This is a genomic window from Nocardia mangyaensis, from assembly GCF_001886715.1.
GTDB classification, from domain to species: domain Bacteria; phylum Actinomycetota; class Actinomycetes; order Mycobacteriales; family Mycobacteriaceae; genus Nocardia; species Nocardia mangyaensis.
The window spans coordinates 4,130,212-4,242,992 of the sequence record NZ_CP018082.1 but is presented as its reverse complement, the minus strand read 5'-3'; the positions used below and the strand labels follow the sequence as shown (position 1 = coordinate 4,242,992).

Genomic DNA, 112,781 nt, shown 5'->3' with positions numbered 1-112,781 from the left:
GATCGCGACGACGTCCTCACCACCCTCGACGACCTGCACGTGCCAGCCGTAGGCCTCGTAGCGCGCGGCGACGTCCTCGGTGAAGGCGATGTCGGTGTCGTCCTCGATGGAGATCTCGTTGTCGTCGTAGATCACCACGAGATTGCCCAGCTGCTGGGTGCCCGCGATCGAGGACGCCTCGGCGGTGACGCCCTCCTGCAGGTCACCATCGGAGGCGATGGTGTAGATGAAGTGGTCGAACGGGCTGGTGCCCGCGGGGGCATCCGGATCGAACAGGCCGCGCTCACGCCGCGCCGCCATCGCCATGCCGACCGCGGAGGCCAGGCCCTGGCCCAGCGGGCCGGTGGTGATCTCGACACCGTCGGTGTGGCGGAACTCGGGATGACCCGGGGTCAGCGAATCCCACTGGCGCAGCTGCTCGAGATCCGCGAGCTCCAGGCCGAAACCGGCCAGATAGAGCTGGATGTAGAGGGTGAGGCTGGAATGTCCGCAGGACAGCACGAAGCGATCGCGCCCGACCCAGCTCGGCTGGGTCGGATCGTGGCGCATGGTGCGTTGGAAGAGGGTGTAGGCGACCGGCGCGAGGCTCATCGCGGTACCCGGGTGACCGTTGCCCGCCTTCTGCACCGCGTCCGCGGCGAGTACACGGGCCGTGTCGACGGCCTTGGTGTCCAGGTCCGTCCAGTCGCTGGGGTAGTTCCGCTGAGTGAGGGCGCGAATGTCGTCTGTGACTGACACGACCGTGGTTCTCCTGACCTAGGTTTCGTCGACGGCGATACATGGCAGCGGCGATGGTGTCGTTCGGATCGCACGCGGCCGGGGGGGTGCGTACCGATGTACAGGAATACCCTAGAGGTGCCGCTACACCGGATTGGCGCGAACCCTGGCACTGAGTCTAATTCGGCTGGTGCCCGCGTGGGGCACAGTGACCGGCCCCACCGTGGCAGGGGCCTGGCGTGGAGCGGGACCGGCGTGGGTCTACCATCCTCTGTAGTAGTGGCCGCGCCGCAGCCGCGCGCTGCTCGTTCCAATGCCGGATGCGAAGCGCGTACGAGGAGAAACAGTGCGGATCGGTCACCAGCCGGGTAGTAGCGGTGCGCACGGATCGTCGTCGACAGCGCTCGCCGACCGCCTCGCCGGAGACGGGCTCACCGCCCGCATCGTGCGCAAGCCCCTGGCCTACATCGCGCTCACCAAGCCGCGCGTCATCGAGCTGCTGCTCGTCGCCACCATCCCCACGATGCTCTTGGCCGATCGCGGCAATGTCGACATCCGGCTCATCCTGGTCACCCTGTTCGGTGGCTGGATGGGCGCGGCCAGCGCCAACACCCTCAACTGTGTCGCCGACGCCGACATCGACAAGGTGATGAAGCGGACCGCCCGGCGCCCACTGGCCCGTGACGCGGTGCCCACCCGCAACGCCTTCATCTTCGGCGTCGCGCTCGGCGCGCTGTCCTTCGCCTGGCTGTGGTGGCAGGCCAACCTGCTCAGCGGCCTGCTCGTCGTCGCGACGATCCTGTTCTACGTCTTCGTCTACACCAAGGGCCTCAAGCGCCGGACCTCGCAGAACGTGGTCTGGGGCGGTGCGGCGGGCTGCATGCCCGCCCTGGTCGGCTGGTCGGCGGTCACGGGGACCATCGGCTGGCCCGCGATCGTGCTGTTCGCGGTGATCTTCTTCTGGACGCCGCCGCACACCTGGGCGCTGGCCATGCGCTACAAGGAGGACTACCGCGCGGCCGGTGTGCCGATGCTGCCGGTGGTGGCGACCGAACAGGTGGTGACCAAGCAGATCGTCATCTACACCTGGCTCACCGTGCTCGCCACGCTGGCACTGGTGCCCGCGACCGGGGTCATCTACGCCGCTGTCGCGCTGGTCGCCGGTGCGTGGTTCCTGCTGATGGCTCATCAGCTCTACGCCGGGGTGCGCCGGGGTGAGTCGGTGAAGCCGCTGCGGTTGTTCCTGCAGTCGAACAACTACCTGGCCGTGGTGTTCTGCGGGTTGGCGATCGACTCGGTGCTCGGATGGACGACCCTCGGAAGCCTCGTCGGGCTCTGAGACGGCTGGACGAAGTGGCGGCCGGGCATTCCTGCCCGGCCGCCGTCGTTCCGGACGGGCGGGAAATCAGGGCAGCAGGACGATCGAACCGGTGGTCTTGCGGCCTGCCAGGTCGGTGTGGGCCTGGGCGGCGTCGGCGAGGGGATAGGTGGCGCCGATCCGGAAGTTCAGGGCTCCTGTGGCGATTCCGTTGAAGACATCGGTTGCGCGCCACAGGAATTCGGCGCGGTCGCGGGTATAGGCGCCCAGCGACGGGCGGGTGAGCCAGAGCGAGCCCGCGGGGTTGAGGCGCTGCGGGTCGAACGGTGGTACCGGGCCGCTGGCCGCGCCGAACAGGACCAGGGTGCCGCGTACCCGCAGGGAAGCCAGGCCGGCTTCGAAGGTGCTCGCGCCGACACCGTCGTAGACCGCGGCGACGCCGACGCCGTCGGTGAGGTCGCGGACCCGGGCGGCCAGGTCGTCGCCATAGCGCAGGACCTCGGACGCGCCCGCCTCGCGAGACAGCTGCTCCTTGGCGTCGGTGGAGACGGTGGTGATCACCCGCGCGCCCTTGGCCACGGCCATTTGGGTGAGCAGCAGCCCGACTCCGCCCGCACCGGCGTGGATGAGCACCGGGTCGCCGGACTCGGGACGGAACACCGATTCGATCAGGTAGTGCGCTGTCATGCCCTGCAGCAGCGCGGCCGCCGCGACGGTGGGCTCGACCCCGTCGGGCACCTTCACCGCCGCCGTCTCGTCGACGGCCACCTTGTCCGCGTAGCTGCCCGGCGCGGCCGCCCAGGCCACCCGGTCGCCCACCACGAACTCGGTGACCTCGGCGCCGACCGCCGCGACGACGCCGGTCCCCTCGGAGCCGGGGATGTAGGGCGTCTGCTGCGGGTACTGGCCGGTGCGGAAGTAGATGTCGATGTAATTGACGCCCACACCCTGGGTCTCGACCAGCAGCTGACCGGGCCCGATCCGCGGTGGCGCCACCTCGACCCAGCGCAGGACCTCGGGACCACCGTGCTCGGAAACCTGAATCGCGTGCATGAGTGTCCTTTGTACACCCCGTGTTCGACCTCACTCGGGGGTGGACGCGCAACTACCGGCCGGTAAACTCTCGCCCATGAGTACTACCGACGCCCCCGCGGCCGTGAAGGTGCCCGCCGCGGTCGAGAAGTCCGTCGTGAAGTTCGTCGCCGAGCACGGTGGTTCGGGCACGGCGGTGCTGCAGTACCTCGGCAAGCAGGGCGTGCGGATCACCCTGGTCGGTGCCGACGGCATCCTCGGTGACCGCGTGGTGGCCGATCTGGCGACGGCGAAGGCGCTCGTCGAGCGCGTCGACGGGCTCACCGAGACCGACGAGTGGGACCGTGAACTCGGCTCGATCGTCACCCCGACTGCGAAGCACTGGGGCCGGATGGCGGGCTGGGTCGCCCACCAGACCCGCTTCCCGAAGGCCCGCAACTGGAAGCTGTTCGCCGGGGCCTGAGCCTTCGACGACACGACAGCCGATACGACGCGACAGCCCGCGATCACCGACGATCGCGGGCTGTCGCTGTTCGTGGGGTGTTCAGCAGCCGCCGATCGCGGCGGCGTCGCCAGATCATCGACGTCGGCGGTGGCGTGGAATCGAGTGGGCCAGGATCCGCGCACGTCGCCGTCGACGGAAGTCAGTGTGTGGCAGGCTGCGGAATCGCGACGGATGTCTCGACCGTCTCTCGGGTGCGCAGCGACGCCCACAGGGCCGCCGTCGCCGCGGTGCAGGCCGCCGCGCCGCCGACGTGGATCGCGACCAGCGCCGCGGGTACATCGGTGAAGTACTGGACGATCCCGACCAGTGCTTGTGCGACGACGATGCCCAGCAGCACGAACATGCGGGTGCGGATCGCCGCGGTCATCCCGACGGCATAGAGCCCGAAGGTCAGGCCGACGAGCAGCGCCAGATAGCCGATGAGCAATTGCGAGTGCAGGTGAACCAGGGTGACGATCTCGACCTGCAGTCGCTCGACCGGTCGTTCGATGCTCTTGTCCCCGGCGTGGGGCCCGGCAGCGGTGACGAGGGTGCCCGCGATCAGCACGCCCGCGAGCGCCACGCCACTGAGCGCGGTGAGCCAGCGCAGCGGAGCGGGCACCTGCACGGTGTCGATGCCGTCGTCGGGTTCGCCGATCTTGGCGTAGAGCACCACCGCGAGCCACACCATCACCATCGAGACCAGCAAGTGCACGGCCACCGTCCACCACAGCAGTCCGGTGAGCACGGTGAAACCGCCGATGATGGCCTGCAGGACCGTGCCGCCGGGCATCAGCCAGGCGTAGACGAGCACTTCCTTGCGGCGTCGCGCGCGCACGACGGCCAGCACGATCAGCGCGGCGCACAGCGTCACCACGAAGGTGAGCAGGCGGTTGCCGAATTCCACGGTCTGGTGCAGGACCGGCACCTCGGACACCCCGATCGGGGTGAAGCTGCCGGGGAAGCACTGCGGCCAGGTCGGGCAGCCGAGGCCGGAGGCGGTGACGCGCACGATGGCGCCGGTCACCGAGATTCCGGCCTGGCTGAGGATCACCGCGACGGCGATGAACCGCTGCACCCGCAGCGAGGGGAGCGGTAGCCGGTCGACGAGTCCCAGGAAGGCGCGATACAGCACGTCACGATGGTACTGGCCGGGAAGTTCCGCCCGGAACCAGGGCTACTACATGGCGTCGTTGACTACTCAGTGAAACCGGAAGAACCGGGTCGCGAGCCAGCCGCACACCAGACCCCACCCCGCGAGCACCGCCACCCCGAACCCGTCGATCGAGCCCGAAAGGGCCAGCTCGAGGGTGTAGGCCAGCGCGCCGGAGGGGACGAGCCGGGCGAGGACCGTGAGCGCGGTGGGCAGCGTGTCGCCGACGAGAACCAGGCTCGCGATGCCGAGCATGACGAACCAGGCGATATTGGCCACGGCCAGCACGACCTCGGCCTTGAGCGTGCCGCCGAGCAGCAGGCCCATCGCCGCGAAGGTCGCGGTGCCGAGCGCGATCGCCAGCGCGCCCAGCGCCAGCCCGCCGAAACCGGGCCGCCAGCCCAGCGCCGCGCCGATCACGCCGAGTAGCACCGCCTGCAGCACGACGACGATGAGCACCGCCGCGCACTTGCCCGCGATCACGCCCCAGCGCGGCAGCGGGGTCGCGCCGAGACGCTTGAGCGCGCCGTAGCGGCGATCGAAGCCGACGGCGATGGCCTGGCCGGTGAACGCGGTCGACATCACCGCGGTCATCATCACCATCGGCACGATCTTGTCGACCCGGTGGTCGCCGAGGTCGCCGAAGGGCAGCAGGGTCAGGCCGATCAGCAGCGTGATCGGGATGAACATGGTGAGCAGCAGCTGTTCGCCGTTGCGCAGCAACAGTTTCAGCTCCAGCCCGGTCTGCGCCGTGAGCATCGCCGCGCGCGAGGCGGGGCGCGGGTCGGCGGTGAAGATGCCGGGCTGGAATCGGCTGGAGGTCTCGGTCATCCGCGCAGATCCCGTCCGGTCAGTTCGAGGAACACGTCTTCGAGGCGGCGCTGATCGATGCGGATGTCGGTGGCCAGCACGTCCATCCTGGCGCACCAGGCGGTGACCGTGGCCAGCACCTGCGGAGTGATCTCACCTTCGACAAGATAGGTGCCCGGCGCTGTCTCGCGCGGGCAGAAGCCTTCCGGCAGTGCCGATTTCAGCAGGGTGATGTCGAGTTTCGGGGGGGCGCAGAACCGCAACTGGCCCGCGGCGCCGTGCGCGGTGACCTCGGCGGGAGTGCCCTGGGCGACGACCTGACCGTGATCGATGATCACCAGCTGGTCGGCGAGCTGTTCAGCCTCGTCCATCATGTGCGTGGTGAGCACGACGCTCACCCCGTCGCGGCGCAGGGCGTCGACGAGTTCCCACACGATCAACCTCGCCTGGGCGTCCAGACCGGCGGTCGGCTCGTCGAGGAACACGATCTCCGGTCGGCCGACCAGCGCGCAGGCCAGGGCCAGCCGCTGCTGTTGACCGCCGGACAAACGGCGGTAGGGGGTGCGGCGATGGTCGCGCAGGCCCAGGGTCGACAGGAGCCAGTCCGGGTCGAGCGGATTGGCGGAGTAAGCCGCGACCAGGTCGAGCATCTCGCCCGCGCGGGCACCGGGGTAGGCGCCGCCGCCCTGCAGCATCACGCCGATGCGCGGGCGCAGCTGTTCGGAGTCGGCGATCGGGTCGAGCCCGAGGACGCGGACGCTGCCCGTGTCGGGGCGCACGAAGCCCTCGCACATCTCGACGGTGGTGGTCTTGCCCGCGCCGTTGGGGCCGAGCAGCGCGAACACCTGGGCCGGTTCGACCTCGAACTTCAGCCCGTCGACCGCGGTGGTCTCGCCGTAGCGTTTGACCACACCGTCGACGCAGACCGCGGGTCCCTCGCGTTCTGTCACGACGGCGCCTCGCCTGCGCTCGGCTCCGTCGCGCCACAGGGTGCTGTGCCCATGGCTCGCTCGCTACGCTCCCTCACGACGTCACACGGTAAGCCGTGCCCTCCTGTGACGGAGCCGACACCCCCGCCTGGGCCCGCCAGGGCAGGGTGTGGCGGGTGAGCGCGAAGAACAGCGCGAAGCAGACCGCGGCGGCCAGTGCGGCGCCGATGATCTGGAATACCTGGAACTCCGCGCCGCGTGGCATCACCAGCAGCGAGACCACCGCCGAGAACGCGACGGCGGGTACGCGGAACACCGGTTGAGTGGCCCAGGCGGCCAGGGGGACGATGGCCCACAGCAGGTACCAGGGCTGAACCACCGGGAACAGCAGGACGACCGCGCCGAGCGCGACACCGAGGGCGCCGACCGGGTGCAGCCTGCCGGTGCCGGTGGCGACCAGCATGCGGACGACCACGTAGGCCGCGACGACCGCCGCGATGGGCCGGGTGATCGAGAGCAGGGCGGTCGTGTGGTCGCCCAGGCCGAGCAGGACACCACCGAATCCGGTGATGATCCCGATCACGGTCGGTAGCGACATCCAGCTGCGCACCGCGCTGGCGGTGTTGAGGGTGAAGATCCAGCCGAAGCCGAGTCCGCTGGCGTAACTCACGAACAGTGTTGTCGCCCCGGCGATCACCGCCAGCAGTGCGGCCGCCTTGAAGACCGCCTTGAGGGTTCCGCCCCACCGCCAGGCCAGCGCCATACCGACGAAGCCGAGTGCGATGATCGAGGTGAACTTGACCGACGACGACAGGGTGATCACCACCGCGCCGCCGATCAACAGGGCATAGGCGCGGGCGTCGAACGGTGGCCGGTCCCGCATGCTCAGCAGGTCGGGTTTGCCGCCGTTGCCGTAGATCGCCCGCAGCGTCAGCTCGACGCCCGCCAGCATCAGCCCGAGCATGAGCGCGTCGTTGTGCACGCCGCCGACCAGGTGGAACAGCACCAGCGGATTGGCCGCGCCGAGCCACAGCGCGCTCACCGGCGCGACGCCGCAGCGCACCGACAGCCGCGGCAGTGCCCACACGATCAAGGCCACGCCGGCCAGGGCGAGCAGTCGATGCACCCACACCCCGGCGATGATGTTGTCGCCGGTCAACTCGGCGATGCCGCGGCCGATCCACAGGAACAGTGGACCGTACGGCGCGGGGGTGTCGCGCCAGATCGTCGGAACGTTGTTGGTGAGGACGTTGTCGATGCCGAGGCCGGCGACCGGGCCCTCCTCATAGGGATCGATTCCGCGTGCGGCGATCTCGCTCTGCGCGAGGTAGGAGTAGACATCGTTGCTGAACATCGGCGGGGCGACCGAGAGCGGAACGATCCACAACAGCAGCGTCCGGTCCAGTTGCGAGCGGCTCAGCCGATGCAGCGGCGATCCGGCCAGTCCGCCGATCGCGAACCGGCCGAGCAGCAACCACGCGCCGATCACCAGAACGGTGCCGAACATGCACATGGCCAGCGAGCCGGTGTGCGCTCGCGCGAAGATGCCGAGTACCCGCACCCCTGAAACCGGATTCTGGTGCACCGGTTGCGCGCCGATGCCCAGTGCCGCGATCGCCATGAGGACCGCGCCGGTCGCGCCCATCAGCCGGATGCGATCCAGTTGGGCCCGCTCGCGCTTGTCGAGTCCGGGGACCTCGCTCTCGTCGCGATGCAGCACCGCGACGGTGTGATCGGGTGCGGGCACGTCGAGCCCGAGAGCTCGCCGCCCGAACGCCAATGTCTTGCGCGTCGCGCCCTCCAGTACCGCCACGAAGAGGGAGCCTAGTGTGTCGCGACCTCGGCGACCGTGGCCGGAGCGCCGATCAGGATGACCGGCGGCTGGGAACGCAGATACACGGTCGCCGCGACGATCACAGCCAGGCAGGCCACCGCGACCGCGCCGAGCGTCGCCCAGCCGATGCGCTGGGCCGCCTCCGGCGTACGGGCCGACAGCCAGCCGGGCGCGAACAGGATGCCGAGGGCGCCGAGCGTGCCCGCGGCCAGGCCACCGAGGTGGCCCCACAGGGAGATGCCGGGTAGCGAGAAGCTGATCAGCACGTTGATGCCGATGATGACGAGCATCGGCGTCGGACTCTGCCGCAATCGGATCAGGGTCACCGTGACCGCGCCGAACAGGCCGTAGACCGCACCGGAGGCACCGGCGGTCGCGGTGATCGAACCGGAGAGCGCCATCACCGCGGCCGAGCCGCCGAGCAGTGAGATCAGGTACACGCACGCATAGCGGGTCCGGCCGAGTACTCGCTCGAGATCACGCCCGACGATGTAGAGCGCGAACATGTTGACCAGCAGATGGATCGCGCCGTAGTGCAGGAATCCCGACCCGATCAGCCGCAGGAACTCTCCGTCGGCCACGAGCCGCGGCACCAGGACGAACTCCCGGAACAGCGCCGACCCGCGATAGTTGTCCATCGCGCTACCCGCCTGCGCGGCCGTGATCACGTACACGAGCACATTGACCGCGATCAACCCGTACGTCACAGACGGCACGGCCTCCGCATCGGCCCGAGCCCCGCCCACGGTTCGCACCGGCCGCACATCGCGCTGCCCCTGCCGCACACAATCCACGCAGTGCTGCCCCACCGCCGCCGGCCGCAGACATTCCGGACAAGCGGGCCTGCCGCACCGCGTGCAGGCGAGTCCGGTGGCGCGATCAGGATGGCGGACACACGTCGGTGTGGGCGGGTTCGACACCCTCCCATCGTGCCACGCCCACCCCATCCCCACCGCCGAGCGCCACTTCACACCTGGACACTCGATCACCACGCCCTGGTGGCGGCATCGCCCGAGATCACGCCACCAGGGCGTGGTGAGCAATGGTCCAGATCAGGTCAGCGCGGAAAGTTGTCGAGGAGGGTGTTCATGACCCGGCGGGAGGCGGGATGCCGCCGGCCAGGACGGCGGGGAGGAGGGTGCCGTCGTCGGGATCGGGCGGATTCGGCGGGCGGTGCGGGTGTGCGTTGAGTCACCCCGGTGCCGGTCCGGGGTGCGGGTTCGTGGGCTGCACCTGGGGTTTTGGTGAGGCGCGGGACAGTGGGACGATCTTTGCCGCAGGTCAGGGCACCCTTTGTCAGGTGACCCTTATTAGATTTGAGGAAGTAATTCCGCCACACTGGTGTTGTGAAAACCGTGGGTTTGCGGACAGACGTGGAAGGGACCGGTCGTAAGACGACCGGTGCTCGGTCGTCCGCTGTGCCCGTCGCGACCGCGCACGAGGGGCAGACCAGGGCGGCGATCGTCCAGCTGCTGCTCGAGCAGGGGCCGATCACCGCGACGGCGATCGGTACCGCGCTCGGGCTCGCGCCCGCCGGGGTGCGCAGGCATCTCGACGCGCTCATCGACGCCGGTCAGGCCAGGGCCGGTCGGTCCGCGCCGTGGCAGCAGAAGGGGCGCGGCAGGCCGGCCAAGCAGTATCAGCTGACCGCGGCGGGACGTGGCCATCTCGGCCATGCCTACGACGATCTGGCCGGCGCGGCGATCCGCCAGCTCGGCGAGATCGGCGGTGACGAGGCGATCACGGAGTTCGCGCGTAAGCGAGCGAATGCGATCGTCGCCGGAATCGCCCCGGTCGCCGAGCACACCGCGCCGCTGATCGAGGCCAAGGCCGAAGAGATCGCGGGCGCGTTCACCGATGCCGGCTTCGCCGCGACCACCCGACAGGTCGGCGCCGGCGTGCAGATCTGTCAGCACCACTGCCCGGTCGCTCATGTGGCCGAGGAGTTCCCGCAGTTGTGCGACGCCGAACTGGACGCTTTCCGGGACCTGCTCGGTACCCACGTCCAGCGACTTGCGACCATCGCCAACGGCGATTGCGCCTGTACCACCCACGTACCGCTCGTCGCACTGCCGAAGACAGCTTCCACCCCATCCGCCGCACAGCCCGCGGCGGGACGAACGAACGACTCCGGAAGGAGTGCCGAATGACGACGACTACCGACCAGGTACAGCCTTTGACCCAGGACGAGACCATCGCCTCGCTGGGCAACTACGGCTACGGCTGGTCCGATTCGGATGTGGCCGGTGCCAGTGCGCAACGCGGTCTGTCGGAGGCTGTCGTCCGCGACATCTCGGAGAAGAAGAGCGAGCAGGACTGGATGCTCGACATCCGCCTCAAGGCGCTGCGCATCTTCGACCGCAAGCCCATGCCCAACTGGGGTTCGAACCTCGACGGCATCGACTTCGACAACATCAAGTACTTCGTGCGCTCCTCGGAGAAGCAGGCCGAGAGCTGGGAAGACCTGCCCGAGGACATCAAGAACACCTACGACAAGCTCGGCATCCCCGAGGCGGAGAAGCAGCGCCTGGTCTCCGGTGTCGCGGCGCAGTACGAGTCCGAGGTCGTCTACCACTCCATCCGTGAGGATCTGGAGAAGCAGGGCGTCATCTTCCTCGACACCGACACGGCGTTGAAGGAGCACCCGGAGATCTTCAAGGAGTACTTCGGCTCGGTGATTCCCGCGGGCGACAACAAGTTCTCCGCGCTCAACACTGCTGTGTGGTCGGGTGGCTCGTTCATCTACGTGCCGCCGGGCGTGCACGTCGACATCCCGCTGCAGGCCTACTTCCGGATCAACACCGAGAACATGGGCCAGTTCGAGCGGACGCTGATCATCGTCGACGAGGACGCCTACGTCCATTACGTCGAGGGTTGTACAGCCCCCATCTACAAGTCCGACTCGCTGCACTCCGCGGTCGTGGAGATCATCGTGAAGAAGGGCGGCCGCTGCCGCTACACGACCATCCAGAACTGGTCGAACAACGTCTACAACCTGGTCACCAAGCGGGCCAAGGCCGAGGCGGGCGCGACCATGGAATGGGTCGACGGCAACATCGGCTCCAAGGTCACCATGAAGTACCCGGCGGTCTGGATGACCGGCGAGCACGCGCACGGTGAGGTCCTGTCGGTGGCGTTCGCCGGCGTCGGCCAGCACCAGGACACCGGTGCCAAGATGCTGCACCTGGCCCCGCACACCTCCTCGACCATCGTGTCGAAGTCGGTGGCGCGTGGTGGCGGGCGCGCGTCCTACCGCGGCCTGGTTCAGATCAACAAGGGCGCGCACGGCTCGAAGTCGACGGTGAAGTGTGACGCGCTGCTGGTCGACACGATCAGCCGTTCCGACACCTACCCCTACGTCGACATCCGCGAGGACGACGTGACGATGGGCCACGAGGCGACCGTCTCCAAGGTCTCCGAGGATCAGCTGTTCTACCTGATGAGCCGCGGTCTGACCGAGGACGAGGCGATGGCGATGGTGGTGCGCGGCTTCGTCGAGCCGATCGCCAAGGAATTGCCGATGGAGTACGCGCTGGAACTCAACCGGCTCATCGAGCTGCAGATGGAAGGGGCCGTGGGCTGATGTCGACGCTCGAGACGCCGATTCAGAACCCGGGCGCCGTCGCCGCGGTCAACAAGGGCGAGGTCTTCACCTCGTTCGACGTCGATCAGTTCGAGATCCCGTCGGGCCGTGACGAGGCGTGGCGGTTCACCCCGCTGCGCCGCCTGCGCGGTCTGCACGACGGCACCGCCGTGCGTGACGGTGCCGCCACCGTCGAGGTGAGCGAGGTCGCCGGAGTCACCGTGGAAACGGTGGACCGCGCCGATGCTCGCCTCGGTCAGGCCGGTACTCCCGCCGATCGTGTTGCCGCGCAGGCCTATTCGGGCTTCGAGTCGGCGACCGTGATCACCGTGGGGCCGGAGACCGAGGTGTCGGACCCGGTCACGGTGACGATCACCGGTCCGGGCGAGGGCAAGACCGCCTACGGTCACCTGCAGATCCGGCTGGACAACTTCGCCGTCGCCACCGTGGTCATCGACCAGCGTGGCAGCGGAATCTACGCCGAGAACGTCGAATTCGTGCTCGGGGACAGCGCCAAGCTGACCGTCGTCGCGGTCCAGGAATGGGCCGAGGACGCCGTGCACGCCACCGCGCACCACATCAAGCTGGGCCGCGACGCGAACCTGCGTCACGTGTCGGCGACTCTGGGTGGCGATCTGGTCCGCCTCACCGGCACCGTGCGTTACGCCGGTCCCGGCGGCGAGGCCGAGCTGTTCGGCCTGTACTTCGCCGATGCCGGTCAGCACTTCGAGCAGCGCCTGCTGATCGATCACGCCGAGCCCAACTGCAAGTCCAATGTGCTGTACAAGGGTGCGCTGCAGGGTGACCCGTCCTCGCCGAAGGGCGATGCCCGCACGGTGTGGGTCGGCGACGTGCTGATCCGCGCCGCCGCCGAGGGCACCGACACCTACGAGGCGAACCGCAACCTGGTGCTCACCGACGGCGCGCGCGCCGACTCGGTGCCGAACCTGGAGATCGAGACCGGCGAGATCGCCGGTGCCGGACACGCCAGTGCCACCGGCCGCTTCGACGACGAGCAGCTGTTCTACCTGCGCGCTCGCGGCATTCCCGAGGACGTCGCCCGCCGCCTGGTCGTGCGTGGCTTCTTCTTCGAGATCATCCAGAAGATCGCGGTCCCCGAGGTCCGGGAGCGGCTCGAGGCGGCCATCGAGGCCGAACTCGCCACTGTCGGCATCTGACACCTACTTCACACAAAGGATTCGAATTCGATGACCACCTTGGAAATCAAGGACCTGCACGCCGAGATCACCACGCCCGAGGGTGAGGCCAAGCAGATCCTCAACGGCGTGAACCTGACCGTGCGCTCGGGCGAGACGCACGCCATCATGGGCCCCAACGGCTCGGGCAAGTCCACGCTGTCCTATGTAATCGCGGGTCACCCGAAGTACACCGTCACCCAGGGCACCATCACCCTCGACGGCGAGGACGTCCTCGAGATGTCGGTCGACGAGCGCGCTCGCGCGGGCCTGTTCCTGGCCATGCAGTACCCGGTCGAGGTGCCCGGTGTCTCGATGTCGAACTTCCTGCGTACCGCGGCAACGGCCGTGCGCGGCGAGGCCCCCAAGCTGCGCACCTGGGTCAAGGAGGTGAAGGAGTCGATGTCCGAGCTCGACATCGACTCGGCCTTCGCCGACCGCAGCGTGAACGAGGGCTTCTCCGGTGGCGAGAAGAAGCGTCACGAGGTGCTGCAGCTGGGTCTGCTCAAGCCCAAGATCGCGATCCTGGACGAGACCGACTCCGGCCTCGACGTCGACGCGCTGCGCATCGTCTCCGACGGCGTCAACCGCTACAAGGAGCGCGAGGACGGCGGCGTGCTGCTGATCACGCACTACACCCGCATCCTGCGCTACATCAAGCCCGACTTCGTGCACGTGTTCATCAACGGCAAGATCGTCGCCGAGGGTGGTTCCGAGCTGGCCGAGGAGCTCGACGCGAACGGCTACGTGCGCTTCACGCCCGCGACCGCCGGAGCCTGATCGCATGACTGCCGTGTCCGTGTCGGGCTCCGCCCTCGATGTCGCCCGGATCCGGGCCGACTTCCCGATCCTGAACCGCACGGTTCGGGACGGGAAGCCGTTGGTGTACCTGGATTCCGGTGCGACGTCGCAGCGTCCGCTGCAGGTGCTCGACGCCGAGCGGGAGTTCCTGCTCACCCGCAACTCGGCGGTGCATCGTGGTGCGCACCAGCTGGCCGAGGAGGCGACCGACTCCTACGAGGACGCCCGCGTCGCCATCGCGGGCTTCGTCGGCGCCGACGCCGGGGAGATCGTGTTCACCAAGAACGCGACCGAGTCGCTGAACCTGGTGGCCAACGCCTTCGGTGACGACCGGTTCCCCTACAAGGTGGGCCCGGGCGACGAGATCGTGATCACCGAGCTCGAACACCACGCGAATCTCGTTCCGTGGCAGGAACTCGCGCGTCGTACCGGTGCCACGCTCAAGTGGTACGGGATCACGGGGGAGGGGACGGCGGGATCGGGCGGAGCTGGTCGGATCGACCTGGATTCGCTCGAACTGTCTTCTGCGACAAAGGTTCTCGCGTTCACGCATCAGTCCAACGTCACCGGCGCGGTGGCTCCGCTGGTCGAATTGGTCCGCCGGGCACGGGAAGTCGGCGCGCTGGTCGTGCTCGACGCCTGCCAGTCGGTGCCGCACATGGCGGTGAACTTCCGTGAGCTCGGCGTGGACTTCGCCGCGTTCTCCGGGCACAAGATGCTGGGCCCGATGGGTGTCGGCGGACTCTACGGGCGGCGCGCGCTGCTCGAACAGACCCCGCCGTTCATCACCGGCGGCTCGATGATCGAGACCGTCACGATGGAACAGACCACCTACGCGCCGCCGCCACAGCGCTTCGAGGCGGGCACACCGATGACCTCGCAGGTCGTCGGGCTGGCCGCCGCGGTGCGCTATCTCGAGGACCTCGGCATGGACGCGATCGCCGCCCACGAGCACGCGCTGACCGGCGCCGCGCTCGATGGGCTCGGCGCGATCGAGGGCGTGCGGATCATCGGCCCGACCGAGAACGTGGACCGCGGTGGCGCGGTGTCGTTCGTGGTCGACGGGATCCACGCCCACGACGTGGGCCAGATCCTCGACGACCAGGGCGTCGCCATCCGAGTGGGCCACCACTGCGCCTGGCCGCTGCACCGCAAGTTCGGGGTCGCCGCGACCGCCCGGGCCTCGTTCGCCGTGTACAACACCCTCGACGAGGTCGACGCGCTGGTGACCGCCGTGCGGAAGGCCCAGAGCTTCTTCGGCGTGAGCGCAGCGAGGGCCGAATGATCAGACACAGCGGAGTTGCCTAGAACATGCGCATGGAGCAGATGTACCAGGAAGTGATCCTGGACCACTACAAGCACCCGCACCACCGCGGGTTGCGGGAACCGTTCGGTGCCCAGGTGCACCACGTGAACCCCACCTGCGGTGACGAGGTGACCCTGCGCGTCCACATCGACGACGCGGGCGAGGTCGCCGACGTGTCCTACGACGGTCAGGGCTGCTCGATCAGCCAGGCCGCCACCTCGATCCTCACCGATCAGGTGATCGGGCTGCCGGTGCAGCAGGCGCTGAAGGTGGTCGACTCCTACAGCGAGATGATCTCCAGCCGTGGCACCATCGAAGGTGACGAGGACATGATCGGCGACGGCATCGCGCTCGCCGGTGTCGCCAAGTACCCGGCGCGCGTGAAATGCGCGCTGCTGGGCTGGATGGCGTTCAAGGACGCCGTCGTGCAGATCGCCTCGGCCGAGGACGCCAAACCCGCCATGGGAAATGGAGAAGCGTGATGAGTGAGACCCAGGCTCCCGAATCCACTGAAGCCACCGAAACCGCCGCGCCCGCTCCCGAAGTGGAGCTCACGGCCGAACAGATCAAACACCTCGAGGACCTCGAAGAGGCCATGCGCGATGTCGTCGACCCCGAACTGGGCATCAATGTCGTGGACCTCGGCCTGGTCTACGGCATGTCCGTGAACGAGGAGAACGTCTGCCGCCTCGACATGACGCTCACCTCGGCGGCCTGTCCGCTGACCGACGTCATCGAGGACCAGTCCCGCAACGCCCTGGTGCGCAGCGGTCTGGTCGAGGATCTCGAGATCAACTGGGTCTGGATGCCCCCGTGGGGTCCGGACAAGATCACCGACGACGGCCGCGAACAGCTGCGTGCCCTCGGCTTCACCGTCTAGGATCACCACACCTGCAGGCCCGGATTCCGCTGGATCCGGGTCTGCGGTGTTTTTCGTGGTGGATCGGATCGAGCACGCGGCGGTGGGTGGGCTGTCCGCGATCGGGCCGGCACTGCTGGCGTATCCCGTCGGTCCGTGGTGATGCGCCCGCGAAGGCCGTGTGATTCCGTCTGCCCGTTTTGGCCGGATCGAACGCATCGGCCATGATCGTGGGGGCTGCGGAATCGTAGCCGCTTTCAGAGGAGATCGTTCGAATGAGTGTCAAAACCAAGGTCGGCTTCGCCGCCGCGGCAGTGGGTCTCGCGGCCGCGTCGGTGTTCGGTGCCGGTTCGGCGAACGCGGCGAGCCTGCACGCGGCGATCGCGTTCAGCGACGAGGCGTGGATCTACGACTACAGCGTGAACGAGCCGAGCGCGCGTGCCGCCGAGGACGTCGCACTGGCCAACTGCGACGAGGCCGACTGCCACATCTGGGCCGCCTGGTCCGACGGCTGCGGCGTCATCGTCGGCGCCGAGGACGGCTCGGTCGGGGTCGGCACCGGCGCGACCAGGGCCGAGGCCGAGAACGAGGCGTACCACAGCCTCGCGGAGGTGAGCCCGACGGCGTTGCTGGCGACAACCGGTTCGGCGAATCTGGTCGGCACCGAGGTCATCGACGTGATCTGCACCGCGAACGCGGGCTGACGCGGAACCTGGCGCACGGGCCCGGATCCAGATGGATCCGGGCCCGTGCCGTGTTCACCGGAGCTGGTCGGCGGCAGGTTGATTCGCGCTCTCCTGAGTCACCGTGGTGATCCAGGAGCCGATCATGTCGGCGGTCTTGGCGATGACCACATCCCGATCGAGTCCTTGCTCCTCCATCTCCACCGAGCGCAACGCGGTGGCGAACCCGGTGTTGAGGAAGATGAAGGCCATGGTGTCGATGTCGACCCCGTTGGTGGGTCCGAGGATCTGGATCAGGTAGAGCTTGATGATCATGCGCAGGCGTGGCTCGAACTCGGGGATGCCGCTGCCGTAGAACTGCAGGTCGGCCACCAGTGCGCGCACCAGCGGTCCGTTCGAGACGAGGACCTCGACCGCGATGTGGATGACCTCGGCGACCGCATCGCGCGGTGTCTTGTCCACCGCCGCCGTGAGCAGCTTGGCGTAACGCTCCTCCACCTGCAGGAACAGGCTGTCGGTGAGCTCCTTGACGATCTCGTCGCGATCGGTGAAATACCGGTATAGGGTGCCGATGCTCATGCCCGCTTCGGCGGCGATGCGGTTGGTCGAGGTGTTGCTGATGCCGCGGGTTCCGAAAAGCTGAGCGGATACCGTCAGAATGCGTGTCCTGGTCTCCCTTGCTCGATCCTGCTTCGGGCGTTTGCGCTGCTTATCGGCTTGCGGTGGCATCTGTGGACCTCGTCGGAAAGAGGAGTAGAAGGTGAGTACTCACTCACCCTAGAGTCATGATCACGAAGAAACCGGAGTGTAGGCCATCACAGCGGCCTGCCGCTCCGGAAGCGGAACCACCGCCGGGTCGCCGGCCGGTGTAGAAGGAGGAGTCGACGATGACGATCCCACTGGGCACTGCGACGATGTGGCAGCCCCTGCGTGATGTCCGAACGCTGACCGGCCGACTCGTCGGCCACTTCGTGGACAACGTGGCGACCTGCCGCACCCTGCCCGGCGACGCGATCTCCGGGGAGGTCACCACGGTGACCAGGATGTGCCTGGAAATCGTCGGCGGGATGCTGGACGGCCGCGACGAGCAGGCGAAGCTGAACCGGCTCGCGAGGGCCGCCGCGGCCTGGGCGCGCGAGGGGGTGCCGATCGACGCCATCCTGCAGGCCTTCCACGAGGGCTTCCGGCTGGGATTCGACACGGTGTACGACGAGGTCGCCGACGAGGATCGCGCCAGCCTGCTGCACGGCTTCCGCCGGGTCATGGAGATCTCGGACCTGTTGTGCACCACGGTGACCCGCGCCTACGTCCGGGAGCACCGCGAGATCGCGGGCGAACACCACACGGCCGTGCACACCCTGGTCTCGGCGCTGCTGGCCGGGCAGCCGACCATCACCATGGCGCGCGAGTGCGGCATCACCGTCGCCGACACGTATTCGGTGCTGGCCCTGTCGATCCGAGACCATCCCGACGAGCACGATCCGCGTCTCAACGCCTCGGTGGTCGCCCGGCGCAAGTTGCGCAGGGTCCAGGCGGCGCTGGCGCACCACTGCGGTGAACAGGCTCTGTCGCTGCTCTCGGTCGACGGCGGCACCCTGCTGATCCCCGCTGAACTGCTGGCGGCCGCGGAACTCGACGCCCTGATCGAGTCGCTGGCGCGGGCGGCGCGGGTGGACCTGATGGCAGCGCTCGTGCCCGCGACTACCGCCGAGATCCCCGATGCGGCTCAACGCGCCCACGAACTGCTCGACATGGTGGAGCGGCTCGATTGCGCGCCCGGGCTGTACCGCTTCGGCGACCTGGCCCTCGAGTACCAGTTGACCCGGCCGGGTCCGGGCCGGGCGCGCCTCGGTGAGCTGCTCGCACCGCTGGACAACCACCCCGAGCTGTACGAGACGCTGCGGGTGCACATCGCCAACAACATGAACCGCCAGCGCACCGCTCGGCTGCTGCACATCCACACCAATACCGTCGACTACCGGTTGCGCCGGGTCGCCCAGCTCACCGGGCTCGATCCGACGCAGGCCTCGGGGCTGTGGCAGTTGCGCTCATCGATGATCGCGCGCAGTTTCCACAGCGGGCCCACGGTCGAACCGTCGACCGGTGCGCTGGCCACCGCTGGGCGGGCCAGTGTTGTGGGCGATCCCAGTGCCGTCCGGCGGACTCGGTCGGATGCCCAGACCTGCCTCGGTCCCGACCTCGGTGGCGCCCGCTCGGCCTAGGTTCGTCCCCACCGGCGACGACGGAGGCGTGATGTGGGGTTCGATGGTGCGGCGGCTGGCGCTCGCGACGGCGCTGGCCGCCGCGGGTGTCCCGGTGGTCGTGACGGCGCAGGCGGCACCGGAGACGGTGGCCGCCCGGGCCCTGGCGGCGGCCGTGCCCGCACCGGACGGGTCGCGAGCGGTCGCCGCGGCGGCCAACGGCCCGGGCCGGGTGATCGACCTGACCGTGTACTCGGCGGCGATGGACCGCCCGATCACCGTCGCGGTGCTGCCCGCCGCCGATCCCGAGGCCCCGGCGGGGTCGCTGTATCTGATCAACGGCGTGGACGGCGGCACCGACACCGCCGACTGGCGGGAGGGCAGCAACTGGCTCACCAAGACCGATGCCATCGACTTCTTCGGTGGCGCGCAGGCGACGATCGTCATGCCGATCGGCGGTGCGGGCACCTTCTACACCGACTGGCAGGCCGATGATCCGGTGACCGGGCGGCATCGCTGGCGGAGCTTCCTGACCCAGGAGCTGCCGCCGATCATCGATTCGGCGTTCCACGGCACCGGTCGCGATGCGGTGGCCGGGCTGTCGATGGCGAGTTCGGCGGTGTTCCGGATGGCGCAGGAGGCGCCGCACCGATTTCGGATGGTCGGCTCGTTCAGCGGCTGTGTGCGTACCAGCGATCCGGCTGGGCAGGCGATGGTGGCCTCGATTGTCACTGCGCGCCAAGGTAATCCGATCAACATGTGGGGGCCGCCGGGGCATCCGGCGTGGGCGGCCAACGATCCGTACCTCCAGGCCGAGAAACTGCGCGGGGTGCAGGTCTATGTGAGTACCGGCAACGGTGTACCCGGACCGCTGGACACGTTGAGCGGCCCCGGCATCGCGCACAATCCGGTGAAGCTGGCCGATCAGCTGTTGATCGGCGGCGTACTCGACGGGATCACCGTGGTGTGCACGCGGATGCTGCGTGATCGGTTGGCGGAGTTGGACATTTCGGCGACCTTCGACTTCCGTGCGGCGGGGACTCATTCGTGGGGGTACTGGGAGCGTGACATGCACGCGTTCTGGGAGCGGGCGCGGGCGCTGCTGACGCCGTAGCTGTCAGGTGGTGCCGTCGACCAGCGGCAGGGTGCGCAGACCCGGCCACGCGGTCGACCACGGTTGGCGCGTCGTCGCGCACCGCCAGATGGTGATGTTGCGGTTGACGCCGGGATAGCCGAGGCGATCGTCGACGCGGTGTACGGGGGTGCAGTGGGTGAGCACCTCGGACATGGTCTGGTGGGGGACCGTCAGTCCGACGTAGAGGATCGCCGTCGTGTCGTCGTCCGGCGCGCCGAAGTACCCGTACCCGCGGTGGGGGCTGAATACCGGGGGCAGGGCGCGATCGCGGCCAAGGGTCGCCAATGCGGCTGCCTGCCAGTAGTTCTCGGTGACGATCGCGAGGCGGGTTCGTTCCGCGGCGGGGATCTGGTGGGTCGCGGTGGTGACGCCGTCGATCAGCGCCGACCAGCCCGTCGGGCCGAACAGTTTGCTGCGCGTGTCGATCTGGTCGTAGCGATCGGTGGGTGTCTGGAGTCGATGGCCCGGCAGCGGCAGGACGAGCACGAATGCCGCGGCCAGCAGCGCCGAGCAGGCGGTGAGTACGGCGCCGCCACGAACGAGGACTGGCCGCCACGGCCGATCGACGACGAACACCGCACCGGCGGCGAACAATCCGGGCAGTGCGCCGACCACGAAGTACGGTCGCAGACCGCCCACGACGACCGCGCCGAGTCCCACCACGACGATCGGGATCAAGAATCTGTACGGCCGCAGCCGCTGGGCTCGCAGTCCGGCCCAGATCCCGACCAGCGCGAGCGCGCCGACCGGGCCTGTCACCATCACCACCTGCCAGGGCATCGCGACCAGGCCACCGCTGGTGGCGAGTTGCTCGGCCCGCACCACCGCGCCCATCGCCACCTGCGGCCAACCGTTGCGCTGCTGCCACACCAGCGTCGGCACCGCCGTGACGACCAGCACCGCCGAACCGAACCACCAACCGCGCGAACGCAACAGCGCTCGCGGACCGAACATCGCGATCCCGACGGCCAGCCCGGCCCACACCATCGGCGCGAGCCACTTCACCTGGAAATCCACCGCGGCCACCAGCCCGGCGAGGACCAGCAGCCAGTCGGCACGGGTGCGCACCCAACGGATGAACAACCAGCTGATCCCGGCCGTCAATGCCGCGTCCAGCGCGTAGGTCGAGGCCATCGCGGCCTGCATGACCGCCGCGGGAGTACACGCGTAGCAGATCGCCGCGATCGTCTGGGCCCGCGCTCCGCCACCGAATTCCCTGGCGATAGCGGCAGCGAGCAGAATCGATGCCACCGTGGCCAGCAGCGCGGGCAGCCGCAGCAGTTCCCGCGACCCCGGCGCGAGCACATCGGCCACCGCCGCCAGCAACGGCACCACCGGCCCCTGGTCGGCGTACCCGAGCGCCAGTTGACGTCCCGCGGCGATGAAATACAGCTCGTCGCCGCCGAACTCATACCGTCCGAGGCGGCTCAGGAACAGTCCACCCGCCACCACGGCGACCACACCGACCGGCCGCCAAGCGAACCGAGCGGGGGTTTCGACAGCGATGGTCTCGACGGCCTCCGGCACAACGGCACCTCCGCCCGGAAGCCTAATTTCGACCCCGTTGAACACGCCCTCCTTGACGCTGTCGGATCTCCGAATTGCCACGAAGGCTCCTGTGACCCATGCCAGTGCATCGGCCCCCACCCGAATATCGTTCGCGTGCGCTCCCATCGATCACATATGGTGACCTAGACCAAAACGACGGAGTGGTGATGACAGTCGAATCCGTGGAGGGGCTCCGCCGGGCGATCGCCGAAGGGCTTGCCCCGAAGTATCTTCCGTTCTGGGGGCATGCCCCGCGTCGCGACGGCTCGATCGGATCGAGCTGCCTGAGTCAGTGGTGGCCCGCGACATTCGTGGTCGGCGGCGTCACGTTCGCCAGTGCCGAGCACTACATGATGTGGCGCAAGGCGATCCTGTTCGACGATGCGGCGACGGCGGCTCGGATTCTCGAGGCCGGACATCCGAGTCAGGCCAAGAATCTCGGCCGGAGGATTCGGGACTTCGACGAAACCGTCTGGGTGCGAAACCGGTTCGAGATCGTGGTGGCGGGCAGTGTGGCCAAGTTCGGTCAGGACGCGGCGCTGCGGGCCTATCTGCTCGGCACCGGGACGCGGGTGCTCGTGGAAGCCAGTCCGATGGATCGGATCTGGGGGATCGGGCTGGCGGCCGAGGACGCGCGTACGGCCGATCCCGCGCGTTGGCGTGGGCTGAACCTGCTCGGGTTCGCCCTGATGCGCGCGAGGACCGAGCTGGCTGTCGGCGGGGAGGGGTAGGCGGCAAAGCTGGTGGCGCGGCGTCCTTCACCAGGTTCGGTCGCGGCAGTGTTCGGTGTCTTCTTCGGCTTCGATCTGCAGGGTGGCGTGGTCGAGGTGGTAGGTCTCGGTCAGCAGGTGCTGGGCGGTGCGCAGGACCGCGTCGGGGTCGGTGCCGGGGCCGGTCACCAGGTGGACCGTGGCGACCTCCATACCCGGGGTCAGGGTCCACACGTGCAGGTCGTGCACCTGGCGGACGCCGTCGAGGTCGCGCAGGGCTTGCTCGAGCTGGGCGAGGTCGAGCTCGGCGGGGGCGTGCTGGAACAGGATGCGCAGGGCCTGGCGGCCGAGGTGGTACGCGCGTGGCAGCACGAACAGGCCGATCGCGACGCCGATGGCGGGGTCGGCGTAGCGCCAACCGAAGATCAGCGTGATCAGGCCGCTGGCCAGCACCCCGAGCGAGCCGAGCATGTCGGCCATGACTTCCAGGTACGCGCCACGAACATTGAGGCTCTCCTTGGCGCCTTCGCGCAGGAGCAGCATGCTGATCACGTTCATCGCCAAGCCGACGAGCGCCACCAGCGCCACGGGCAGGCCCGGCACCTCTGGCGGGTCCGACAGGCGCCCGAACGCCTCGTAGAGGACCCAGCCCGCGACCGCGAACAGCAGGATCGCGTTGAACAGCGCGGCGAAGACCTCGGCGCGGTACATCCCGAACGAGCGGGACCCGCCGCGGGTGGCATGGCGGGCGATCAGGATCGCCAGCAGTGCCATGGTCACACCGAACACGTCGGTGAACACGTGCGCGGAGTCCGACAGCAGGGCCAGCGAGGAGGTCGAGAAACCGACCGTCACCTGGGCGACGAAGGTGACCAGGCCCAGCGCGATCACCACCGCGAGGCGGGTGGTGTATCTGTTCGACGCGCTGCCCTGAACCGGGTTGCTCGTGCCATGACTGTGTCCTGCGCCCACTGGCGAAACTCCTTTGCCGCTGCGGTGTCACCGTCGCGGTCCCGACGGCTTCTTGAATCGTAACATGCGCATGTGCGCATGTGTAGAAGGAGTTGCTCGCGTCCAGTGCCCTCGTCGCCGCGAAGGTGATCCGCGAAAGCCGCACCGGCGACTGTGTCCGGCGAGCTGCCCCGAGCGTTTCGGCGAAAGGGGAATGTGTCGGTGGGGGTTGTTAGTCTGGGGCGGACGAACGGTTCGGGAGGAAACGTTCGTCGCGACAACCGGATTCGTTGTCGCCGACCCGGTGTCGGCGCCCGCGCGAAGTTCGGTGGAACCGTCGCCGAAGCCATGCGGAGTATCTATTTCCGATCGGCCTCGCACCGGTTCATGCTGGAACCGGCTTCGACCACGAAGCCGCTTTTTCGATGGGGAGATTCACTGATGTCTGTTGTGGGCAAATATGCCCTGGGTGTGGCCGCGCTGTCCGCGGTGGCCGCGTTCACGGTCGTGACCGCCGGTCCGGCGGCCGCGGCCGAGAGTGGTGTGGCGATCGCCGAGGCGCCCGGCTACACCGCGGTCTCACGCGATGGTGGCTTCGCCGCCGCCGGTGACCTCTACGGCGCGCTGGCGTTGTCGTCGAAGCAGGCCGTGGTCGCCTCGGCGGTCAACTACGGCAGCTGGGGAGCCGCTCGTGCCGCGGCGCTGGCCGAGTGCGGCGTCTGGGACTGCCAGATCGTCGTCGAGTTCCGCAATGCCTGCGGCGCGGTGGCCCAGGGCGCGGACTACCGCTTCGGCTGGGCTTGGGATCACACCCTGCACGCTGCCGAGCGCTCGGCAGTGGATGTGCTCGGCATCAGCGCACCGCCGTTCCCGGACCCGGGCTCGGCCTCGCCACGTGCGGCGAGCGTCATCCTGGCCGCCTGCACGGCGAACGTCTGATCCGCAGAACCGAACCAGCGGGCGCGGAAGTCCCGCGTCGGCACCGGTTCAGCGGCGCGGAGGGTCGACCGACAGCCGGCCACGCCGGACCAGGTCGCGTTTGGTGATCGGGGGCAGAGTCGGCTCGGCCGCGTCGGTGGGCTCGTCGGGATTGGCCCGCACCAGCAGGGTGACCGTGGCGGCGGGGACGAAACCGCTGCTCGTCATCAGGGAGGCCGAGGCGCTGTTGCGGTCTTCGACATCGGTGACGATGTGGCGGGCGCCGCGGGCGAACAGCGCTTCGGAGCACACGTTCACCAGCCGCCGGGCGATGCCGTGCCCCTGCATGTCGGGCGCGACCGCGATCCACTCGAGATACCCCCAGTCGTCGCGGTGCTCGAATTCCATCGACCCGAGGACGAAGCCGACGACCCGGTCGGAGTCCAGCGCCACCCAGCAGGCGTTGTCGGCGCTGTCGAGATGTTCGGCGACCGCGGTCAGCGACCAGGACGTGTACGGCTTGGTGGTGGTGTCGAACACCTGGTGGCCGAGGTCGAGGACTTGGCGCAGATGTCCCAAACCCATCGGTACGACAGCGATCGCGGGGTCCATGGGGCCAGTGTGCCTTACGCGCCCTTGCGGGTCGTGGTCTTGCTCGCTGTGGATTTGCTCGCGGCCTTGCGCGGGGCCGCCTTCTTGGCCGCGGCCTTCTTCGCCGGCTTCTTCTTCGGCTCCGCGGCGGACTCGCCGCCCTCGCGCCGGCCGCTGGCCTCGAGGCTGCGCTGCAGGGCGGCGACGAGGTCGACCACCTCCGCGTCGGCCTGCTCGGCCGGTTCGGCGGCTTGGGCGCTGGTGACCTTGCCGGTGCCGCCGGCGATCGCCTCGTCGAGCAGTTTCTGCAGTTCGATCTGGTATTCGTCGGTGTACTCGGTCGGGTCGAAATCGCCCGACATCGACTCGACCAGGGTCTCGGCCATCTTCAGCTCCTGCGGCCGGGGCGCCGGGGCGTCGTCGAGTGCGGGAAAGTCCACGGCACGCACCTCGTCGGGCCACAGCAGCGTCTGCAGGACCAGGATGCCTTCACGCACGCGCAACGCGGCCAGCCTGGTCTTCTGGCGCAGGGTGAAGTGCACCAGCGCGGTCTTGTCGATGCGTTCGAGGGTGGCCGCGAGCAGCTGGTAGGCCTTGGGCGTGGCCGAGTCCGGCTCCAGGTAGTAGCTCTTGTCGAACAGGACGGGGTCGATCTGATCGGACGGCACGAACTCGAGCACCGGGATCTCGTGCTTCTCCGCCGCCGGGAGCTTGGCGAAGTCGGCATCGGTGAGCACGACCTGGTCACCGTCGGGGTCGACGTAGGCCTTGTCGATATCGGCGTACTGGATGGATTTGCCGCACACCGTGCAGACACGGTCGTATTTGATCCTGCCGCCGTCCTCGGCGTGGACCTGATGGAACCGAATGTCGTGGTCCTCGGTCGCGGTGTAGACCTTGACCGGTACATTCACCAGCCCGAACGCGATCGAGCCCTTCCAGATCGATCTCATAGAGCCCATGATGGCCGAAGAACTGCCCGGCGGCGAGGGACCAATACCGAAACGGTGCCCGGCCGTGACGCGGTGGTGCTTGTGTTCGTGGCATCTGATCCAATCGTCGGGTGCGCACCGACCTGATCATCTGCGGACTCGGGCCAGCCGGCCGGGCGGTTGCCCATCGTGCGCTGGCCGCCGGACAGTCGGTCACGGTGATCGACCCGCACCCGGATCGGGTGTGGACCCCGACCTACGCCGCCTGGGCCGATGAACTGCCCGGCTGGCTCGATTCCACCGCTGTCGCGGCGACCGTTGCTGCCCCGACCGCGTGGGCGGTGCGTGAGCACCGGATCGAGCGCGCCTACCGGGTACTCGACACGGCGGCGCTGCACAGCTCGCTGACCCTGGACGGCGCGCGCGTGCTCGCAGACCGGGTCGTCGCGGTGGAGGGGCGAGCCACGGTGCGCACGGCGACCGGACTCGTCCACGGCGGACGAGTGATCGATGCCCGCGGACTGTCCCGCTCCCCACGCCGGGCCGAACAGACCGCCTACGGCGTGGTCCTCGGGCGCGACGTGCTCGTCGACCGCCCGGCCTTGTTCATGGACTGGCGCCTCGACAACGGCGCCGCCCCCGACGAGCCACCGTCATTCCTCTACGTCGTTCCTCTCGGCCCCGACACGGTGCTCTACGAGGAGACCTGCCTGGCCGGTCGCCCCGCGCTGTCCCCGGCGGCGCTGCGGCGCAGGCTCGAACATCGACTGCGCGAACGCGGGATCCCGACCACTGGTTCCGAACCCGTTGAGCGTGTGCGCTTTCCGGTCCACGGCGGAAAGCCCGGCCGCGGCCGATTCGGCGCGGCGGGCGGGCTGACCCACCCCGCGACCGGCTACAGCGTCGCCACCTCGCTGCGCGCGGCGGACACCGTCGTCGCGGGTGCGCGGGTGTGGACGCCCGACGCGCGCGCCGTCGCCGCCCTGCGCCACGCGGGATTGCGTTCGCTGCTCGCCTTCCCGCCCCGTGATGTCGCGGTCTTCTTCGACGCGTTCTTCGCGCTGCCCGCCCCGCTCCAGCGGGCCTACCTGTCCGGCCACGACGACCTGCGCGGCACCGTCGCGGCGATGCGCGCCCTGTTCACCGCCCTGCCGCCACGCCTGCGCCGCACCCTCGTGACGGCGGTCCTCGGCCTCGGCGGTGCCGCAGACGGCGCTCGGTCGGGAAGGTCGACCTGAGCGACGGCGCGGGCGCCACGGAGTTGCTACCATGCGCGGGCGAACACGCCGACCCGACAACAGGTTCGGGCGATGCGACGGACCGGCTCGGCCATGCCGGAGACCGCAGGTCCTGGCGCGTGCCGCGATGTGGTGACGAGTGAGGAGATTCCGGTGTTCGAATTCACCGAGCGGCGCAGCCGCTGGGTGCTCGGCGTATTCGCGGTGCTGGCACTGGTGCTCGGCGCACTCAGCGCCTCGCTGTTCGATCGAGTGGATGGCGGCGGATACACCGACCAGGGCAGTGAATCGAGCCGGGCGCTCACCGTCCTGCGTGAGGAATTCGGCCAGGGTTCACCGAATCTGGTGCTGCTGGTGCGGACCGAGGGCTCGGTCGACGACCCCGAAGCCACCGCCGCGGCGACGGCACTGGTCGCCAACCTGCACGAACGCGACGGCATCACCGATGTGGTGTCGTATTGGACCACCCATCAGCCTGCCTTGCGCAGCGTCGACGGCAAGCAGGGCCTGATCGTGGCCAGCGTGCTGGGCAGCGAACGCGAGATCGACCAGCGCGCCGCCGCTGTCGCCGACGAGCTGTCCGGTGCCAACGGCATCCTGCAGGTGCAGGTCGGCGGCTTCGCCATGCTCATGCACGAGACGGTGGAGCAGTCCAAGACCGATATCGCCAAGGGCGAGGCCATCGCGTTCCCGCTCACGCTGATCGCGCTGCTGTTCGTCTTCGGCGGACTGGTCGCCGCGAGCCTGCCGCTGCTGGTCGCGATCGTCACCGTGCTGATGACGATGGGCGCGCTGTGGCTGCTCACCCTGTTCACGCCGCTCGCGGTCACCGCGGCGAACGTGGCCACCCTGCTCGGCCTCGGCCTGGCCATCGACTACAGCCTGCTGATCGTCAACCGCTACCGCGAGGAGCTCGGCGGGGGCGTCACCCCGGCCAGGGCGGTGGCCGTCACGATGCGCACCGCGGGGCGCACGGTCGCGTTCTCCGCGCTCACCGTCGCGGTGGCGCTGGCCGGGCTGCTGTTCTTCCCGCTGTTGGCGATTCGTTCGATGGGTTACGCGGGCATCATCGTCGCGGCGTTGGCCGCACTGGTCTCGCTGACCGTGCTGCCGGCCATCCTGCTGCTGCTGGGAACCCGGATCGACAAGGGCCAACTCGGCTGGTGGTTCCTGCGTGCGCCACGGCCCGCGCCGGGCGAGGGCACCTGGCACAAGCTGGCCACCGCGGTGATGCGCAAGCCGATCCCGATCGGGCTCACCGTGACGCTCCTGCTGCTGCTGCTCGGGGCGCCGTTCCTCGGCGTCAAGCTCGGCTTCCCCGACGAACGGACGCTGCCCGCCTCGATGACCTCGCGCCAGGTCACCGAGATCGTCCACCGAGACTTCGGCGAGAGCGACCAGAACACCCTCGTCGCCGTGCTGCCCGACAGTGCCTACAGCGCTTCGGGTCTGGACGCCATCGCCCGCGAGTTCTCCGATCTCGACCACGTGCGCCGGGTCGACACCGCCACCGGCAGCTACGCCCAGGGCGGCCTGCTCGCCGCGCCTACCGCGATCAACGAACGCTTCCGCGCCGACCGGGCCGCCTACCTGTCGATCGTCCCGGCCACCACCGACAGCGCCGCGCTGACCACACTGGTCGAACAGGTCCGTGCGGTGGATGTCCCGAGTGAACTGCTGGTCGGCGGGATCGCCGCGGCTAATGCCGATTCGCTCACCGCGATCTCCGACGCGCTGCCCTGGGCGCTCGGCTTCGTGATCATCCTGATGCTGATCGTGTTGTTCCTGCTCACCGGCAGCGTGGTGCTGCCCGTGCTGGCGGTGATCCTGAGCGCGCTCAGCTTGACCGCGACCTTCGGCGCGCTGGTGTGGATCTTCCAGGACGGGCATCTGTCCGGGCTGCTCGGCTTCACCGTCACCGGTGAGCTGGCCGCGACCGTGCCGGTGATGTTGTTCGCCGCCGCCTTCGGTCTGGCGATGGACTACCAGGTGTTCCTGCTTTCGCGCATCCGCGAGGAGTACGACCGCACCGGCAAGAACGACACCGCCGTGGCGCTCGGGCTGGAACGGGTCGGTCGCATCGTCACCGCCGCCGCGATCCTCATCTCCTTGGTCTTCCTCGGTTTCCTGGCCTCCGACATCACCTTCATGAAAGCCTTCGGCATCGGCCTGCCACTGGCGGTGATCGTCGACGCCACTCTGGTCCGCGGCTTCCTCCTGCCCGCGGCGATGAAGGTCCTCGGCGACGCGAACTGGTACGCCCCGGAGTTCCTGCGCCGCCTGCACGACCGCATCGGACTGGACGAGGGCGGCTCGAAACACGATGTGCTGGTACGTGATCCGCTCGGCGTCACCGGTCGGGCCGTCGGTGCCAGTGAAGCAGTCACCATCATCGATCCGCTCGCCCGCGCCGAAGCGGCCAGAGCCGAAGCCGCCCGAGGCGAGGAGACCGCCGTGGTCGATCCGCTGGCGCGCGCCGAGGCCGCACGGGAAGAAGGCACGCGGGAAGAGCCCGCGCGCGCGGACGAAGGCACCCGGACCGAAGACGATCTGGCGGCCGCGACAGGCCGCCGAGAGACCGCGGACTGAGCCGAACGCGGCGGGGCGGGCACCGGGTGATCCGGTGCCCGCCCCGCCGTCGTATCGCCGGTGTCAGATGCCGCCGGTGGCGAGGAGACCGCCGTCGACGCGGACACAGTCGCCGGTGATCCAGGCGGATTCGTCGGAGACCAGGAACGCGATCAGGCGGGCCACGTCTTCGGGGACGCCGAGGCGCTTCAGCGGGTAGGCGCTGGCCGCGGCGTCCTCGTCGGCGGCGTAGAGGGCGTCGGCGAATTTGGTCTTCACGACGCCGGGGGCCACCGCGTTGACGCGGATGTTCGGGCCGAGCTGCCAGGCCAGTTCCTCGGTGAGACGGATCAGGGCGGCCTTGGAGGCGCCGTAGGCGGAGATCACGCCCGAGGAGCGGATACCGGCCACGCTGGCCACGTTGACGATCGCGCCGCCGTGCTCGGCCATCCAGGCCTTGTACGCCTGCTGGACATAGCCGAGCGAGGCGACCACGTTCACGTCGAAGATCTTGCTGACCCCGCCCAGATCGGCGTCCATGAGCGAGCCGTACACCGGGTTGATCCCGGTGTTGTTGATCAGGATGTCGAGCGAACCGAACTCGGTGACCGCTCGGCTCACCGCCTCGGCGCGCGCCTCGGCATCACCGGCGTTACCGGCGACCGCGCTCACCTGCCCCTTGTGCCCGAGGGCGCGCAGTTCCTCGGCGGCGGCCGCCAGCGGCTCGGGTTTGCGGGCGGTGATCACGACGTTCGCGCCACGGCGGAGCAGTTCGGCGGCGGTCGCCAGGCCGATGCCGCGACTGGCGCCGGTGACGAGGGCGGTCCGCCCGAGTAGGTCGGTAGTCATGCGAAGAGAGTAACCACGCTCACATCCGGCAGCGCCGGGTTCGGTCCGCAAACGCGGCAACGGTAAAATAAGTGGTTCTTGCCGCCACCGACGGTGCACGATGAATCGGCGCGGTGACCACCGAGGTATTTACACGAGGAGAAGCACTGTGATCACGGCGACCGACCTGGAGGTCCGGGCCGGAGTCCGCACCCTGCTCTCGGCCCCGGGGCCGATGCTGCGGGTGCAGTCCGGCGACCGGATCGGGCTGGTCGGGCGCAACGGTGCGGGCAAGACCACCACGCTGCGCATCCTGGCGGGCGAGGGTGAGCCCTATGCTGGAAAGATCGTGCGCTCCACCGACATCGGCTATCTGCCGCAGGACCCCAAGGAAGGCGATCTGGATGTGATCGCCCGCGACCGGGTGCTCTCCGCGCGCGGCCTCGACGCGCTGATCCGGGACATGGAGAAGCAGCAACTGCGCATGGCCGAGGTCGCCGACGAGAACGAACGCGAGAAGGCGATCCGCAAGTACGGCCGCCTCGAGGACCAGTTCTCCTCGCTCGGCGGTTACGTCGCCGAGAGCGAGGCCGCCCGCATCTGCAACAGCCTCGGCCTGCCCGACCGGGTCCTCGGCCAGCAGTTGCGCACGCTGTCGGGCGGTCAGCGCCGCCGTATCGAACTCGCCCGCATCCTGTTCTCCGCCTCCGACGGCAGCGGCGGGCGCTCCGATCGCATCCTGTTGCTCGACGAGCCGACCAACCACCTCGACGCCGACTCGATCACCTGGCTGCGCGGCTTCCTGCAGAACCACGACGGTGGCCTGATCGTGATCAGCCACGATGTGGAACTGCTCGAGGCCGTGGTCAACAAGGTGTGGTTCCTCGACGCCGTGCGTGGTGAGCCCGATGTCTACAACATGGGCTGGAAGAAGTACCTCGACGCCCGCGCCACCGATGAGCAGCGGCGCGTCCGCGAACGCGCCAACGCGGAGAAGAAGGCGGGCGCGCTGCGTCAGCAGGCCGCCAAACTCGGTGCCAAGGCCACCAAAGCCGCTGCGGCACACCAGATGGTGCGTCGCGCCGAGCGCCTGATGTCCGAGCTCGACGATGTGCGCGTCGCCGACAAGGTGGCCCGCATCCGCTTCCCCGAGCCCGCGCCCTGCAGCCGGACGCCGCTCATGGTCACCGACCTCACCAAGCTCTACGGCTCGCTCGAGATCTTCACCGGCGTCAACTTCGCCGTCGACAAGGGCAGCCGCGTGGTCATTCTCGGGCTCAACGGCGCGGGCAAGACGACCATGCTGAAGCTGCTCGCCGGTGTCGAGACGCCGACCGCGGGCGGGGTCGAGCAGGGCCGCGGTCTCAAGGTGGGCTACTTCGCCCAGGAACACGACACCCTCGACGATCAGGCCACGGTCTGGGAGAACATCCGGCACGCGTCTCCGGACGCGGGGGAGCAGGAGCTGCGCAGTCTGCTCGGCGCCTTCATGTTCACCGGCCCACAGCTCGAGCAGCCCGCGGGCACGCTGTCCGGTGGTGAGAAGACCCGGCTCGCGCTGGCGGGGCTGGTGTCGTCGTCGGCGAACGTGTTGCTGCTCGACGAGCCCACCAACAACCTCGACCCGATCTCGCGCGAACAGGTCCTCGACGCGCTGCGCACCTACGCCGGTGCGGTGGTCCTGGTGACCCACGACCCGGGCGCGGCCGAGGCGCTGAACCCGGAGCGGGTCATTCTGCTGCCCGACGGCACCGAGGACCACTGGTCCGCGGAGTACGCGGAACTGATCGATCTCGCCTGATCTTTCTCGGCCTGATCCGGTGTGTCGCGAGGGAACTCGCTGTGTCGAGGTGATTTCGATCACTGTTTCCCGTTGATCACCGGGTGCGGAGTGTCTAGCCTGGAATGAGCTGCTCGGCGACTCGGAGGAAGCCATGAGCGACAGTGCCAGACAGGCCGCCAGGTCGGCCAAGGGTAAATCGACGATCGGTAAGGCCGCGCTGGGAAAGGGCACCCGGGTCACGGGCAAGTCCCGTGACCGGCTGCAGACCCAGTTGAAGAAGCAGTACGAGGCGGGCGCGAGCATTCGCTCCCTGGCCCGGTCCACCGGCCGCTCGTACGGCTTCATTCACAATGTGCTGGTCGAGTCACACGTCGAACTGCGCGGGCGCGGTGGCGCCAACCGGCGCAAGAATCCGGCTGACTGAAACATTGCGGCTGGCGCCGCGGGGCTCACCAGCCCGGCACCGACCCGTCCCCGCGGACCAACAGGTTCGCCAGGCTGGTGAACAGGGGTAGACCGGTCTTGATCTCCAGGTAGGCGAACTGGCCCTGTGGGTTCACCTCGAGGAAGTAGTACTCCCCGTCGGTGCCGAGGCGCAGATCGACGACGCCGAAACTCAGCCCGAGCGCGCCCATCAGGGTGGCCAGTGACTTGCTGACCGAGGCGGGCAGCCGGTCGGGCGCGAACGCCACCGAGGTGTCGAGCCGGGAATCGACCCGGCCCACCCCGGCCTGGGAGTCGATGCGCACCGCCCACTCGACTCCGTCGACCCACACCACCCGCAGATCGCAGCTGGCCTCGACATAGTCCTGGAACGTGGTGGGCGTCGACCGGATGGAGACGAGCCTGCCCAGATCCGGGCGGGTGATGATCCTGGTCTCGGAGAACTCGCCGCGGCCGGTGCCGGTGCGCTTGTACACCACGGGGCCGGAACGGGATTCGACGAAACTGCGGGCCTCGTCCGGGTCGTTGGTGATCAGCGTTTCCGGAATGGTGAACCCGGCCCGCTGAGCGGTCTCGAGCTGCACGATCTTACGGGCCGCGGTGCGTTCGGCGGCCGGATCGTTGACCCAGTACGCCGGGATCGACCAGAGCATGCCCTGGATGAACCCGTCGCACTCGGCCTGGCGGAACTCGTCGTCGGCGGCGCGCACGCCGCTGGGCACCCGGCACGGATGCGGCCGGCGCCACCACACCGCGCGCACGTCGTCGAGCCCGTGGAGGTGGGACATGGTGCGGTTGGTGCCCGCCTTGTCGAGCCGGAAACTACCTGTCTCGGTGGGGAACTCACGCAAATCGAGCCGGATCGGATCGAGTCCGTGCTGTTCTCTGAGGGTGGCGGCCATCGCGTCGGCGTGCAGGTCGTCGCTCTCGGAGATGACGAGTACGGCGTCGGTCGCGCGTTCCATGACCGTCGGCGTTTCAGTCGAGGCTGTCGCAGTTGATGCCGTCGCGGAACGTGAACGTGGCGCCGGTGACGCCGCCGCGCTCGGCGATCCGCAACGTGGCCGCCCAGCCGCGGGTGGCCTTGGCCAGCAGATCGTCACCGAGCGCCTCGGAGGGTTCCGGGGCCAGCGTGATCGGCCGGTCCACCAGCTCCACGCGCATCCTGCGGGTGAAATCGGCGGTGGCGCCGGGCCGGATGTCGACCTGCACCTCCCGCTGGTCGGCCCCACCGCGATCCGCGGTGAGCCGCACGACATCGCGACGATCGAAGGTCCAGGTACCGCCGTCGACGCGGACCGAGATATCACGGTCCGACTCGGCCACCAGCAGTCCGCGCAAGGCGGGTCCCCGACTCCGGGACGCCGCGGTAGCGGGGAGGTGGATGGCGTCGGTCATGGGCACTCACTCCGATCTTCTCGTCTGCTCGCGATTTGCCAGAACCCCATAAGGTGCTTCGGATCATAGCGTGATCGGGTGCGCCGCCGAGTCGGTTCGCGAGATTTGCAGGGCCCCGGGCAAACCGCCGAGCGGCGCGTGATCCCCTTGCGGGGAGAGAATTTCAGACAACTCGGCGGGCGCCCACCCCGTTGCCAGGGCAATCGATCAGCAAACGAAAACGACGACGGCACGGCGGGTGTCACCGGTGGGTTGCCGGGTGATCCCTGCCGCGCCGTGGCGTCGGTATCAGAGGCCGAGCAGTTCGGGATTCTCGGCGAGATTGCGGAAGTGCTCGGCCGGTTCGGGGACGAGTCTGCGGGTCCGCAGATCCATCGCGCCCGCCACGACGGTGATCTCCGCGGCGACAGTGCCGTCGAGTTTGACGATCCGGTGGTGGAAGCGGAACACCTTCTCGCCCTCCTGCCAGTCGAACTCGCAGGTCACGGTGACCTCGTCGCCGCCGCGCAGCTCGCGCCGGTACTTGATCGTGGACTCGAGCACCACCGCGCCGATGCCGCTGGCGATGAACTTGTCCTGCGGGATGCCCGCCGCGCGCATCAGCTCCCAGCGGGCATGCTCGCCGTACTGGTGGTAGACGGCGTGGTTGAGGTGGCCCTGGGTGTCGAGCTCGTAGCCGCGGACGAGGACCGGTACGGAGAACGTCATACGGCGTATAACCGATGGCTTCGCTGCACTTGTTCCCGCGGTGGGTGCAATCTCGACCACAGTTCCACCGGTGCGGGTATGGCCAGAGCTCAGGCGCGGTGGGCGTTGCGCTCGGCCCACCACGCGGGCGCGTCGATGAAGTGGTTGTCGAATTCCTCCTGGGCGGCGGCGAATTCGTCGTGCGTGGCCACGCCGCGCAGCAGCCGATCGAGCAGGCGGAAGTACTCGAAGCGCTGTACGCCCGGCATCAGCGCGATGAGGATGCGCGCGCCGCTGTCGGGGGTGGCGCCGAAGGCGTGGGGCATCTGCCGCGGCACCACCAGTGAGCCGCCCGCTCCCAGGGTCAGGATCTCCTCGCCCGCCATGACCTGCAGTTCGCCGTCGGCGACGTAGAACAGCTCGTCGGAGCGGGTGTGATAGTGCGGCGCGGCGCCGTCGGCGCCCTGGTTCATGGTGACCTCGAGCGTGCTGACGGCCCCGCCGCTGGCATTCGCGTCGATGAGCAGGCGCATCCGCACCGCCTCGGTGCCGAGGGTCTCGGCGTCTCGTGGCTGGCAGAGGGCGATGTCGCGGGTGTTCGTCATGGCCATTCCGTTCGCTGGCGTATGATTCGGTATCGAACTATATCGCGTCGAATAGAATCCTGTCCATGGATGAACCGACCTCGGATGTGGTGGACGCGATCGCGGCGCAGTGGCGACGGGAGCGGCCCGATCTCGACCTGACGGCGATGGCGGTCTTCGGCAGGCTGGGCAGATTGATGGGCGTGGCCACCGCACGCATCGAAAAGGTGTTCACGGCACACGGATTGCAGCGCGGCGAGTTCGATGTGCTTGCGGCACTGCGCCGTTCGGGGGCGCCCTTCGAGCTCAACCCCTCGGTGCTCGCCGACACCATGATGCTGTCGCGGGCGGGGATGACCGGGCGGATCGACCGGCTGGAGGCGGCGGGCCTGGTCCGCCGGATCGCCGATCGCGCGGACCGGCGCGCGGTACGGGTGGCGCTCACCGAGGAAGGGCGCGAGCTCGTCGACACGGTGGTGGTGGCGCACACCGAGAACGAGACGGCGATGCTGGCCGTGCTCGATCCCGTGGATCGGGTCGCCCTGGATCGAATTTCGCGAGCCCTGCTCAGTCGATGGGCGGACTGACCGCCCGATCCCGTTGGGGAAACGGCGCCTCTCGACGATCCCATCGGGCGCAATCGGTGTGCACGCGGCAGTCGTGGGGTGAGAACCCGCGACCCCGATCCTGTGGAGTCGTGTTCTATCTGGTGAACTGCTCCGTGGCCACGTCGAGCGCGACTCAGAATTCCTTGCGGCGCACGGAGGCTTCGACGAGATCCAGTACGGCGGAAAGGTTTTCGTTCGTGTGACCCGACGCGATGCGGGCAATGAGGCCGTCGAGGACCAGGTCCAGATAGCCGAGTAGGACATCGGTGGGAACGTCGTCGCGCAGCGCGCCCGCGGCTTTGCGACGTTCCAGGCGGGCCAGGGTCGCCGCAGTGAGTTCGGCGGAGCGTTGGGTCCAGCCGGCGCGGAATTCGGGGTCGGTGCGCACTCGGCGGGCGATCTCGAGGCGGGTGCCGAGCCAGTTGAATTCTTCGGGGCGGGCGAGCATGTCGCGCATGACCTGGACGAGACCCTGGTTGGCCGCGACATCGGCCATGCGCTCGGCGTCGTCCTTGGCCAGGGCGAAGAACAGGGCGTCCTTGTCGCGGAAATGGTGGAAGATGGCACCGCGGGACAGGCCGATGGCTTCTTCCAGGCGGCGCACGGTGGCGCCGTCGTAGCCGTATTCGGCGAAGCAGCGTCGTGCACCGTCGAGGATCTGGCTGCGGCGGGCGGCGAGGTGGTCGTCGCTGACCTTGGGCATGATTCCTCCAACTAGCGGATACACGGACCCCCGCCCCGGCGAACCGAGACGGGGGCTGTCGCATTATTCACGGGCAAACGAATGCCCTTGTGGCGCAACATCTCACGATGTCACGTCACCGGGTCGAACAGTCAGCCGCGGATCATGTTGCGCAGCACGTACTGCAGGATGCCGCCGTTGCGGTAGTAGTCGGCCTCACCGGGGGTGTCGATGCGCACGACCGCGTCGAACTCGGTGACCTTGCCGTCTTCGGCGGTGGCGGTGACCTTGACGGTCTCGGGGGTGACACCCTCGTTGAGGGCGGTGATCCCGGAGATGTCGAAGGTCTCGGTGCCGGTCAGACCCAGCGACGCGGCGGACTCGCCGGCCGGGAACTGCAGCGGCACAACGCCCATGCCGATCAGGTTGGAGCGGTGGATCCGCTCGAACGACTCGGTGATGACGGCCTTGACGCCCAGCAGGCTGGTGCCCTTGGCGGCCCAGTCACGCGAGGAGCCCGAACCGTATTCCTTGCCACCGAGCACGACCAGCGGGATGCCGGCGGCCTGGTAGTTCTGCGAGGCATCGTAGATGAACGCCTGCGGGCCACCGGGCTGGGTGAAGTCGCGGGTGTAACCACCCGAGACGTCGTCGAGCAGCTGGTTGCGCAGCCGGATGTTGGCGAAGGTGCCACGGATCATGACCTCGTGGTTACCGCGCCGCGAGCCCAGCGAGTTGTAGTCCTTGCGGGCCACACCGTTGGCGTCGAGATACTGCGCGGCCGGGGTGCCGGGCTTGATCGGGCCCGCCGGGGAGATGTGGTCGGTGGTGACCGAGTCGCCCAGCAGTGCCAGCACGCGCGCACCGGAGATGTCGGCGACCGGGGCCGGATCCATCGACATGCCGTCGAAGTACGGCGCCTTGCGCACGTAGGTCGAGTTCTCGTCCCACTCGAAGGTGTCGCCCTCCGGAGTGGCCAGACCCTGCCAGCGCTTGTCACCGTCGAAGATGGTGGCGTAAGAGTTGCGGAACATGTCCTGGCTGATCGACGTCTTGATGGTGTCGTCGATCTCCTGAGCCGAAGGCCAGATGTCCTTCAGGAACACGTCGTTGCCGTCGGAGTCCTGGCCCAGCGCATCGGTCTCGAAATCGAAGTCCATCGTGCCGGCGAGCGCGTAGGCGATGACCAGTGGCGGGGAGGCCAGGTAGTTCATCTTCACATCGGGGGAGATACGACCCTCGAAGTTGCGGTTACCCGAGAGCACCGCGGTGACCGAGAGATCGTTGTCGTTGATCGCGGCCGAGATCGCCTCGGGCAGCGGACCGGTGTTACCGATGCAGGTGGTGCAGCCGTAGCCACCGACGAAGAAGCCGAGCTTCTCGAGGTAGGGCCACAGACCGGCCTTCTCGTAGTAGTCGGTGACGACCTGCGAACCCGGCGCCATGTTGGTCTTCACCCACGGCTTGGTCGACAGACCCTTGTCCACCGCGTTGCGGGCCAGCAGGGCGGCGCCGAGCATGACCGACGGGTTGGAGGTGTTGGTGCAGGAGGTGATCCCCGCGACGACGACGGCGCCGTGATCGAGCACGAACTTGTTGCCGTCCTCACCGACGACCTCGATCGGCTTGGACGGCCGGCCGGTGGCACCGTTGGCCGCGGAGTGCGCGGGGGTGTAGGTGTCGTCGGCGGCGCTGGCCGACACGGCGGTCGAGTCCGAGGCCGGGAAGGACTCGTCGACGCCCTCGTCCAGTGCGGTGAGCTCACCTTCGCCGACATAGTTGACGATGTCGGTGCGGAACGCGCTCTTGGACTCGCTGAGCAGGATGCGGTCCTGGGGACGTTTCGGGCCCGCGATCGAGGGAACGACGGTGCTCAGATCCAGCTCGAGGTACTCGGAGTAGACCGGCTCACGCTCGGGGTCGTGCCACATGCCCTGTTCCTTGGCGTACGCCTCGACGAGCGCGAGCTGCTCGTCGCTGCGGCCGGTCAGGCGCAGGTAGTTGATGGTCTCGCCGTCGATCGGGAAGATCGCCGCGGTGGAACCGAACTCGGGGCTCATGTTGCCCAGGGTGGCGCGGTTCGCGAGGGGGACCTCGGAGACGCCCTTGCCGTAGAACTCGACGAACTTGCCGACGACGCCGTGCTTGCGCAGCTGCTCGGTGACGGTGAGCACCACGTCGGTGGCGGTCACGCCGGGCTTGATCTCGCCGGTCAGCTTGAAGCCGACGACGCGCGGGATCAGCATGGAGACCGGCTGGCCGAGCATCGCGGCCTCGGCCTCGATGCCGCCGACGCCCCAGCCCAGCACACCGAGGCCGTTGACCATCGTGGTGTGCGAGTCGGTGCCGACACAGGTGTCGGGGTAGGCCTGGCCGTTGCGGACCATGACGGTGGGGGCCAGGTACTCGATGTTGACCTGGTGCACGATGCCCATGCCGGGCGGGACGACCTTGAAGTCGTCGAAGGCGCCCTGGCCCCAGCGCAGGAACTGGTAACGCTCGCCGTTGCGCTCGTACTCGAGGTCGACGTTGCGCTCCAGCGCGTCCGCGCGGCCGAAGACGTCCAGGATCACCGAGTGGTCGATGACCATGTCGGCGGGCGAGAGCGGGTTGACCTTGCTCGGGTCGCCACCCAGGGTGGTGACGGCCTCACGCATCGTGGCGAGGTCGACGATGCAGGGCACGCCGGTGAAGTCCTGCATGATCACGCGCGCGGGGGTGAACTGGATCTCGACGCTCGGCTGCGCCGAGGGATCCCAGTTCGCGATCGCGCGGATGTGATCGGCGGTGATGTTGGCGCCGTCCTCGGTGCGCAGCAGGTTCTCCGCAAGCACCTTCAGGGCGTAGGGCAGCTTCTCGGTGCCGGGAACAGCCGAGAGACGGAAGATCTCGTAGGAGTTGCTTCCGACCTCGAGCGTGCCTTTGGCGCCGAAGGTATCAATCTTCGTCACGTCAGCTCCACTCATGTGTGAGGGTGTGCCACCGGCGGGGCTGTGCCGGTGGCTCGCGTCTTCGGAGGGGATCCGGCGCCGTGAGCGCCGATTTCCTCGCCGTACGAGCCTAACAGTACGCTTGTCCTATGAAAGACGCGGGGCCGGTTCGGTGTGCCGTGTGGAGGTGTCTCGTCGCGGCGTCGCGTACTGTGCCTGTCGAGCGGGTCGGGGATAGACGCAGTGACGCTCACCTTGGCAGTGTTGGATGCCCGTCGCGACGAAGGCGAACGTGGCTCGACAGACCGGATGGATGATGACCGTCTTCTACACCTTTGCCCCGATGGCCGCGGAACTGCCGCCGAACACCGAGTTGAGCAGTGTTCGGGCCGACCTGGCCGACAACGGCGTCGCCGCGCCCAAGGGTAAGGACCAGGAAGAACTGGCCGCGATCGTCGCCCAGGCGCGCGCCGAGGGTGTTCCGCTCAGCGTCGTCGTCGTTCCCGGCAATCCCGGCCACGATTCGAGCCTACGTGACCTGGCCACCGAACTGGGTAACACCACCCAGGGCACGATCGCGGTCCTCAGCGACGATTGGATCGGCACCCACAGCGACAGCATCAGCCGGGTGCGCCTGGAGTGGGCCGAGGATGTGGCCAAATACCGGGGCAATCACCCCGAAGAGGCCGTGCAGGCCTTCGTCGACCGGCTCGAGCAGCCCGAGGGCATCTCCTGGGGCGTGATCACCGGCGTCGTGTTGGCGCTCACCGTCCTGGCGATCGCCGGGCTGTATGTCGTGAAGGCCCGCCGCGGGCCTGACGACGCCGGGGTCTCGCCGCGTACCGATGCGGGCTCTACCCACTAACTGGTTTCACTCCAGTCACATTTCCAGACCACCGGTCTGTTCTTTGCCATGAAAACCTGTTGCTCGTCAGGCTAATTCCGAGCAATCGGCGAATCGCCGCCCGATGTTCCTGCGGCAGATGTTTCCTTTGTGAAGTATGTGTCGTACGGTGGCGATGATTGCGATCGTGAAAGCAGTGGTTCAGGGGGCATTGGACGACTCCTGTGGACGATGAGTCGGCTGGTGCGCCGGTGGCGTAGGACGGGTCGAGTCACTCGGAGGTGCCGTGCGCGATGCGGGCAGGCGGGATGAGTCAGGGCTATTACGGATAGCGATCGGTTTGCTGTCGGCGCTGGCGATGCTGGTGAGCGCGGGACCGGTCGCGGCGGTGCCACCACCTCCGCCCAACCCCTCCGATGCCGAGATCGTGGGCGCGGGCGCGGAGGTCGACGCGCGGGTGGGCGAGATCGGGGCGCTGATCAACCGGGTCGCCGCGGCCGATCAGCAATTGCAAGTCCTCGACGACGCGCTCGCGGTCAAACGTGAGGCGGTCAATCGGGCACTGGTCGATCTGCGGACCGCCCGCGACGCCGCCGACGCGGCCGCGGCCGCGGTGGTCGACAGCCAGACCCAGCTCGCCGACGCGGGCACGAAAGTCGATGCGGCACGGGCGGATTTCGATCAGCTCGCCACCCAGGCCTACGTGCGTCCGGCCACCAGTTCGGTCGTCACCTACCTCGCCTCCTCGACACCCGACGCCGCGATGGACCGCGCGCAGGTGCTGAGTCTGGTCTCGAAGAATCAGCGCCAGGTGCTCGACGGCCTGCGTCGCGCCCAGATCGCCCAGGCCAATCAGAACTCGGCCGCGCGTCGAGCCAAGGCCGATGCCGACGCCGCGGCGGGTGCGGCCGAAGAGAAGAAGAACGCCGCCCAGTCCGCGGTCGAGATTGCCCGCTCCGAGTTCGACACCCAGGCCGCCGCCCGCGACACCCTGCAGCGTGATCGCGCCACCGCCCAATCCGCCCTCGACGTGGCGCGCTCGACCGTGGCCGGTCTGCAGAGCCAGCGTGAGATCTTCCTGACCTGGGACGATCAACGCCGGGCCGAGCTGACCGCGCTACTGGCCGCCGCCAACGCCGCCGCCGCCCGCGCCGCCGCCGATCAGGCCGCGCGCGACCGCGCCGCTCAGCTCGGCGAGGGACAGCGCCCGCACACCGACCTCGAATCCACTCCCGCCTCACCGCGCCAGACCAAACCTCGGTCGACCACTCCGCAGGTCACCGGCTCGGCCGCGATCGAGACGGTGATCGACCGGGCGATGTCACAACTGGGCGTCACCTACGCGTGGGGCGGCGGTGACGAGGACGGCCCGACACTGGGCATCCGCGACGGCGGCGTCGCTGACCGCCACGGCGACTACAACAAGGTCGGCTTCGACTGCTCGGGCCTGATGCTCTACGCCTTCGCCGGTATCGGGGTCTCGCTGCCGCACTACAGCGGCTACCAGTACAACGCGGGCACCCGCGTCGACGTCGCGGATCGCGAGCGTGGGGACATGCTGTTCTGGGGCCCCGGCGGCAGCGCCCATGTCGCCCTCTACCTGGGCAACGGCACGATGATCGAGGCGCCCGAATCCGGTGACGTCGTGAAGATCTCGCCCGTCCGCACGGCCGGGATCATGCCGTACGCGGTGCGCATCGTCACCTGAGGCGCGGCGTACGGCAGCAAACTACGGGATAACCGAACTGAAAGGGAAGGCCGCATCCAGATCGCCTTTTCCGGAGAGGAACTGGCCGGACGGCTGGTAATCGGGCACGCCGTGGCGAACAAGCGTATGTTGCTGAAGGCTTGCGATGGTGGCCTGCCACGGCTCGACACCAGGCAGCCTGTCCGCGCCGCACAGGCGACCATCCTCCGACATGCGTAGGGTGGCGGGCGTACCGAGCTGGGCTGGGTACTACGACGAATTCGCGTCCACTCCTGGCCGGTTGCGGCGCGCCGGGCTATTACCTGGAATAGTTGGGGCGGCACGCACAGGACCAAAGCGAAAGCGGGGATGTTGGTGACATCGACGGAAGGTGTGAGCGGGCCGAAGCTGGCGAAGGACGCCGGATCGGCTACGCCCAGCACCCTGGAGCGTGACGTCCAGACTCTCGAGAAGGCGATATACGAGGTCAAACGGGTCATCGTCGGTCAGGATCAGCTCGTCGAGCGACTGCTCGTGGGTGTGCTGGCCCGTGGTCACGTGTTGCTCGAGGGCGTGCCCGGTGTCGCCAAGACCCTGGCCGTGGAAACCTTCGCCAAGGTCGTCGGCGGTTCGTTCTCCCGGGTGCAGTTCACCCCGGACCTGGTGCCGACCGACCTGATCGGTACCCGCATCTACCGTCAGGGCCGCGAGGAGTTCGACACCGAGCTCGGCCCGGTCGTCGCCAACTTCGTCCTCGCCGACGAGATCAACCGCGCACCGGCCAAGGTTCAGTCCGCGCTGCTCGAGGTGATGGCCGAGCGCAAGCTCTCCATCGGCGGCAAGACCTACCCCATGCCCGATCCGTTCCTGGTCATGGCGACCCAGAACCCGATCGAGAGCGAGGGCGTCTACCCGCTGCCCGAGGCCCAGCGCGACCGATTCCTGTTCAAGGTCGTCGTCGACTACCCCTCGGTCGAGGAAGAGCGCGAGATCATCTACCGGATGGGCGTGGCCCCGCCGGAGCCCAAGCGGATCCTCGCCCCCGAGGACATCATCCGGCTGCAGAAGCTGGCCGCGAACACCTTCGTGCACCACGCGCTGGTCGACTACGTGGTCCGGGTGATCACCGCGACCCGCACGCCCGCCGAATTCGGCATGTCCGACGTGGCGAACTGGATCTCCTACGGTGCCTCACCCCGCGCCAGCCTCGGCATCATCGCCGCGGCCCGCTCGGTGGCGCTGATCCGCGGCCGTGACTACGTGGTCCCGCAGGACGTCGTCGAGGTGATCCCGGACGTACTGCGTCACCGCCTCGTCCTGTCCTACGACGCGCTGGCGGACGAGGTCTCGCCCGAACACGTCATCAAGCGCGTGCTGCAGACCGTCGGGCTGCCCCAGGTCGCCCCGCAGGCCGTCGGCGGCCAGCAGACCCCACAGCAGCCGCCGGTGCCGCAGCCGCCCACTCAGCAACAGTCCGTGCCGCAGCCGGTGAACGGGCAGCAGTCCCAGCCCGCCGGCCGTGTCGCGCCCCAGTGAGTGCGCCCGAACCCGTTGTCCGAGTGCCGATGTCGTCCCACGCGCCGCCGTCGTTCCGTGCCGGTGAACTGACCGATGCGAAGCTGGCGGCCGCACTCAAGACGCTGGAACTCACCGTGCGCCGCCGCCTCGACGGGGTGCTGCACGGTGACCATCAGGGCCTGATCCCCGGTCCGGGTTCGGAACCGGGGGAGGCACGGCTGTATCAACCGGGTGACGATGTGCGACAGATGGATTGGTCGGTCACCGCCCGCACCACCCACCCCCATGTGCGGCAGATGATCGCCGATCGCGAGCTCGAGACCTGGCTCGTGGTCGACCTCTCATCGAGCCTGGACTTCGGTACCGGCCGGGTGCAGAAGCGCGATCTGGCGATCGCCGCGGCCGCGGCGATCACCCACCTCACCTCCGGCGGCGGCAACCGCATCGGCGCCGTCGTCGCCACCGGCCAGGACTTGGTGCGCATCCCGGCCCGCAGCGGCCGCGTGCATGCCCAGACCATGCTGCGCGGCATCGCGACCACCCCGCACGCCCGCGACGGTGTGCGCGGTGACCTGAAGGCGGGCATCGAATCCCTGCGCCGCCCGCAACGCAAGCGTGGCCTGGCCGTGGTGATCAGCGACTTCCTCGGTGATGTCGAATGGCAGCGCTCGCTGCGCGCCATCTCGGCCCGTCACGACCTGCTCGCGGTGGAGGTGCTCGACCCGCTCGACGTCGCCCTGCCCGACAGCGGAGACGTGGTGCTGCACGATCCCGAATCCGGCCGCACCCGCGAATTCAGCGTCACCCCCACGCTGCGCGCCGATTTCGCGATCGCGGCCAAGGCGCAGCGCGAAGACGTGCATCAGGCGCTGCGCAGTTGCGGCGCACCGGTGCTCAGCTTGCAGACCGACCGGGACTGGATCGCCGACGTGGTCCGGTTCGTGTCCACCCGGCGCCACAGCCTCGGCGCCCCGAGCGGGCGGGTGCCTCGCCAGTGAGTATTTCGCATTTCACCGCCGTCGCCTGGCTGGGTTTTCTCGCCGTCGTCGCGCTGCTCGTCCTCGGCTATGTGCTGGTTCAGCGCGCCCGGCACAAGCGCATGCTGCAGTTCGGCAACATGGCGGTGCTCGAACGGGTCGCGCCGGCGCGGCCCAGTCCGATGCGGCACGCGCCGATCGCGCTGATCCTGGTCGGCCTGATCCTGCTCACCATCGCCGCCGCGGGACCGACCGCGGTGCAGAAGGTGCCGCGCAACCGGGCCACCGTCGTGCTGGTGGTCGACGTGTCGCTGTCGATGGAGGCCACCGACGTGGCGCCGAGCCGGCTCCAGGTCGCGCAGGAGGCCGGCAAGAACTTCGTCGACGGTCTGACTCCCGGCATCAACCTGGGTTTCGTCACCTTCGCGGGTACCTCCTCGGTGATGGTGTCCCCGACCACCAACCGCGAGGCGGTCAAGCACGCGATCGACAGCATGAAGCTGGCCGAGCGCACCGCCACCGGCGAGGGCATCCTCACCGCGCTGCAGTCGATCGACACCCTCGCCGCCGTGCTCGGTGGTGCCGAGACGCCCCCGCCCGCGCGCGTGGTGCTGATGTCGGACGGCAAGCAGACCGTGCCCGACGACAAGGACGTCGACAATCCCCGCCACGGCTTCACCGCTGCGCGCCTGGCAAAGAACAAGGGCATTCCGGTCTCGACGATCTCCTTCGGCACCGAATGGGGTTCGGTGGAGATCCCCGACACCGACGGCCGCGGTTCCCAGCGGGTGCGGGTGCCCGTGGACAACGACTCGCTGCGCGAGATCGCCGAGCTGTCCGGCGGCGACTTCTACACCGCCTCGTCGCTGGCCGAGCTCACCGCCGTCTACGACACCCTCGAAGAACAGATCGGCTACGAGACCACCCGCGGCGACGCGAGCAGGCCCTGGCTGCTGCTGGGCATGCTGTCCGTCGCGGCCGGTGTCGTGTTCAGCTTGCTCTATCGTCAACGCCTGCCCTAGCACCCACCGCCCCACGTTGTGAGCCGTCGCAACGGCGCGACCCTGACGCGGGGCCCAAGAACTGGAACAGATAGGTTGGACCCTATGTCGAACGTCACATCCCGGTCGGTCCTGGTCACCGGCGGTAATCGCGGTATCGGTCTCGCGGTCGCCCAGCGGCTGGCCGCCGACGGCCACAAGGTCGCCGTCACCCATCGCGGATCGGGCGTGCCCGACGGTCTTTTCGGTGTGAAATGCGATGTCACCGACAGTGATTCGGTCGATCGCGCGTTCACCGAGGTCGAAGAGCACCAGGGTCCGGTCGAGGTTCTGGTGGCCAACGCGGGCATCACCGACGACACCCTGTTGATGCGGATGACCGAGGAGCAGTTCGAGCGTGTCATCGATGCCAACCTGACCGGCGCTTTCCGCGTTGCCAAGCGTGCCAACCGGGCCATGCTGCGTGCCCGTTGGGGCCGGATGATCTTCCTCGGCTCCGTTGTCGGCCTCGGTGGTGGCCCCGGTCAGATCAATTACGCCTCGTCCAAGGCCGGCGTGATCGGTATGGCCCGCTCGATCACCCGTGAGCTGGGATCGCGCTCGATCACCGCCAACGTGGTCGCGCCCGGTTTCATCGAGACCGACATGACCGCCGAGCTGCCCGAGGACCTGAAGGAGACTGCCAAGAAGTTCATCCCGCTGGGCCGCCTCGGCCAGGCAGAGGATGTCGCTGCGGTGATCAGCTTCCTGGCGTCCGAAGACTCCCGTTACGTCACCGGTGCCGTCATCCCGGTTGACGGCGGCATGGGCATGGGCCACTGATCCGCTAACGGATCGCCTCGCGCCACCGACATTCCGGTGGCGCAACCACACAGATTTCAGGAGAACCGAAAACTCATGGGCGGACTGCTCGAAGGCAAGACCATCCTGATCACCGGCATCATCACCGACTCGTCGATCGCGTTCAGCGCGGCCGCGGTCGCGCAGGAGCAGGGCGCGAAGGTGATCATCACCGGTATCCCGGAGCGGCTGCGGCTGATCGACCGCATCGCCAAGCGCCTCCCGCAGGAGGTACCGCCCGCGATCCCGCTGGACATCACCAACGAGGAGAACCTGGGCGCGCTGGCGGACGCACTGCGCGAACTGGCGCCCGAGGGCATCGACGGTGTGCTGCACTCGATCGCGTTCGCGCCCAAGACGCTGATGGGCCCGGACGCGGTGCCGTTCCTGGAGGGTCCCGGCCCCGATGTGGCCAAATCCTTCGAGATCTCCGCGTGGAGCTACGCCTCGTTGGCCCGCGCCGTGCTGCCCGTGATGAACGAGGGCGGCTCCATCGTCGGTATGGACTTCGATCCGCGCGTGGCGATGCCGTACTACAACTGGATGGGCGTGTCCAAGGCCGCGCTCGAGTCGGTGAACCGGTACGTGGCCCGCGAAGTGGGCTACGCCAAGAAGATCCGCTCCAACCTGATCGCCGCGGGCCCGGTGAAGACCCTGGCGGCCAAGGCCATCGCCGGTACCGCCACCGACGACGCCAAGCAGCTGCGTCAGCTCGACGAGTACTGGGACGGCGCATCGCCGATCGGCTGGGACGGCGCCGACGCGCGCGTCGTCGGCAAGTCGATCGTGGCGCTGCTCTCGGACTGGCTGCCCGCCACCACCGGCTCGATCATCTACGTCGACGGCGGCGCCAGCCACAACATGTGGTTCCCCGAGGGCTTCACGGCCAACTGATGCCGGACGCGCTGCTGCTGCTGTCCTTCGGTGGCCCCGAAGGCCCCGAGGACGTGATCCCCTTCCTGGAGAACGTCACTCGGGGCCGCGGGGTGCCGCCGGAACGGCTCGCCGAGGTCGCCCAGCACTACCTGCACTTCGGCGGGATCTCGCCGATCAACGCGCTGAACCTCGACATCATCGCCGCGGTCGAGGCCGATCTCGCCGATGCCGGACTGGATCTGCCGGTGTACTTCGGCAATCGCAACTGGCATCCGATGGTCGAGGACACCGTCGCGCGGATGACCGCCGACGGGGTCCGCTCGGCCCTGGTCTTCGCCACCTCGGCGTGGGGCGGCTACTCCGGCTGCCGCCAGTACGACGAGGACATCGCCCGCGCCCGTGCCGCCGTGGGTGAGGGCGCCCCGGAACTGGTGAAACTGCGCCAGTACTTCGACCACCCGCTGCTGATCGAGTCCTTCGCCGACGCGATCACCGACGCGGTCGCCACGATTCCGGCCGCCCAGCGCGACGGCGTGCGCCTGGTGTTCACCGCCCACTCCATCCCGGTCGCCGCCGACCTCGCCGCGGGTCCGCCCGTCGATGGCGGCCGCCTCTACAGCAGGCAGGTCGCCGAGGCCGCCCGGTTGTGTGCCGCCGCAACGGGTTTCACCGACTACGACGTCGTGTGGCAGTCGCGCTCCGGCCCCCCGCAGGTGCCGTGGCTGGAACCCGACATCGTCGACCACCTCGACATCCTGCACGGCAAGGGCATCGACGCCGTGGTGGTGTGCCCGGTCGGGTTCGTCTCCGACCACCTCGAGGTGATCTGGGACCTCGACAACGAGGCGTCGGCCCGTGCCGCCGAACTGGGTATGGCCTTCGCCCGGGCTGCCACACCCGGCACCGATGCGCGATTCGCGCGGATGGTCGTCGAACTGATCCAGGAGCGGGTGAGCGCCGGTCCGGTGCGCGAACTCGGTGAAGTCCCCGGCTACGGCTGCACCGTCGACGGCGCGCTGTGCGCCCCTGGCTGCTGCGAACCGCCGAAGCGGCCGACTCGGCGCTGAGCACAACCGGATAAACATTCGCCGAGCCCCCTGGGTGCGGGGAGTAGGCTTTCCGGAGATGTGCTCGACTGATCGGAGGACTTCCGATGCGATCGACAACGCCTCACCGCGGCCGGATGACGGGTGTGCTGCTCGTTCTGGCCGTCACCGCGCTCGGCCTCAGCGGTTGCGGCGACGACTCCGGGTACCAGACGCAGGAGCCACAGCCCAGCGAGCCCACGATCTCGCAGGAGACGGTGAACGACCTGTGCGGCATCCTCGACGCCCAGAAGGGCACCTGGAAGGCGATCGGCCCACCCGTGGCACGGGTGGCGTTCCTCGGCTCCGTGCGGCTGTGGACGGTGCGTGACGGGGTGGCCAGTGCCGCGATCGCCTACGACCCTCACATCGTCGACACCGTCACCGAACGCGCCTGCCCCGAGGTCCGCACCGCGACGCTGGTGGTTCTCGACCAGCCCGATATGAAGACCGCCATCGCCGGATTCTGAGCCGCCCCTTGCCGTGTCGCGTCATCGGCGAATCCGGGCGGCGTGGCCGACTCAGCCGAGGGTGCCCGCGGCGGCGTGCACGGCGACCAGCCGTGCGTCGCGAATCGTGTTCCACAGTGGGCGCAGCAGCGATTCGTGCGCGCCGATGGCGGTGGCGGAGGTGGGGGAGGACGCCGGTTCGTGCTGGGCGACAGTGAGGATCGCCGCGACATGATCGGCGGTGTCGAGAATTCGCTTGGCGCGCAACGGGGTCGAGTCGGGATAGGCGTGCCGGGCATAGGCGGCCAGCTGAGCCTCGATCTGCTCGCGCGGATCGGCCTCGGTATTGCCCACGGCGGTGGTGTGCAACTGCATGAGCGCGTCGGCGGCATCGCGGACCGCTTCACGCATCGTGTACTCGGCCTCGCCGAGTGACATGTCCGGCGCGGTGGCGCGCGGGATGTCTACGCTGTACACGGTCCACTGCAGGGTCTCGTCGTCGTCCCACTGCGGGATCAGACCGGTGCCCTCCTGGCCGGGGACGCCGAGCAACAGCCCTTCCTCGGCGTCGATCGCGTCGGCGGCGAAGGCCGTGCCGACCGGCAGTCCGCGGACATCACCGGGGGCAGGCAGCACCAGGCGCAACTGCGCGCCGGTCGGCGCCATGGCCTCACGGATCACTTTGAGCAGCGGCATGGCGCCGGTGCCGGGGAGTTCACCACGGGAGGTCCACGGTAGGTCGGTGCGCCCGCCGGTGACCGGGTCGCCCGCGGCGATCGTGTGCCGCGACGCCCACGCGTGCAACGCTTCCAGCACGTCATCGGGCGCGCTCGTACCGGCCAGCCAGGAGCCGGCCCACACCGTCAATGTGGCACTGGGGGAGCACATAATCATCGAGCATAAAGGTTCGCCCGGCTTCGCGTGCGGGCACTGAGGACCGGTCTGACCTGCGGTCCGCTACTCGGGCTCGGTCACGAAGTCGATGAGTCGTTCGACGGCGCCGATGAGCGGGGGTTCCAGATCCCGGAACGAGCCGACCGCATCGTAGACACGGCGCCACCCCTGCTGGGGCGTTCCCCAGCCCAGGCGCGCGCAGATCCCGGTCTTCCAGTCCTCGCCGCGCGGTACCACCGGCCAGGCCTCGATGCCGACCGCCGCGGGCCGCACCGCCTGCCACACATCGATGAACGGATGCCCGGTCACCAGCACGTGCGGACCGAGCCCGGTGGTCAGCTGGGTTTCCTTGGATCCGGTCACGAGGTGGTCGACCAGCACCCCGACTCGCGCGCCGGGACCGGGCCCGAACTCGGTGAGCCGGGCGCCGAGATTGTCCAGCCCTTCCAGATGTTCGACGACCACACCCTCGACCCGCAGATCGTGCCCCCACACCCGCTCCACGAGGGCGGCGTCGTGCACGCCTTCCACCCAGATCCGGCTGGTGCGCGCGACCCTGGCCCGCAGATTGTCGACGCGGGTCGAGCCGGAGGCCGATCGGGTCGGCGGCTGCGGTGCCGGGGCGGTCGGTCGCACCAGTGTCACCGGTTTGCCGTCGATCAGGAACGCCGCCTCGCGCAGCGCGAACAGCCGTACCGCGCCGCGGCCGTCCTCGAGCTTCACGAAGTCGCCGTCGTAGCTGCGGTCGAAACCGACTACGGCGCCGCAGAATCCGCTCGCCGCGTCCTCGACCACCAGATCGCGCTCGGCGCGCACCGTCGGTACCGGTACCTTCTTCTTGCGCTGATGTCCGGCGAAGATGTCGCCGTAGCCGCCTCGTGCACTCACCCCCCGAAGCTACCGCGCCCCGGCCGGGAGCGGCGGGATCACCGCACCCGGCGAACTGTGCACTGCCCCAACGTAGGACCTGGTCGGTGGGTGAGCACCTTGCCGCTAGTGCGGCCGAAATGTCCGATGAGACGGTACGGTGGAGGTGTGGCCGCAATACTCTGGCTGATCGCGGGCATCGTCCTCGCGGCGGCCGAAATGCTCACCGGGGATCTCACCCTGCTCATGCTGGGTGTCGCCGCGCTGGGCACCGCCGGTATCAGCGCCGCCGCCGATCTCCCACTGTGGGGCGACGCGCTGGTGTTCGCCGCGGTGTCCGGTGTGCTGTTCCTCGGCGTGCGGCCTGTCCTGCGTCGCCGCTTCGGTACCCCGCCGCCGCTCCCGACCAATGCCGATGCGCTGCCGGGCAAATCGGGCCTCGTGCTCGAGGAGATCGCGGAGCATTCGGGTCGAATCAAGCTCGACGGCGAGGTGTGGACCGCGCGCCCGCTCGATCCCGCTGATGTGTACGAAGCCGGTGTCACCGTGTACGTGATGAAGATCGACGGCGCGACCGCCGTCGTCTGGAAGGGTCCCTAACCAATGGTTGCCTTGATCGTGGCCGCAGTCCTGATTCTGCTGGTCGTCGTGGTGGTGTTCAAGTCCATCGCGCTCGTCCCGCAGGCCGAGGCGGCGGTGATCGAACGGCTCGGACGCTACTCGCGGACGGTGTCCGGCCAGCTGACGTTCCTCGTTCCGTTCGCCGATCGGATCCGCGCGAAAGTCGACCTGCGTGAGCGGGTCGTCTCGTTCCCGCCGCAACCGGTGATCACCCAGGACAACCTCACCCTGCAGATCGACTCGGTGGTGTACTTCCAGGTCACCAGCCCGCAGGCCGCGGTGTACGAGATCAGCAACTACATCGCCGCCGTCGAGCAGCTCACCGTCACCACCCTGCGCAACGTCGTCGGTGGCATGACCCTGGAAGAGACGCTGACCTCCCGCGATCAGATCAACAACCAGCTGCGCGGCGTCCTCGACGAGGCCACCGGCCGCTGGGGCCTGCGCGTGGCCCGCGTCGAGCTCAAGTCCATCGATCCGCCGCCGTCGATCCAGGAATCGATGGAGAAGCAGATGAAGGCCGACCGCGAGAAGCGGGCGATGATCCTCACCGCCGAGGGCACTCGCGAGTCGCAGATCAAGACCGCCGAGGGTGCCAAGCAGGCCGCGATCCTCTCGGCCGAGGGTGGCAAGCAGTCGGCGATCCTGTCGGCCGAGGGTGAACGGCAGAGCCGCATCCTGCGCGCCCAGGGTGAACGTGCCGCGTCCTACCTGCAGGCGCAGGGTCAGGCGAAGGCGATCGAGAAGGTCTTCGCGGCCATCAAGAACGGCAAGCCGACACCGGAACTGCTGGCCTACCAGTACATGCAGACCCTGCCCATGGTGGCGCGCGGCGACGCCAACAAGGTGTGGATGGTGCCCAGCGATTTCGGCAAGGCGCTGGAAGGTTTCGCGAACAACTTCGCCACCAAGGGCGAGGACGGTGTGTTCCGCTACGAGGCGTCCACCGAGGACACACCCCCGGTCAAGATCGAGGACGACTCCGACGTCGCCGACTGGTTCCAGATGGCCTCCGATCCCAAGATCGAAGAGGCGGTGCGCGCCGCCGAAGCCACCGCCCGCACCCCCGTCGAAAGCCTCGACAGCCCGCGCCCGAAGAAGCCCTCGGCCCCGGCCTCGCTGCCCGTCCCGCCGCCGATCTCGCCCCAAACGAGCGCGCCCCCGCCGCAGCACCAGCCCGCGCCGCAGCAACAACAGCAGCAGCCCGGCCAGAACCCCGAGGCCCAGTACGGCCGCCCCCAGCAGCCGCCCGCCCAGCGGCCGGACGACCCGTACGGTCGTCCGTGGCAGCCGCCGCAGCACTGATCCTGACGAACGCACAACGCCCTGTCGCGCACCTGCGCGGCGGGGCCGTTGCGTTCCGAGGCCTGGTCTCAGTGGGGGAGCGGGAGGAGTTCCACCAGCGTGCCGCGCCCGGTGCCGGGCGGGAGGACGGCCAGGGCCTGGCAGCCGATGAGACCGGCCAAGTGGGGCGTGTGGGCTGGGCCGGTGCTGCGCCAGACGCCGCCGGCCTGCTGTTGCACGGGGACGATGCGGGTAGCCTCGCCCGCCAGGACTCCGGCGTCGGAGAGTCGGCCCCACATGGTCGGTCCCGGGGTGCGCCGGGTCAAGGCGTCGACCACGGCCGGGCCGATGGCCAGCAGGGCCGCGACGGCGGCGAGGGGATTGCCGGGCAGCCCGAGCAGGACGCGTCCGTCGGGGAGCTGGGCGACCAGGGTCGAACCGCCGGGGCGGATCGCGATCCGGTCGATCACCACGTGTGCGCCGAGCTCGGTCAGCAGGGCGCGCAGATGGTCGGCGGCACCGCGGCCCGTCGCGCCCACCATCACCACGAGATCGGCGTGTGAGCGCAGCGCGAGCCACGAACGCAGCAGATCCTGTCCGTCGGCCAGGTGCCACAGGCCGGTGCTCTCGATGTCGCAGCGGCGCAGGAACTCCGGCAGGACCGGGCCGAGGGAGTCCCGTGTCTCGCCGACGCCGAGCGGGCCGACGGCGCGGATCTCGTCGCCGGTCATCACCACATCGGCGCGCACCGGGCCGCGCACGGTCACGGTCTCGGCTTCGGCGCTGAGCGCGGCCGAGGCCAGCGCCACCGAGACCCGGGTACCCGCCGCGGCCAGTTCGGTGCCGCTGTCCCAGTGTTCACCCTGGCGGCGGGTGTCGTCCCGGACCGGCGCGTCGGGGGCGCGCATGACCACTGGCTTGCCCGAGACCGTCGTGGTCACCGTGTGCTCGTCGCGCAGGGTGGCGGTCGTGCCGAGCGGAGTGGCCGCACCAGTCGCGATCCGCACCGCTTCACCGGGCGCGAGTACCACCGAGCAAGCCCGACCGGCGTAGCGGACCTGCGGATGCAGCCGCCACCACGGACCCGGTCCCGCGACCGCGTAGCCGTCCATCGCCGCACTGTCTACCCGTGGCAGCGGGGTCCCGGTGGTGAGGGCGATGGCCAGGGTCGCCCCGACCGCGTCGGCCACCGGGAACTCCCGCACCGCGATCGGCCGCAGACACTCCACGATCCGGGCGCGCACCCGGGCCAGCCCGCAGTCCACCGCCGAAATCACGCCTGCTCGTGCGCTCACCACCACGTCCGCCTCCGCCACACTTCGCCGACAATCCGACACATCGTGCGCACCAGCCATTGCCTGCGATTTTCTGCGCGGTTGCCCCGCGGTGACGTTGTGCTCACCCGATCGGACCGGTTGCGGTGCGCAGTCGGACACATCGTGGCGGAACCGACCTGACAGCGGGTCGCGGTCGTCCCGACACCGTACTTCCTCGCGCTGTCGACCGCAGCCGGACGGGCGGTCCGACTTCTTCGCCGACTCGGCCGTCGCCGGGGCGCCGTCGGCGGCATCGGTCGAGAAGCCGCCGCCACCAGAGCCTGATGGTCTTGCTAGGGGGCGGGGAGGGCGCCGCGGAGGTCGAGGAGCACACCCAGGTAGCCGAGTTCCTGGCTCTGGGACTGGGCCATGGCCCGGGCGGCCTGTTTGACCGGGCCGGTGGTGAGTTGGGCGTCGGCGGCGCGGGCCATGGTGACGCCACCCGCGTGGTGGCGGTACATGAGTTGCAGGAAGAGGGTTTCGGCCTCGGCGCCGCGGGCGGCGAACAGGGCGTCGAGGTCGGCGGTGGTGGCCATCCCGGGCATCGTGGTCGCCGGGGTGGTGCCGTGGTGATTGCTGGTCATCCACGCCATCGGTTGCGTCGAAGTCGGTGCGGCCCCGGCGAGTTGGGTCCAGCCGAGCAGGGTGCCGATCTCCATCCGCTGGGTGTCGGCGATCTGGTCGGCGAGCCTGCGCACGGTGGGGTCGGCACCGGGGTCGAGGCGTTCGGTGAGGATCAGCGCCTGCTGATGGTGGGCGGTCATGTCCTGGACGAAGCCGAGTTCGGTCGCGGTGAGTACCGGTGCGGGCGTAGCGGTCTCGGGGAACGCCAGCGGCCGCAGCGCCGCGCCGAGCACCAGGAGGAACACGGCAGCGGCGCCGAAGGCGGCCGCGCGCAGCGTGCGGGACACGCTCATGACCCGAGGGTGGATTGCTGATTCGCCGGCGGGGTGTAGACGGCGTTGTCGAGCTGGAGCACCATGAACCCGTTGTCGGAACAGGTCACGTAGAGCTGATCGCCGCGCCATTCCGGCGGCGACAGGCACCAGTCGCTGGACAGGTCACCGAAAGCGATCCGGCCCGCCCGCGCGGTCAGGACCTGAGCCGGATCGAACAGGCCCTCCGCCATCGCCCGCAGCGCCGCGGGCGCGCTCATGGCCGGTACGCCGATGATCGAGGCCAGCGCGTGCGGCGAGTTCCAGATCTCGAGGTTGTGTCCGGTCCGTGCCGGTGGGTTGAAATAGGCGATCTCACGAATCGCACCAGGATCGCGCACATCGAACACCCGGATCCCGGAGGAGATCCATCCGCAGGCCAGCGCGGTCGGATCGACCGGCCGATCGGCAGTGCAGTAGTGCGATTCGTAGGAGAACGCCGAACCGCCCATGCTCGAACCGATTCCGCTGTCGATATGTTCGGGCAGGTTGATCTCGAGCTTGATCTTGGCCGTGATCCGCGGTGCCCCGTCGACGGACACGTCGATGAGTTTCACTCCGCCCGAACCGCCTTCGTCGACGGTGAACAGGTGTGGCACACCGCGATAGCTCACCGGCACGCTGTGCTGGGTGGCCCAACCGTCGGTCCAGAACGTCCGGCCCAGGTGCGGCACCTGCGGATTCGGGTCGCGCCGCTGCACCGCGCTCACATCGAGAACGGTGAAACCGCCGAGCGCGGAGATGTAGAGCCGGTTTCCGTCGGGGCTCACTCCGAAGCCGTGCGCCTCGATGCCGGTCAGCCCCTGCCAGATGACGCGGGGATTCGCCGGATCGGTGAGATCGATCGCGCTGAGGAATCCGGGCACCAGACCCGATGCCCAATAGGTGCGCCCGTCGGGGGAGAAGCCGCCCTCGTGCGTGGTGATCGGCAGGGGCATCAACGGATTGGTGCCCGTGCCCGGATTGAGCAGGCGCGGACGAGCGCAGTCGGAGATGTCGTAGACCGACAGATATCCCGCGCCCATGCCCACCGGCACCCCCGTGCCGACGAGCAGCTTGCGAGCGGTGTTGACCTTCAACGTCTCCCAGGTCCCCGCCAGCATGGCCGGTTCGGTGAGTGTCGCGGTCAGCTGGGGATTCGCTGGATCGGACGCGTCGATCACCTGCACGCCCGGATGCTCGCTGAGCAGGGTGCCGGGGAAGAACGAGCCGACGTAGGCGCAGTGCTCGAAACTGGTCGAGGTGATCCCGGCCCCGCGCCCGGTGTAGCCGCCGACCAGCGACATGTTGCAGCGATACCCCTGGGTGCTGCGGCCACTGTCTCGGTCGCCTGCGGGAACGTCGCCTTGTAGTCCGGTTTCGGGCAGCGAGCCCGGCCCGCACTCCGCGCGCGGCACCGCCGTGCGCCCGACATCGAGGAACTCTCGCACCATGCCGGACAGCTCGGCGACCGGATCCGCGGCCGCGCTCGACGGCAGGCCGATCGCCACGAGCGCGGCGACCGCGGCAAGGACTGTGCCACGCCGTGCGGAGCGCCGCCACCACTGGCGCGGCGTCGACATCGCCTCGGCTGTGCGGGTGTCTGGGTGCATCATTGCTCCCCTTTCGATGATGCTGGACAACGCAACTGGCTGAGACAGTTGTGCTGCGTCACGAATGATAGGTCGATCGCATGGTTGCCGAGGGCGGTTTCGGGGAACAAGGTCAGAGCTGGGTCGCGCAATACCTCAGGTCGCCGCCGCTACGCTGTACGGTTGCTCTGATCGGACGGCGGGCTGATGTAGTGACCTGTCCCGCGACCGGAAAGGACTCGGATTCCATGTCGAACGATGTCGAAGGCAGGTCCGGCGGCGCCGCTGAACCCGCGGTAGCCAGTCGATCGCGGGGCAAGCCCCGGCTCGACCTGTTGGTGTTCAGCGCCACCGCGATCGGTGCACTGGCCTTCGTCGCCTGGGGTGTGCTCGACGACGAAGGTCTCGCCTCGGCCGCCAGTTCCGCGCAGAAGTGGGTCATCACCAACACCGGCTGGTTGTTCGTGTTGGTGGCCACCGCGTTCGTGGTCTTCGTGATCTGGCTGGCGGTGAGCCGCTACGGCCGGATCCCGCTCGGCGCCGACGACGAGAAACCCGAATTCCGCACGGTCTCCTGGATCGCGATGATGTTCAGCGCGGGCATGGGCATCGGCCTGATGTTCTGGGGCGTGGCGGAACCGCTGTCGCACTTCGTGAATCCGCCCCCACACACCGCCGAACCCGGCAGCCCCGCCGCCGCCGAGGTCGCGATGGCGACCACGTTGTTCCACTGGACACTGCACCCGTGGGCGATCTACGCCGTCGCCGGTTTGGCCATCGCCTACGGCACATTCCGAAAAGGCCGCTCGCAGTTGATCTCCGCGGTGTTCCGTCCGCTGCTCGGCCGGCACGCCGACGGCATCGGTGGCCGCGCCATCGACATGATGGCGATCTTCGCGACCCTGTTCGGCTCGGCGGCCTCCCTCGGTCTGGGCGCCCTGCAGATCGGCGCGGGGATGGAGTTCAACGGCTGGATCGACGGGATCGGCAAAATCGGTCTGGTCGCCATCATCTCGGGCTTGACCGTCGCCTTCGTCGTGTCGGCGGTGTCGGGCATCGAGCGCGGTATCCAGTGGCTTTCCAACATCAACATGGTGCTGGCGCTGGTGATCGCGGCGTTCGTCTTCGTTGCCGGGCCGACGCTGTTCATCCTCAACATCCTGCCGACCTCGATCGGCGACTACGCCGAGTACCTGCCGACGATGGCCTCGCGGACCGGCGCGGGCGACGAGGCGATGCAGACGTGGTTGTCGAGCTGGACCATCTTCTACTGGGCGTGGTGGATCTCGTGGACCCCGTTCGTCGGCATGTTCATCGCCCGGATCAGCCGCGGCCGCACCATCCGGCAGTTCGTCACCGGTGTGCTGCTGGTGCCCAGCGTGGTCAGCCTGCTGTGGTTCGCGATCTTCGGCGGCGCGGGCATCTTCGAACAGACCGCCGACGGCGTGCTCACCGAGGCCGATGGTTCGGTCGACTCGAACTTCGCGCTGTTCCACCTGCTCGACCAGTACCCGATCGCCGCGGTGACCACGGTGCTGGTGATGATCCTGGTCGGCATCTTCTTCGTCTCCGGCGCGGACGCGGCGGCCCTCGTGATGGGCACCCTGTCCGAACGCGGCAGCATCGAACCGTCGAAGCTGATCGTCGTCTTCTGGGGCGCGGCGACCGGCGCGGTGGCGGCGATCATGCTGGTGATCGCCGATTCCGACAACCTCGGCGGCGCGTTGACCGGCCTCCAGGCGCTCACCACCGTGGTGTCACTGCCGTTCCTGGTGGTGATGGCGGCGATGTGCGTCTCGCTGTACAAGGATCTGCGCGAGGATCCGCTGATCCTGCGGGCCGACCGCGGCGCCGTCCTCGTCGAGACCGCCGTCGACATGGGCACCGAGCAGCACGAGGGCGAGTTCACCCTGGTCACCGAGCCGGCGGAGGACCAGTCCACCGGCGCCACCGCCGTGGTGCCGGGCCCACTCGACAAGGATCAGCGGCCGGGCTGACCCTCGACTCGACGCAGCGCGGCCGTCAGCTCGGCGCAGGCCCGCCGTAACCGAACCCGCAACACCTCGGCGTTTTCGGCTACGGCGGCCTGCGCGCGAACGTATTCCGCCCGCCCGCCCGGCGTTTCGATGCGCACCGGCTCGTATCCGTACTCGCGCAGGTCGTACGGGCTTGCCCGCATGTCGAGTTCGCGTGCGGTGCAGGCGAGTTCGAAGCAGTCCAGCAGCAGAACCGAGGGAATCAGCGGCGCGAGCTTGAAGCCCCACTTGTACAAGTCCATGTTCGCGTGCAGACAACCCGGCTGCTCCCGATCGAGCTGCCCCGCGCGCGTGAGCGGTTCGGCATTGCGGCCCACCGCATCGGGGGTGAAGAACCGGAACGCGTCGAAGTGCGTGCACCGCAACGACATCGACTCCACCACCGCGTCCGTCCCCGCGTGACCGAGCCGCAACGGAACCCGCTGATGCCGTACCTCGTCCGTCCGATAGACCATCGCCCACTCGTGCAACCCGAAGCACGACAGCTGCGCCGGTCGCCGCGCGGTCGCGGTGAGCAGCCGATTGACGAACTCGATGGTGTCTCGCCGCTTGATCAGATACGCCGGGTCGGCGGTGTAGACCGCCTTCTCGGGTGACTCGCCGACCACCCGGTGATACCCCCGAGCCCCGGCGTACTCGTGCGCTCCCGGCAATCCGATCCCGAACCCGGGATGCCAGCGCCGCAACTGCGAGGGCTTGTTGCCGTAGTAGGTGAACAGGAAATCCACCACCGGATGGGTGGTCCCCGCCGCCCGGCGCTCCAGGTACGGACCGACCAGCCGATCGAGCCGCTCCCGATGCGCCTGCGCCCGCGCACGCCACTCGCCCTGCGGTAATATCCGCAGTTCAGAGTCTTGGTCGAGGACGTCGTCGGTGCTCACCACACCATTCTCCCGCACTGGCCCGCGCGGCCTGATCGGCCCCGAAACCCGACGGAAGTCGGTGCGAGCACACCTTCCCCGAGCCCCGGAATTCGACTTCCGACACGCTTTCGACACGAGTTCAGCGTGTGGGGTCGCCGAGGGTACCGGTGAAGTTCTCGACCTTGCTGGGCGCGTCGATGTAGTGACGCTGGGCGATGAGCCCATGGTCGGTGTGGCCCCGCTGCTGGGCGGCTCGACCGGCACCGTGCTCGTTCGCGATCAGCGTGGCGACCGACTTCCTGAAAGTCTTCGGAGTCACCCATGCGAACGTGTTGCCTGGCGCCGAGCGCCAGCTGCGGCGGAAGCTGAGGGGGTCATAGATCGACCCGTTGCGGGTGGTGAACACCAGATCGAGTGGGTTGGAGATGGCGTTGGCCGCTCGGCGTCGCAGTGTCTCGACGACGAACTGAGGGAGCGCGACGGACCTGTACCCGGCTTGGGTCTTGGTCCATTCCCGCCGGATGGGTCGCAGCACCCCGTCCTGGTGGGGTTATCCGCACGATCGTCCCGTAGATCGTCATGCGGCCGGGTTCGGCATACAGGTCGAGATCTTGCCATCGGATCGCGATCGCTGCGCCGGTGACCCATGTCTCCAACTGGACTCGGAGCTCACGCACGGTGGTGAGGTCGGCCAGCGTGGACGTTGAGTTTTCGGCGGGATGCGGGCGACGTGACCCGATTTCCGCGCGTGTCCAACGGTTAGGTGCGGAAGTCGGCATTATCGTTTGCTCAGCAGGGCGTTATCCGTACTTCAATGGAGACGAGGTAAACGCATGGCTGGAACTTTCGAGGTCTACAAGGATTCCGCGGGCAAGTTCAGGTTCCGACTCAAAGCAGGCAACGGCGAGATCATCGCCCAGGGGCAGGCCTATTCGAGCAAGGCCTCCGCGTTGGCCGGCATCGAGTCGATCAAGAAGAACGCACCCGGTGCCGACACAGACGACCAGACCTGAGCACCCGCACGATCCCCCTCCACTCTCGGGAGACTTTATGCGTCTTGGCCGTGTCATCTCCGCCGCTGTCACCGCGCTGCTGGCCGGCGCCCTGACTCCTCCGGGTATCGCCGGTGCCGAGGCGCTACACAATCGCTGCGTGGCGCCGACGATCAGCCAGGACATGCTCACCACCCACAACAAATACCGGGCACGTCACGGCGCATCGCCGCTGATGCTGGACGCAACGGTCAGCGCCTGGGCCCAGGAGTGGGCGAACTCGATCGCCAGTAGCAAGAACTTCGCCCACCGGCCGAACAACAAGTACGGCGAGAACCTGCACACGTCGTGGTCGTCGGATACCTCGAGGCAGCTCGGTGGCGCGCCCGTCGTCCAGTCCTGGTACGACGAGATCAAGGACTACGACTTCGACAATCCTGATTCGAATATGGTGAACTTCAGCAGGTTCGGACACTTCACACAGGTGGTCTGGAAGGGCAGTAGCCGGATGGGGATCGGGGCCGCGTGCAACGGTTCCACCGCGTATGTCGTTGCCAACTATGACCCTGCCGGCAACATGGCGGGCCGCTTCGCTGAGAATGTGGGTCGCCTGGGCTGATCGCAGGCGACGCCGCGACACAACCCGAGCGCCTGCAGTGAGCTGCCGGCGATGATGCGCCCGCGATCGACGATCACGACCCGTTCGGCCACATGGTCGGCTTCGTCGAGGTAGTGCGTGGTGAGCACGATCGTCATTCCGAACTGCTCGCGGACCGTCGCGGTCCTCGATGCCCGATCCTGCGAGGTCCACATCGCCGCGGAATCACTGGACTGGGCGGCCTTCTGCCTCGCCTCCGTCGGCGCACCGTTCGTCGTGCACGGACCGCTTGAAGCGATCGAACTCATCACCGGATGGGGATCCCGGCTCCTGGCCGCCACGGAAAACAGCGGCGAACCCGCACCTTCCACCCACCCCGATCGAGGTCCTTCGCAGGAATAGGGCGGTCGTGCGCGACTGCTGAGACAAACCACTTCGAACTCCAGGGGGCTCGTTGCCGGTGACGATCCGTTCGAGGAACAGCTGGTTCAGCGTCTGCCGGATGCGGCCGAAACGAGCAACTCGACCATGGCGGTGGCCTTTCCGGACTGCGGCGGGTCACCGGTGATGATGTCGCTCCAGACGAAAGCTTCGCCGACGCGCACGATCGAATAGGCGAGGTCGCGGACTTCGATGCGCGGATCGAGATCGGGGAGGTCGGTCAGCCGCGAGGCGACCCAGTCGATCATGCGGCCCTGGACCACGGAGTAGCCCGAAGTCAGCACGCGCAGGCCGTATTCCGGGTCTTCGGCGACGAATCGGGTGAGCGGTTCGAAGGTACGGACCGTCTCCGCGAGTGTGCCGAAGTTGCGGACGAAGCGCCCGGCGGGATCATCGGACAGGCGTGCGTCGCGCGCCTCGACGCGCCCGATCGCCTCCGCGATGATCCGCCAGACCACTTCACCGATCACGACCTCCCGGCTACCCCACCAGCGATACAGCGTGGCGCGGCCGATCCCCGATTCACGGGCCAGCTGTTGCATATCGATGCGGCGGCCGTCGAGGAACCACCGGTGCGCGAGGTCGATGATGCGCTCACGCACCGGTTTCGGAGGCGTGCTCGACAGCGGGCCCTCCGGTCCCGGCGACGAACCTTCACCGCTGACCACGATTACGGTCTCGTCAGCTCGGCATAGCGGGCGAGGTGGTGGTCGCTGGATCCGAACTCGTGCTCGATCGCGGTCAGCCGCTTGAAATAGTGGCCGATGGCGAGTTCCTCGGTCATGCCCATCGCGCCGTGCAGCTGGACGGAGTTCTGGCCGATGAATCGAGCGGCACGGCTGATGGTGACCTTGGCCGCTGATGCCGCCCGGGCCCGGTCCGCTGGTGCCGCATTCAACGAATGGATCGCCAAATATGCTGCGGCGACAGCCTGTTCCAGCTCCAGGTACATATCGACCATGCGGTGTTGCAGAACTTGGAAACTGCCGATCGGCTGACCGAACTGCTGGCGTTGCTTGGCGTATTCGACGGTATCGGCCAGCACCTTCCGCATACACCCGACCGCTTCCGCGGCGATCGCCGCGATCGCCTCATCGGCTGTGGCCTCGATCGTCGACCATGCGTCGCCTTCGGTGCCGAGTAGCGCGGCGGTGGGCAAACGGAATTCGGTGAAGGTGATATCGGAACCGACCCGATCGTCGATCGTCCGGTAGGAGTGGATGTCCACCCCGGCCGGCGGATTCGCCGCATCGAATTCGGTGAGGAACAACGAGATACCGGATTCGTCGCGCCGTGCACCGGAGGTGCGTGCGCTGATGATCAGATGGGTCGCCAACGGCGCACTGGTCACGACAGTCTTGCTGCCGTCGATCACCCATGAATCACCGTCGCGGTGCGCGGTCGTGGAGAGATCGTGCATCGTGTGACCCGAGGTCGGCTCGAGTGCGGCGAACGCGGTGCGCACCGTACCGGCCACGATCTGGCGCAGCAGGGCATCGGCTGCCGCGCCACCGGAGCGTTTCAGCAGACCCGCCCCGACGATGACCGTGTCGACATACGGTTCGACGACGAGCGCGCGCCCGAGTTCCTCGGCGATGACCATCATGTCGATCGGTCCACCGCCCATCCCGTCGACCTCTTCGGGCAGGGTCGCACCCAGAATGCCCAACTCCTCGGCGAACCCGCGCCACACAGCGGGTTGCCACCCGGCGTCGGACTTGACCGCGCCGCGACTGGTCTCCAGGTCGTACCGGGCGCCGAGGAACCGGGCCACCGAATCGCGCAGGAGTTCCTGCTCTTTGGTGAAGGTGAAGTCCATCAGAGCCCCAATGCTGCCTTGGCGAGGATATTTCGCTGAATTTCGTTGCTGCCCGCGTAGATCGAGCCCGCTCGGTCGTTGAAGTAGCGCAGCGGTGCGACGGCCTGCCATTCTTCGCCGCTGCGGTAGCCGTCGGCCGGCGGCTGGAATTCGGCGATCGGGCCGCCGGGTTTCGTCGCATGCGGTTGGTACACCCGACCACGCGGTCCTGCTGCCTCGAGCGCCAATTCGGTGATCTGCTGGCTCAGTTCGGTGCCCAGGATCTTGAGCATCGACGAGGCGGGACCGGGGTTGTTGCCCTGCGCCATCACCGACAGCGTTCGGTACTCGAGGATCTCGAGTACCTCGGTGCGAATTCGCGCCTCGGCCAACTTCGCCGCGAAGGTGGCGTCATCGATCAGCGGATTGCCGTCCGCACCGGTCTGCCCGGCTGCGGCGGTCGCGACTTGCTGCGCCATGACCTGCAACATCGGTGACAGTGCCCCGCCGCGTTCGTGGACGAGCAGATACTTCGCCACGGTCCAGCCGTCGTCGATCTGGCCGAGCACATTGGTCTTGGGTACTCGGACGTTGTCGAAGAAGACCTGGTTCTGTACCTGTTCGCCGGAGGTCATCACCAGCGGGCGGACCTCGATACCCGGCGAGGTCATATCGATGAGCAGGAAGGTGATGCCCTGCTGCTTCTTCCCCTCGCGCGAGGTACGGACCAGACAGAAGATCCAGTTCGCCTCTGTCGCGTGGGTGGTCCAGATCTTGCTTCCGGTGCACACGAAATCGCCGCCGTCGTCGACGGCGGCCATCGTCAGCGATGCCAGGTCCGACCCGGACTCCGGCTCCGAATACCCCTGGCAGAAGAACACCTCGCCGGTGAGGATCCGTGGCAGGTAGTACGCCTTCTGCTCCGCCGTGCCGAAGGCGACGATCGCGGGCGCGACCATCCGGATGCCCATCGGCGACAGCGCGGGCGCGCCGGCCTGCGTCAACTCCCGGCCGAAGATGTAGTGCTGGGTGAGGCTCCAGTCGCAGCCGCCGTATTCGACCGGCCATGCCGGCGCCGCCCAGCCGCGCTCATGAAGAATGAGCTGCCACTTCATGCTGGCATCGTGATCCGGATAGACACTTGTCGCCAAGTGCCCGGCGCGGCGTAGTTCGGGTGTCAGCTTCTCATCGAGAAAGGTCCGAACCTCGTCTCTAAAAGCCAGATCAGCCGCTGACCAGTCGTAATCCATCAGCCCTCCGGAGGCGTGTGCGCCGTTGCGTCCGTGTGGACCTGCGGCTGCGTGAGACACAATGTAGTTCTGTCTCAGTGTGGAATCAACTGTTCCGGAGATGTCAGAGCGTAGAACTGTCAGTCACTTGTGTCCGATGGTGGGGCTGTGGTGCCGAGGTGGTCACCCACCGCGTCGACGGCGCGGACCGCGCTCTCGGCAGCGGCTTCCATCGTCGAGGGCATTCCGGTCTCGGTCCAGTCGCCCGCGAGGAACAGGCCCTCGATCGGCGTGCGCTGCGGCAGGCGCAGCTCGTCGAAACCGGGCTGCGCCGAGAAGGTCGCCTGCGGCTGGTGGATGACGTGGGTGCGCAACACCTCTGCCTCGGCGGCCTCGGGATAGTGCTTGGCCAGCGATTCCAGTGCCGCCGCGGTGAATTCGGCGTTGGGCAGATGCACGACATCCCACGAGGCGCTGACGGCCAGCGAATAGCAGTGCCCTGCCTCGGTCTCGACGCCGTGCATGCCCGTGGTGTCGAAAACCCACTCGATGGTGGTGTCGCGCAGGTTCTCCGCGAGCCTGCGCATGCCCAGCGGACGATCCAGCCACACATAGACGCTCGAGATCGGGGCCGGCTCGATCTTGCGCACGGGGGTGAAGTGGTCGTACTGCCCGAGTCTTCCGCGATCGAGCAGTGTCGTCAGCGACCACGGCGGCAACGTGAGAACCGCCGCGTCGACCTCGATGGTGCGCCCGTCGGAGAGCCGCACGCCGGTGAGCTTGTCGTCGAGGATCTCGATGTCGGTGACACCGACGCCGACCACGATCTGGGCGCCGTGTGCCCTCAGGTATCGCTCGGCGGGCGCGACGAACAACTCGTGCAGGCTCACCCGCGGCCAGACCGCGTCGCCGGCCCTGGTATTCCCCGACAATGCGCGCTTGCCGATCCAGTGCAGGGTCTGGACGAACATGGAGGCCGACACCCGCTCGGTCTTCTCGTTGAGCAGGCCGATCACGAACTGATCGAGCACCAGAGCGCGCAACGATTCCGGTGCGCCGATCTGCCTGAACCACCGATCGACGGTCAGATCGTCGAGCTCGGGTGCTGGGCGCAGCGCGGCGCGGGCGATTCGTGCCCAGGTGCGCAGGGCGGCGGGCCGCTCGCGCAGGGGGATCGGTGGCCAGACCATCCAGGACAGCCCGACGGCGCGGCGCAGCGGGCCGGGCAGCCACCTGGGTGCGCGCAGGGTCAGCAGGTGGTCGGGCCCGGTCTTGATCGCGAAAGGTGGTACGTCCCACAGGAGTTTGTCGCGCGAGCCGATGGTGTCGACGTAGCGCAGCAGCGCTTCGTAGCAACCGGCGAACAGGTGCTGACCGTTGTCGACCCTGCCTTCGATGCCGGGTACCTCGAAGGAGATCGTGCGACCGCCGAGCCGCCCCCGCTTCTCGACGAGGGTCACCCGGTGGCCTGCCTGCGCGAGCCAGACCGCCGTGGCCAATCCGGCCAGGCCCGCGCCCGCGACCAGGATGTGCGGGGATTCTTGCTGCCCCATCGGTACCTCCGGGCAATCGATGAATGCGAGAATGAATGAGAGAAAGTGTCTGTCATACTCGCACAGCATCGGCATGTTCGTACAGGGCGGAACCCGCTCGTGCGGAAGGGGACTCGCCGCAGGAGGGTGGCCTGCGGCGTTGGCCGCATGGTGGGCGGCCGGGCTGTTGTGGTCAGCGCCGGGTGCGGCGGTAGGCGGCCGGAGTGGTGGCCGTCCAGCGTTTGAAGGCGCGGATGAAAGGGCCTGCCTCCGTGTAGCCGAGCCGTGCGGCGATCTCCTCGACCGACAGCGCGGTGGCGGCCAGCATGTCCTCGGCCAAGCCGCGTCGCGCCTCGTCGAGCAAGACGCGGTAGCTGGTCCCGTCCGCGGCGAGATGTCGCCGCAAGGTGCGGCCGGTGATGCCGAGTTCGCGGGCGACCGCGTCCAGCGGCCGTGGTACCGCGATCCCCGTGGTGGCGCTGCCTGCCAGTAGGTGGTCGCGAACATCGGCCGCGATCCCGGTACGGGTGCTCCGGCGGTCGATCAGCTCTCCGCATTGCGCGAGACACAGCGTCAAGGTGGCCTGATTCGCCTGCGGCAGTGGCTGATTCATGGTTTCCGCGGTGATCGAGATACTGGTTTCGGGTTGCCCGTATCGGGGGTGTACGCCCAGGATCGAGGCGATGCGATCCCCATGGTCGGGCTCTGCGAACGCGAACCGTGCATGGTGGATGTCCACCGGCCGGCCGAGTAGGTCGCCGAGCACCCGATGCATCGCGAAGGTATCGCGCTCGACGAGGAATTGCCGTACATCATCGGGTATCCGATCGTGGCGGATCCGGGCGATCATCTGCTGGTCATGGACTTCCACGACCGGTGTGCAGAACGCGAAGCTCAACTGAAAGTAGCGCAGCGCCAAGGATATCGCCTCGCCCAGGGTGGGGCTGGTGATCCAGGCGTAGCCGTAGATGCCGAAGGAGCTGATGCGATAGCTGCGGCCCACCTCGATGCCGAGGGCAGGCCGGGCTCCGAGTTCGCGCAGGAGGTTGCGGACCACCAGGAGTTCCGTGCGGGCCTCGATCTGGCGATCGGCGGAGTCGAGGTCGGCCTCGGACAGGCCGGTATCGGCGAGGATCGAGGTGGCGTCGGCCCCGTGCTCGACGGCGAACCGTGTCATCACGGCGACGCTGGCCAGACCCCGCGGGAAGTCCCACGTGTCCACTTCGGGCTCCTGGCGGGCGCGCATGCCGTCATTATGGCCTGAAATGTCAATTTCCTGTCCGCGGGGGTCCTCGTCGCAGCGTCGACGGCGTCCTACCGTTGACCGGAATCGTCGCCGATATGAGGAGCTCCGCTATGCGCACTCGGACAATGCCGTCCGCTGTCATCATCGGCACCGGGTTCGGCGGCCTCGGCATGGCGATGGAGTTGCTGCGGCACGGTTTCGACGACCTCGTCATCTTGGAGCGGGCCTCGGCGGTGGGGGGCGTCTGGCGGGAGAACACCTATCCGGGCGCGGGGTGCGATATCCCCTCTCCGCTCTACTCGTATTCCTATGCGCCGAAGTCCGATTGGCCCCGGCGGTTCTCGGGTCAGCGCGACATCTACGCCTATCTGCGGGACGTGGCGCGCGACAACGGGCTGCTCGAGCGGATCCGGTTCGGCTCCGAGGTGACCGAGGCCCGGTTCGACGATGAGAGCGGCACTTGGACCGTGCGCACCGCCGACGGTTTCCAGGCGACCACCGACGTGCTGATTTCCGCGGTCGGCCAGCTGTCGCGGCCCGCGCTGCCCGCCATCGCGGGCATCGGCTCGTTCGCCGGGCCCGCGTTCCACTCCGCGGAGTGGAACCACGGCATCGATCTGACGGGCAAACGGGTAGCCGTCGTCGGCACCGGTGCCAGCGCGATCCAGTTCGTGCCCGCGATTCAGCCGCAGGTAGCGGCACTGACGCTGTTCCAGCGCTCGGCGGCGTGGGTGCTGCCCAAGCCCGATGTCGAGTACAGGCCATGGCATCACCGGATGTTCGCGGCGGTCCCGCCGGTCCGGCTCGCCGAACGGTTCGCGGTCTGGGCGCTGTGTGAGTTCCTGTCACTGGGCATCGCCGATGTCCCCGCGATCAGGGGCCTCGTCACCACGATCGCGGTGAATCACCTGCGCAAGCAGGTCACCGACCCGCACCTGCGTGCGAAACTGACGCCCGACTACCCGGCCGGCTGCAAGCGTGGGCTGTTCTCCAACGACTACTACCCGGCGCTCACCCAACCGAACGTGCGGGTGGAGACGACCGAGATCGCCGAGGTCGTGCCGACCGGGGTGAAAACCGCTGACGGCGTGCTGCACGAGGTCGACGTGATCATCTACGGAACCGGTTTCAAGGGCACCGAATTCCTGTGGCCGATGAAGATCCACGGCGCGAACGGACGCGAGCTCGAGGAGGAATGGCAGGGCGGTGCCCGCGCCTACCACGGGATCTCGGTGCCCGGATTCCCGAATATGTTCCTGGTGTACGGGCCCAATACGAACCTGGGCGTCGGCTCGATCGTCTACATGATCGAATCGCAGGCCCGCTATATCCGTCAGGCGCTGCGGGAACTGTCCCGGCATCCGGCGCACACCCTCGATGTCCGGCGTGTGGTCGCCGAGGAATACGACCGGAAGCTGCAGGCACGGCTGGACCGGACGCCGTGGGGCCTGTGCTCGAGCTGGTACCGCAATGCCGCGGGCCGGATCACCAACAATTGGCCGGGCGCGGTCGTGAGTTACCGGCTGCGGACCCGAACACTGCGCCCCGAGCGCTACCGCCTGACGGCCGCCGCGACAACGATTGCGGGCCAGTGATGTTCGCCGACCGGAACTCACCGGCGTCGAGGCGTAGCGGTAGGTGCCGAAAGGCCACATTGAGATGATTAGTCTAATATCATCTCAATGTATCATTGCCTTTGTGGTGCAGAAGTAAGGAGACGCAGGGACTATGCGTGAAGTTTCATCGGTGAGCGCTCCCGTCATGGCCGGCGATCCCGGCGAGGTCCTGCGGTGTCGATACGGCACTGTCGAGGACTTCGACATCGAGCGATTCCTCGACGGGATCGGTGCCTTCGCGGGGGCCGGTGCCAATGTCATCGTGCAGCTGGCGAACCGGCCGGTGGGGTACGGCGTCGTCGAGAGCAAGGTCGAGTCCGGCCGTGCCGACGTGCATCCGTGGAAGCGACTGCGCACCACGCTGACCTACATCGCGGTGGCGATGCTGGGTACCGAACAGGACCGGGAGGTGTATCGACAGGCAGTCGGTAGCGTCCACCGGCGCGTGCGTTCGGCACCGGGCGCCGAGGTGAAATACAACGCGTTCGATCCTGAGCTGCAGAAGTGGGTCGCGGTCTGCCTGTGCTGGGGAGTCATGGACACCCACGAACGCCTCTACGGGCCACTGGACAAGGCCACCAAGGAGGTCTTCGTGCAATACGGGGCCAGGTTCGGCACCGGATTGCAGATGAAGCCCGACATGTGGCCGGCCGACCTGGCGGCTTTCGAGAGCTACTTCGAATCCGGGCTGGCGAGCATGCAGATCGACGACGTGGTCGCCGAATATCTGCGCAAGCTGGTCGGTTTGCGCAATGTGCCGAGACCGCGTCAGCTGGCCAATTTTCATCGTTTCGCTGTCACCGGTCTGCTGCCCGAACCCATGCGCGCGCAGCTCTACCTGCCATGGACCGACGGGCAGGAGCGGCGGCATCGGCTGATGTTCCGCGCCATCGGAGCCGTCTACGGACGGCTGCCCGTGCGCGCGCGGATCGAACCGTACTCGGCCTTGCTCCGGGACATGCGGCGGCGCCACCGGCTCGGCCGCCCCTTGGTCTGACCGCGGCGAGGTTGCGGCCCACCGGCAGCCCACATAATGTTCGGGCTCTTGTCAGCTGAGGGGAATGGGATATGGCCGAGTCGATCAGGTTGTTGGCCCGGATTCGCGGACACGACGGTGTCGAACGCGACAACGCCGATGTCCTGAACGGCGCCCTGGCCGCGTTTCTGGACTTCGGGATCAAGCGCACCAGCATGGGGGAGGTGGCCCGCCGTGGCGGGCTGTCGTTGGCGACCCTGTACCGCCGGTTCGGTGGCAAGACCGACATCGTCCAAGCGGTGGGTCTCTGGCAGGTGCGCCACCTGTTGGAGCAGGCCGACGCGTCGATGCGCAGGCAGGCGGAGGAGGGTGCCAGTGCCGAAGACCAGATTGTCGAACTGTTCGTCGCCTTCGCCCTCGGCCTGCGGGAGAACCCGCTGCTCGACCGTCTTCTCGCCACAGACGCCGCCACGGTGCTGCCCTATCTCACCACCGGTGGGGCACCGGTGATCGAGCTCGGTCGTGACTTCCTGGCCGAGTTCATCACCCGCCTGCAGGAGGCGGGCAAGCTCCCCGCCTATGACCCGCTCCCCGTCGCCGAATTGGTGGCTCGCACCGCGCTGTCGCTGGTGCTGACCAAGCCGACGGTCATCCCGCTCGACGACGAGGCCGCAGCGCGCCGGTTCGCCCGCGATCACATCGCCCCCGGGTTCCGTCCGTTGGACATGCGCGTCGCCGCCCATGAGGTCGGCTCCGGGCCTGGTTAGATTCCTCGCGCAGCGGTGAGCACCGCTCGCCTCGGGTGGAGGTGTCACCGGCCGGGAGACATCCACCCGAGGCGAGATGCACTCACCTGCCGAAACGGCGCCGGCCGCGCGCGCCGGCCGCGCGCATCGCGTTCCGCATGAACCCGAAGTTCTTCAGGCTGTACGGGTACCAGACGAGTTCGGTCTTCTGCGTCGGCAGCGCGGGAGCCGTGATCGCCTGCTTACGGCAGTACTTGCGCACGCCGTCCGCGCCGCCGAATCGGTACCCGGTGCCGGACTGTCCCCAACCACCGTGGGGGAGTGCGAAGTTGAACAGGTTGATGGTGGCGTCGTTGATGTTCACCGCGCCGACGGTCAATCGCCGCGCGATCGACTGTCCGCGGGCCTTGTTGCCCGTCCACACCGACGCCGACAGTCCGTACTCGGAGTCGTTGGCGAGCCGGATCGCTTCGTCGGCATCGGCGACCTTGATGACCGGGATGGTCGGGCCGAAGGTCTCCTCGGTGATGCACGACATCGAATGGTCGACGTCGACCAGCACGGTGGGTTCGAAGAAGTTCCCCTCGCCTGTCGCCTTTCCGCCGGTGAGAGCGCGCGCGCCGCGAGCGAGGGCATCGTCGACGTGGCGGGTGACGATGTCGAGCTGCGCCCGGTTGGCGAGCGGACCGACATCGATGTTTCCGCTGCGGTCGTCGCGGCCGAGCCTCAGCGACTCGACATGGGTGACGAGCTTGTTCACGAACTCGTCGTACACCGCAGCCTCGACATACACCCGCTCCACCGACACGCACAGTTGTCCGGCGTTGGTCAGCGCGCCGAAGGCGATGCCATTGGCCGCGCGGTCGAGGTCGGCGTCGGCGAGCACGATCGCCGGGTCCTTGCCGCCCATCTCGAGGCTGTAGGGCAGCGTGCGTTCCGCGCACGCGACGGCGATGCGGCGCCCGGTGCTGCCGGAGCCGGTGAACTGGACGAAATCCGCGTTGTCGACCACCGCGGCACCGGTGGCGCCGGAACCGGAGACCACCGTGAACACCGGCGGCGCGCCGATCTCGGCCCAGCCGCGGGCGAGCGCGAGCGGGGTCAGCGGGGTCACCTCCGACGGTTTGAGCAGCACGGCGGCACCTGCGGCGAGCGCCGGAACGAGATCGGAGGCGGGCATGGCGAGTGGAAAGTTCCACGGCGTGATGATGCCGACCACCGGATACGGCGTGTAGGTGGTGGTCAACTTCTTGATCCGCATCAGCGGGGTGTGGGGGCTCACGGCGGTGTCGGCGAGAAACTTCGCGGCGTTTCGCGCGTAGTAACCCAGGAGATCGACAGTGAACGCGACCTCGACCTCGGCCTCCACCCGGGGCTTGCCCGACTCGTCCTGAATCGAATCAGCCAGCTCGTCGGTATTGTCGAGCACCCAATCCTGCAGCTTCAGCAGCCACTGCTTGCGCCCGGCCGCGCTGATCGACGCCCACCGCGGCTGAGCCTTGCGCAGCGCGGCCGCCGCGGCGGCTACCTCCTGCGGGGTCGACACGGCGACGGCGCCGACCAGTTCTCCGGATGCCGGGTTGTGCACAGTCAGCTCAGCGGCATCGGTGGTGGGCGTTGCGGAATCAGACACTTCTTCTCCTGGATCGCCGTATCGGTCTACCGACCACCTTAGGGAGAGTGAGATGTTTTGTATATCACTCTTTCAGGGAGGATCGTGCTTCTCACGCACCACTCGGGGTGCCGCAGTCAGCCGCCGGCAAAGAAGGGGCACCTTCAGCCTGAACCGCAAGGGCACCAATGTGCTCATCAGCGGTCCGCGGAGCGAGTCGGACCTCACGAGAAGTATCATGGGCATCAGCTTCTCCGTCGGCGCGGTGATCGGTGGAATCATCGCGCTGCCCACCGTGGAACTCGCGGGCGTGGTCACGATCCCCGCGGGGCGGTTCATCGGCGGCGCGGCCGGCACGCTCGTCGGCGGAATCATCGCCGAGATGGTCACCTGATCGACGCGATGTGGGCCGGGTGCCGGGAGTCGATCAACAGCACCATTCCGAATGCGGCAAGACCTGCGTGACGAGTGACGGGAGGGCGCGAGTCACAGGATCGGGACATCGGGCGGAACCTGGAGTGCGATCGTGACCAGGGTGTGGACCCGGCCCGCGATGACGGCGAGCAACCCCTGCATCGCGTTGGGTGCCACGTCGGCGGCGGCGTGCAAGGTCCTCAGATCGTCGTCGAGGCGCGCCAGGGTCGTCGCGACCTCACTCGCTTCGACGGTGAACGCGGTCGCGATCTCCTCGAGTGAGATCCCCTGGTTCTCCAGCCTTTTGATCAGCACGATGCGTTCGGCGTCGACGGGAGCGTAGAGGCGGTAGTTGCCGGCGGTGCGTTCGGTGGGTGTCAGCAATCCGAGGTTGGTGTAGTAGTCGACGGTGCGAATGCTGACCTCGGCGCGGGCAGCGAGTTCGCCGATGCGGATCGACGGTTCGGTCATCGTCTGCTCCTTCCGCGCGGGCCGGCAACTGCGGGTTAACCATACAGTGCCACGTGCTACTGTGGCTCGTATGCCAGGCAAACGAGGCCACCACGTAGCCATGGCACATCGAGGGGGATATCGTTTGGCCGACGACAGCAGTACGCCTGGTTTACCGGGTTTGCCGGTCGCGGTCGCTGCTCGATTACGTGACGCGGTGACGGCGGCGAGTCGAGTATCGGGGGCGGCGACGAGCCGTGCCGACGCAGCGGGGTTGCCGTTGACCCGGGACCTGATCGAATTGGTCGAGCTGCGGCGACGAGTGCTCGCCCTCGCCGATCAACTCGATCCCGACAGAACACCGCGAGTCATCGAGCGTCCGGACGAGATCGACCGTATCCGTCCCAGAGTGCCCCCGCCGGGGCGAGGATTTCCGGGAGCGGCCACCAGCCTTGCGACCACCACAACGGATCGGTGGCACAAGCAGTTTCACACCACGACGAAAGGGTCAATCATGGGCGTCAGCCTGGCCAAGGGCGGCAATGTGTCGCTGTCGAAGCAGTCACCGAACCTGACCGCGGTCGCGGTCGGCCTCGGTTGGGATGTGCGTTCGACCACCGGAACCGATTTCGACCTCGACGCCAGCGCGCTGGTGACCGGACCGGAACAGAAGGTCCTCTCCGATGGACATTTCGTGTTCTACAACAACCTGCGTTCGCCCGAAGGCAGCGTCGAGCACACCGGCGACAACCTCACCGGTGAGGGCGACGGTGACGACGAGGTGATCAACGTCGACCTGGCTGCCACACCGCCGACGATCACCAACATCTTCTTCCCCGTCTCCATCCACGACGCCGTGGCACGCTCGCAGTCGTTCGGGCAGGTCCGCAACGCCTACATCCGCGTCGTCGACCGCGCTACCGGTGCTGAACTGGCTCGCTACGACCTCACCGAGGATGCTTCGAGCGAGACCGCGATGGTCTTCGGTGAGCTCTACCGCAGCGGCGCGGAGTGGAAGTTCCGGGCGATCGGGCAGGGTTACGCCTCCGGCCTCGCGGGCATCGCCCGCGACTACGGCGTCAACATCTGATCCGCCGATGACGCACGAGGATGTCGTCGCGGCGACACGACTGATCAGCGCGCAGCGCACCCATCGCGGGTTGGTGCGCGAGGCCAACGAGGACAGCGTCCATGTCGGGGTGAACGTGCTCGCGCTCGCCGACGGGATGGGTGGACACGCGGCCGGTGAAGTGGCATCGGCATTGATGATCGCCGCCTTGGCTCAGCTGGACCAGGCAGCTGATGGTGAGCTGCTGGCACGGTTGGAAGAGGCTGTGCTGAAAGGCAATACGGCCATCGCCGAGCACGCCGAACGGCACGTCGAGGCGGCCGGCATGGGTACCACGCTCACCGCGATCCTGTTCGACGGGCCCTGTTTCGGGCTCGCCCATGTCGGTGACTCGCGCGCCTACCGGCTGCGGGCCGGGCATCTGTCGCAGCTCACCCATGACGACACCTTCGTGCAGTCCCTGGTCGACTCCGGACACATCACTGCCGAGCAGGCGCGCACCCATCCGCGGCGCTCGTTGATCATGCAGGCGTTGACCGGCGCGGCCGTCACCCCCGCACTGGTCCTCGGCGACGCCGAGATCGGTGACCGATTCCTGCTGTGCTCGGATGGACTCTCCGATGTCGTCGGCGCCGAGCAGATCGAATCGGCTCTGGTCGGCGCGGGCACGGTCGAGGAGTGCGCCGACCAATTGGTCGAACTGGCATTGGCCGGTGGGGGGCCCGACAACGTGACCGTTGTCGTCGCCGACCTCCTCGCGGCGAACTGAACACCTGGAGGGAATTCGGCCCGTGCTCTCGGGCAACAGTGGAGGTCCGGCCGCGGGATCGTCGAGCCGCACGGCGAGATCGCGGATCGGCCGGGCATGCTGGTCGCGCCAACAGGCCGGGGCATCGCTGTCCACCGCCGTGATCCGGGGACGGCGCGGCGGTGTCCGTGCGACAGTGGGGCGTGGGCAGGCGTGTGCCGGGGAACCTCCCGGCGGAAGTGACCAGCTTCGTTGGTCGCGACGACGATGTCGCGACAGCCAGGAAGCTGCTCGGCGGCACCAGGGTGCTCACCCTGACCGGTGTGGGTGGCGTCGGGAAGACCCGTCTGAGCAGGCATGTCGGCGCGGCGGTTCGGCGGGCGTTCGCCGACGGGGTGTGGCTGGTGGAACTGGCCCACGTCACCGACCCGGACCTGGTCGCCTCGACGGTGGCACGCGAGCTCGGGCTCCGCGACGACACCAGCGAACCATTGACCGTTCTCACCGACTGTCTGACCACCGCCGATCTGCTGCTGATCCTGGACAACTGTGAACACGTGATCGGCGCGTGCGCGGCACTGGTTGACCGGATCGTGCCCGCGACGACGGGACTGCGGATCCTGGCGACCAGCAGGGAATCGCTGGGGGTGGCGGGCGAGCAGGTGCTGCCGGTGGCGCCGCTGCCGGTGCCCGACCCGGAGCGCGCCGAGTTCGGCGGTCCCGCGATGCGGCTGCTCGTCGAGCGCGCCAGTGCGGCGGATCCGGCGTTCCGGCAGAGCGCGGACAACGCCGCGACCCTGGCCGCGATCTGTCGGCGGCTCGACGGCATCCCGCTCGCACTGGAACTCGCGGCGTTGCGGTTGCGGATGTTCACCCCCGATCAGGTCCTGGCGCGTCTCGACGATGCGATGGGCCTGCTCACCACGGGGTTGCGCGCCGCGCCGCGGCGCCAGCAGACCCTGGCCTCGGCGATCCGCTGGAGCTATGACCTGTGCACGCCCGACGAACAGCGCCTGTGGGAGCAGCTGTCGGTCTTCGCGGGCGGTGTCGACCTCGCGGCCGCCGAAGCGGTGTGCCAGATCGGCGCACCGCAGACGCTGCTGGGCGCGCTGACCGGGCTGGTGGACAAATCCGTCCTGAGCTATGCGCGCGGCGCCGACGGCGCCGGGCGATACACGATGCTCGAACCGTTGCGGCAGTTCGCCGGTGACCGCCTGCGGGCGCGCGGGAACGAGTACACCGTCCGTGTCGGTCATCGCGAGTTCTACTACCGGCTCGCCCGCCGTGGGCGCAGTGAGTACTGGAACGCCGCCGACACCGGCTGGTTCGGCGATGTCGCCCGCGAACACGCCAATCTGCGTGCCGCGCTGCAATTCAGTCTCGCCGAGCCCGCCGGAGCCCGGCGCGCCCTCGAGCTCGCGACCGACCTGTGGCCGTTCTGGGAGCACTGCCACCTGCTGCTGGAGGGGTACCGCTGGCTGGCCGAGGCGCTGGCGAAGAACCCGGCGCGCACCGTCGACCGGGCCAGGGCGCTGGCCGCGTCCTCGGCGATCGCGGCCATGCGCTCGGAGACCGCGACGGCGGTGGAGTTCGCGCGGGCCAGTGCCGAGATCGCCGTCGAAACCGGATCCGTGCAGGTGCAGGCCGAAGCCGAGATGGCGCGAGCGGTGCTGGTTTTCGGAACGGGTGAGCTGCGCGAGGCACTCGAGATCGCCGTGACGGTCTCGGTGCGGGCAGGTGAGTGCGATCACCCGCGGGTGGCGATGGAGGGCCTGGCCTTTGCCGCCGTGTGCGCGCTGGCCCTCGACGATCCACTCGCCGGTGCCCTCGCCGAGAAGCTGATGGCGTTGAGCACCGAGCACGGCTCCCACCTGCTCGGTGGGCTCGCCTACTGGGCGGTCGGTACCCAGCGGCGGCGCGAGGGTGATCTGTGCGGTGCGGTCGCCGCGCTACGTCGATCCATCGAGTTGTTCCGGCTCTTCGACCGGTGCGCGTGGGTGGCCACCAGCGTCGACGGTCTCGCCTGGGTGGCGGCTGCCGAAGGCGACCTCGCGCGCGCCGCACGGCTGATGGGCGCGGCATCGGCTGTCCGCCGGGGCAGTTCGCAGCGGCTCGCGCATGCGATGACCCAGCTCATCGGTCAGCAGGTCCGCGAGCAGGTCCAGACCGGGCTCGGCGAGCAGGAGTTCGGGGCCCGCTTCGCCGCGGGAGCCGCGCTGGCGGTCGAGGACGCCGTCGACTACGCGATGGAGACCGCGCCGGTCGCGGTCACCGTCGTCGAACCCGCGGGGCTCGAGGTGCTGACCCGGCGGGAACGCGAAGTCGCGCGCCTGATCGCCAGTGGCCACGGCAATCGCGGGATCGCGCAAGAACTGGTGATCTCGATCCGCACCGCCGAGAGTCACGTGGACCACATCCTCACCAAGCTGGGCTTCACCTCCCGAACCCAGATCGCGGCCTGGGTCAGCCGCCACACCCGGGCCGGTACCTCCCGCTGAGCGCAGTGCTGTTTCCTCTGCGTAGCACTGGATCACGACCGCAGTGGTCGAGAAGTCCGTAGCCGCCGCGCCCGATCTCCGTAGTTTTCGCGATGTCCGCGTGCCCACGGCAGCGGCACAGTGATGCCCACAGCGCAGCTGACAGCAGTGAGGTGAGCCATGACGGTCGACATAGGTGTCGCGCTTCGGCCGGTGCCGCACGCCGGTCGCACGCCGGTCTCGATGATCGAGCGGATGACCCTGATCCTGGACACCTTCGACGGGCCCGCGCCGATGCGCACCCTGGTCGATGTGGTCGAACGCACCGGACTGCCCCGTTCGAGCGTGCACCGCATCATCGAGCAGATGATCCGGCTGCGGTGGCTGGCGCACGCGCCCGGCGGCTATCGCCTCGGCACCAGGGCGCTGGAACTCGGCGGGCTCGCCATCGAGCACAACGAGATCCGCGATGTGATGGGGCCACTGCTGCACGAGCTGTGCCGCCGCACCGGCATGGTCGCCCACCTCGGTGTCCTCGACGGGCCCGAAGTGCTCCTCATCGACAAGGCCGTCGGTCGCGGTGGCGACAGTCTCCCGACCCGCCTCGGTGGCCGGCTGCCCGCGCACAGCACCGCGGTCGGCAAGGCATTGCTGGCCATCGTGCCCCCGAGCGTCATCGAGCTGGCCTTCCCGGAGCGGCTGCCGCAGCTCACCGCGCAGACGATCGGCAGGCGCGCCGAGCTGCATCGCGAACTGGACCAGGTTCGGTGCCATCGGGGGGTAGCGATCGATCGTGCGGAGTCGCTGCCCGATGTCGTGTGCGTCGCGGTGCCGATCCGCGCCGACGTCGACGGTGGGGTCGCCGCGCTGTCGCTGTCGGGGCGGGTGGGTGAGCAATCCCGGCCCGGCACGGGCCGGTTGGCCCAGATCCTCGTCGAGGCCGCCGACGATGCCGAGCGTGCGGTGCGCACTCATCTGCGTCGGCGCCACCGAGTCTGAACCACCGCACGGGTCCGAGAGCTCCGGCCTTCAGCTCCTGGGCCGGGGCCCAGTGTGGTGATGATTCGGCGGCGGCGTGAGGTCGTCGACCACGACGTGATTCCCGCCGGATTGTTTGGCACGGTACATCGCCGCGTCGGCGGAGTGCAGCAGCCGGTCCGGAGCCGGGCGTGGACACTGCGGGCAGGCCGCCGCGTCGAAGACCGCGACGCCGACGCTCGCCGTGACCACCACCGTGGTCTCCGCCGGTTCGGCGACCACTTGGCACAACCGTTCGGCTTCTTTGCGCGCGGCCGCCGCGGTGATCGGGGCGGCCACCACGAACTCTTCGCCTCCCGTGCGGGCCACCACCGCTGTTTCCCCGGCGGCATCGCGCAACCGCCGAGCGGTCCGCACCAGGACGAGGTCGCCGATGCGGTGGCCCCAGGTGTCGTTGACGCTTTTGAACCGGTCGAGATCGAAGCAGATGACACTGATCGCGGCATGGTGATCCATCAGGCGCGGCAGCTGGTTCTCGAGGCCGCGGCGGTTGAGGAGTTCGGTCAGCGGGTCCGACAGTGATTCGGTGCGCAGCAGCGAATAGAGGAGCTGGAACGCGGGGGTCGCGATGACCACCGCGGAGAGGAGTAACGCGACCGCGAGAGCCAGGTGGACGCCGCTGCCCGTGGCGATCCGCACCGAGAACACCACGACGGACAGCAGCGCCCACACCGTGTGCACGGCCAGGGCCCGCGCACTGTGGAAGAAGCTCAGATAGCTGCCGGTACCCAGGAAGAGAACCGCGCCCATCGCCCCGAACAGCCGATCCTGCAGCTGAAGGAATTCCATCGTGAACAGCACATCGGCACAGGCGATCAGCACCAGTGACTCGGTCTTGTTCGGCCAGGGCAGCAGCCACCAGCGCAACGCCCACAGAGTCCCGGAAATCACTCCGATCGTCGAGGCGACACCGGGATGGCCGGGTGGACCCACCGGCGTGCCCGCGATCACCGCACCCATCACCGCGATCGCAGCCCCCGCGAAGCCGATGAGTACCTTCAGCGGTACCAGCGCCGACCGGGCGGCCAGCGTGCGAACCAGCCACTGGTAGTCGACAGGATCCTTCCACCATGCCCGAAGCGTCCTGCCGTCATTCATCGACTCACCGTTGGTTCCGACCGCATCGCCTCTCTGCTCGTTGCGCGTAGGGGAAGTCCAGAAATCCCCACCAGCCCGACCGGCAGTAGTGTAGGTCCGACGTGGTCCACACGGTGCCAATGTGCCTGCCACGGCCCTGGCTCGTGGCTACGACGCTGTCGAGATCGGCGCCGACGAACTCACGACGAATACGGCTGGAGCCGAGGCCTCGCGTCGGTCAGTTCGGGAGTGGGAGCAGGACAGTCGACCAGCAACGATACCGTTGGGGGGTGAAACGGTCACCGGAAACGGACTCTTCGATCCGGATCATCGACGTCGTGGTGGAGCTGTTGATGTCGGATGGGTACGACGATCTGCAGCTCAAGGAGGTCGCGCGTCGGGCACAGGTTTCCCTGGCGACGGTGTACAAGAAGTTCGCCACCCGTGACGAGATGATCGTCGCCGCGGTCACCCGCTGGATGGCGATCAACAGTTACGCCGAGTTGGAACCGCCTGCTCCGGGCGAATCGCTGCGCGATGGATTGGTCCGTGTCATCCGGCATGTGTTCGAGCCGTGGGAGCGCAATCCCAGAATGCTCGAGGCCTACCATCGCGCGCGCAGAGGCGTGGGCGGCCGGCAATTGGATGCCCAGGGTGTCAGTGCCGTCCTGCCGGTCGCCGCCGTGTTGTTCGAGGGCTACGAGGCCGCCTATGTCGAGGACATCGGGCTGATCATCACCAACATGATCTACGCGTTGACCGGACGATTCGTCGACAAGGAGCTCGAGGTGACCGAGATCCTGCCCATGCTCGAGCGCGCGATCGACCGCTTGACCAGCAACAGCGTCGCCCCGGCCGCGAGCGTGCGCACGACCGACGGCAGCCCCGGCACGCCATTCCCCGTGTATCCGGCCTTGGCTGGTCCCTACGGACCGGACCGGTAGTCACGGCCCGGTCGCCGAGCGCAACCTTGTTGACCTGCGATAGAACGAATTTCGGGACTTGTACGCCCGAGCGCAGGCGATGTGACGCAGATCACAAGTTAGTTGGGTGAGACTGCTGTCACACGGTGAGTAACCGGATTACCGTGTGGTCGGCAGGGGCTCCGAGTGATCGAATTCCGGGCACGGGGCGTATCTGTCGAGATCTTCAGATTCGAAGTTTGGATGGTAAGCCCATGGCCGCACAACTCGTTGATTCCGCGCACTGGAGAGCCCACGCCCGCCGGCATCCTCTGCGATATCGCCTGGCCATCGTCGCGCCGAATGCCGTGGAAGTCGTTCGCTACGCCGGTGGCTGGCTCTTCGATCGGACGACCGCCGGGTGGGAGGTGACCGTGCTCGTCGACGATCACACCGACATCCGTCCCCTGCAGATCCTCGGCGCGACAGTGCTCGATATCGAGCAGTCATTGGCAGCACCGAAACACGACACGTGGCCGCATGCCGTGGCAGTGCCCACCCAGATGATCGCGGACTGTCGTGTTCGCGACGGAATTCTGGAATGCCTCGACCGCCGGTCGGCCGAGCTGTCGCTGTGGGGCGACGCCCTTCCCGCCGAACTCGAGGATCGCGTACAGACCACGCACCATCGAGTGAGCCGGGCCGCGCGCGCATTCAAAGCCTGCGCCTTGGCGACGGCAGGATTCCCCGGTGAGGAAGTCGGCCCCACCGAGGTGTTCCGGGTCAGCCCGGCACGGGCCACTGCTGGACCAGTCTCCGCGAGGTGACAATGGCAACGGCGGATCGTGAGGTGGTCGAATGGGTGCGCGGCTACTTTCGCCGACACCCGATCGCCGCCTTGGAAACAGTCGGTGGCCAATTCAGCCTCGGTATGCGTGCCTTGCGCTTTCTCGTCATCGACGTGATCAACGGACGATTCGCGTTCCAGGAGTTCGTCAGGCAGGCCGCGTTCATGGCATCGTCCGCGGCCTTGCCGACGATCTTCGTCGCCTTGCCGATCGGGGTGACACTGTCCATCCAGTTCGGGTTGCTGGCCGGGCAGGTCGGCGCCACGTCGCTCGCCGGCGCGGCGAGTGGGCTCGCGGTGATTCGGCAAGGGGCGCCGATGGTCGCGGCGCTACTGATGGCGTCGGCGGTCGGTTCGGCGATCTGCGCGGATCTCGGATCGCGCAAGATCCGCGACGAATTGGACGCCATGGAGATCATGGGCGTCTCGGTGATCCGCCGTCTGGTCGTGCCCCGGCTGGCGGCCGGGGTACTGATCGGGGTGTCGCTGACGGGAATCGTCTGTTTCGTCGGCTTTCTCGCGGGCTACCTGTTCAATGTCTTCGTCCAAGGTGGGGCACCGGGAAGTTTCGTCGCGACCTTTTCCTCTTTCGCGACCGTCGACGATTTGGTGCTGACCATGATCAAAGCCGTGGTCTACGGCGCGATCGTCGCCGTGGTCGCCTGTGAGAAGGGGCTGACGACCCAGGGTGGACCAGCGGGTGTGGCGAATTCGGTCAACTCGACAGTGGTCTCCTCGATCCTGCTCCTGATGATCGTGAACGTCGCCTTCACGCAGCTGTACATGATCTTGTTGCCACAGCAGGGACTGTGATGGCCGCGCAGTATTACCCGCCTGGGGTGCGGCCGGTGTACCGGGCCGCGGTCAAGCTGGCATCCGGGGCGATGCGTCTGGGCCACATGGGCACGTTCCTGATCCGAGCCCTGTTCTCGATCCCGGTGATGCTGCGGCACTATCGCAAGGAATTTCTGCGCATTCTGTCCGACATCACCTGGGGCAACGGTTCGATTGTCGTGGGCGGCGGCACTGCGGGTGTCATCATCGTGCTGGGCGCGGCGGGCGGCGCGATCGTGGGTCTGGAGGGCTACAACGCGCTGCACCTGCTCGGGATGGAGCCCACCGTCGGCCTGATCGCCTCGACCGCCTCGACCAGGGAGTTGGCTCCCATCATGGCCTCGCTGGCCTTCGCCGCCCAGGCGGGCTGCCGGTTCACCGCTCAACTCGGTGCGATGGGGATCGCCGAGGAGATCGAGGCGATGGAGGCGATGGCCATTCGCGCCATTCCCTATCTGGTCAGTACCAGGATTCTCGCCTCGGTCGTCGCGATGATTCCCCTGTACCTGGTGTGCCTGGCCGCCAACTACCTGGCGGTCGAAGTGGTGGTCGGCCTGTCCGGCGGCCTGTCCGCCGGTACCTATCAGCACTACTTCCAGTTGGTTCTCAACGGTCCCGACATCGCGTACTCGCTGCTCAAGGCGATCGTTTTCGTGATCCTCACCTCGACGATCCAGTGCTACTACGGCTTCTATGCCGTCGGCGGTCCGCAGGGTGTCGGCACTGCGGCGGGCCGGGCGATGCGCGCGTCCATCTCGGTGATGATCCTCGTCAATCTGTTGCTGACCGTCGGCCTCTGGGGCATCGGTTCGAGTGCCCGGCTGGGAGGGTAGATGTCGGCGATTCTGTTCGAGAAGGACGGGCGTGGTCCCGGCGGATTCTCGCTGGTGTTGCGTGGCGTGGTGCTGTTCGTGCTCATGGCGGTCGTGGTCACGGCGCTGTTGATGAAGTCGACGGGCCGCTTCGACGCCAAGGTGGAAGTGATCGCCGTGCTCGACCAGCTCGGCGATGGCTTGCCCGCCCGATCCGACGTGAAGTTTCGGGGCCTGCTGATCGGCACGGTGGCCACGGTGGCGCTCGCGGACGACGGCGGACCGAATCGGGTCACGCTGCTGCTCGAACCGGCGTACGCCTCGAGTGTGCCGCGCACGGTCACTGCACGGGTGGTTCCCAGCAATGTCTTCGCCGTGTCCTCGATTCAGTTGGTGGACAACGGTCCCGGTCCCGCGCTGACTGCCGATACCGAGATCGCCCAGGACCGTAGCCTCTCGACCGTCCAACTCCAGACCGCGCTGACCAAGCTGCGCGAGATCATCGCCAGCACGGGGCGGCTCGGGTCCGACAGCACCGTCGGCCTGCTCGCCGCGGTGGCCGAGGCCACGGATCGGCGGGGTGATGACATCGTGCGCGCCGGTGCGCAACTCGACCGGATCACCAGGGAATTCGACGCACTCCTCGCGCCGGACGGTGGTCCGTCGACCCTCGGCGCGATGGCCGAGGCGGTACACGGACTGAATGCGGCAGCACCGGATCTCCTGGACGCCTTGCACTCCGCGGTGGTTCCGCTGCGCACGGTGGTCGAACGCGAGGGCGAACTGCTGAACCTGCTGTCCGCGGGCAACAACACCCTGTCGTCGCTGGGCGGTGGACTCACCCGACATGCCGACCAGATCGTCACCGTGACGAATGATCTCGTTCCGGTTCTCGATGTGGTGGGCGAGGGAGCCGCCGGTTTCGCGCCGATCGTGGTCCGGATCAAAAGGATCTCGGATCTGTGGTTCGCCGAGTTCTGGAACTCCGAAACCCAGATGGGCACCGGCAAATTCCAGTTCCGGCTGAGCCCGCACACCGCCTACACCCGCGCCGACTGTCCCCGATACGGCGAGCTGTCCGCACCCAGCTGTGCCACCGCACCGGTCGCGATCCCCGAACAGGAGTTGCCGCCCAGCATGAGTCCGCAGTCGTATCCGGTGCCTCCGTTGAGCCCGCAGATGTGGGACATGATCCGCCGGATTCTGGGTGGTGAGGCCAATGCCGCGGAATCGGTGCTGGCCCAGCTGCTCGCCGATGCAGCACTGCCGATCGGCGGCGGCCGATGAGCTTTCGTCGTTCGCTGATCGGTTTGGTCTTGTTCCTGATCGTGGCCATCGGACTGATCTGGGTCACCTTCGTCACGCTGCATCGCGGCGTGGACGGCACGACGCGAAACTATTCCGCGATCTTCAGCGATGTCACCGGTCTGCGCGTCGGTGACGATGTGCGGATGGCCGGGGTGCGGGTGGGCCGCGTCGACGGAATCGCGCTGGTCGGCAATCGGGCGCAGGTGCGGTTCCGTGTGGAGGAAGAACAGAAAGTCTTCGGCAATACGAAGGCCTCGATCACCTATCAGAATGTCATCGGCCAGCGCTACCTCGGCCTGGCACTGGCCGACTTCGGCGCGCCAGAGGAGCTGGAGCCCGGTGGGGAGATCCCGCTCGAACACACCGAACCCTCGTTCGACATCTCGGTGTTGCTCAACGGGTTCGAGCCACTGTTCGGCGGTCTGGACCCGCAGCAGGTCGACAATGTGACCGGTGCGTTGATCACCGCGCTACAGGGTGACAACACCTCACTGGTGCTGCTGATCGCGCAGATCTCCACCCTCGCCGAGTCCGTCGCCGGGCCGGACCAGGTACTCGGCGCGGTGATCACGAATCTGAGCGAGGTGGTGGGTGATCTGGCGGCGCACAGCTCCTCGGTGAGCACCTTGGTCACCCGGGCACGGTCGATCATCGACGGGCTCTCGAGCCACCGTGACGAGCTGCTCGGATCGCTGACGACCGTCGCGTCGGTGACCGGGCGGCTGGCCACCGTTGTCGACGACGTGCGGCCCGAGCTGAACGAATTCCTCACGCGTGAACCAGGTTTCACCAGGCACTTCGAGGAGAACAAGGACAGTTTCGCCTACCTCGGGTTCAACCTGCCCGCCCTGCTGAAAGGACTGGCCAGGGTGAGTCAGGAGGGGTCCTACCTCAACACCTACCTGTGCAACATGGGCGTGACGTTCCTGCCCGCGCTCACCACACTCGTGCCGACCATCGTCGGGCTGGCCTCGCCGACCGGCACCATTCGACAATCACCGATCTGCAGGTGAGGCAATGACATCGAAACATCCCTCGAAGAGCATGCTGGGGCTGATCGCGCTCGGTCTGCTGCTCGCTGTCGTCGCCGGCGCGGTGGGCTTCAACTCCCTCGGCGTCGGACAGCAGCGCTACGACGTCGAGTTCGCTCAAGCCGCCGGCCTGCGCGTCGGGGACGGCGTCACCATCGCCGGGGTGCCGGTCGGCACGGTCACCGGTCAGCGGCTGACCGAGGACCGGGTCCTGGTCACCCTGAGCGTCGATCGTTCCGCCGCGCTCGGTGCCGACACCCGCGCCGCGATCAAACTGACCACCCTGCTCGGGGCCCGCTATGTCGAATTGACCCCGGCGGGCGAGGGCGAGATCGCTGATCACCGGATCGCGTTGACCCACACCGATGTTCCCTACGACCTTCAACAAGCGCTCGACAACGCCACCGCGACGTTCGAACAGATCGATGCCGGTCGCATCGCCATCTCGCTCGACGCACTGGCGAATCAACTCGACGGCGTGCCGACGGTCTTGCCCGGCCTCCTGAACAATCTGCGCTCGCTCGCCACGCTGCTCGGCAGTCGTCGCGATGAGCTCGGCGCGCTCCTGACAGGTGTGCAGCAGCTGATCACCGTGGTGCACAGCCAACAGGGCGACCTCTCGGCCATCGTGACCCAGGGTCGCGACCTGGTCACCGAGATCCTCGCGCGCCGCGGTGCGCTCCAGACGCTGATGGACTCGACCCGGCGGCTGGCCGATCAGGTCAGGGTGCTGGTTGTCGAGGACCGGGCCGAAATCGACGAACTGCTGCGCGGCTTCGAGGGATTGCTCGGTAGCCTCGCCCGCCACGACGACCTGCTACGCAACATCCTGCAGATCTTGCCTGTCCCCATCCGCAATTTCGCCAACGCGTCGGGCACCGCCAACGAGGTCGACTTCACCGCGCCCGCAGGGCCGCTGATCGACTCCTGGATGTGTGCGCTGAGCGGTCGAGCCGACCAGGTGGCGCTGGCGCCCTATTTCCAGGACTGCGAATGAGAACCCTTGTCACACTGGCCAGGATCGCGCTGGTGCTGTCGCTCGGTGCGATCGCCGGCTGCGCGGGTGCCCTCGGCGACTCGAATCGGGCGATCACGGTAACGGCCCGATTCGACAACGGTGCCGGACTCTACGTGGGCAATGCCGTCGCCGTCCTCGGGATGCCGGTAGGGGAGGTCACCGCGATCGCCCCGCGCGGTTCCCACGTCGAGGTCACGATGCGAGTCGAGGGCGACGTGCGCATCCCGGCGGACGCGACCGCGGTCACCGTCTCGACCTCGGTGCTCACCGATCGCCACGTCGAGTTCACCCCGGTCTACCGCGACGGTCCCACCCTGACGGACCGGGCGCAGCTCGGCCTGGACCGTACCCGTACCCCCATCGAGTTCGACCGCTTGCTCGGTGCCGCGGACGGGATGGCCGCGCAGTTGGCGGGCACCAGCCCGGAGACCGGTCCGATCGCCCGGTTGCTCGATGTGTCCGCGCAGATCGCCTCGGGCAGTGGTCCCGAATTGCGGGCCACGATGAACGAACTCTCCGGTGCCCTCCGACTCGGCGCCGACGGGGGAGCGCAGACCCAGGAGGCGATCACCGACATCGTCGAGCACCTGGCGGTGCTGGTTCGCGCCGCGGCGGGAAACGATCAGGTGATCCGTGAATTCGGTAGTGCGACAGAGGAATTGGCGGGCGTGCTGGCCGAGCTGGAGATCGGAGCGGGGGATACCGGCGCGCAGATCGTGCAGATCATGCAGCAGGCCGACGACCTGCTGACGCAGAACAGCGAGAGCCTGCGCTCCACGATGCACGATGCCGCCGCGGTGACCCGGGCGCTCGCGGACTATCGCGAGGAGGTCGCCGAGTTCATCGACGTGACACCGCTGCTGCTGAACAACGCCTACAACGCCATCGACGTCGACTATCGCGGCGTGCGGGTACACGCACTGCTGGACAAGGTGTTCTTCGACGGTCAACTGGTGAAGGAGGTGTGCAATGTGCTCGGCCTGCGTCAACTCGGCTGCAGCACAGGCACATTGCAGGACTTCGGGCCGGACTTCGGCATCACCGACATGCTCGAGGCGATGTCGAGGTTGCCGCGATGAGGCAGCGATGTCGGTCTGCGTGGGTCGTGCTGATCGCCGGCGTCGCGCTCGTCACCGGATCTGGTTGCTCGGTGGGCCTGGGTGAACTGCCCTTGCCCGCCCCTGGCGTCGGGGGCTCCACCTATACGATCCACGCCGGTTTCGCCAACGCGTTGAACCTGCCCGAGCAGGCGAAGGTGCGCTTGCTCGGCGCCGATGTCGGTGAGGTCACCGACATGTCGGCGCGCGACTACACCGCCCTGGTCACGATGCGCATCCAGCAGGGAGTGCCCTTGCCGGTGGGCACCCGGGCCGAATTGCGCACCGCGACCCCGCTCGGCGACGTCTTCGTGGCGCTCACCCCACCGGACGCAGCCGCGCCAGGAGGGCCCTCGCTCCAGGACGGCGACACCATCGCACTGTCGTCCACCCAGGCCGCGGCCACCATCGAGGAACTGCTGACCACGGCGTCACTGCTGGTGAACGGCGGGGTGATCCGGAATCTGACCAACATCGTCAACGGCCTCGGGCACGCCGTCGGCGATCGCGGCGCGAACCTCGCCGCGCTGCTGGACCGATCGACCAGGGTGGTGCAGGCCCTGGCCGCGCGATCAGCCGACATCCGCACCGCACTCGTCGAGGTCGACGAACTCACCCGGCAACTGCAGGCGCAGCGGCGCCCGCTCGGCGACCTGGTCGATGTCGCGGGTCCGGCGCTCTCGACCGTGACCGACAGCTCCCAGCAGGCGTTGGCGCTGATCCGGCAGGTCGATCAGATCAGCAGGGAACTGGCGAAGTTTCCCGCCATCGGCGGGACGGCCGCTGTCGGCATGGTCGCCGACATCAATCGGATCTCCGCGGGGCTCAACGCGGCCTCGACCGATCCCGATGCCAGCCTGGCGGCGATGAACGCGATCCTCGGGCCGATCATCAAGGTCACCAACGGCACGTCGGCGCACGTGAACGCCGATCTGGCGGACGTGACGATCGGCGCGCTGCCCGACCCGGCCCACCCGGGTGATCCAGGCAGCCGGGTACCGGACGCGAGCGACTGGCAGGCCTTCGTCGGCACCTTGACCTACACCTTGCTCAAACTGCAGCAGCGTGTGACGGGGGCAGGCCGATGAGCCCTTCGGAACGCACCCGACCGCTGCTCGCCGTCCCGGCCCGTGTGGTCGTCGGTGCTGCCAGGCTCGGCAGTAGGCATCGTTCGCTGTTGTCGTGCCTGGCGCTGCTGCTGACACTGGTTGTCGGCACCGTCTATCTGGTGTTCGGCGCGCTCGGTGTCGATCCGACGGCGGCCACCATGACCGTTCGGGTGCATCTCGCGCAGTCGGGCGGGCTGCTGGCCGGGCAGAACGTGACCTTGCGGGGCGTGCCGATCGGTCGAGTCGAATCCGTCGAGCTGACACCCACCGGGCTGGTGGCCACCGCGGCGATCGATGCGACGGTCCGGGTGCCCGCCGATGGCGGGGTCCGGGTCGCGAGTCTGTCCCTGGCCGGTGAGCAGTACCTCGACTTCCGCCCGGCCGGTGACAACGGTCCCTACCTGACCGATGGCGCCGAGATCGAGGTCGAGCGGACCTCGACCCCGGTGCCGCTGTGGCAGACCCTCGCTCAGCTGGATACCACGCTCGCGCAAGTGGATCCGGCCCGGCTGGCCGCGATAGTCGAGGAACTCGGGGTCAGCGCGCACGGTCCGGGCAAGCTCGCCGACATCATCGACGGGGGGATCTTTCTGGTCTCCACCCTGGACTCGGTCCTGCCCCAGACGGTCGGCCTCCTGCGCGACAGCCGCACGGTGCTCACCACCGCGGCCGCCGCGGCGCCGGGGTTGGGTGAGTTCGCTGGTGACGCGGCCCGATTGATGTCGGGGGTGGAGGCGAAAACAGGCGGGTTCGTCGATCTGCTCGGCGCGGCGCCGGGAACGCTGGCCGCGTTGGACGCGGTGATGGCGCAGAATTCGCCGGCGGTGGTCGACCTGATCGGCAATCTCGGCACGGTGGCGGACATGGCCAACTCGCGCGTGCCCGCGCTACGGGAGTTCTTCTTCCCGACCGAACGGGCGGGTTCGACACTGGGCAACCTCACCGCGGCGTTCCACGACGGCGGTCTCTGGGGCCTGGTCAACCTGTACCCGCGCTACTCCTGCGACTACAACCTCCCGCGGCATCCGCCCGCACGGCCCGATTTCCCCGAACCGTATATCTATACCCACTGCGCGAACGAGGACCCGTCGGTCCTCATCCGCGGCGCGCGCAACGCGCCACGCCCACCGGGTGCTCGCGTTCCGGGCGCACCGCCGCCGGGGCAGGCGGCCGACACCCAGGCGATCCCGACTCCGCTCGGACCATGGTCCATTCCGCTCACGTTCGCGGGTCCGGAGTTGCCGACACCGGTACCGCGCTGAACGCGCTACCGGGCTCGCACCGCACACCACCAGGCAAGGAAAGCTATGAGCGACACAGAAATCGACACCGAGACCAAGACCGACGCCGACACGCTCGAATCCACTGCGCCGAAGTCCTCGACAGGCCCCGCCGAGGTGCCGGTGGCCGAGGAGCCGAAGCGGACCGGGCCCTCGACGCCGCACCGGCTGCTGGGGGTCGCGCGCCGGATCGCCGTGCCGGTCATGGGGGTGGTCGCCGTGGCGGCGCTACTGACGGCCGGGTTCCTCGGCTGGAAACTCGAGCAGAAGTCCACCATCGACGCCGCGGGCGAAGCCGCGCTCGCGGCGGCGCGGGCCTACGGCGTCACACTGACCAGCGTGGATTCCAACCATCTCGACCGGGATTTCGCCGCGGTGCTCGACGGCTCGACCGGTGAGTTCAAGGACATGTACTCCCGGTCGAGTGGCCAGCTCCGGCAGTTGTTGTTGGAGAACAAGGCGACCGGCACCGGCACCGTGCTCGATGCCGCGGTCAAGTCGAAATCCGAGACCAAGGTCGAGGTCCTGTTGTTCATCGATCAAACGGTGACCAATATCGCTGCCGCGGATCCCCGGGTCGACCACAGCCGGGTCCAGATGACGATGGAGCTGGTCGACGGACGCTGGCTGGCGAGCCGAGTCTACCTGCCCTGATTGCACGCCCCGCTCGACCTCGCGGGGTTCTGTGCGGCCTGGCGGAAATGATGTTCTCAAAATTGCATATGGTTGTTACCATCGAAGTGCGCCCCTTTGTCGTCGCTTCCCGATCAGCTGGAGTTCTCCGTGACCGATTTCGATACTGTGAACTACTTCACCGACCCGGATCTGATTCCTGATCCGCACCCCTATTTCGATCATCTACGGGCGAAGTGCCCGGTAACCCAAGAGCCGCACTACGGTGTCTACGCCGTCACCGGATACGAGGAATCGGCTGAGGTGCTCAAGGATTCGTCGATCTTCTCCTCTGCTGTCGCGGTCGGCGGGCCCTTTCCGCCGCTGCCTTTCACGCCGGTCGGGGACGATATCAGCGAGCTCATCGAGCAGCACCGGACCGAATTGCCGATGTATGAGCACATGGTGACGATGGACCCCCCGCAGCACACTTTCGCGCGGTCGGTTTTGAACCGTCTGCTCACGCCGGCCCGTTTGAAAGAAAACGAAGAATTCATGTGGCGGCTGGCGGACCAGCAGCTCGACGAGTTCGCCGATGCGGGCCACTGTGAATTTCTTTCTCAATACGCGAAGCCGTTCGCACTACTGGTCGTCGCGGATATGCTCGGCGTTCCCGAAGCCGACCACGAACAATTTCGTGTCGTGCTCGGTGCGTCCCGGCCGGGAGCTCGGCCCGGTGCGATCGACAACGAAGCTCTCTCCAGCAATCCCTTGGCGTGGCTGGACGAGAAATTCAGTGCCTACATCTCGGACCGCCGCGACGAGCCACGCGATGACGTGCTGACGTCCTTGGCGTTGGCCAAGTACCCGGACGGCACCACCCCGGAGGTCATCGACGTGGTGCGGTCGGCGACCTTCTTGTTCGCCGCGGGGCAGGAAACCACGGCCAAGGTGCTGGGTGCCGCGGTGCGAATCATGGGTGATCAGCCCGAGGTGCAGCAGCGATTGCGCGAGGACCGCAGCCTGATCCCGAACTTCATCGAGGAGACCCTGCGGATGGACGCGCCGGTCAAGAGCGGATTCCGGTTGGCCCGCCGTGCCACCACCGTCGGCGATGTGGACATCCCGGCCGGTGGCTTGGTGATGTTCTGCCCCGGCGCGGCCAATCGGGACCCGCGCCGATTCGAGGATCCGCACGAGTTCCGGCTGGACCGCGACAACTTCCGCGAGCACATCGCCTTCGGCCGCGGCGTGCACACCTGCCCAGGCGGTCCGCTCGCGCGCGTCGAGGGCAGGGTCTCGATCGAGCGAATCCTCGATCGCATGCTCGACATCGAGATCAACGCCGAGCGGCACGGTCCGGTCGGCGAGCGCACCTACGGCTACGAACCGACGTTCCTGCTCCGTGGGCTCAGCGAACTGCACATCGACTTCACTCCCCACTCCTGACCACGACAACAACGACAGAGGTAGGTAACCATGACCGGACGGGTCGAAGGCAAGGTCGCATTCATCACCGGAGCGGCGCGCGGTCAAGGCCGTAGTCACGCGGTGCGATTGGCGCAGGAAGGCGCGGACATCATCGCCATCGATGTCTGCAAACAACTCGACAACGTGCCGTTCGCGATGTCGACCCCGGAGGATCTGGCGACCACCGCTGATCTCATCCGGGGCCAGGGCAGGCGAGTGGTCACCGCCGAGGTGGACGTGCGCGACTACGACGGACTCAAAGCCGCGGTCGACGGCGGGGTCGCCGAGCTCGGGCGGCTCGACATCATCGTCGCCAACGCGGGGATCGGCAACGAGGGCGGCGCGCTGGTCGACCTGCAGGAGAACCTGTGGGACGACATGATCGACGTCAACCTCGGTGGGGTCTGGAAATCGGTGAAAGCCGCTGTCCCGCACATGATCGCCGGTGAACGCGGCGGCTCGGTGATCCTGACGAGCTCGGTGGGCGGGCTCAAGGCCTACCCCAATATCGGCCACTATGTCGCGGCCAAACACGGTGTCGTCGGGCTCATGCGAACCTTCGCGGTGGAACTGGCGCAGCACTCCATTCGTGTCAATTCGGTCCACCCGACGCACGTGAACACCCCCATGGTGATGAACGAGGGCACCTACAAGCTGTTCCGCCCCGATCTGGAGAGCCCGGGGCCCGCGGATCTCGAGCCCATCGCCAGGCTGTTCCACACGTTGCCGGTGGCCTGGATCGAGCCCGAGGACGTCAGCAACGCGGTGCTGTATCTGGCCTCGGACGAGGCTCGCTACGTGACGGGTGTGCCCCTGCCGATCGACGCGGGCGGAATGCTCAAGTAGTCACCCCGGCCGCGCCGATCGTGGTGATCGGCGCGGCCCCGAGGAACAACGAAGACGGAGAACGGTCATGAGGGTGTCGGTCGACGGGACCAAATGTGAGGGCCATGCCCTGTGCGCGGGTATCGCGCCGACGGTGTTCGAGGTGAACACCGAGGACTTGGCCGTGGTGGTCGACGAATCTCCGGATGGTGCGACACAATCCGAAGTTCACTCGGCGGCGTCGGCGTGCCCGACGATGGCGATCGTGTTGCGCGAGAGCTAGCGCCGCTCAGGCGGCAGGGTCATCCGCGGCCGCGCCACCGGTCATGGTGGTGCGAGCCGCGGGCCCGTACCACCCGCACGGCAGCTCGCACGTGGCGACCACGAGGAATTCGACCCGGCCATCGAGGGATTTGCGCACCGTTTCCGCCGCGCCCGCGGGATAGCCGCAGCGTGGGCATTTGCCGTAGTAGTCGAGGATCGGACGAACGCTGATCTGAATGGTCGGGTGCACGGTGCTCCTTCAGCCGTTCTCAGTCGAGAAAGAGGTCGAGCGTCGGGTTGGCGCCACCGCCGTAGCCGGACAGGTCCTCGATCCCGGTCGCGGTGAGTACTTCCGCGTCGATGTAGCAGTTCCCGCTGGTGGTGCGGGCGGGTCGGGACAGGATCTCGATCGCGGCGTCGGCCATGATCTCGGGGCTGCGCGCGGCGGAGATCAGGCTTTCGCCGTCGGCCATGTTCGCGACCGCCGAGGTGGCGATATAGGTCTGGGGCCACAGGCAATTCACCGCGATGCCCGCGTCGGCGAACTCGGCGGCCCAGCCGAGCGACAGCAGGGTCATCCCGTATTTGGACAGCGTGTAGGCGGGATGTGCGCCGAGCCAGCGCGGATTCATGTTCACCGGCGGCGACACGGTGAGCACGTGGGGGTTCGTCGAGGCGCGCAGGTGCGGCAGGCAGGCCTTGGTCAACAGGAACGTGCCACGCAGGTTGATCTGCTGCATGAGATCGAATCTCTTGGCCGAGAGGCTCTCGGTCGGTTCGACGCCGATCGCACTGGCGTTGTTCACGCAGATGTCGATGCCGCCGAATCGTTCGATCGCGGTGTCGACCGCCCGCTGCACGTCGGCTTCGTCGCGTACGTCGCCGACCACGGCGACAGCCTTGCCGCCCGCGGACTCCACCTCGGTCACCGCGGTGTGCACGGTGCCGGGCAGCCGCGGGTGCGGCTGCGAAGTCTTGGCCAGGAGAACCAGATTGGCGTGCTGTCGCGCGGCGGCCAGCGCGATGGCCAAACCGATCCCGCGAGAGCCGCCGGAGATGACCAGTGTTCGGTCGGTGAGTACGGCGTTCTCGCTGGGCATCGTTCTCCTTGGTGCGGCGTGAGCCTGCTGTTCGAAGCGGTTCTACCACTTGATGGTATTGGCATTCTCATTTTTTGCAAGTACCGTAATCGCTGATGAACGATCCGATACAGACCTCGTCCGGCATCCCGCTCTCGCCGGTCTACGGACCGGCGGACCGAGCCGCCGAGCCGCCCGCGCCGGGCGGCTTCCCCTTCACGCGCGGCAACTTCGCCTCCGGCTATCGCGGGCGGTTGTGGACGTTTCGCCAGTACTCCGGCTTCGGCACGGCCGAGGAGTCCAATCGCCGTTATCGCTACCTGCTGGACCAGGGCGGAACCGGGTTGTCGGTCGCGCTGGATCTACCGACCCAATGTGGTTACGACTCCGACGATCCGGAGGTGACCGAAGAGGTCGGCCGAGTCGGCGTCGCGGTGGACACCCTGGCCGACGCCGAAATCCTCTTCGACGGCATGCCGCTGGACAAGATCAGTACCAGCTTCACGATCAACGGCACGGCCGCGATCCTGCTGGCGTTGTATGTGGCGGCCGCCGAGAAGAAGGGTGTGCCCCGCGAAAAGCTCACCGGCACCATCCAAAACGACATCCTGAAGGAGTACGCCTCGCGCGGCACGTGGATCTGGCCGCCGGAACCGTCCCTGCGGTTGATCGCCGACACCATCGAGTTCTGTGCGGCCGAGGTGCCGAGATTCAACGCGATTTCGGTGGCGGGCGCGCACTTTCGCGACGCCGGCGCGAACGCGGTGCAGGAGATGGCGTTCACCCTCGCCGACGGTGTCACCTACTGCGACACCGTGGTCGAACGCGGCCGGATGACCATCGACCAGTTCGCGCCGCAGATCTCGTTCTTCTTCTACACCCACGGTGACTTCTTCGAGGAGATCGCCAAATATCGTGCGGGACGCAGGCGGTGGGCGACGGTCGTGCGCGAGCGCTACGGGGCCACCACCGACAAGGCCTCGATGTTCCGCTTCGGCTGTGTCGCGGGCGGTGCCTCGCTGTACGCGCCGCAGGCACAGAACAACCTGGTGCGAGTCGCCTACGAGTCGATGGCCTCGGTGCTGGGCGGGGTGCAGTCGATGTTCACCGCGGCCTGGGACGAGCCGTTCGCGTTGCCGAGTGAGGAGTCGGCGACGCTGGCGTTGCGCACTCAGCAGATTCTCGCCTATGAAACCGGGGTCACCCGGGTCGCCGATCCGCTCGGTGGTTCCTACTTCGTCGAGGCGCTGACCGACGAGACCGAGGCTCGCATCATCGACATCATGGATGACCTCGAGCGGCACGGTGGCATGGTGGCCGCGATCGAGGACGGTTACCTGCAGGGCCTGATCGCCGATGAGGCCTACCAGCTCCACAAGGACGTCGAGGCCGGCACCCGTCCGGTCGTCGGGGTCAACCGTTTCGTCTCCGACGAGCCCGCACCCGAGATCGCGACCTACGAACTCGATGCCGAGGGCCGCGACCTGCAACTGAAGCGGCTCGCCAGGGTGAAGGCCGAACGCGATTCCGTGGCCGTTCGGAGCTGTCTCACCGCCTTGTCCACGGCCGCCGAGGGAAACGAGAACCTGATGCATTACCTGATCGAGTGCGCGAACGCGTACTGCACGGTGGGGGAGATGACCGCCGCGCTGAAAAGTGTCTGGGGCGAGTTCCAGCAGCCGGTGGTGTTCTGATGACCGCCCGCGTGCTGGTCGCCAAACCGGGCCTCGACGGCCACGATCGCGGGGCCAAGATCGTCGCCCGCGCGCTGCGCGACGCCGGTTTCGAAGTGGTCTTCACCGGTATCCGCCAACGCATCGAGGACATCGTGTCGATCGCGCTGCAGGAGGACGTCGCCGTTGTCGGGCTGAGCATCCTCTCGGGTGCGCACGTGTCGCTGACCACCCGCACCGTCGACGCGCTACGGGCGGCAGGCGCGGGCGATATCGCCGTGATCGTCGGCGGCACCATTCCACAGTCGGATGTGGCCCGGCTGCTCGAAGTCGGTGCGGCGGCGGTGTTCCCGACCGGCACTTCGCTGGAAACCCTGGTCACCGAGATCCGGGCGCTGACGAATGTCCCGTCCCCTGATCCGAGTGCCTGAGCGGTCGCGGCGGCGCAGGCCACCGTGGCCACGCGAAACGATGGGAAGACGGAGGAATTCGTGCGTATCGGAGTGATGATCGGGCCGGAGAAGGGCGATGCGGCTCGCAAACTGACCAGGATGCTCGACGACATCGAGTGGGCCGAAACGGCCGGTCTGGACACCGCGTGGATACCGCAGATCCCGACCGATTTCGACGCGCTGATCACCATCGCGCTGATGGGACGAGCGACCACCCGGATCGAATTGGGTACCGCGGTGGTGCCGCTGCAGGCCCAGCACCCCATCGCCCTTGCCCGGCAGGCGCTGTCCGCGCAGGCCGCGGCGGGTGGACGGCTGGCGCTGGGCATCGGTCCCTCGCACCACTGGATCGTGCGCGAGATGCTCGGGTTGCCGTATGAGAAGCCGGCCGCCTACACCGCGGACTACCTGGAGGTGCTCAACGCCGGATTGCGTGGGCCGGGCACGGTGGATGTCGAGAACGCCACCTTCACGGTGCACAATCCGCTCGATCTCGGCCCGGTGGCACCGGTGCCGGTGCTGCTCGCCGCGCTCGGCCCGGTGATGCTGCGCATCGCGGGCGAGCACACCGACGGGACCATCCTGTGGATGGCCGATGAGCGGGCGGTGGGAGCCCATGTCGTACCACGCATCACGAAGGCGGCGGCCGAAGCGGGCCGTCCCGCGCCGCGTGTGGTCGCGGGTCTACCGGTGTGCCTGTGTCGTCCGTCCGAGGTGGCGGAGGCGAAGGCCCGAGCGAACCGCATTCTGGGCGAAGCCGAGGTATCGCCCAACTACCAGCGCCTGCTGGAAACCGGTGACGCCCGCGACATCGGTGACATCTGCGTGGCCGGCGACGAGAAGGCCATCGCCGCGGCCCTTGGCCGGTACGGCGATGCCGGGGCCACCGATCTGTCGGTGCGTCTGCTGCCGATCGGCGACACCCGTGACGAGCTGGTCGCTTCCAAGCGGCGCACCAGGGCGATGATCGCCGAGCTGGCCAAGGACCTACGGTGATCGCCGCGGAAGATGACAGCGTCCGCGCCGGAGGGCCGCGCGACGAGCACGGCGCGGCGGCGACAGTCGGACCGCTGTCGGGCATCCGGATACTCGAGGTGGGCACCATGTTGGCCGGACCTTATGCCACCATGATGCTCGCCGATCTCGGCGCCGAGGTCACCAAGCTGGAGCCGATGGGCGGGGACATCTCCCGGCAGGTGGGGGACAGCTATTTCGCCAGCCTCAATCGGGGCAAGCGCAGCATCAGCATCGACCTGACCACCGTGCGGGGCCAAGATCAGCTCGGGGAGCTGGTGATGGACGCGCACGCGCTGCTGGTGAACTTGAAACCGTCGGCGATCCACCGGCTCGGCCTGACCTACGCGGCGCTGCGGCGGTGGAACGAGCGCATCGTCTGTGTGGCGATCACCGGGTTCGGCTTGAACGCCGGGGACGACCCGGCCTTCGACTATGTCATCCAGGCGGCCACCGGCATCGCCGCGCTCACCGGAGATCCATCGGGCCCGCCGACGCTGCCGGGCTATTCCTCGGCCGACAATTCCACCGGGCTGACCGCGGCGCTGGGTCTGCTGGCGCAGGTCGTGTCCGGCGTCGGCGGCCAGGTGGAGGTGTCACTGCGCGATGTCATGCTCTCGCAGCTGAACTACCACGCCTCGGCCTACCTGAACGACGGGACGGTGCCGCAGCGCCGCCCGTTCGGAGCGCACACGTATTACGTTCCCGCGCAGATCTTTCCGACGGCCGATGGGTATTTGGCGCTGTTCATCACCCACGACGGTTTCTGGCGGCGCTTCGCCGAGGAGGCGGCCGTGGACGGGTTCGCGACCATGGCGGAGCGGGCGAGTCGGCGCGAGGAAGTCCTCGCCGCCGTCGCCACCGCGCTCGCGGCTGATACCGCGACGGGCTGGGAATCGCGGCTGCGGCCACTCGGCATCCCGGCCGCCGCGGTGCGGACCCTGCCCGAGGCACTGGACGCGACTCCGGAAGCACTGGTCCACGCGGGGCGGCATCGGCTGGTGGGCAGTCCGATCCGAATCGCCGGGTACGAGCCCGCGTACGGCCCGCCGCCGCGGTTGGGTGAGCACAACGGCTGAGCGCCCACCGCACTCGGCGATCCGGACCCCGGACCTGTCCAGGTCCGGGGTCCCGTTGGTGTGCTCGGCGCCGTCCTACTCGTAGCGGATCGTGGTCTCGGTCGTGTCGGGGATCGCCTGGCAGGTGAGCACATACCCCTCGGCCACTTCGTCGTCGGTGAGCGCGTCGTTGACGCGCATCGTCGCCGAGCCCTGGGTGAGGGTGGCCATGCAGGTCGCGCAGTTGCCCGCTTCGCAGGAGAACGGCGGGGTGAGGCCGCCGCGTCGCGCGCTCTCCAGCAGTGTCTCACCCGCATTGCGGGGCACCGTCACCGTCGTGCGGCCGAGGGTGACGGTGACCGTGCCCGCGGTGGCGGCGGGGGTCGGCACCGCGGGCTCCGGTTCAGCCGCGGGTATCGGTTCGGCCGCGCCGAATCGTTCGCTGTAGACGGCGCCCGGCCCCGGTAGCGCGGTCTCGACCATCGCCATGAAGGCTTCCGGCCCACAGATGTAGTGCTCGCCCGCCGCGTCGGCACCGACGAAAGCCCGGACGGCGGCGGGATCGAGGAACCCGCTGTCGGCATCCAGATGCCGGCGGACCTCGAGGCGGGTGGGATAGCGCGCGACCAGATCGTCGAGGGTCGCGTCGAAGATCACCGAGGCCCGGTCGCGGTCGGCACACAGCAGGCGCACTCGCCGATCGGTGGTGGCCAGCGTGCTCTTGGTCAGCGAGAGGATCGGGGTGATGCCGCTACCGCCGGCGAAGCCGAGCAGGGGGCGTGTGCTCTCGCGCAGGCAGAATCTGCCGGCCGGCCTGCTCATCTCGACCACGTCTCCCTCTACGAGGTTGTCGATCAGCCAGTTCGACACCCGGCCGCCGGCTACCCGTTTGACCGTGGTCATGAGCTCGGCGTCGGTTTCGGGCGCGCTCGACATGGAGTACGACCGGAACAGCTCGGTGCCCTCGACCGGCACCCGGAACGTGCAGAACTGACCCGCAAGGTACGTCACCGGGCCCGCGTGTGGAGCGAGGACGAAGGTGCGGGCATCGGCTGTCTCCTTGATGATCCGGGTCACCGTCGCGCGTTGGAACAGGGGAGGTCTCGCCATGGACCGGCTCCTTCTGGTATGAAGATTCTTATGGAAAGAGAATACTATTCTCTCTTGCAAGATGGGATCTTCTCAATCCCGGTCGCGGGGGCGAGATGAACGACCGGATCGCACTCAGCTTCGAGGAGCGCGATTACACGCTCGCCGAGCTGGACGGGCTGACCGCGGGTCTGGCCGAGACCTTGACCGATCATGGTGTGCGCCAAGGGGATCGGGTGGCGCTGATGGCGTCGAACCGGCCGGAGTTCGTGCTCGCCGTGCGCGCGATCTGGCTGACCGGTGCGGCGGTGGTGCTCATCAGTCCCGCGTGGAAGCGCGGCGATGTCGAGCACGCGCTGACCGTCACCCGGCCCGTCTGTGCCATCGGCGATCAACCGGTGCTGGCCGAGCTGATGCCGATGCTCTCCCTCGACGATCCGATCGTCCGCGGTCGCGCCGAGTTTCCCGCACCGGATCCGGAGTCGGACGCGGTGCTGGTCTTCAGTTCGGGCACCACGGGATTGCCGAAAGCGGTGCGGCACACCCACGCGTCGTTCGCCGCCGCGGTGGAACACTGGCGGGTGGCACTCGGCTTCACCGCCGACGATCGGATTCAGATCGTCACCCCGCCCTCGCACATCCTCGGTCTGCTCAATATCGTGCTGTCGCTGCGGACCGGCGCCTGGATGCGGTTGCATCGACGATTCGACCTGGATCGGATGCTGCACCACATCGAGGCCGACCGGATCACCGTGGAGATGGCGGTCGCGCCGATCGCGATCGCGATCGCCGCCCATCCCGGCCTCGAGTCCTATGACCTGTCGTCGTTGCGCTACATCATGTGGGGCGCGACGCCGGTGACACCGAGCGTCGCGGAGACCGTCACGCGCCGTACCGGGGTCGGCTGGGTGCCCGCCTACGGTGCCAGTGAGCTACCGGTCATCGCCTGCAATCCGCTCGACGGTGCCCGCTTGGACAGTGTGGGCCGACCGGTGGCCGGCGTCGAGATCCGTGTGGTCTCGACGAGCACGGGCGTCGAGGTCCAGGCCGGCGAGACCGGCGAGATCCAGGCTCGCTCACCGTCGTTGATGGCCGGGTATCTCCCCGCTGACGCGACCGAAGCGGCCTGGGCCGACGGCTGGTACCGCACCGGCGATGTCGGCCATCTCGACGACGACGGATGGTTGCGTCTGACCGACCGGCTCAAGGAGATGATCAAGGTGCGCGGTTTCCAAGTGGCACCCGCCGAGGTCGAAGCCGTCCTGCACGAGCACCCGGCGGTCGCGGACTGTGCGGTGTTCGGCGTCCCCGACGCAGCCGACGGCGAGTCGATCCTCGCCGCTGTCACGGCCACCGGGCCGGTTGATGCCGAGGAACTCATTGCCCTGGTCGGCACCCGACTCGCCTCCTACAAGCGGCCGCGCCGAGTGGTGTTCGTGCCCGAGATCCCGCGCCTGCCCTCCGGCAAGGTGCTGCGCCGAGTACTGAAGGAGCGCCATGGACGCCCGTCTGACCTCTGAACAACGCCAGCTGCGCGATGCCGCCGCCAAACTGGCCGACGACCTCGGCCTCGGCTCGGTCAACGACATGGCCGACGAGCGGCGGATCGCTCGGCTCGAGCAGACGGTGGCCAGCACTGGCTGGCGCGCCCTGCGCTCCGACGGCGCCTCCGGCGTCGAGGTGGCCATCGTCGCCGAGGAATTCGGTCGCGGACTGGTCGACGTGCCCTTCCTCGGCCCGGTCCTGGCAGACGACCTCTGGGGGCCCGCTGAATCGACACCGCCGTGGACAGTCGTCGCCGACGGCCGCGCGATCGACGCGCGGGGCGCCCGACGCGCCCTGCTCGTGCAAGGGGAGTCGATTCTGTCCAGTGCTGTCGCCCCCGCGGCGATCGGCGCTGACCAGACGCGGGCCGAGGCCGCGCTCATCGGTGTTCCGGAACTCCTCGGCGAATTGTCCACCGCGCAGGCCGTTCAGTGGCGAGCGCTCGCGCTCGTGGCCACCTGCGCCGATCTGGTCGGCACCGCCCGTGGCGCGCACGCGCTGGCCACCGACTACGCGAAAGTTCGCGCACAGTACGGCAAGTCGATCGGCTCCTATCAGGCCGTCGCGCATCTGCTCGCGGAAGGTCTCGCGCTGATCGAGGGGTCGGTGAGCGTGCTGCGGCACGCTGCGTGGGCGGTGGACGAGCTCAGCCCCGAGCGAGCCGTCCAGGCGGCCGTGATCGCCAAACTCTATTGCGCCAGAGCGGCACTGACCGTGTGCGAGACCGCGGTGCAGGTGCACGGCGGTATCGGCAACACCTGGGAGTGCCTGGCGCACCTGTATCTACGGCGGGCGCTGACGTCCACCGAACTGTTCCCGACGAGCCTGGAGGAGATCGACCGTGGACTTTCGTGATTCACCGGAGGAGGCCGCGTTCCGAGAGCGCCTGCGCGAGTGGCTGTCCGGTGTCGCGGGTCGGTTCCCGACCTCGGGAGACGAGTACTGGGCCAAGCAGGGCGAGTGGCACCGAGCGCTGCACGGAGCCGGATTCTTCGGGTTGTCGTGGCCACGCGAACACGGCGGCCACGCACTGCCCCCGGTCTATGACGTCATCCTCGACGAAGAGCTCGCCCTGGCCGGCGCGCCACCGAGGCCGAGCCTGGGCTACCTGATTCAGGGCCTGGGCAGGCACGCGGGCAAGGAACTGCAACAGCGATTCCTGCCCGGCATGATCGATGGGACGCAGCGCTGGTGTCAGGGGTTCAGCGAACCGGACGCCGGCTCGGACCTGGCCGCGCTGCGCACCACGGCCACCCGCGACGGTGATTCCTATGTGCTGCAGGGGCACAAGATCTGGACGAGCTATTCCGATGTCGCGGACTGGTGTCTGCTGCTGGCCCGCACCGATCCCGAGGCGCCACGGCACAAAGGCATCTCGGCATTCGTGGTGTCGATGAACCAACCCGGCGTGCGGCAGCGACCACTGCGGATGATGAGTGGGATCACCACCGAATTCGGGCAGGTGCACTTCGACGGCGCCCTCGTTCCCGCCGATCAGATGGTCGGCTCGCCCGGCGACGGGTGGGCCTTGGCGATGACAGTGGTCGGGCACGAGCGCGAACCGTCGACGCTCGGCTACGCGGCCCGCTACGGAAAGCTCGTGCGGCAGATGGCGGCCAGGACCCCCGGCCCGCTGCCCGCTGACCTGGCCTGGGCCGGGGTGCAGACCGAGATGTTGCGACTGCATGTGCGCCGGCGACTGTCCGAACAACTCGACGGCGTCTCGCACGGACCCGAGGGGTCGCTCGACAAACTTCTCATGACCTGGGTGGAGCAGTCGGTCGGCCACGCGGCGCTCACGGTCGGCGGCACTCGCGATCCCGAACTGTTCAGCGCCTACCTCTACAGCCGCGCGCAGAGCGTCATGGGCGGAACGTCACAGATTCAGAAGAACATCATCGCCTCGCGCATTCTCGGATTGGGAGCCTGACCATGTATGACCTGCCTGCCGAAATCGACGTCCGCGCCGAGGGCCCGCTGCGGATCATCACGCTGAATCGGCCCGACGCGCTCAACGCGGTCAACGACGACCTGCACACCGGCCTCGCACACCTGTGGCCGCGGCTGAGCGAGGACCGGGAGGCCCGCGTCGCAGTGCTCACCGGCAGCGGCAAAGCCTTCTCGGCGGGTGGCGACTTCGGCTATCTGGCCGAACTGAGTCGCGACGCGGATCTGCGCGCCAAGACGATCGCGCACGGTCGCGACATCGTGCTCGGTATGGCGCGCTGCCGGATTCCGGTCGTCGCGGCGGTCAACGGTCCCGCCGTCGGCCTCGGCTGCAGCCTGGTCTCGCTCAGCGACATCGTCTACATCGCCGAGACCGCCTATCTCGCCGATCCGCACGTCCAGGTGGGGCTGGTGGCCGCCGACGGTGGCCCGCTCACCTGGCCCCTGCACACCAGCCTGCTCTTCGCCAAGGAGTTCGCGCTGACCGGTGCGCGCATTCCCGCCGCCCGCGCCAGAGAGATGGGTCTGGTCAATCACGTCGTCACCGATCCGGTCGCCGAGGCGTTGGCCTGCGCCGCAAGAATTCTGGAGTTGCCGAGGCAGGCGGTGGAAAGCACCAAACGGCTGCTGAATCTGCACCTGGAGCGGGCGGTGCTGGCGAGTCTGGACTACGCGACCACCGCCGAGGACCTGTCGTTCCAGACCGCGGACTTCCACGCCACCATCGAACGACTGACGGCGGGAAAGAACTAGCGGGCGCGGGCGTCGGGAGCGGTCGTTGAACAGTTGCCTGCCCGCCGACCTCGGCGCGTTGATCGCCTCGGCGCGTGCCGGTTCGGTTCGCGCTGCCGGACGGCTGCTGAGTCTGGTCGAGAGCGCGGATCGCGAGCGAGTGCTCGCGCTGCTCGACCCGGCGCCGGTCCGCGTGGTGGGGGTGACCGGGCCGCCTGGGGCGGGCAAGTCCACGACCATCGCGGTCCTGGTCACCGGATACCGCGCGCGCGGCCTGCGGGTGGCGGTGCTCGCGGTCGACCCGTCCTCGCCCTACAGCGGCGGTGCGCTGCTCGGGGACCGCATCCGAATGTCGGCGCACATCGACGACTCCGACGTGCTGATCCGATCGGTGGCCACCCGGGGGCACCTCGGTGGCCTCGCCGCGGCGGTCCCCGCGGCGATCCGGCTGCTCGGTGCGCTCGGCTATGGTCTGGTCCTGGTGGAATCGGTCGGCGTCGGGCAGTCCGAGATCGAGATCGCCGCGGTCGCCGATCCGACCGTCGTCATCCTCAATCCCGGTGCCGGAGATGCCATTCAGGCCGCCAAGGCCGGGCTGCTCGAGGTCGCCGACATTCTGGTGGTCAACAAGGCCGATCGCGACGGCGCCGCGCAGACCGCGCGGGAATTGCACATCGAGACCGGTCTGCCGATCCTGACCCTGGTCGCCGCGCGCGGCACCGGAGTCGAGGAGTTGATCGAGGCGATCGACACCCACCACCGGGCCGATACCGCGGCGCGCGGTGCCGCGCGCGCTCGAGCGCAGATCCTGTCCCTGGCGCAGTCGCGGCTGCGCGGTCACCCCGGTCTGGATGACCTCGCCGCCGCTGTCGCGGCCGGTCGGCGCGACGCCTACACCGCTGCGGAACAGTTGCTGGCCGAGGCGAGCCCCGACCAGGCACGGTAGGGGTATTCGCCTCGGGCCCGGTGATCGTTCTCGCTCATCCGCGCTGTGCGGCGCGTGGCGTCGAGACAGTCGGTGCCGCGGCGGAATCGAATCGCACGAGCGCTTCCTGCGCGAACGAGGCGACGAGTTCGCCCGCCGCGGTGAGCACATCGCCACGGCCGAAGCAGCGACCGTGGGCCAGCAGTGGACTGTGCTGGCGCAACAGCAGCCAGTCGTCGGTGCGGAACGGGCGATGGAACCACACGGTGTGCGCGGTGACGGCGGAGGTGAACGCGGTGCCGTTGCCCCGCTGGCTCACGCCATCGAAGGGACGCAGCGCGGTGCCGATGAGGTTCAGGTCGGTGGCGTAGGCGGTCAGCGCGGCGGCGAGTTCGGGACCGACCGGTGGTGTGCGCATCCAGAACTCGTATTCCGGCGACGCGGCGGCGGTGGAGTTCAGGTCCTCGACCGCGCGGGTCTCCCAGGGCAGCAGGTCGAAAGTGACCTGGTGCTCAGGGGCCAGGGGCGCGGCGATGGCTTCGACGTGCTGTGCCTGCGGGCCGTCCTCGTCGACGTGCATGGACACCGCGGCACTGGCAACCACCCGCGCCGCTTGCCTGGCCAGGATCGACAGCGTGGCGAACGACCGTCCCTGGTGCTGGCAGGAGACCTCGTAGCGGACCGGCTCCTCGACGCTGCCCTCCCGGGCGAACAGGGTGTGGATGGACTTGACCCGCTTGTCCGGACAGGCGAGTTCGGCTGCCCGGACGAACTGCCCGAGGATCTGGCCACCGAAGAGCCTGCGGTAGTTCAACGGCAGGTTGGGGCCTTCGAACGCGGACGGCGGGCTGCCGGGAACCGTGGTGCCGGATGCGCTTTCGGCTTCGGAAAGGCTGCCGTGGGGCGAGGAGGCGCGCAGATCGAGGCTCGCGAGCAGATTGTTCCAGAGATCGGCCATACTCATCAGTGTAATTCATATTCTCCAGGAAGGAGAATTATATTCTCGCGCGGCCGGTGACACCGGCCGCGCAGAAATCCCAGATCTCGTCGGCGGTGATCGGGCGCATGGCCGTGTCGTCCTGGGCGCCACTGGACTGGGCGGTGAACATGACGGTCTGCATCGTCATGGCGGCCACGCGGCGGGGATTCAGTCCGGGCCGCAGCGTGCCCGCGGCCGCGGCGTCGGTGACCAGTTCGACGAACAGCGACAGCAGTGGCGCGTGGGCGACGGTGACATGGGTGGGATGAGTGACCAGCAGGCGTGGCGCGAAATCGGTGAACAGCGGGTGCCGATCCTTCGGGTCGGAGCGGCACAGCGCGAACAGCAGCCGCACCGCGACCGCGAGCCGGGCGAGCGGGTCGGCCTCCTTCGCCGCGGCGGCGCGGATCTGCTCGGCGGTGCGCAGCAGCGCGTCCTCGAACAGGGCGAGCAGCAACTCGTGCTTTCCGTTGAATTGCAGATAGAAACTGCGCAACGACTGGCGCGACCGCTCGACGACCTCCTGCACGGTGAAGTCGGTACAGCCGTTCTCGGCGATGATCGCCTGTGCCGCATCGAGGAACCGCTGTACCCGCTGTTCGGCCCGCAGCCGGGTGGTCTCGAGCGAGCGCTGTACGGCACGTTGTTTCCAGGCGGGCTCCGCGTGCTCGCTCACAGCTGCACCAGGCGTGCGGCTGTCCCCGCGGTGCGGACGGTGGTGCCCGCCTCGCGGAGGAGTTCGCGGGAACTCCCGAGCAGTCCGTCGAGGACCAGAACGCGCCGGAGGTGGCGGTGCAGATCGTGTTCGGCGGTGAAGCCGATGCCGCCCAGGGTCTGCTGGCAGTGCCGGGCGGCCACCAGCGCTGCCTGGCCCGCGGCGGCTTTGGCCAGCAGACAACCCAGGTCGTCGGTGGCGGCCTCGAGCGTGGCTTCGGCGCCTTCGATGGCGACGAGGGCCTCGGCGAGCCGGTGTCGGATGGCCTGGAACGATGCCACCGGACGGCCGAACTGGACCCGGTCGATGGCATGGGTGCGGGCGAGGGTGAGCATCGCTCGGCTCGCGCCGGTCAGCCACCAGCCCAGCGCCCGGCGACCCGCGGCGAGCGGGATCTCGAGCCCCGGCGGTACCTGCCGGATCGGCAGGTCCGGGTCCAACAGTGAGCCGTCGTCGTCGGTGTGGTCCCACTGGACCCAGCTGCCTCCGGCATAGGGGAGGGGGAGGGGGCCCGCCGCGGGCCGACCCGCGGCAGCGTGGATCACATCATTGAGCAGCGGAGCATGCGCGCCGGTCTCGCCGAGCAGCCGAAACACCAGGGGCACCGTGGAATCGGGTGCCTCGATGAGCATGTCGTGCCACCCCAGATCGACGAGCGCGGCAAGTAGGCCGGTACCCGACGAATCCCGCATCGCCTTGCGCAAGGTCTGGGCCAGCAGATCGAGTTCGACAGCGTCCACGGTTCACTCCTTCCCCAGGTCGAGCAGTCGGCGCGCGATGATGTTGCGCTGGATCTCGGCGGTGCCGCCGTAGATCGTCGCGGCCCGCGAGTACAGATATTCCGCGCGCAACGGTGAGTCGGCGAGCTCGATGGCCCCGGGCGACACCTCCCGGATGGTGTCGAACAACCGCTGTTCGGCGGTGGCGAGCAGCACCTTGTCGATGGAGGTCTCCGGTCCGAGCCTGCCCCCCGCCGCCAGCCGCTCCTGGGTGGCCAGCGACCGGCAGCGGATGGTGTGCAGGGCGAGGTAGGCGGCACCGAGATCGGCGTCGTCGCGGCTCGCGTCGTCGCGGTCGGTGGTCTGGGCGAGCAACTGGTCGAAACGCGTGTAGAGGTAGGCGATTCGGTGCCAGAAGCAGGTGGAGCGTTCGTGGGGGAGCAGATCCATCGCGACCCGCCAGCCGTCGCCCGGTCGGCCGAGCATGCGGTCGGCTGGCACCACGACGTCGTCGAAGTAGACCTCGGCGAACTCGTCGATGCCGTGCATGGTGCGCAACGGCCGCACGGTGATGCCCGGGGAGTCCATGTCGAGGAAGAACGCGGTGATTCCGTCGTGGCCGATCCCGGTGCGGGTCAACAGGACACAGCGCGCCGAGTACTGGGCGAGGCTGGTCCATACCTTCTGGCCGGAGACGACCCAGTGGTCACCACGTGGTTCGGCCCTGGTGCTCAGCGAGGCGAGATCGCTGCCGGAACCGGGTTCGGAGAACCCCTGACACCACTGCTCACGACCGCTGAGCAGGCGCGGCACCATCTGCGCCGCCAGCGCCGGGGTGGCGTAGGAGATCATCGTCGGTGCGAGTACCTCGATCATCGAATAGATGCCGGGCTCGGCCAGGTCACGGGTGGCGACCTCTTCGCCGAGAATCGCGCGCAGCACCGCCGGTCCGCCGAGACCACCCACCTCGGCGGGCCAGCCGTACCGCATCCAGCCCGCGTCGTAGAGCGCGCGGCGGACCCTGGCCAATTGCGCCACCTGCGCGTCGAGCGAGTGGTCCGGGCCCGCCGACAGATCGTTGTCGTCGAGCCAGGACCGCAGGCCGGCCCGAAAGTCGTTGCGGTTCACGCACTCGGTCGTTCGAACGCGTGTGGCCGGCCGGAATCGTGGTCGCCGTTGCGCCGGATGAAGGTCATGGCTCGGGTGCGCAGCCGCCAGCCCTCGTCGGTGCGGGCATAGGTGTCGCTGTAGTAGCCGATCCGCATGTCGTGGGTCGACTGCTCGATGAAACACAGCGGCTGGGTGCCGCGGGCGGTGTCGCCGTCGATCTCCAGTGCCGGAGTTCCGGTGAGGAACAACCCTTTCGGGGCGGCCGCGACGAGATCGGGGAATTCGTCGAGTGGGTAGGTGTCGCCGAAGGCGCTGTAGGTGCCATCAGGCGTGAACACCGAGATCAGGCCCTCGATGTCACCTTTGGTGATGGTGACCGCGTACCGTGCGAGCAGCTGTTCGAGCTCGATCACGTCCTCAATGGTGGACAAAGACTTTTCCGCCTTTCATCACGAACCGCACCCGCTGGGTGACGGTGATGTCTCGAAGTGGGTCGCCGGGTACCGCGATGATGTCGGCCAGCAACCCCTCGGCCAGTCGGCCGCGGTCGGTGACATCGATCAGCTCGGCGGCCGTCACGGTCGCGGCGCGCAACACGGCCAACGGGCTCATCCCCCGTTCGACGAGCGCGACCAGCTCGTCGGCGTTGCGGCCGTGCGGGATCGCGGGGGCGTCGGTGCCCACGGCGATCTTCACCCCGGCCGTATAGGCCGCCAGCACCGAGGTGCGGGCGCGGGGAAACATCTGCGCCGCCTTGGCCTGGAGTTCCGGTGGTGCCTTGGACACATCCATGGCGTCGGCCAGCCGGGTGGTGGGCACCAGATAGGTGCCGCGTTCGACCATCAGCGCGATGGCGTCGTCGTCGATCAGGAAACCGTGTTCGATGCAGTCGATGCCCGCTTCGACGGCGGCGCGCACGGCGTCGGCGCCGTGGGTGTGCGAGGCGACCCGCAACCCACGTCGATGTGCCTCGTCCACGATCGCCCGCAGCTCCTCGGACGAATAGTGCTGGGCGCCCGGTGCCCCGGTCAACGACATGACGCCGCCCGAGACACAGACCTTGATCAGCTGCGCGCCGTGCTTGATCTGATATCTGACCGCCTTGCGCACCTCGTCCACGCCGTTGGCGATGCCCTCTTCGATGCTCAGTTCCAGCACATGCGGTGCGAACGCGGCGAACATCGTCGGATCCAGATGCCCGCCGGTCGGGGTGATCGCGTGGCCGGCGGGCACGATCCGCGGGCCGTCGATCCAGCCCGCGTCGATGGCCTTGCCGAGCGCGACGTCGAGGAGATAGCCGCCGGTCTTGACGAACAATCCGAGGTTGCGCACGGTGGTGAACCCGGCCCGCAGGGTGCGGCGCGCATTGCCCACCGCGCGCAGCATCCGCAGCGGCGGGTCGTCCTGAACGCTGGAAGCCAGTCCGGTTTCGCCGCGACCGCCCATCAGGAGGTTGACCTCCATGTCCATCAGGCCGGGAAGCAGGACGGCGTCGCCGAGATCGATGATCTCGCCTTCCGGGTCGCCGCCGATGCCGACGATCCGATCGCCCTCGATCCGGACGACCGCGGGCCGGACGATCTCGCCGGTGTCGATGTCGAGCAGCCCGGCGGCCAACAGCGTCAGCACGGTCAGACCACCGGCTCCCGGATCAGGTGAACCATCGCGGCGCCACTGTCGGGCACCCTGGCCTGCTTCCAGACCTCCACCGGGAAGGACACATTCACCAGCGACTGCATCAGATGCAGCAGTGCGCGGGCGTCTTCGGGCAGGTCGGTGAGGGGGAACTTGTCACAATAGGCGATCGCGTCCTCCAGGCGCGGAAACGCGGTGTCGTAGAACTCCTGCATCTGCGGCATGGCCGAGGCGAGGCGCTTGGCATAGCGCTGGGGCTCGGTGGGCAGAACCCAGTCGGCGAACCGTTCCAGATCGGCGAATTCAGCGGGCAGCAGCGGCATCTCGGTACTCCTTGACCTTGTCCTTGGCGACCTTGTGCAGGTGGCGCAGCAAGATCTCCTGGTCGTTGAGAGGGAATTCGGACACGATGCGGGTGGCCAGCATCGTCTGGGTGGCTTCGAGGGTGTTCGCGTCCTGCAGCGCGTACTCCTTGAATGTGACCGCGGCCAGTTCCTGGCCCAGTCGGTCCCTGGCGGTCTTCGGGGGAACGAAGTACAGGTTCGCCTCGAAGACGTGCTTGTCGACCGCGGTCGGCCAGTAGTGGTAGGTGAGGTACCAGCCCGGCGCCCAGAACAGCAGCGACATGTTCGGGAAGATCTCGAACTCGTCCACGCCCCAAGCCCGGTGACGGCTGGGATTGATGCCCGCGGGCAGCGGATCCAGGCCCGCGATGTCGGGCCGGTCCCACGGTCCGAACAGGCCGCTGCGCAGCACCCGCTCGATCGGCTTCACCATGTTGAGGTCTTTGGGCGGCGCCATCCCGCCCCACGAGGAGATCATCGAATGCGGGCTCTGCAACTGATAGTGCAGGGCCTCGTAGCCGACGCCTGCCAGTTTGTCCGCCTCGTCCTTGACCGCCTGCTTCATGTGCAGGATCGGAGCGTGGTAGAACTCGGCGAACGCGTCGATGAACAGCTTCCAGTTGCTGCCGATCTCGGCGCGGTAGCTGTAGACCTCGGTGAACTCGTGGAACGGGTACCCTTCGACGCCGGTGACGAGCGGGCCGAGGTACTCGGCGAGGGGCGGGGCGTCCTCGTCGAGGTTGACGAAGATGAACCCCTCCCACACCTCGCAGCGCACCGACTTCAAGCCGTAGAGCTGCTTGTCGAGGTCGAAGAACTCCTTCTCCTGCTGGACGAAGTTCACCTCGCCCTCGAGGCTGTAGCGCCAGGCGTGGTACTTACAGGTGAACTGGCGGCACGTGCCCGAGGTCTCCTCGTTCGGGAAGTCGTCCCACACCAGTTTGTTGCCGCGGTGCCGACAGATGTTGTGAAACGCGCGCACGACGCCGTCGGTGCCCTTGGCGATGATGAGCGAGGTGCCGATCGCGGGCAGTTCCCTGGTGAAGTAGCTGCCCGCGCGCGGAAGCCGTTCGACGCGGCCGATGTTGAGCCAGGTCTTCTTGAAGATGGCGTTGCGCTCGTCCTCATAGAACCCGGGGTCGATGGAGTCGGTGTAATCGACCGGCTCGGTGCCGAGCTCGGGGTAGTGCTCCGTCCAGCTACCCGCGGCCGGTTTGGTGAAGTGGGACAAGGGGTTACCTTTCCGTTTGTTCGACTTCGACGCCGAAGGTGTTGAAGGCCATGGCCAACATCGCGTAGTTGCCGACTGTGAAGACCAGGTCCATGCACTGCCGCTCGTCGAGGTGCGCGCCGAGGGCGACCCAGGTCGAATCGGACAGGTTCGATGTGGTTTCGAGTTCGTCGGTCGCGGCGAAGATCACGCGGTCGAACTCCTCGGTGGGGGTGCCACCCTGTGCTGCCGCGATGTCGGCGGCGGTCACGCCGGATTCGCCGGCCATCTCCACGTGATGGGCCCACTCGTAGGCGCAGCCGCGCCGATGGGCGACACGCAGGATCGCCAGTTCCCTCGCTCGCGCGGGCAGTGTCGACCGGAACAACAGGTGCACACCGAGACTCGAGTAGGCCTTGGTCAGGTCGGGGTGACGGACGAGCGTCGCCAGTGCGTTGCCGGCGCCCGCCGGGTTCCGCCGGTCCCGGGGGAGCAGGCCGGACAGAGCGTGCTGAACCTGGTCGTCCCATTGGTCGGCCGGCAGCGGTGGTAGGCGCATACCGCCTCCTCTCACGTTGGAGAATCGCATTCTCACATTTGAACTGTAAGATTTCCACGGGTTGGCCGGATAGTCAACGGGTCATTGATTCTCCTTGAAGGAGAAGCTAGTTTTCATTGGTAGAGAGCGATGTAGCCCAGGAAGGGAGCTCCACCATGACCGCAGCACCACTGCGTCCCGGTGATCAACTCGCCAGCACCGTCTGCGGTACGCGGGTGGTGGTGATCCGGGTACCGGCTGATCGCACGCCCGTGATCGCCTGCGGCGCGAGCCCGATGGTCCCCGCGGCGACCGCCCGGCCGGTCGTCGCCGACGGCACTGCGGTCACCTTGATCGGCAAGCGGTATGTGGACGCCACCGAACACGTCGAGGTGCTGTGCATCGCGCCGGGTTTGGGCGCGCTGAGCTGCGACGGCGAGCCGATGACGGTCAAGGCGGCCAAAGCGCTGCCCGCCTCGGACTGATGGGGGAATCGCCTATGTCCGGCGGGATGAGTTTCGCGCTGAGCGCGGATCAGCAACTGATCCGTGACTCGGTCGCCGAGATGATGAAGAAATTCGACGACAAGTACTGGATGGAGCACGATCAGGCGCACGAGTTCCCGAGAGCGTTCTACGACACCATCGCCGGAGGTGGCTGGCTCGGCATCACGATTCCGCCGGAGTACGGCGGCCACGGACTGGGGATCACCGAGGCTTCGCTGTTGCTCGAGGAAGTCTCCCGGTCCGGCGGTGGGATGAACGCCGCCAGCGCGATTCACTTGTCGATCTTCGGGATGCACCCGGTGGTGGTGCACGGGTCCGAGGAGCTCAAGCGGCGGACTCTGCCGCGCATCGTCAGCGGGGATCTGCACGTGTGTTTCGGGGTCACCGAGCCCGGTGCGGGCCTCGACACCACCAGGATCAGCACCTTCGCCCGGCGCGAGGGTGACCACTACGTGGTCAACGGACGCAAGGTGTGGATCTCCAAGGCCATGGAGTCGGAGAAGATCCTGCTGCTCACCCGCACCACCCGTTACGACGACGTCGCGAAGAAGACCGACGGGATGACCCTGTTCCTCACCGACCTCGACCGCACCAGGGTCGATGTCCGGCCGATCGCCAAGATGGGCCGCAACGCCGTCACCTCGAACGAATTGTTCATCGACGATCTACGGATTCCGGTGCAGGACCGGATCGGCGAAGAGGGCATGGGCTTCCGGTATCTCTTGGACGGCCTGAATCCCGAGCGGATGCTGATCGCCGCCGAGGCGCTCGGCATCGGCCGGGTCGCCCTGGACCGAGCCGTGCGCTACGCGGGCGACCGCGAGGTCTTCGGCAGGCCCATCGGGATGAACCAGGCGATCCAGTTCCCCCTGGCCGACTCGCTGACCCATCTCGACGCCGCCGAACTGGTGCTGCGCAAGGCCACCTGGCTCTACGAC

113 protein-coding genes and 1 pseudogene (2 of these 114 only partly in view) are annotated in these 112,781 nt (G+C 68.0%); 67 read left to right on the top strand and 47 right to left on the bottom strand.

Annotated features, from left to right (window positions below; all coding sequences use genetic code 11):
- Nucleotides 1-738: the start of a transketolase gene (tkt, locus tag BOX37_RS19235; RefSeq protein WP_071928873.1), read on the bottom strand. The gene continues 1,404 nt to the left of window position 1, outside the view; the window shows 738 of its 2,142 coding nt (coding positions 1-738); its start codon is at nt 736-738; the stop codon falls past the left edge of the window.
- Nucleotides 739-1,063: 325 nt separating this feature from the next.
- Here tkt and BOX37_RS19230 point away from each other — a divergent pair, with 325 nt between their 5' ends.
- Nucleotides 1,064-2,056, top strand: coding sequence for a heme o synthase (locus BOX37_RS19230; RefSeq protein ID WP_071928872.1), 993 nt, complete (start codon nt 1,064-1,066; stop codon nt 2,054-2,056).
- 66 nt (nt 2,057-2,122) lie between these two features.
- On the opposite strand, the gene BOX37_RS19225 is transcribed toward BOX37_RS19230, so the two are convergent.
- Complete coding sequence (locus BOX37_RS19225) at nt 2,123-3,088, bottom strand: quinone oxidoreductase family protein (RefSeq protein ID WP_071928871.1); 966 nt, start codon at nt 3,086-3,088, stop codon at nt 2,123-2,125.
- 76 nt (nt 3,089-3,164) lie between these two features.
- Between BOX37_RS19225 and BOX37_RS19220 the strand changes: the two genes are divergently transcribed.
- Nucleotides 3,165-3,530, top strand: a complete 366-nt coding sequence (locus BOX37_RS19220; RefSeq protein WP_071931660.1) for a hypothetical protein — start codon at nt 3,165-3,167, stop codon at nt 3,528-3,530.
- A gap of 181 nt (nt 3,531-3,711) precedes the next feature.
- On the opposite strand, the gene BOX37_RS19215 is transcribed toward BOX37_RS19220, so the two are convergent.
- The 5 genes from BOX37_RS19215 to BOX37_RS19195 form a co-directional block, all read right to left on the bottom strand.
- Nucleotides 3,712-4,686, bottom strand: coding sequence for a COX15/CtaA family protein (locus tag BOX37_RS19215; RefSeq protein WP_071928870.1), 975 nt, complete (start codon nt 4,684-4,686; stop codon nt 3,712-3,714).
- A gap of 66 nt (nt 4,687-4,752) precedes the next feature.
- On the bottom strand, nt 4,753-5,535 hold the full coding sequence (locus tag BOX37_RS19210; RefSeq protein ID WP_071928869.1) for an ABC transporter permease: 783 nt from the start codon (nt 5,533-5,535) through the stop codon (nt 4,753-4,755).
- Nucleotides 5,532-6,464, bottom strand: a complete 933-nt coding sequence (locus BOX37_RS19205; RefSeq protein WP_071928868.1) for an ABC transporter ATP-binding protein — start codon at nt 6,462-6,464, stop codon at nt 5,532-5,534. The genes BOX37_RS19210 and BOX37_RS19205 overlap by 4 nt, the downstream gene beginning before the upstream one ends.
- Nucleotides 6,465-6,537: 73 nt before the next feature.
- Nucleotides 6,538-8,256 (bottom strand): polyprenol phosphomannose-dependent alpha 1,6 mannosyltransferase MptB, encoded by a 1,719-nt coding sequence (mptB, locus tag BOX37_RS19200; protein WP_071928867.1) that lies wholly within the window; start codon nt 8,254-8,256, stop codon nt 6,538-6,540.
- Nucleotides 8,257-8,267: 11 nt separating this feature from the next.
- Nucleotides 8,268-9,224, bottom strand: coding sequence for a rhomboid family intramembrane serine protease (locus tag BOX37_RS19195; protein ID WP_071928866.1), 957 nt, complete (start codon nt 9,222-9,224; stop codon nt 8,268-8,270).
- Between the two features lie 408 nt (nt 9,225-9,632).
- On the opposite strand from BOX37_RS19195, the gene BOX37_RS19190 reads away from it, so the two are divergent.
- The 8 genes from BOX37_RS19190 to BOX37_RS19155 all read left to right on the top strand — a co-directional run bounded on the left by BOX37_RS19190 (nt 9,633) and on the right by BOX37_RS19155 (nt 16,726).
- Complete coding sequence (locus tag BOX37_RS19190; RefSeq protein ID WP_420811540.1) at nt 9,633-10,427, top strand: helix-turn-helix transcriptional regulator; 795 nt, start codon at nt 9,633-9,635, stop codon at nt 10,425-10,427.
- Complete coding sequence (gene sufB / locus BOX37_RS19185; RefSeq protein ID WP_071928864.1) at nt 10,424-11,860, top strand: Fe-S cluster assembly protein SufB; 1,437 nt, start codon at nt 10,424-10,426, stop codon at nt 11,858-11,860. The genes BOX37_RS19190 and sufB overlap by 4 nt, the downstream gene beginning before the upstream one ends.
- Entirely contained in the window at nt 11,860-13,038 is a 1,179-nt protein-coding gene (gene sufD, locus BOX37_RS19180; RefSeq protein WP_071928863.1) for a Fe-S cluster assembly protein SufD, read from the top strand. The genes sufB and sufD overlap by 1 nt, the downstream gene beginning before the upstream one ends.
- A 30-nt stretch (nt 13,039-13,068) precedes the next feature.
- On the top strand, nt 13,069-13,836 hold the full coding sequence (gene sufC / locus BOX37_RS19175) for a Fe-S cluster assembly ATPase SufC (protein WP_071928862.1): 768 nt from the start codon (nt 13,069-13,071) through the stop codon (nt 13,834-13,836).
- A gap of 4 nt (nt 13,837-13,840) precedes the next feature.
- On the top strand, nt 13,841-15,142 hold the full coding sequence (locus BOX37_RS19170) for a cysteine desulfurase (protein ID WP_084759845.1): 1,302 nt from the start codon (nt 13,841-13,843) through the stop codon (nt 15,140-15,142).
- Between the two features lie 26 nt (nt 15,143-15,168).
- A complete protein-coding gene (gene sufU, locus BOX37_RS19165) occupies nt 15,169-15,645 on the top strand; it encodes a Fe-S cluster assembly sulfur transfer protein SufU (RefSeq protein ID WP_071928861.1) in 477 nt (158 codons plus the stop codon).
- Nucleotides 15,645-16,043 carry a metal-sulfur cluster assembly factor gene (locus tag BOX37_RS19160; RefSeq protein ID WP_071931658.1) on the top strand — a complete coding sequence of 133 codons (399 nt, stop codon included), beginning with the start codon at nt 15,645-15,647 and terminating at the stop codon, nt 16,041-16,043. Before sufU ends, BOX37_RS19160 begins: the two co-directional genes overlap by 1 nt.
- 254 nt (nt 16,044-16,297) lie before the next feature.
- Entirely contained in the window at nt 16,298-16,726 is a 429-nt protein-coding gene (locus BOX37_RS19155) for a DUF4189 domain-containing protein (protein WP_071928860.1), read from the top strand.
- Nucleotides 16,727-16,780: 54 nt separating this feature from the next.
- Here the strand turns inward: BOX37_RS19155 and BOX37_RS19150 are convergent, their stop codons facing one another.
- Nucleotides 16,781-17,434 (bottom strand): TetR/AcrR family transcriptional regulator, encoded by a 654-nt coding sequence (locus tag BOX37_RS19150; protein ID WP_071928859.1) that lies wholly within the window; start codon nt 17,432-17,434, stop codon nt 16,781-16,783.
- Nucleotides 17,435-17,592: 158 nt separating this feature from the next.
- On the opposite strand from BOX37_RS19150, the gene BOX37_RS19145 reads away from it, so the two are divergent.
- On the top strand, nt 17,593-18,927 hold the full coding sequence (locus BOX37_RS19145) for a PucR family transcriptional regulator (protein WP_084759843.1): 1,335 nt from the start codon (nt 17,593-17,595) through the stop codon (nt 18,925-18,927).
- A gap of 31 nt (nt 18,928-18,958) precedes the next feature.
- Nucleotides 18,959-20,020, top strand: coding sequence for an alpha/beta hydrolase (locus BOX37_RS19140; protein ID WP_156910462.1), 1,062 nt, complete (start codon nt 18,959-18,961; stop codon nt 20,018-20,020).
- A 3-nt stretch (nt 20,021-20,023) separates the two neighbouring features.
- Here BOX37_RS19140 and BOX37_RS19135 read toward each other — a convergent pair whose 3' ends face one another.
- Nucleotides 20,024-21,649 (bottom strand): ArnT family glycosyltransferase, encoded by a 1,626-nt coding sequence (locus BOX37_RS19135; RefSeq protein WP_167659963.1) that lies wholly within the window; start codon nt 21,647-21,649, stop codon nt 20,024-20,026.
- Nucleotides 21,650-21,756: 107 nt separating this feature from the next.
- Between BOX37_RS19135 and BOX37_RS19130 the strand changes: the two genes are divergently transcribed.
- Nucleotides 21,757-22,320, top strand: coding sequence for an NADAR family protein (locus BOX37_RS19130; RefSeq protein WP_071931655.1), 564 nt, complete (start codon nt 21,757-21,759; stop codon nt 22,318-22,320).
- A 27-nt stretch (nt 22,321-22,347) separates the two neighbouring features.
- Here the strand turns inward: BOX37_RS19130 and BOX37_RS19125 are convergent, their stop codons facing one another.
- A complete protein-coding gene (locus tag BOX37_RS19125; RefSeq protein WP_071928858.1) occupies nt 22,348-23,271 on the bottom strand; it encodes a cation diffusion facilitator family transporter in 924 nt (307 codons plus the stop codon).
- A gap of 420 nt (nt 23,272-23,691) precedes the next feature.
- Here BOX37_RS19125 and BOX37_RS19120 point away from each other — a divergent pair, with 420 nt between their 5' ends.
- The gene (locus BOX37_RS19120) at nt 23,692-24,189 is read left to right on the top strand and encodes a DUF4189 domain-containing protein (protein ID WP_071928857.1); all 498 of its coding nucleotides are present in this window, start codon (nt 23,692-23,694) and stop codon (nt 24,187-24,189) included.
- A gap of 48 nt (nt 24,190-24,237) precedes the next feature.
- On the opposite strand, the gene BOX37_RS19115 is transcribed toward BOX37_RS19120, so the two are convergent.
- Together BOX37_RS19115 and ku are read right to left on the bottom strand one after the other, a co-directional pair.
- Nucleotides 24,238-24,780 carry a GNAT family N-acetyltransferase gene (locus BOX37_RS19115; protein WP_071928856.1) on the bottom strand — a complete coding sequence of 181 codons (543 nt, stop codon included), beginning with the start codon at nt 24,778-24,780 and terminating at the stop codon, nt 24,238-24,240.
- 14 nt (nt 24,781-24,794) lie between these two features.
- Nucleotides 24,795-25,712, bottom strand: a complete 918-nt coding sequence (ku, locus tag BOX37_RS19110) for a non-homologous end joining protein Ku (RefSeq protein WP_071928855.1) — start codon at nt 25,710-25,712, stop codon at nt 24,795-24,797.
- A gap of 110 nt (nt 25,713-25,822) precedes the next feature.
- Here ku and BOX37_RS19105 point away from each other — a divergent pair, with 110 nt between their 5' ends.
- A complete protein-coding gene (locus tag BOX37_RS19105; protein WP_071928854.1) occupies nt 25,823-26,929 on the top strand; it encodes a lycopene cyclase family protein in 1,107 nt (368 codons plus the stop codon).
- A 72-nt stretch (nt 26,930-27,001) separates the two neighbouring features.
- Nucleotides 27,002-29,518, top strand: a complete 2,517-nt coding sequence (locus tag BOX37_RS19100; RefSeq protein ID WP_240504939.1) for an MMPL family transporter — start codon at nt 27,002-27,004, stop codon at nt 29,516-29,518.
- Nucleotides 29,519-29,581: 63 nt separating this feature from the next.
- On the opposite strand, the gene BOX37_RS19095 is transcribed toward BOX37_RS19100, so the two are convergent.
- Nucleotides 29,582-30,346: an SDR family oxidoreductase gene (locus BOX37_RS19095; RefSeq protein ID WP_071928853.1), complete on the bottom strand. Its 765-nt coding sequence runs from the start codon at nt 30,344-30,346 to the stop codon at nt 29,582-29,584.
- Between the two features lie 148 nt (nt 30,347-30,494).
- Here BOX37_RS19095 and BOX37_RS19090 point away from each other — a divergent pair, with 148 nt between their 5' ends.
- Together BOX37_RS19090 and BOX37_RS19085 are read left to right on the top strand one after the other, a co-directional pair.
- The gene (locus BOX37_RS19090; protein ID WP_071928852.1) at nt 30,495-32,126 is read left to right on the top strand and encodes an ABC-F family ATP-binding cassette domain-containing protein; all 1,632 of its coding nucleotides are present in this window, start codon (nt 30,495-30,497) and stop codon (nt 32,124-32,126) included.
- 133 nt (nt 32,127-32,259) lie between these two features.
- The gene (locus BOX37_RS19085; protein WP_071928851.1) at nt 32,260-32,532 is read left to right on the top strand and encodes a helix-turn-helix domain-containing protein; all 273 of its coding nucleotides are present in this window, start codon (nt 32,260-32,262) and stop codon (nt 32,530-32,532) included.
- Nucleotides 32,533-32,557: 25 nt separating this feature from the next.
- On the opposite strand, the gene BOX37_RS19080 is transcribed toward BOX37_RS19085, so the two are convergent.
- The 4 genes from BOX37_RS19080 to BOX37_RS19065 form a co-directional block, all read right to left on the bottom strand.
- Nucleotides 32,558-33,517, bottom strand: a complete 960-nt coding sequence (locus BOX37_RS19080) for an MvdC/MvdD family ATP grasp protein (protein WP_071928850.1) — start codon at nt 33,515-33,517, stop codon at nt 32,558-32,560.
- A gap of 13 nt (nt 33,518-33,530) precedes the next feature.
- Nucleotides 33,531-33,950, bottom strand: a complete 420-nt coding sequence (locus BOX37_RS19075) for a hypothetical protein (protein WP_071928849.1) — start codon at nt 33,948-33,950, stop codon at nt 33,531-33,533.
- A gap of 288 nt (nt 33,951-34,238) precedes the next feature.
- Nucleotides 34,239-34,658 (bottom strand): acyl-CoA thioesterase, encoded by a 420-nt coding sequence (locus BOX37_RS19070; RefSeq protein WP_071928848.1) that lies wholly within the window; start codon nt 34,656-34,658, stop codon nt 34,239-34,241.
- An 89-nt stretch (nt 34,659-34,747) separates the two neighbouring features.
- Nucleotides 34,748-35,242 carry a cupin domain-containing protein gene (locus BOX37_RS19065; protein WP_084759839.1) on the bottom strand — a complete coding sequence of 165 codons (495 nt, stop codon included), beginning with the start codon at nt 35,240-35,242 and terminating at the stop codon, nt 34,748-34,750.
- A 65-nt stretch (nt 35,243-35,307) separates the two neighbouring features.
- Here BOX37_RS19065 and BOX37_RS19060 point away from each other — a divergent pair, with 65 nt between their 5' ends.
- On the top strand, nt 35,308-35,808 hold the full coding sequence (locus BOX37_RS19060) for a MarR family winged helix-turn-helix transcriptional regulator (RefSeq protein WP_156910461.1): 501 nt from the start codon (nt 35,308-35,310) through the stop codon (nt 35,806-35,808).
- A 154-nt stretch (nt 35,809-35,962) separates the two neighbouring features.
- On the opposite strand, the gene BOX37_RS19055 is transcribed toward BOX37_RS19060, so the two are convergent.
- Together BOX37_RS19055 and acnA are read right to left on the bottom strand one after the other, a co-directional pair.
- Entirely contained in the window at nt 35,963-36,532 is a 570-nt protein-coding gene (locus BOX37_RS19055) for a TetR/AcrR family transcriptional regulator (RefSeq protein ID WP_071928846.1), read from the bottom strand.
- A 131-nt stretch (nt 36,533-36,663) separates the two neighbouring features.
- Nucleotides 36,664-39,477: an aconitate hydratase AcnA gene (gene acnA, locus BOX37_RS19050; protein ID WP_071928845.1), complete on the bottom strand. Its 2,814-nt coding sequence runs from the start codon at nt 39,475-39,477 to the stop codon at nt 36,664-36,666.
- 256 nt (nt 39,478-39,733) lie between these two features.
- Here acnA and BOX37_RS19045 point away from each other — a divergent pair, with 256 nt between their 5' ends.
- A complete protein-coding gene (locus BOX37_RS19045) occupies nt 39,734-40,306 on the top strand; it encodes an Rv1476 family membrane protein (RefSeq protein WP_240504937.1) in 573 nt (190 codons plus the stop codon).
- A 319-nt stretch (nt 40,307-40,625) separates the two neighbouring features.
- Nucleotides 40,626-41,993, top strand: coding sequence for an NlpC/P60 family protein (locus tag BOX37_RS19040; protein WP_338039697.1), 1,368 nt, complete (start codon nt 40,626-40,628; stop codon nt 41,991-41,993).
- A gap of 21 nt (nt 41,994-42,014) precedes the next feature.
- Here BOX37_RS19040 and BOX37_RS19035 read toward each other — a convergent pair whose 3' ends face one another.
- Entirely contained in the window at nt 42,015-42,206 is a 192-nt protein-coding gene (locus BOX37_RS19035) for a hypothetical protein (protein WP_071928843.1), read from the bottom strand.
- A 135-nt stretch (nt 42,207-42,341) separates the two neighbouring features.
- Between BOX37_RS19035 and moxR1 the strand changes: the two genes are divergently transcribed.
- The 7 genes from moxR1 (at nt 42,342) to BOX37_RS19000 (ending at nt 48,739) form a co-directional block, all read left to right on the top strand.
- Nucleotides 42,342-43,508: a chaperone MoxR1 gene (gene moxR1, locus BOX37_RS19030; RefSeq protein ID WP_071928842.1), complete on the top strand. Its 1,167-nt coding sequence runs from the start codon at nt 42,342-42,344 to the stop codon at nt 43,506-43,508.
- A 29-nt stretch (nt 43,509-43,537) separates the two neighbouring features.
- A complete protein-coding gene (locus BOX37_RS19025; protein WP_071928841.1) occupies nt 43,538-44,488 on the top strand; it encodes a DUF58 domain-containing protein in 951 nt (316 codons plus the stop codon).
- A complete protein-coding gene (locus BOX37_RS19020) occupies nt 44,485-45,489 on the top strand; it encodes a VWA domain-containing protein (RefSeq protein WP_071928840.1) in 1,005 nt (334 codons plus the stop codon). Before BOX37_RS19025 ends, BOX37_RS19020 begins: the two co-directional genes overlap by 4 nt.
- Before the next feature lie 84 nt (nt 45,490-45,573).
- A complete protein-coding gene (fabG1, locus tag BOX37_RS19015; protein WP_071928839.1) occupies nt 45,574-46,290 on the top strand; it encodes a 3-oxoacyl-ACP reductase FabG1 in 717 nt (238 codons plus the stop codon).
- 75 nt (nt 46,291-46,365) lie between these two features.
- Nucleotides 46,366-47,202, top strand: coding sequence for an NADH-dependent enoyl-ACP reductase InhA (gene inhA, locus BOX37_RS19010; protein WP_071928838.1), 837 nt, complete (start codon nt 46,366-46,368; stop codon nt 47,200-47,202).
- Entirely contained in the window at nt 47,202-48,251 is a 1,050-nt protein-coding gene (locus tag BOX37_RS19005; RefSeq protein ID WP_071928837.1) for a ferrochelatase, read from the top strand. Before inhA ends, BOX37_RS19005 begins: the two co-directional genes overlap by 1 nt.
- An 86-nt stretch (nt 48,252-48,337) precedes the next feature.
- Complete coding sequence (locus BOX37_RS19000) at nt 48,338-48,739, top strand: hypothetical protein (protein WP_156910460.1); 402 nt, start codon at nt 48,338-48,340, stop codon at nt 48,737-48,739.
- Nucleotides 48,740-48,790: 51 nt separating this feature from the next.
- Here the strand turns inward: BOX37_RS19000 and BOX37_RS18995 are convergent, their stop codons facing one another.
- Nucleotides 48,791-49,606: a hypothetical protein gene (locus BOX37_RS18995; RefSeq protein ID WP_071928835.1), complete on the bottom strand. Its 816-nt coding sequence runs from the start codon at nt 49,604-49,606 to the stop codon at nt 48,791-48,793.
- A 69-nt stretch (nt 49,607-49,675) separates the two neighbouring features.
- Complete coding sequence (locus BOX37_RS18990) at nt 49,676-50,500, bottom strand: DUF3097 domain-containing protein (RefSeq protein ID WP_071928834.1); 825 nt, start codon at nt 50,498-50,500, stop codon at nt 49,676-49,678.
- Nucleotides 50,501-50,647: 147 nt separating this feature from the next.
- Here BOX37_RS18990 and BOX37_RS18985 point away from each other — a divergent pair, with 147 nt between their 5' ends.
- Both BOX37_RS18985 and BOX37_RS18980 read left to right on the top strand, forming a co-directional pair.
- Nucleotides 50,648-51,079, top strand: coding sequence for an NfeD family protein (locus BOX37_RS18985; protein WP_071928833.1), 432 nt, complete (start codon nt 50,648-50,650; stop codon nt 51,077-51,079).
- 3 nt (nt 51,080-51,082) lie between these two features.
- Nucleotides 51,083-52,405: an SPFH domain-containing protein gene (locus tag BOX37_RS18980; RefSeq protein ID WP_071928832.1), complete on the top strand. Its 1,323-nt coding sequence runs from the start codon at nt 51,083-51,085 to the stop codon at nt 52,403-52,405.
- 68 nt (nt 52,406-52,473) lie between these two features.
- Here the strand turns inward: BOX37_RS18980 and BOX37_RS18975 are convergent, their stop codons facing one another.
- The 3 genes from BOX37_RS18975 to BOX37_RS18965 form a co-directional block, all read right to left on the bottom strand.
- The gene (locus tag BOX37_RS18975) at nt 52,474-53,679 is read right to left on the bottom strand and encodes a molybdopterin-binding protein (RefSeq protein WP_240504935.1); all 1,206 of its coding nucleotides are present in this window, start codon (nt 53,677-53,679) and stop codon (nt 52,474-52,476) included.
- A 314-nt stretch (nt 53,680-53,993) separates the two neighbouring features.
- On the bottom strand, nt 53,994-54,617 hold the full coding sequence (locus tag BOX37_RS18970; RefSeq protein ID WP_071928831.1) for a DUF305 domain-containing protein: 624 nt from the start codon (nt 54,615-54,617) through the stop codon (nt 53,994-53,996).
- Nucleotides 54,614-56,197, bottom strand: a complete 1,584-nt coding sequence (locus tag BOX37_RS18965; protein ID WP_071931651.1) for an LVIVD repeat-containing protein — start codon at nt 56,195-56,197, stop codon at nt 54,614-54,616. Before BOX37_RS18965 ends, BOX37_RS18970 begins: the two co-directional genes overlap by 4 nt.
- Nucleotides 56,198-56,454: 257 nt before the next feature.
- Here BOX37_RS18965 and BOX37_RS18960 point away from each other — a divergent pair, with 257 nt between their 5' ends.
- Entirely contained in the window at nt 56,455-58,203 is a 1,749-nt protein-coding gene (locus tag BOX37_RS18960) for a BCCT family transporter (RefSeq protein WP_084760904.1), read from the top strand.
- Here the strand turns inward: BOX37_RS18960 and BOX37_RS18955 are convergent.
- Together BOX37_RS18955 and BOX37_RS18950 are read right to left on the bottom strand one after the other, a co-directional pair.
- Nucleotides 58,188-59,123, bottom strand: a complete 936-nt coding sequence (locus tag BOX37_RS18955; protein ID WP_420811539.1) for a 3-methyladenine DNA glycosylase — start codon at nt 59,121-59,123, stop codon at nt 58,188-58,190. The genes BOX37_RS18960 and BOX37_RS18955 overlap by 16 nt on opposite strands.
- Before the next feature lie 121 nt (nt 59,124-59,244).
- Nucleotides 59,245-59,640, bottom strand: a complete 396-nt coding sequence (locus BOX37_RS18950; protein ID WP_071928830.1) for a hypothetical protein — start codon at nt 59,638-59,640, stop codon at nt 59,245-59,247.
- Between the two features lie 298 nt (nt 59,641-59,938).
- Between BOX37_RS18950 and BOX37_RS18945 the strand changes: the two genes are divergently transcribed.
- The 3 genes from BOX37_RS18945 to BOX37_RS18935 all read left to right on the top strand — a co-directional run bounded on the left by BOX37_RS18945 (nt 59,939) and on the right by BOX37_RS18935 (nt 61,097).
- A complete protein-coding gene (locus BOX37_RS18945) occupies nt 59,939-60,118 on the top strand; it encodes a YegP family protein (RefSeq protein WP_071928829.1) in 180 nt (59 codons plus the stop codon).
- Between the two features lie 139 nt (nt 60,119-60,257).
- Nucleotides 60,258-60,716, top strand: coding sequence for a CAP family protein (locus tag BOX37_RS18940; RefSeq protein ID WP_167659962.1), 459 nt, complete (start codon nt 60,258-60,260; stop codon nt 60,714-60,716).
- A gap of 120 nt (nt 60,717-60,836) precedes the next feature.
- On the top strand, nt 60,837-61,097 hold the full coding sequence (locus BOX37_RS18935) for a WYL domain-containing protein (protein WP_156910458.1): 261 nt from the start codon (nt 60,837-60,839) through the stop codon (nt 61,095-61,097).
- Between the two features lie 86 nt (nt 61,098-61,183).
- Here the strand turns inward: BOX37_RS18935 and BOX37_RS18930 are convergent, their stop codons facing one another.
- From BOX37_RS18930 to BOX37_RS18910, 5 genes are all read right to left on the bottom strand, one after another.
- Complete coding sequence (locus BOX37_RS18930) at nt 61,184-61,804, bottom strand: QsdR family transcriptional regulator (protein ID WP_084759834.1); 621 nt, start codon at nt 61,802-61,804, stop codon at nt 61,184-61,186.
- Nucleotides 61,805-61,806: 2 nt separating this feature from the next.
- A complete protein-coding gene (locus BOX37_RS18925) occupies nt 61,807-62,955 on the bottom strand; it encodes an acyl-CoA dehydrogenase family protein (protein WP_071928826.1) in 1,149 nt (382 codons plus the stop codon).
- Nucleotides 62,955-64,184 carry an acyl-CoA dehydrogenase family protein gene (locus tag BOX37_RS18920; RefSeq protein WP_071928825.1) on the bottom strand — a complete coding sequence of 410 codons (1,230 nt, stop codon included), beginning with the start codon at nt 64,182-64,184 and terminating at the stop codon, nt 62,955-62,957. Before BOX37_RS18920 ends, BOX37_RS18925 begins: the two co-directional genes overlap by 1 nt.
- A gap of 119 nt (nt 64,185-64,303) precedes the next feature.
- Nucleotides 64,304-65,716: a hydroxysqualene dehydroxylase HpnE gene (hpnE, locus tag BOX37_RS18915; RefSeq protein ID WP_167659961.1), complete on the bottom strand. Its 1,413-nt coding sequence runs from the start codon at nt 65,714-65,716 to the stop codon at nt 64,304-64,306.
- Between the two features lie 172 nt (nt 65,717-65,888).
- The gene (locus BOX37_RS18910; RefSeq protein WP_071928824.1) at nt 65,889-66,941 is read right to left on the bottom strand and encodes an AraC family transcriptional regulator; all 1,053 of its coding nucleotides are present in this window, start codon (nt 66,939-66,941) and stop codon (nt 65,889-65,891) included.
- Nucleotides 66,942-67,051: 110 nt separating this feature from the next.
- On the opposite strand from BOX37_RS18910, the gene BOX37_RS18905 reads away from it, so the two are divergent.
- From BOX37_RS18905 to BOX37_RS18895, 3 genes are all read left to right on the top strand, one after another.
- Nucleotides 67,052-68,536, top strand: a complete 1,485-nt coding sequence (locus tag BOX37_RS18905; protein ID WP_084759830.1) for a flavin-containing monooxygenase — start codon at nt 67,052-67,054, stop codon at nt 68,534-68,536.
- Nucleotides 68,537-68,669: 133 nt separating this feature from the next.
- A complete protein-coding gene (locus BOX37_RS18900; protein WP_240504933.1) occupies nt 68,670-69,554 on the top strand; it encodes an oxygenase MpaB family protein in 885 nt (294 codons plus the stop codon).
- 71 nt (nt 69,555-69,625) lie between these two features.
- A complete protein-coding gene (locus BOX37_RS18895) occupies nt 69,626-70,300 on the top strand; it encodes a TetR/AcrR family transcriptional regulator (RefSeq protein ID WP_071928822.1) in 675 nt (224 codons plus the stop codon).
- Between the two features lie 82 nt (nt 70,301-70,382).
- On the opposite strand, the gene BOX37_RS18890 is transcribed toward BOX37_RS18895, so the two are convergent.
- Complete coding sequence (locus BOX37_RS18890) at nt 70,383-71,912, bottom strand: aldehyde dehydrogenase family protein (RefSeq protein ID WP_071928821.1); 1,530 nt, start codon at nt 71,910-71,912, stop codon at nt 70,383-70,385.
- Between the two features lie 217 nt (nt 71,913-72,129).
- Between BOX37_RS18890 and BOX37_RS34130 the strand changes: the two genes are divergently transcribed.
- On the top strand, nt 72,130-72,285 hold the full coding sequence (locus tag BOX37_RS34130; protein WP_156910457.1) for a hypothetical protein: 156 nt from the start codon (nt 72,130-72,132) through the stop codon (nt 72,283-72,285).
- A 92-nt stretch (nt 72,286-72,377) separates the two neighbouring features.
- On the opposite strand, the gene BOX37_RS18885 is transcribed toward BOX37_RS34130, so the two are convergent.
- The gene (locus BOX37_RS18885; RefSeq protein WP_071928820.1) at nt 72,378-72,776 is read right to left on the bottom strand and encodes a MerR family transcriptional regulator; all 399 of its coding nucleotides are present in this window, start codon (nt 72,774-72,776) and stop codon (nt 72,378-72,380) included.
- Nucleotides 72,777-73,269: 493 nt separating this feature from the next.
- Here BOX37_RS18885 and BOX37_RS18880 point away from each other — a divergent pair, with 493 nt between their 5' ends.
- From BOX37_RS18880 to BOX37_RS18865, 4 genes and pseudogenes are all read left to right on the top strand, one after another.
- Entirely contained in the window at nt 73,270-73,845 is a 576-nt protein-coding gene (locus BOX37_RS18880; protein ID WP_071931645.1) for a TerD family protein, read from the top strand.
- A 7-nt stretch (nt 73,846-73,852) separates the two neighbouring features.
- Nucleotides 73,853-74,581 (top strand): annotated as a pseudogene (locus BOX37_RS18875) (PP2C family protein-serine/threonine phosphatase); the annotation flags it as partial.
- A 230-nt stretch (nt 74,582-74,811) separates the two neighbouring features.
- Entirely contained in the window at nt 74,812-77,070 is a 2,259-nt protein-coding gene (locus tag BOX37_RS18870) for an ATP-binding protein (protein WP_084760900.1), read from the top strand.
- 159 nt (nt 77,071-77,229) lie between these two features.
- Nucleotides 77,230-78,048, top strand: coding sequence for an IclR family transcriptional regulator (locus BOX37_RS18865; protein WP_071928818.1), 819 nt, complete (start codon nt 77,230-77,232; stop codon nt 78,046-78,048).
- Between the two features lie 30 nt (nt 78,049-78,078).
- Here the strand turns inward: BOX37_RS18865 and BOX37_RS18860 are convergent, their stop codons facing one another.
- Complete coding sequence (locus tag BOX37_RS18860) at nt 78,079-79,185, bottom strand: GGDEF domain-containing protein (protein WP_071928817.1); 1,107 nt, start codon at nt 79,183-79,185, stop codon at nt 78,079-78,081.
- Nucleotides 79,186-79,454: 269 nt separating this feature from the next.
- Between BOX37_RS18860 and BOX37_RS18855 the strand changes: the two genes are divergently transcribed.
- The 14 genes from BOX37_RS18855 (at nt 79,455) to BOX37_RS18790 (ending at nt 92,592) form a co-directional block, all read left to right on the top strand.
- A complete protein-coding gene (locus BOX37_RS18855; protein ID WP_071928816.1) occupies nt 79,455-80,108 on the top strand; it encodes a TetR/AcrR family transcriptional regulator in 654 nt (217 codons plus the stop codon).
- A gap of 290 nt (nt 80,109-80,398) precedes the next feature.
- A complete protein-coding gene (locus BOX37_RS18850; RefSeq protein WP_071931643.1) occupies nt 80,399-80,893 on the top strand; it encodes a hypothetical protein in 495 nt (164 codons plus the stop codon).
- Between the two features lie 2 nt (nt 80,894-80,895).
- A complete protein-coding gene (locus BOX37_RS18845; RefSeq protein ID WP_071928815.1) occupies nt 80,896-81,726 on the top strand; it encodes an MlaE family ABC transporter permease in 831 nt (276 codons plus the stop codon).
- The gene (locus tag BOX37_RS18840) at nt 81,726-82,580 is read left to right on the top strand and encodes an ABC transporter permease (RefSeq protein ID WP_071928814.1); all 855 of its coding nucleotides are present in this window, start codon (nt 81,726-81,728) and stop codon (nt 82,578-82,580) included. Before BOX37_RS18845 ends, BOX37_RS18840 begins: the two co-directional genes overlap by 1 nt.
- Nucleotides 82,581-83,846, top strand: coding sequence for an MlaD family protein (locus BOX37_RS18835; RefSeq protein ID WP_071928813.1), 1,266 nt, complete (start codon nt 82,581-82,583; stop codon nt 83,844-83,846).
- A complete protein-coding gene (locus BOX37_RS18830; RefSeq protein WP_071928812.1) occupies nt 83,843-84,880 on the top strand; it encodes an MlaD family protein in 1,038 nt (345 codons plus the stop codon). The genes BOX37_RS18835 and BOX37_RS18830 overlap by 4 nt, the downstream gene beginning before the upstream one ends.
- A gap of 4 nt (nt 84,881-84,884) precedes the next feature.
- The gene (locus BOX37_RS18825) at nt 84,885-85,895 is read left to right on the top strand and encodes an MCE family protein (RefSeq protein ID WP_071928811.1); all 1,011 of its coding nucleotides are present in this window, start codon (nt 84,885-84,887) and stop codon (nt 85,893-85,895) included.
- Nucleotides 85,892-86,995 carry an MCE family protein gene (locus BOX37_RS18820; RefSeq protein ID WP_156910456.1) on the top strand — a complete coding sequence of 368 codons (1,104 nt, stop codon included), beginning with the start codon at nt 85,892-85,894 and terminating at the stop codon, nt 86,993-86,995. The genes BOX37_RS18825 and BOX37_RS18820 overlap by 4 nt, the downstream gene beginning before the upstream one ends.
- Nucleotides 86,992-88,101, top strand: coding sequence for an MlaD family protein (locus BOX37_RS18815; RefSeq protein WP_071928810.1), 1,110 nt, complete (start codon nt 86,992-86,994; stop codon nt 88,099-88,101). Before BOX37_RS18820 ends, BOX37_RS18815 begins: the two co-directional genes overlap by 4 nt.
- A complete protein-coding gene (locus BOX37_RS18810) occupies nt 88,098-89,384 on the top strand; it encodes an MlaD family protein (protein ID WP_071928809.1) in 1,287 nt (428 codons plus the stop codon). The genes BOX37_RS18815 and BOX37_RS18810 overlap by 4 nt, the downstream gene beginning before the upstream one ends.
- Nucleotides 89,385-89,429: 45 nt before the next feature.
- Nucleotides 89,430-90,056 carry a hypothetical protein gene (locus tag BOX37_RS18805; RefSeq protein WP_071928808.1) on the top strand — a complete coding sequence of 209 codons (627 nt, stop codon included), beginning with the start codon at nt 89,430-89,432 and terminating at the stop codon, nt 90,054-90,056.
- Nucleotides 90,057-90,185: 129 nt separating this feature from the next.
- Nucleotides 90,186-91,463: a cytochrome P450 gene (locus BOX37_RS18800; RefSeq protein ID WP_071931641.1), complete on the top strand. Its 1,278-nt coding sequence runs from the start codon at nt 90,186-90,188 to the stop codon at nt 91,461-91,463.
- A gap of 30 nt (nt 91,464-91,493) precedes the next feature.
- Nucleotides 91,494-92,330: a mycofactocin-coupled SDR family oxidoreductase gene (locus tag BOX37_RS18795; RefSeq protein ID WP_071928807.1), complete on the top strand. Its 837-nt coding sequence runs from the start codon at nt 91,494-91,496 to the stop codon at nt 92,328-92,330.
- A 67-nt stretch (nt 92,331-92,397) separates the two neighbouring features.
- Nucleotides 92,398-92,592: a ferredoxin gene (locus BOX37_RS18790; RefSeq protein ID WP_071928806.1), complete on the top strand. Its 195-nt coding sequence runs from the start codon at nt 92,398-92,400 to the stop codon at nt 92,590-92,592.
- Between the two features lie 6 nt (nt 92,593-92,598).
- Here BOX37_RS18790 and BOX37_RS18785 read toward each other — a convergent pair whose 3' ends face one another.
- Entirely contained in the window at nt 92,599-92,823 is a 225-nt protein-coding gene (locus tag BOX37_RS18785; RefSeq protein WP_071928805.1) for a hypothetical protein, read from the bottom strand.
- A 19-nt stretch (nt 92,824-92,842) separates the two neighbouring features.
- Complete coding sequence (locus tag BOX37_RS18780; protein WP_071928804.1) at nt 92,843-93,673, bottom strand: SDR family oxidoreductase; 831 nt, start codon at nt 93,671-93,673, stop codon at nt 92,843-92,845.
- 95 nt (nt 93,674-93,768) lie between these two features.
- Here BOX37_RS18780 and BOX37_RS18775 point away from each other — a divergent pair, with 95 nt between their 5' ends.
- The 4 genes from BOX37_RS18775 (at nt 93,769) to BOX37_RS18760 (ending at nt 97,870) form a co-directional block, all read left to right on the top strand.
- Nucleotides 93,769-95,346, top strand: coding sequence for a methylmalonyl-CoA mutase family protein (locus BOX37_RS18775; RefSeq protein WP_071928803.1), 1,578 nt, complete (start codon nt 93,769-93,771; stop codon nt 95,344-95,346).
- Nucleotides 95,346-95,756: a cobalamin B12-binding domain-containing protein gene (locus BOX37_RS18770; protein ID WP_071928802.1), complete on the top strand. Its 411-nt coding sequence runs from the start codon at nt 95,346-95,348 to the stop codon at nt 95,754-95,756. The genes BOX37_RS18775 and BOX37_RS18770 overlap by 1 nt, the downstream gene beginning before the upstream one ends.
- 60 nt (nt 95,757-95,816) lie before the next feature.
- Entirely contained in the window at nt 95,817-96,773 is a 957-nt protein-coding gene (locus BOX37_RS18765; RefSeq protein ID WP_071931640.1) for a TIGR03564 family F420-dependent LLM class oxidoreductase, read from the top strand.
- A gap of 74 nt (nt 96,774-96,847) precedes the next feature.
- On the top strand, nt 96,848-97,870 hold the full coding sequence (locus tag BOX37_RS18760) for a CaiB/BaiF CoA transferase family protein (RefSeq protein WP_071931639.1): 1,023 nt from the start codon (nt 96,848-96,850) through the stop codon (nt 97,868-97,870).
- A 75-nt stretch (nt 97,871-97,945) separates the two neighbouring features.
- Here BOX37_RS18760 and BOX37_RS18755 read toward each other — a convergent pair whose 3' ends face one another.
- On the bottom strand, nt 97,946-98,959 hold the full coding sequence (locus tag BOX37_RS18755) for a ferredoxin--NADP reductase (protein WP_071928801.1): 1,014 nt from the start codon (nt 98,957-98,959) through the stop codon (nt 97,946-97,948).
- Nucleotides 98,960-99,054: 95 nt separating this feature from the next.
- Between BOX37_RS18755 and BOX37_RS18750 the strand changes: the two genes are divergently transcribed.
- Genes BOX37_RS18750 through BOX37_RS18730 form a run of 5 tightly spaced genes read left to right on the top strand, consistent with a single transcriptional unit; the run spans nt 99,055 to nt 104,108 of the window.
- Nucleotides 99,055-100,458 carry a class I adenylate-forming enzyme family protein gene (locus tag BOX37_RS18750; RefSeq protein ID WP_071928800.1) on the top strand — a complete coding sequence of 468 codons (1,404 nt, stop codon included), beginning with the start codon at nt 99,055-99,057 and terminating at the stop codon, nt 100,456-100,458.
- Nucleotides 100,436-101,338 carry an acyl-CoA dehydrogenase family protein gene (locus BOX37_RS18745; protein WP_071928799.1) on the top strand — a complete coding sequence of 301 codons (903 nt, stop codon included), beginning with the start codon at nt 100,436-100,438 and terminating at the stop codon, nt 101,336-101,338. The genes BOX37_RS18750 and BOX37_RS18745 overlap by 23 nt, the downstream gene beginning before the upstream one ends.
- Complete coding sequence (locus BOX37_RS18740; protein ID WP_071928798.1) at nt 101,325-102,413, top strand: acyl-CoA dehydrogenase family protein; 1,089 nt, start codon at nt 101,325-101,327, stop codon at nt 102,411-102,413. The genes BOX37_RS18745 and BOX37_RS18740 overlap by 14 nt, the downstream gene beginning before the upstream one ends.
- 2 nt (nt 102,414-102,415) lie before the next feature.
- Entirely contained in the window at nt 102,416-103,183 is a 768-nt protein-coding gene (locus tag BOX37_RS18735; RefSeq protein WP_071928797.1) for an enoyl-CoA hydratase/isomerase family protein, read from the top strand.
- 25 nt (nt 103,184-103,208) lie between these two features.
- Complete coding sequence (locus BOX37_RS18730) at nt 103,209-104,108, top strand: ArgK/MeaB family GTPase (protein ID WP_084759823.1); 900 nt, start codon at nt 103,209-103,211, stop codon at nt 104,106-104,108.
- Between the two features lie 34 nt (nt 104,109-104,142).
- On the opposite strand, the gene BOX37_RS18725 is transcribed toward BOX37_RS18730, so the two are convergent.
- Genes BOX37_RS18725 through BOX37_RS18685 form a run of 9 tightly spaced genes read right to left on the bottom strand, consistent with a single transcriptional unit; the run spans nt 104,143 to nt 111,358 of the window.
- Nucleotides 104,143-105,045, bottom strand: a complete 903-nt coding sequence (locus tag BOX37_RS18725) for an acyl-CoA thioesterase (protein ID WP_071928796.1) — start codon at nt 105,043-105,045, stop codon at nt 104,143-104,145.
- A gap of 37 nt (nt 105,046-105,082) precedes the next feature.
- Nucleotides 105,083-105,742 (bottom strand): TetR/AcrR family transcriptional regulator, encoded by a 660-nt coding sequence (locus tag BOX37_RS18720; protein WP_071928795.1) that lies wholly within the window; start codon nt 105,740-105,742, stop codon nt 105,083-105,085.
- Nucleotides 105,739-106,473, bottom strand: coding sequence for an acyl-CoA dehydrogenase family protein (locus tag BOX37_RS18715; protein WP_071931637.1), 735 nt, complete (start codon nt 106,471-106,473; stop codon nt 105,739-105,741). The genes BOX37_RS18720 and BOX37_RS18715 overlap by 4 nt, the downstream gene beginning before the upstream one ends.
- 51 nt (nt 106,474-106,524) lie before the next feature.
- Nucleotides 106,525-107,628 (bottom strand): acyl-CoA dehydrogenase family protein, encoded by a 1,104-nt coding sequence (locus BOX37_RS18710; RefSeq protein WP_071928794.1) that lies wholly within the window; start codon nt 107,626-107,628, stop codon nt 106,525-106,527.
- Entirely contained in the window at nt 107,625-108,032 is a 408-nt protein-coding gene (locus tag BOX37_RS18705) for a nuclear transport factor 2 family protein (protein ID WP_420811630.1), read from the bottom strand. The genes BOX37_RS18710 and BOX37_RS18705 overlap by 4 nt, the downstream gene beginning before the upstream one ends.
- Nucleotides 108,028-109,239, bottom strand: a complete 1,212-nt coding sequence (locus BOX37_RS18700; protein WP_071928792.1) for a metal-dependent hydrolase family protein — start codon at nt 109,237-109,239, stop codon at nt 108,028-108,030. Before BOX37_RS18700 ends, BOX37_RS18705 begins: the two co-directional genes overlap by 5 nt.
- A gap of 2 nt (nt 109,240-109,241) precedes the next feature.
- Nucleotides 109,242-109,568, bottom strand: coding sequence for a hypothetical protein (locus BOX37_RS18695; RefSeq protein WP_071928791.1), 327 nt, complete (start codon nt 109,566-109,568; stop codon nt 109,242-109,244).
- A complete protein-coding gene (locus BOX37_RS18690; protein ID WP_071928790.1) occupies nt 109,549-110,820 on the bottom strand; it encodes an aromatic ring-hydroxylating oxygenase subunit alpha in 1,272 nt (423 codons plus the stop codon). The genes BOX37_RS18695 and BOX37_RS18690 overlap by 20 nt, the downstream gene beginning before the upstream one ends.
- A gap of 4 nt (nt 110,821-110,824) precedes the next feature.
- Nucleotides 110,825-111,358: a carboxymuconolactone decarboxylase family protein gene (locus BOX37_RS18685; RefSeq protein ID WP_071928789.1), complete on the bottom strand. Its 534-nt coding sequence runs from the start codon at nt 111,356-111,358 to the stop codon at nt 110,825-110,827.
- Nucleotides 111,359-111,513: 155 nt separating this feature from the next.
- On the opposite strand from BOX37_RS18685, the gene BOX37_RS18680 reads away from it, so the two are divergent.
- Nucleotides 111,514-111,822, top strand: a complete 309-nt coding sequence (locus tag BOX37_RS18680; RefSeq protein ID WP_206045683.1) for a hypothetical protein — start codon at nt 111,514-111,516, stop codon at nt 111,820-111,822.
- A 14-nt stretch (nt 111,823-111,836) separates the two neighbouring features.
- Nucleotides 111,837-112,781 carry the 5' portion of an acyl-CoA dehydrogenase family protein gene (locus BOX37_RS18675; protein WP_071928788.1) on the top strand. Its footprint extends 234 nt past the window's final position, so only the first 945 of its 1,179 coding nucleotides appear in the window; the start codon lies at nt 111,837-111,839; its stop codon lies beyond the right edge, outside the window.

Bases quoted from the DNA above. Each gene is read 5' to 3' on its own strand.
- BOX37_RS19130 (WP_071931655.1), top strand. From the start codon at position 21,757: ATGACAGTCGAATCCGTGGAGGGGCTCCGCCGGGCGATCGCCGAAGGG.
- BOX37_RS18780 (WP_071928804.1), bottom strand. From the start codon at position 93,673: ATGCCCAGCGAGAACGCCGTACTCACCGACCGAACACTGGTCATCTCC.
- BOX37_RS18770 (WP_071928802.1), top strand. From the start codon at position 95,346: ATGACCGCCCGCGTGCTGGTCGCCAAACCGGGCCTCGACGGCCACGAT.
- BOX37_RS19100 (WP_240504939.1), top strand. From the start codon at position 27,002: ATGCGACGGACCGGCTCGGCCATGCCGGAGACCGCAGGTCCTGGCGCG.
- sufD (WP_071928863.1), top strand. From the start codon at position 11,860: ATGTCGACGCTCGAGACGCCGATTCAGAACCCGGGCGCCGTCGCCGCG.
- BOX37_RS18960 (WP_084760904.1), top strand. From the start codon at position 56,455: ATGTCGAACGATGTCGAAGGCAGGTCCGGCGGCGCCGCTGAACCCGCG.
- BOX37_RS18970 (WP_071928831.1), bottom strand. From the start codon at position 54,617: ATGAGCGTGTCCCGCACGCTGCGCGCGGCCGCCTTCGGCGCCGCTGCC.
- ku (WP_071928855.1), bottom strand. From the start codon at position 25,712: ATGAGATCGATCTGGAAGGGCTCGATCGCGTTCGGGCTGGTGAATGTA.
- BOX37_RS18980 (WP_071928832.1), top strand. From the start codon at position 51,083: ATGGTTGCCTTGATCGTGGCCGCAGTCCTGATTCTGCTGGTCGTCGTG.
- sufC (WP_071928862.1), top strand. From the start codon at position 13,069: ATGACCACCTTGGAAATCAAGGACCTGCACGCCGAGATCACCACGCCC.
- inhA (WP_071928838.1), top strand. From the start codon at position 46,366: ATGGGCGGACTGCTCGAAGGCAAGACCATCCTGATCACCGGCATCATC.
- BOX37_RS18755 (WP_071928801.1), bottom strand. From the start codon at position 98,959: ATGGCGAGACCTCCCCTGTTCCAACGCGCGACGGTGACCCGGATCATC.
- BOX37_RS18715 (WP_071931637.1), bottom strand. From the start codon at position 106,473: ATGCGGGATTCGTCGGGTACCGGCCTACTTGCCGCGCTCGTCGATCTG.
- BOX37_RS18900 (WP_240504933.1), top strand. From the start codon at position 68,670: ATGCGTGAAGTTTCATCGGTGAGCGCTCCCGTCATGGCCGGCGATCCC.
- acnA (WP_071928845.1), bottom strand. From the start codon at position 39,477: ATGAGTGGAGCTGACGTGACGAAGATTGATACCTTCGGCGCCAAAGGC.
- BOX37_RS19005 (WP_071928837.1), top strand. From the start codon at position 47,202: ATGCCGGACGCGCTGCTGCTGCTGTCCTTCGGTGGCCCCGAAGGCCCC.
- BOX37_RS18865 (WP_071928818.1), top strand. From the start codon at position 77,230: ATGACGGTCGACATAGGTGTCGCGCTTCGGCCGGTGCCGCACGCCGGT.
- BOX37_RS18835 (WP_071928813.1), top strand. From the start codon at position 82,581: ATGTCGGCGATTCTGTTCGAGAAGGACGGGCGTGGTCCCGGCGGATTC.
- BOX37_RS18905 (WP_084759830.1), top strand. From the start codon at position 67,052: ATGCGCACTCGGACAATGCCGTCCGCTGTCATCATCGGCACCGGGTTC.
- BOX37_RS19220 (WP_071931660.1), top strand. From the start codon at position 3,165: ATGAGTACTACCGACGCCCCCGCGGCCGTGAAGGTGCCCGCCGCGGTC.
- BOX37_RS19145 (WP_084759843.1), top strand. From the start codon at position 17,593: ATGACGATCCCACTGGGCACTGCGACGATGTGGCAGCCCCTGCGTGAT.
- BOX37_RS18815 (WP_071928810.1), top strand. From the start codon at position 86,992: ATGAGGCAGCGATGTCGGTCTGCGTGGGTCGTGCTGATCGCCGGCGTC.
- BOX37_RS19150 (WP_071928859.1), bottom strand. From the start codon at position 17,434: ATGCCACCGCAAGCCGATAAGCAGCGCAAACGCCCGAAGCAGGATCGA.
- BOX37_RS19095 (WP_071928853.1), bottom strand. From the start codon at position 30,346: ATGACTACCGACCTACTCGGGCGGACCGCCCTCGTCACCGGCGCCAGT.
- BOX37_RS19075 (WP_071928849.1), bottom strand. From the start codon at position 33,950: ATGACCGACGCCATCCACCTCCCCGCTACCGCGGCGTCCCGGAGTCGG.
- BOX37_RS18750 (WP_071928800.1), top strand. From the start codon at position 99,055: ATGAACGACCGGATCGCACTCAGCTTCGAGGAGCGCGATTACACGCTC.
- BOX37_RS18860 (WP_071928817.1), bottom strand. From the start codon at position 79,185: ATGAATGACGGCAGGACGCTTCGGGCATGGTGGAAGGATCCTGTCGAC.
- BOX37_RS19225 (WP_071928871.1), bottom strand. From the start codon at position 3,088: ATGCACGCGATTCAGGTTTCCGAGCACGGTGGTCCCGAGGTCCTGCGC.
- BOX37_RS18885 (WP_071928820.1), bottom strand. From the start codon at position 72,776: ATGACCGAACCGTCGATCCGCATCGGCGAACTCGCTGCCCGCGCCGAG.
- BOX37_RS19055 (WP_071928846.1), bottom strand. From the start codon at position 36,532: ATGCCCAAGGTCAGCGACGACCACCTCGCCGCCCGCCGCAGCCAGATC.
- BOX37_RS18840 (WP_071928814.1), top strand. From the start codon at position 81,726: ATGGCCGCGCAGTATTACCCGCCTGGGGTGCGGCCGGTGTACCGGGCC.
- BOX37_RS18735 (WP_071928797.1), top strand. From the start codon at position 102,416: ATGTATGACCTGCCTGCCGAAATCGACGTCCGCGCCGAGGGCCCGCTG.
- BOX37_RS19080 (WP_071928850.1), bottom strand. From the start codon at position 33,517: ATGGAACGCGCGACCGACGCCGTACTCGTCATCTCCGAGAGCGACGAC.
- BOX37_RS18830 (WP_071928812.1), top strand. From the start codon at position 83,843: ATGAGCTTTCGTCGTTCGCTGATCGGTTTGGTCTTGTTCCTGATCGTG.
- BOX37_RS19210 (WP_071928869.1), bottom strand. From the start codon at position 5,535: ATGACCGAGACCTCCAGCCGATTCCAGCCCGGCATCTTCACCGCCGAC.
- BOX37_RS19035 (WP_071928843.1), bottom strand. From the start codon at position 42,206: ATGTCGGAGGATGGTCGCCTGTGCGGCGCGGACAGGCTGCCTGGTGTC.
- BOX37_RS19025 (WP_071928841.1), top strand. From the start codon at position 43,538: ATGTCGTCCCACGCGCCGCCGTCGTTCCGTGCCGGTGAACTGACCGAT.
- sufU (WP_071928861.1), top strand. From the start codon at position 15,169: ATGCGCATGGAGCAGATGTACCAGGAAGTGATCCTGGACCACTACAAG.
- BOX37_RS18695 (WP_071928791.1), bottom strand. From the start codon at position 109,568: ATGCCGCTGCTGCCCGCTGAATTCGCCGATCTGGAACGGTTCGCCGAC.
- BOX37_RS18880 (WP_071931645.1), top strand. From the start codon at position 73,270: ATGGGCGTCAGCCTGGCCAAGGGCGGCAATGTGTCGCTGTCGAAGCAG.
- BOX37_RS19170 (WP_084759845.1), top strand. From the start codon at position 13,841: ATGACTGCCGTGTCCGTGTCGGGCTCCGCCCTCGATGTCGCCCGGATC.
- sufB (WP_071928864.1), top strand. From the start codon at position 10,424: ATGACGACGACTACCGACCAGGTACAGCCTTTGACCCAGGACGAGACC.
- BOX37_RS18790 (WP_071928806.1), top strand. From the start codon at position 92,398: ATGAGGGTGTCGGTCGACGGGACCAAATGTGAGGGCCATGCCCTGTGC.
- BOX37_RS19085 (WP_071928851.1), top strand. From the start codon at position 32,260: ATGAGCGACAGTGCCAGACAGGCCGCCAGGTCGGCCAAGGGTAAATCG.
- BOX37_RS18680 (WP_206045683.1), top strand. From the start codon at position 111,514: ATGACCGCAGCACCACTGCGTCCCGGTGATCAACTCGCCAGCACCGTC.
- BOX37_RS18945 (WP_071928829.1), top strand. From the start codon at position 59,939: ATGGCTGGAACTTTCGAGGTCTACAAGGATTCCGCGGGCAAGTTCAGG.
- BOX37_RS18965 (WP_071931651.1), bottom strand. From the start codon at position 56,197: ATGTCGACGCCGCGCCAGTGGTGGCGGCGCTCCGCACGGCGTGGCACA.
- hpnE (WP_167659961.1), bottom strand. From the start codon at position 65,716: ATGGGGCAGCAAGAATCCCCGCACATCCTGGTCGCGGGCGCGGGCCTG.
- BOX37_RS19140 (WP_156910462.1), top strand. From the start codon at position 18,959: ATGTGGGGTTCGATGGTGCGGCGGCTGGCGCTCGCGACGGCGCTGGCC.
- BOX37_RS18995 (WP_071928835.1), bottom strand. From the start codon at position 49,606: ATGTGCTCCCCCAGTGCCACATTGACGGTGTGGGCCGGCTCCTGGCTG.
- BOX37_RS19155 (WP_071928860.1), top strand. From the start codon at position 16,298: ATGAGTGTCAAAACCAAGGTCGGCTTCGCCGCCGCGGCAGTGGGTCTC.
- BOX37_RS19115 (WP_071928856.1), bottom strand. From the start codon at position 24,780: ATGGACCCCGCGATCGCTGTCGTACCGATGGGTTTGGGACATCTGCGC.
- BOX37_RS18795 (WP_071928807.1), top strand. From the start codon at position 91,494: ATGACCGGACGGGTCGAAGGCAAGGTCGCATTCATCACCGGAGCGGCG.
- BOX37_RS18685 (WP_071928789.1), bottom strand. From the start codon at position 111,358: ATGCGCCTACCACCGCTGCCGGCCGACCAATGGGACGACCAGGTTCAG.
- BOX37_RS18845 (WP_071928815.1), top strand. From the start codon at position 80,896: ATGGCAACGGCGGATCGTGAGGTGGTCGAATGGGTGCGCGGCTACTTT.
- BOX37_RS18920 (WP_071928825.1), bottom strand. From the start codon at position 64,184: ATGGATTACGACTGGTCAGCGGCTGATCTGGCTTTTAGAGACGAGGTT.
- BOX37_RS18775 (WP_071928803.1), top strand. From the start codon at position 93,769: ATGAACGATCCGATACAGACCTCGTCCGGCATCCCGCTCTCGCCGGTC.
- fabG1 (WP_071928839.1), top strand. From the start codon at position 45,574: ATGTCGAACGTCACATCCCGGTCGGTCCTGGTCACCGGCGGTAATCGC.
- BOX37_RS18820 (WP_156910456.1), top strand. From the start codon at position 85,892: ATGAGAACCCTTGTCACACTGGCCAGGATCGCGCTGGTGCTGTCGCTC.
- BOX37_RS18895 (WP_071928822.1), top strand. From the start codon at position 69,626: ATGGCCGAGTCGATCAGGTTGTTGGCCCGGATTCGCGGACACGACGGT.
- BOX37_RS18725 (WP_071928796.1), bottom strand. From the start codon at position 105,045: ATGGCCGATCTCTGGAACAATCTGCTCGCGAGCCTCGATCTGCGCGCC.
- BOX37_RS18910 (WP_071928824.1), bottom strand. From the start codon at position 66,941: ATGCGCGCCCGCCAGGAGCCCGAAGTGGACACGTGGGACTTCCCGCGG.
- BOX37_RS18925 (WP_071928826.1), bottom strand. From the start codon at position 62,955: ATGGACTTCACCTTCACCAAAGAGCAGGAACTCCTGCGCGATTCGGTG.
- BOX37_RS19070 (WP_071928848.1), bottom strand. From the start codon at position 34,658: ATGACGTTCTCCGTACCGGTCCTCGTCCGCGGCTACGAGCTCGACACC.
- moxR1 (WP_071928842.1), top strand. From the start codon at position 42,342: ATGTTGGTGACATCGACGGAAGGTGTGAGCGGGCCGAAGCTGGCGAAG.
- BOX37_RS18805 (WP_071928808.1), top strand. From the start codon at position 89,430: ATGAGCGACACAGAAATCGACACCGAGACCAAGACCGACGCCGACACG.
- BOX37_RS18825 (WP_071928811.1), top strand. From the start codon at position 84,885: ATGACATCGAAACATCCCTCGAAGAGCATGCTGGGGCTGATCGCGCTC.
- BOX37_RS19065 (WP_084759839.1), bottom strand. From the start codon at position 35,242: ATGACGAACACCCGCGACATCGCCCTCTGCCAGCCACGAGACGCCGAG.
- BOX37_RS19160 (WP_071931658.1), top strand. From the start codon at position 15,645: ATGAGTGAGACCCAGGCTCCCGAATCCACTGAAGCCACCGAAACCGCC.
- BOX37_RS19060 (WP_156910461.1), top strand. From the start codon at position 35,308: ATGGATGAACCGACCTCGGATGTGGTGGACGCGATCGCGGCGCAGTGG.
- BOX37_RS18810 (WP_071928809.1), top strand. From the start codon at position 88,098: ATGAGCCCTTCGGAACGCACCCGACCGCTGCTCGCCGTCCCGGCCCGT.
- BOX37_RS19120 (WP_071928857.1), top strand. From the start codon at position 23,692: ATGTCTGTTGTGGGCAAATATGCCCTGGGTGTGGCCGCGCTGTCCGCG.
- BOX37_RS18745 (WP_071928799.1), top strand. From the start codon at position 100,436: ATGGACGCCCGTCTGACCTCTGAACAACGCCAGCTGCGCGATGCCGCC.
- BOX37_RS19000 (WP_156910460.1), top strand. From the start codon at position 48,338: ATGCGATCGACAACGCCTCACCGCGGCCGGATGACGGGTGTGCTGCTC.
- BOX37_RS34130 (WP_156910457.1), top strand. From the start codon at position 72,130: ATGGGCATCAGCTTCTCCGTCGGCGCGGTGATCGGTGGAATCATCGCG.
- BOX37_RS19195 (WP_071928866.1), bottom strand. From the start codon at position 9,224: ATGGGGTGGGCGTGGCACGATGGGAGGGTGTCGAACCCGCCCACACCG.